Source organism: Streptomyces alboniger (assembly GCF_008704395.1).
In the GTDB taxonomy this organism is placed as follows: domain Bacteria; phylum Actinomycetota; class Actinomycetes; order Streptomycetales; family Streptomycetaceae; genus Streptomyces; species Streptomyces alboniger.
Map to the genome: position 1 here is coordinate 5,983,804 of NZ_CP023695.1, position 115,343 is coordinate 6,099,146.

At 70.3% G+C, this 115,343-nt stretch carries 97 protein-coding genes and 1 riboswitch (2 of these 98 only partly in view); of the genes, 60 read left to right on the forward strand and 37 right to left on the reverse strand.

What is annotated here, in order from left to right; translation table 11 throughout:
- Positions 1 to 424, reverse strand: partial view of a TetR/AcrR family transcriptional regulator gene (locus CP975_RS26740; RefSeq protein ID WP_150477426.1) — the 5' portion only. The gene continues 302 nt to the left of window position 1, outside the view; only the first 424 of its 726 coding nucleotides appear in the window; its start codon is at positions 422 to 424; its stop codon lies off the left edge, out of view.
- A gap of 162 nt (positions 425 to 586) precedes the next feature.
- Between CP975_RS26740 and CP975_RS26745 the strand changes: the two genes are divergently transcribed.
- The 5 genes from CP975_RS26745 to CP975_RS36655 all read left to right on the forward strand — a co-directional run bounded on the left by CP975_RS26745 (position 587) and on the right by CP975_RS36655 (position 5,883).
- Entirely contained in the window at positions 587 to 2,197 is a 1,611-nt protein-coding gene (locus CP975_RS26745) for an ATP-binding cassette domain-containing protein (protein ID WP_055528073.1), read from the forward strand.
- Between the two features lie 34 nt (positions 2,198 to 2,231).
- Positions 2,232 to 2,891 (forward strand): histidine phosphatase family protein, encoded by a 660-nt coding sequence (locus CP975_RS26750; protein ID WP_030778611.1) that lies wholly within the window; start codon positions 2,232 to 2,234, stop codon positions 2,889 to 2,891.
- A gap of 12 nt (positions 2,892 to 2,903) precedes the next feature.
- Positions 2,904 to 3,812, forward strand: a complete 909-nt coding sequence (locus tag CP975_RS26755; protein ID WP_055528070.1) for an ADP-ribosylglycohydrolase family protein — start codon at positions 2,904 to 2,906, stop codon at positions 3,810 to 3,812.
- A gap of 501 nt (positions 3,813 to 4,313) precedes the next feature.
- Positions 4,314 to 5,192: a DUF4153 domain-containing protein gene (locus tag CP975_RS36650; protein ID WP_425474280.1), complete on the forward strand. Its 879-nt coding sequence runs from the start codon at positions 4,314 to 4,316 to the stop codon at positions 5,190 to 5,192.
- The gene (locus CP975_RS36655) at positions 5,128 to 5,883 is read left to right on the forward strand and encodes a DUF4153 domain-containing protein (protein ID WP_425474281.1); all 756 of its coding nucleotides are present in this window, start codon (positions 5,128 to 5,130) and stop codon (positions 5,881 to 5,883) included. Before CP975_RS36650 ends, CP975_RS36655 begins: the two co-directional genes overlap by 65 nt.
- Positions 5,884 to 5,959: 76 nt before the next feature.
- Here the strand turns inward: CP975_RS36655 and CP975_RS26765 are convergent, their stop codons facing one another.
- Complete coding sequence (locus CP975_RS26765) at positions 5,960 to 7,429, reverse strand: MFS transporter (protein ID WP_246201827.1); 1,470 nt, start codon at positions 7,427 to 7,429, stop codon at positions 5,960 to 5,962.
- 473 nt (positions 7,430 to 7,902) lie between these two features.
- Here CP975_RS26765 and CP975_RS26770 point away from each other — a divergent pair, with 473 nt between their 5' ends.
- The 3 genes from CP975_RS26770 (at position 7,903) to CP975_RS26780 (ending at position 10,109) form a co-directional block, all read left to right on the forward strand.
- A complete protein-coding gene (locus tag CP975_RS26770) occupies positions 7,903 to 8,517 on the forward strand; it encodes a TetR/AcrR family transcriptional regulator (protein ID WP_055528069.1) in 615 nt (204 codons plus the stop codon).
- A gap of 102 nt (positions 8,518 to 8,619) precedes the next feature.
- Positions 8,620 to 9,321 carry a ribonuclease HII gene (locus CP975_RS26775; RefSeq protein ID WP_030778621.1) on the forward strand — a complete coding sequence of 234 codons (702 nt, stop codon included), beginning with the start codon at positions 8,620 to 8,622 and terminating at the stop codon, positions 9,319 to 9,321.
- An 80-nt stretch (positions 9,322 to 9,401) separates the two neighbouring features.
- The gene (locus CP975_RS26780) at positions 9,402 to 10,109 is read left to right on the forward strand and encodes a hypothetical protein (protein WP_150477427.1); all 708 of its coding nucleotides are present in this window, start codon (positions 9,402 to 9,404) and stop codon (positions 10,107 to 10,109) included.
- 346 nt (positions 10,110 to 10,455) lie between these two features.
- On the opposite strand, the gene CP975_RS26785 is transcribed toward CP975_RS26780, so the two are convergent.
- The gene (locus CP975_RS26785; protein WP_055528067.1) at positions 10,456 to 11,094 is read right to left on the reverse strand and encodes a hypothetical protein; all 639 of its coding nucleotides are present in this window, start codon (positions 11,092 to 11,094) and stop codon (positions 10,456 to 10,458) included.
- 219 nt (positions 11,095 to 11,313) lie between these two features.
- The gene (locus CP975_RS26790; RefSeq protein WP_055528066.1) at positions 11,314 to 13,503 is read right to left on the reverse strand and encodes a RecQ family ATP-dependent DNA helicase; all 2,190 of its coding nucleotides are present in this window, start codon (positions 13,501 to 13,503) and stop codon (positions 11,314 to 11,316) included.
- A gap of 133 nt (positions 13,504 to 13,636) precedes the next feature.
- Between CP975_RS26790 and CP975_RS26795 the strand changes: the two genes are divergently transcribed.
- The 7 genes from CP975_RS26795 to CP975_RS26825 all read left to right on the forward strand — a co-directional run bounded on the left by CP975_RS26795 (position 13,637) and on the right by CP975_RS26825 (position 24,512).
- Positions 13,637 to 15,247, forward strand: coding sequence for a DUF4192 domain-containing protein (locus tag CP975_RS26795; RefSeq protein ID WP_150477428.1), 1,611 nt, complete (start codon positions 13,637 to 13,639; stop codon positions 15,245 to 15,247).
- A gap of 372 nt (positions 15,248 to 15,619) precedes the next feature.
- The gene (locus tag CP975_RS26800; RefSeq protein ID WP_246201828.1) at positions 15,620 to 17,536 is read left to right on the forward strand and encodes a glycogen debranching N-terminal domain-containing protein; all 1,917 of its coding nucleotides are present in this window, start codon (positions 15,620 to 15,622) and stop codon (positions 17,534 to 17,536) included.
- Between the two features lie 107 nt (positions 17,537 to 17,643).
- A complete protein-coding gene (locus CP975_RS26805; protein ID WP_055534516.1) occupies positions 17,644 to 18,405 on the forward strand; it encodes an NUDIX hydrolase in 762 nt (253 codons plus the stop codon).
- Positions 18,406 to 18,612: 207 nt separating this feature from the next.
- The gene (locus tag CP975_RS26810) at positions 18,613 to 20,496 is read left to right on the forward strand and encodes an ABC transporter ATP-binding protein (protein ID WP_150477430.1); all 1,884 of its coding nucleotides are present in this window, start codon (positions 18,613 to 18,615) and stop codon (positions 20,494 to 20,496) included.
- Between the two features lie 162 nt (positions 20,497 to 20,658).
- Positions 20,659 to 21,549 carry a FadR/GntR family transcriptional regulator gene (locus CP975_RS26815; protein WP_208835592.1) on the forward strand — a complete coding sequence of 297 codons (891 nt, stop codon included), beginning with the start codon at positions 20,659 to 20,661 and terminating at the stop codon, positions 21,547 to 21,549.
- A 451-nt stretch (positions 21,550 to 22,000) separates the two neighbouring features.
- Positions 22,001 to 23,542: an RNA polymerase sigma factor gene (locus CP975_RS26820; RefSeq protein WP_150477431.1), complete on the forward strand. Its 1,542-nt coding sequence runs from the start codon at positions 22,001 to 22,003 to the stop codon at positions 23,540 to 23,542.
- A 139-nt stretch (positions 23,543 to 23,681) separates the two neighbouring features.
- Positions 23,682 to 24,512, forward strand: a complete 831-nt coding sequence (locus tag CP975_RS26825; RefSeq protein WP_150477432.1) for a S1 family peptidase — start codon at positions 23,682 to 23,684, stop codon at positions 24,510 to 24,512.
- A 161-nt stretch (positions 24,513 to 24,673) separates the two neighbouring features.
- Here the strand turns inward: CP975_RS26825 and CP975_RS26830 are convergent, their stop codons facing one another.
- A complete protein-coding gene (locus tag CP975_RS26830) occupies positions 24,674 to 24,904 on the reverse strand; it encodes a DUF7455 domain-containing protein (RefSeq protein ID WP_030778645.1) in 231 nt (76 codons plus the stop codon).
- Between the two features lie 442 nt (positions 24,905 to 25,346).
- On the opposite strand from CP975_RS26830, the gene CP975_RS26835 reads away from it, so the two are divergent.
- The 3 genes from CP975_RS26835 (at position 25,347) to CP975_RS26845 (ending at position 29,750) form a co-directional block, all read left to right on the forward strand.
- On the forward strand, positions 25,347 to 27,470 hold the full coding sequence (locus CP975_RS26835; RefSeq protein ID WP_150477433.1) for a DNA gyrase/topoisomerase IV subunit B: 2,124 nt from the start codon (positions 25,347 to 25,349) through the stop codon (positions 27,468 to 27,470).
- A 130-nt stretch (positions 27,471 to 27,600) separates the two neighbouring features.
- Positions 27,601 to 28,158, forward strand: coding sequence for a DUF485 domain-containing protein (locus CP975_RS26840; protein WP_055531408.1), 558 nt, complete (start codon positions 27,601 to 27,603; stop codon positions 28,156 to 28,158).
- On the forward strand, positions 28,158 to 29,750 hold the full coding sequence (locus CP975_RS26845) for a solute symporter family protein (RefSeq protein ID WP_055531404.1): 1,593 nt from the start codon (positions 28,158 to 28,160) through the stop codon (positions 29,748 to 29,750). Before CP975_RS26840 ends, CP975_RS26845 begins: the two co-directional genes overlap by 1 nt.
- Before the next feature lie 100 nt (positions 29,751 to 29,850).
- On the opposite strand, the gene CP975_RS26850 is transcribed toward CP975_RS26845, so the two are convergent.
- The 4 genes from CP975_RS26850 to CP975_RS26865 are packed head-to-tail and all read right to left on the reverse strand — an operon-like array spanning position 29,851 to position 34,555.
- Entirely contained in the window at positions 29,851 to 30,528 is a 678-nt protein-coding gene (locus CP975_RS26850; RefSeq protein WP_055531401.1) for a response regulator, read from the reverse strand.
- A 22-nt stretch (positions 30,529 to 30,550) separates the two neighbouring features.
- Positions 30,551 to 32,218, reverse strand: a complete 1,668-nt coding sequence (locus tag CP975_RS26855; protein ID WP_055531399.1) for an ATP-binding protein — start codon at positions 32,216 to 32,218, stop codon at positions 30,551 to 30,553.
- Between the two features lie 28 nt (positions 32,219 to 32,246).
- Positions 32,247 to 33,239 (reverse strand): ferredoxin family protein, encoded by a 993-nt coding sequence (locus CP975_RS26860; protein WP_150477434.1) that lies wholly within the window; start codon positions 33,237 to 33,239, stop codon positions 32,247 to 32,249.
- Between the two features lie 35 nt (positions 33,240 to 33,274).
- Positions 33,275 to 34,555 carry a citrate synthase family protein gene (locus tag CP975_RS26865; protein WP_055531398.1) on the reverse strand — a complete coding sequence of 427 codons (1,281 nt, stop codon included), beginning with the start codon at positions 34,553 to 34,555 and terminating at the stop codon, positions 33,275 to 33,277.
- A gap of 120 nt (positions 34,556 to 34,675) precedes the next feature.
- Here CP975_RS26865 and CP975_RS26870 point away from each other — a divergent pair, with 120 nt between their 5' ends.
- The gene (locus CP975_RS26870) at positions 34,676 to 35,863 is read left to right on the forward strand and encodes a citrate synthase/methylcitrate synthase (protein ID WP_055531396.1); all 1,188 of its coding nucleotides are present in this window, start codon (positions 34,676 to 34,678) and stop codon (positions 35,861 to 35,863) included.
- A 140-nt stretch (positions 35,864 to 36,003) separates the two neighbouring features.
- Here CP975_RS26870 and CP975_RS26875 read toward each other — a convergent pair whose 3' ends face one another.
- Together CP975_RS26875 and CP975_RS26880 are read right to left on the reverse strand one after the other, a co-directional pair.
- Positions 36,004 to 36,240 (reverse strand): hypothetical protein, encoded by a 237-nt coding sequence (locus tag CP975_RS26875; RefSeq protein WP_030778658.1) that lies wholly within the window; start codon positions 36,238 to 36,240, stop codon positions 36,004 to 36,006.
- A gap of 186 nt (positions 36,241 to 36,426) precedes the next feature.
- The gene (locus CP975_RS26880; protein ID WP_055531394.1) at positions 36,427 to 36,981 is read right to left on the reverse strand and encodes a DUF6082 family protein; all 555 of its coding nucleotides are present in this window, start codon (positions 36,979 to 36,981) and stop codon (positions 36,427 to 36,429) included.
- 316 nt (positions 36,982 to 37,297) lie between these two features.
- Here CP975_RS26880 and CP975_RS26885 point away from each other — a divergent pair, with 316 nt between their 5' ends.
- Entirely contained in the window at positions 37,298 to 38,446 is a 1,149-nt protein-coding gene (locus CP975_RS26885) for a CobW family GTP-binding protein (protein ID WP_055531392.1), read from the forward strand.
- A gap of 10 nt (positions 38,447 to 38,456) precedes the next feature.
- On the opposite strand, the gene CP975_RS26890 is transcribed toward CP975_RS26885, so the two are convergent.
- Positions 38,457 to 40,910 carry a DNA gyrase/topoisomerase IV subunit A gene (locus CP975_RS26890; protein ID WP_055531390.1) on the reverse strand — a complete coding sequence of 818 codons (2,454 nt, stop codon included), beginning with the start codon at positions 40,908 to 40,910 and terminating at the stop codon, positions 38,457 to 38,459.
- A gap of 233 nt (positions 40,911 to 41,143) precedes the next feature.
- Between CP975_RS26890 and CP975_RS26895 the strand changes: the two genes are divergently transcribed.
- From CP975_RS26895 to CP975_RS26910, 4 genes are all read left to right on the forward strand, one after another.
- The gene (locus tag CP975_RS26895) at positions 41,144 to 42,496 is read left to right on the forward strand and encodes a M16 family metallopeptidase (protein WP_055531388.1); all 1,353 of its coding nucleotides are present in this window, start codon (positions 41,144 to 41,146) and stop codon (positions 42,494 to 42,496) included.
- The gene (locus CP975_RS26900) at positions 42,493 to 43,878 is read left to right on the forward strand and encodes a M16 family metallopeptidase (RefSeq protein WP_055531385.1); all 1,386 of its coding nucleotides are present in this window, start codon (positions 42,493 to 42,495) and stop codon (positions 43,876 to 43,878) included. The genes CP975_RS26895 and CP975_RS26900 overlap by 4 nt, the downstream gene beginning before the upstream one ends.
- A gap of 195 nt (positions 43,879 to 44,073) precedes the next feature.
- A riboswitch (cyclic di-AMP (ydaO/yuaA leader) is annotated at positions 44,074 to 44,235 on the forward strand.
- Positions 44,236 to 44,248: 13 nt separating this feature from the next.
- Complete coding sequence (locus CP975_RS26905; protein ID WP_055531383.1) at positions 44,249 to 45,052, forward strand: M23 family metallopeptidase; 804 nt, start codon at positions 44,249 to 44,251, stop codon at positions 45,050 to 45,052.
- Positions 45,053 to 45,259: 207 nt separating this feature from the next.
- Positions 45,260 to 45,967 (forward strand): GntR family transcriptional regulator, encoded by a 708-nt coding sequence (locus CP975_RS26910; RefSeq protein WP_055531381.1) that lies wholly within the window; start codon positions 45,260 to 45,262, stop codon positions 45,965 to 45,967.
- A 201-nt stretch (positions 45,968 to 46,168) separates the two neighbouring features.
- Here the strand turns inward: CP975_RS26910 and CP975_RS26915 are convergent, their stop codons facing one another.
- The gene (locus CP975_RS26915) at positions 46,169 to 46,450 is read right to left on the reverse strand and encodes an HPr family phosphocarrier protein (protein WP_030021209.1); all 282 of its coding nucleotides are present in this window, start codon (positions 46,448 to 46,450) and stop codon (positions 46,169 to 46,171) included.
- 133 nt (positions 46,451 to 46,583) lie between these two features.
- Here CP975_RS26915 and CP975_RS26920 point away from each other — a divergent pair, with 133 nt between their 5' ends.
- The 4 genes from CP975_RS26920 to CP975_RS26935 all read left to right on the forward strand — a co-directional run bounded on the left by CP975_RS26920 (position 46,584) and on the right by CP975_RS26935 (position 52,038).
- On the forward strand, positions 46,584 to 49,457 hold the full coding sequence (locus CP975_RS26920) for a bifunctional acetate--CoA ligase family protein/GNAT family N-acetyltransferase (protein WP_055531379.1): 2,874 nt from the start codon (positions 46,584 to 46,586) through the stop codon (positions 49,455 to 49,457).
- A 71-nt stretch (positions 49,458 to 49,528) separates the two neighbouring features.
- A complete protein-coding gene (locus CP975_RS26925; protein ID WP_030778679.1) occupies positions 49,529 to 50,116 on the forward strand; it encodes a DUF5998 family protein in 588 nt (195 codons plus the stop codon).
- The gene (locus CP975_RS26930) at positions 50,116 to 51,306 is read left to right on the forward strand and encodes an alkaline phosphatase family protein (RefSeq protein ID WP_055531377.1); all 1,191 of its coding nucleotides are present in this window, start codon (positions 50,116 to 50,118) and stop codon (positions 51,304 to 51,306) included. The genes CP975_RS26925 and CP975_RS26930 overlap by 1 nt, the downstream gene beginning before the upstream one ends.
- Positions 51,307 to 51,375: 69 nt before the next feature.
- On the forward strand, positions 51,376 to 52,038 hold the full coding sequence (locus tag CP975_RS26935; protein ID WP_055531376.1) for a thymidine kinase: 663 nt from the start codon (positions 51,376 to 51,378) through the stop codon (positions 52,036 to 52,038).
- 25 nt (positions 52,039 to 52,063) lie between these two features.
- Here the strand turns inward: CP975_RS26935 and CP975_RS26940 are convergent, their stop codons facing one another.
- Entirely contained in the window at positions 52,064 to 52,876 is an 813-nt protein-coding gene (locus CP975_RS26940; protein ID WP_150477435.1) for a VOC family protein, read from the reverse strand.
- A gap of 325 nt (positions 52,877 to 53,201) precedes the next feature.
- On the opposite strand from CP975_RS26940, the gene CP975_RS26945 reads away from it, so the two are divergent.
- Positions 53,202 to 54,029: a sulfurtransferase gene (locus CP975_RS26945; RefSeq protein ID WP_055531374.1), complete on the forward strand. Its 828-nt coding sequence runs from the start codon at positions 53,202 to 53,204 to the stop codon at positions 54,027 to 54,029.
- 82 nt (positions 54,030 to 54,111) lie between these two features.
- Here CP975_RS26945 and sepH read toward each other — a convergent pair whose 3' ends face one another.
- The gene (gene sepH / locus CP975_RS26950; RefSeq protein WP_055531372.1) at positions 54,112 to 55,200 is read right to left on the reverse strand and encodes a septation protein SepH; all 1,089 of its coding nucleotides are present in this window, start codon (positions 55,198 to 55,200) and stop codon (positions 54,112 to 54,114) included.
- Between the two features lie 470 nt (positions 55,201 to 55,670).
- Here sepH and CP975_RS26955 point away from each other — a divergent pair, with 470 nt between their 5' ends.
- Positions 55,671 to 56,915 carry a hypothetical protein gene (locus CP975_RS26955; protein WP_246201636.1) on the forward strand — a complete coding sequence of 415 codons (1,245 nt, stop codon included), beginning with the start codon at positions 55,671 to 55,673 and terminating at the stop codon, positions 56,913 to 56,915.
- 6 nt (positions 56,916 to 56,921) lie between these two features.
- Here CP975_RS26955 and CP975_RS26960 read toward each other — a convergent pair whose 3' ends face one another.
- Positions 56,922 to 58,259: a D-arabinono-1,4-lactone oxidase gene (locus CP975_RS26960; protein ID WP_055531368.1), complete on the reverse strand. Its 1,338-nt coding sequence runs from the start codon at positions 58,257 to 58,259 to the stop codon at positions 56,922 to 56,924.
- Positions 58,201 to 59,457: an MFS transporter gene (locus tag CP975_RS26965; protein ID WP_055531366.1), complete on the reverse strand. Its 1,257-nt coding sequence runs from the start codon at positions 59,455 to 59,457 to the stop codon at positions 58,201 to 58,203. Before CP975_RS26965 ends, CP975_RS26960 begins: the two co-directional genes overlap by 59 nt.
- Positions 59,458 to 59,564: 107 nt before the next feature.
- On the opposite strand from CP975_RS26965, the gene CP975_RS26970 reads away from it, so the two are divergent.
- On the forward strand, positions 59,565 to 60,692 hold the full coding sequence (locus tag CP975_RS26970; protein WP_055531363.1) for a ferrochelatase: 1,128 nt from the start codon (positions 59,565 to 59,567) through the stop codon (positions 60,690 to 60,692).
- Positions 60,693 to 60,721: 29 nt separating this feature from the next.
- Positions 60,722 to 61,531: an inositol monophosphatase family protein gene (locus CP975_RS26975; RefSeq protein WP_055531362.1), complete on the forward strand. Its 810-nt coding sequence runs from the start codon at positions 60,722 to 60,724 to the stop codon at positions 61,529 to 61,531.
- 70 nt (positions 61,532 to 61,601) lie between these two features.
- On the opposite strand, the gene CP975_RS35135 is transcribed toward CP975_RS26975, so the two are convergent.
- Positions 61,602 to 61,775: a hypothetical protein gene (locus tag CP975_RS35135; protein ID WP_167532735.1), complete on the reverse strand. Its 174-nt coding sequence runs from the start codon at positions 61,773 to 61,775 to the stop codon at positions 61,602 to 61,604.
- A 303-nt stretch (positions 61,776 to 62,078) separates the two neighbouring features.
- On the opposite strand from CP975_RS35135, the gene CP975_RS26980 reads away from it, so the two are divergent.
- The 4 genes from CP975_RS26980 (at position 62,079) to CP975_RS26995 (ending at position 65,617) form a co-directional block, all read left to right on the forward strand.
- Positions 62,079 to 62,732, forward strand: coding sequence for a response regulator transcription factor (locus CP975_RS26980; RefSeq protein ID WP_030778701.1), 654 nt, complete (start codon positions 62,079 to 62,081; stop codon positions 62,730 to 62,732).
- A 6-nt stretch (positions 62,733 to 62,738) separates the two neighbouring features.
- On the forward strand, positions 62,739 to 63,983 hold the full coding sequence (locus CP975_RS26985) for a sensor histidine kinase (RefSeq protein ID WP_055531361.1): 1,245 nt from the start codon (positions 62,739 to 62,741) through the stop codon (positions 63,981 to 63,983).
- A 394-nt stretch (positions 63,984 to 64,377) separates the two neighbouring features.
- Entirely contained in the window at positions 64,378 to 64,674 is a 297-nt protein-coding gene (locus CP975_RS26990) for a DUF4193 domain-containing protein (protein ID WP_030357326.1), read from the forward strand.
- A 13-nt stretch (positions 64,675 to 64,687) separates the two neighbouring features.
- Positions 64,688 to 65,617, forward strand: a complete 930-nt coding sequence (locus tag CP975_RS26995; protein ID WP_199783010.1) for a hypothetical protein — start codon at positions 64,688 to 64,690, stop codon at positions 65,615 to 65,617.
- A 72-nt stretch (positions 65,618 to 65,689) separates the two neighbouring features.
- On the opposite strand, the gene CP975_RS27000 is transcribed toward CP975_RS26995, so the two are convergent.
- Positions 65,690 to 66,142, reverse strand: coding sequence for a DUF3093 domain-containing protein (locus tag CP975_RS27000; protein WP_055531359.1), 453 nt, complete (start codon positions 66,140 to 66,142; stop codon positions 65,690 to 65,692).
- Between the two features lie 58 nt (positions 66,143 to 66,200).
- Here CP975_RS27000 and CP975_RS27005 point away from each other — a divergent pair, with 58 nt between their 5' ends.
- The 11 genes from CP975_RS27005 (at position 66,201) to CP975_RS27060 (ending at position 80,548) form a co-directional block, all read left to right on the forward strand.
- The gene (locus tag CP975_RS27005; RefSeq protein ID WP_055531358.1) at positions 66,201 to 66,785 is read left to right on the forward strand and encodes a PaaI family thioesterase; all 585 of its coding nucleotides are present in this window, start codon (positions 66,201 to 66,203) and stop codon (positions 66,783 to 66,785) included.
- The gene (gene dut, locus CP975_RS27010) at positions 66,782 to 67,324 is read left to right on the forward strand and encodes a dUTP diphosphatase (RefSeq protein WP_030778712.1); all 543 of its coding nucleotides are present in this window, start codon (positions 66,782 to 66,784) and stop codon (positions 67,322 to 67,324) included. Before CP975_RS27005 ends, dut begins: the two co-directional genes overlap by 4 nt.
- Before the next feature lies 1 nt (position 67,325).
- Entirely contained in the window at positions 67,326 to 68,093 is a 768-nt protein-coding gene (locus CP975_RS27015) for a DUF3710 domain-containing protein (RefSeq protein WP_030778714.1), read from the forward strand.
- Positions 68,094 to 68,271: 178 nt separating this feature from the next.
- Positions 68,272 to 71,511: an ABC transporter permease gene (locus tag CP975_RS27020; RefSeq protein ID WP_150477436.1), complete on the forward strand. Its 3,240-nt coding sequence runs from the start codon at positions 68,272 to 68,274 to the stop codon at positions 71,509 to 71,511.
- Positions 71,508 to 74,222 (forward strand): hypothetical protein, encoded by a 2,715-nt coding sequence (locus tag CP975_RS35140; protein ID WP_167532736.1) that lies wholly within the window; start codon positions 71,508 to 71,510, stop codon positions 74,220 to 74,222. Before CP975_RS27020 ends, CP975_RS35140 begins: the two co-directional genes overlap by 4 nt.
- Complete coding sequence (locus CP975_RS27035; RefSeq protein WP_055528423.1) at positions 74,215 to 75,210, forward strand: ABC transporter ATP-binding protein; 996 nt, start codon at positions 74,215 to 74,217, stop codon at positions 75,208 to 75,210. Before CP975_RS35140 ends, CP975_RS27035 begins: the two co-directional genes overlap by 8 nt.
- 24 nt (positions 75,211 to 75,234) lie before the next feature.
- Positions 75,235 to 75,903, forward strand: a complete 669-nt coding sequence (locus CP975_RS27040; RefSeq protein WP_055528424.1) for an ABC transporter ATP-binding protein — start codon at positions 75,235 to 75,237, stop codon at positions 75,901 to 75,903.
- A 123-nt stretch (positions 75,904 to 76,026) separates the two neighbouring features.
- A complete protein-coding gene (locus CP975_RS27045) occupies positions 76,027 to 78,591 on the forward strand; it encodes a sensor histidine kinase (RefSeq protein ID WP_055528425.1) in 2,565 nt (854 codons plus the stop codon).
- A gap of 32 nt (positions 78,592 to 78,623) precedes the next feature.
- A complete protein-coding gene (locus tag CP975_RS27050; protein WP_030778727.1) occupies positions 78,624 to 79,307 on the forward strand; it encodes a response regulator in 684 nt (227 codons plus the stop codon).
- Positions 79,308 to 79,402: 95 nt separating this feature from the next.
- Positions 79,403 to 79,801 carry an OB-fold nucleic acid binding domain-containing protein gene (locus CP975_RS27055; RefSeq protein WP_127910110.1) on the forward strand — a complete coding sequence of 133 codons (399 nt, stop codon included), beginning with the start codon at positions 79,403 to 79,405 and terminating at the stop codon, positions 79,799 to 79,801.
- Positions 79,802 to 79,804: 3 nt separating this feature from the next.
- Positions 79,805 to 80,548: a DUF3159 domain-containing protein gene (locus CP975_RS27060; RefSeq protein WP_055528428.1), complete on the forward strand. Its 744-nt coding sequence runs from the start codon at positions 79,805 to 79,807 to the stop codon at positions 80,546 to 80,548.
- Positions 80,549 to 80,656: 108 nt separating this feature from the next.
- Here CP975_RS27060 and CP975_RS27065 read toward each other — a convergent pair whose 3' ends face one another.
- The 4 genes from CP975_RS27065 to CP975_RS27080 all read right to left on the reverse strand — a co-directional run bounded on the left by CP975_RS27065 (position 80,657) and on the right by CP975_RS27080 (position 82,700).
- Positions 80,657 to 81,325 (reverse strand): potassium channel family protein, encoded by a 669-nt coding sequence (locus CP975_RS27065; protein ID WP_055528429.1) that lies wholly within the window; start codon positions 81,323 to 81,325, stop codon positions 80,657 to 80,659.
- Positions 81,325 to 81,993 carry a potassium channel family protein gene (locus tag CP975_RS27070; RefSeq protein WP_055528430.1) on the reverse strand — a complete coding sequence of 223 codons (669 nt, stop codon included), beginning with the start codon at positions 81,991 to 81,993 and terminating at the stop codon, positions 81,325 to 81,327. Before CP975_RS27070 ends, CP975_RS27065 begins: the two co-directional genes overlap by 1 nt.
- 135 nt (positions 81,994 to 82,128) lie before the next feature.
- A complete protein-coding gene (locus CP975_RS27075; protein ID WP_055528431.1) occupies positions 82,129 to 82,368 on the reverse strand; it encodes a hypothetical protein in 240 nt (79 codons plus the stop codon).
- Positions 82,368 to 82,700, reverse strand: coding sequence for an ArsR/SmtB family transcription factor (locus CP975_RS27080; protein WP_055528434.1), 333 nt, complete (start codon positions 82,698 to 82,700; stop codon positions 82,368 to 82,370). Before CP975_RS27080 ends, CP975_RS27075 begins: the two co-directional genes overlap by 1 nt.
- A gap of 167 nt (positions 82,701 to 82,867) precedes the next feature.
- Here CP975_RS27080 and CP975_RS27085 point away from each other — a divergent pair, with 167 nt between their 5' ends.
- The 6 genes from CP975_RS27085 (at position 82,868) to CP975_RS27110 (ending at position 95,146) form a co-directional block, all read left to right on the forward strand.
- A complete protein-coding gene (locus tag CP975_RS27085; RefSeq protein WP_150477437.1) occupies positions 82,868 to 85,189 on the forward strand; it encodes an MMPL family transporter in 2,322 nt (773 codons plus the stop codon).
- Positions 85,190 to 85,249: 60 nt separating this feature from the next.
- Positions 85,250 to 87,322, forward strand: coding sequence for an APC family permease (locus CP975_RS27090; protein WP_055528435.1), 2,073 nt, complete (start codon positions 85,250 to 85,252; stop codon positions 87,320 to 87,322).
- Positions 87,323 to 87,430: 108 nt separating this feature from the next.
- Entirely contained in the window at positions 87,431 to 88,789 is a 1,359-nt protein-coding gene (locus tag CP975_RS27095; RefSeq protein ID WP_055528436.1) for a class I SAM-dependent RNA methyltransferase, read from the forward strand.
- 502 nt (positions 88,790 to 89,291) lie between these two features.
- Complete coding sequence (locus CP975_RS27100) at positions 89,292 to 90,806, forward strand: type I restriction-modification system subunit M (RefSeq protein WP_055528438.1); 1,515 nt, start codon at positions 89,292 to 89,294, stop codon at positions 90,804 to 90,806.
- Positions 90,799 to 92,070, forward strand: a complete 1,272-nt coding sequence (locus CP975_RS27105; protein WP_150477438.1) for a restriction endonuclease subunit S — start codon at positions 90,799 to 90,801, stop codon at positions 92,068 to 92,070. The genes CP975_RS27100 and CP975_RS27105 overlap by 8 nt, the downstream gene beginning before the upstream one ends.
- Before the next feature lies 1 nt (position 92,071).
- Complete coding sequence (locus CP975_RS27110; RefSeq protein ID WP_055528440.1) at positions 92,072 to 95,146, forward strand: type I restriction endonuclease subunit R; 3,075 nt, start codon at positions 92,072 to 92,074, stop codon at positions 95,144 to 95,146.
- Positions 95,147 to 95,220: 74 nt separating this feature from the next.
- Here the strand turns inward: CP975_RS27110 and CP975_RS27115 are convergent, their stop codons facing one another.
- Together CP975_RS27115 and CP975_RS27120 are read right to left on the reverse strand one after the other, a co-directional pair.
- Positions 95,221 to 97,869, reverse strand: a complete 2,649-nt coding sequence (locus CP975_RS27115) for a S8 family peptidase (protein WP_055528442.1) — start codon at positions 97,867 to 97,869, stop codon at positions 95,221 to 95,223.
- Positions 97,862 to 98,848 carry an AAA family ATPase gene (locus CP975_RS27120; protein WP_055528444.1) on the reverse strand — a complete coding sequence of 329 codons (987 nt, stop codon included), beginning with the start codon at positions 98,846 to 98,848 and terminating at the stop codon, positions 97,862 to 97,864. The genes CP975_RS27115 and CP975_RS27120 overlap by 8 nt, the downstream gene beginning before the upstream one ends.
- A gap of 344 nt (positions 98,849 to 99,192) precedes the next feature.
- Here CP975_RS27120 and CP975_RS27125 point away from each other — a divergent pair, with 344 nt between their 5' ends.
- Positions 99,193 to 99,372, forward strand: a complete 180-nt coding sequence (locus tag CP975_RS27125; protein WP_150477439.1) for a hypothetical protein — start codon at positions 99,193 to 99,195, stop codon at positions 99,370 to 99,372.
- Positions 99,373 to 99,727: 355 nt separating this feature from the next.
- Here CP975_RS27125 and CP975_RS27130 read toward each other — a convergent pair whose 3' ends face one another.
- From CP975_RS27130 to CP975_RS27150, 5 genes are all read right to left on the reverse strand, one after another.
- Complete coding sequence (locus CP975_RS27130) at positions 99,728 to 99,913, reverse strand: 2-hydroxymuconate tautomerase (protein WP_055528446.1); 186 nt, start codon at positions 99,911 to 99,913, stop codon at positions 99,728 to 99,730.
- A 34-nt stretch (positions 99,914 to 99,947) separates the two neighbouring features.
- Positions 99,948 to 100,451 (reverse strand): hypothetical protein, encoded by a 504-nt coding sequence (locus CP975_RS27135; RefSeq protein ID WP_055528448.1) that lies wholly within the window; start codon positions 100,449 to 100,451, stop codon positions 99,948 to 99,950.
- A gap of 13 nt (positions 100,452 to 100,464) precedes the next feature.
- Positions 100,465 to 101,616: an N-methyl-L-tryptophan oxidase gene (gene solA / locus CP975_RS27140; RefSeq protein WP_055528451.1), complete on the reverse strand. Its 1,152-nt coding sequence runs from the start codon at positions 101,614 to 101,616 to the stop codon at positions 100,465 to 100,467.
- An 8-nt stretch (positions 101,617 to 101,624) separates the two neighbouring features.
- Complete coding sequence (locus CP975_RS27145; RefSeq protein WP_055528454.1) at positions 101,625 to 102,281, reverse strand: FMN-binding negative transcriptional regulator; 657 nt, start codon at positions 102,279 to 102,281, stop codon at positions 101,625 to 101,627.
- Between the two features lie 61 nt (positions 102,282 to 102,342).
- Positions 102,343 to 103,641 carry a lysine N(6)-hydroxylase/L-ornithine N(5)-oxygenase family protein gene (locus CP975_RS27150; RefSeq protein WP_055528449.1) on the reverse strand — a complete coding sequence of 433 codons (1,299 nt, stop codon included), beginning with the start codon at positions 103,639 to 103,641 and terminating at the stop codon, positions 102,343 to 102,345.
- Positions 103,642 to 104,160: 519 nt separating this feature from the next.
- Between CP975_RS27150 and CP975_RS27155 the strand changes: the two genes are divergently transcribed.
- The 6 genes from CP975_RS27155 (at position 104,161) to CP975_RS27180 (ending at position 109,387) form a co-directional block, all read left to right on the forward strand.
- Entirely contained in the window at positions 104,161 to 104,541 is a 381-nt protein-coding gene (locus CP975_RS27155; RefSeq protein ID WP_246201638.1) for a response regulator transcription factor, read from the forward strand.
- 554 nt (positions 104,542 to 105,095) lie between these two features.
- A complete protein-coding gene (locus tag CP975_RS27160; protein WP_199783155.1) occupies positions 105,096 to 106,415 on the forward strand; it encodes an aromatic ring-hydroxylating oxygenase subunit alpha in 1,320 nt (439 codons plus the stop codon).
- On the forward strand, positions 106,412 to 106,924 hold the full coding sequence (locus CP975_RS27165) for an aromatic-ring-hydroxylating dioxygenase subunit beta (RefSeq protein WP_150477441.1): 513 nt from the start codon (positions 106,412 to 106,414) through the stop codon (positions 106,922 to 106,924). Before CP975_RS27160 ends, CP975_RS27165 begins: the two co-directional genes overlap by 4 nt.
- Before the next feature lie 60 nt (positions 106,925 to 106,984).
- Positions 106,985 to 107,377, forward strand: a complete 393-nt coding sequence (locus CP975_RS27170) for a carboxymuconolactone decarboxylase family protein (RefSeq protein ID WP_055527430.1) — start codon at positions 106,985 to 106,987, stop codon at positions 107,375 to 107,377.
- Complete coding sequence (locus CP975_RS27175; RefSeq protein WP_055527429.1) at positions 107,367 to 107,867, forward strand: hypothetical protein; 501 nt, start codon at positions 107,367 to 107,369, stop codon at positions 107,865 to 107,867. Before CP975_RS27170 ends, CP975_RS27175 begins: the two co-directional genes overlap by 11 nt.
- 374 nt (positions 107,868 to 108,241) lie before the next feature.
- Positions 108,242 to 109,387: a 3-deoxy-7-phosphoheptulonate synthase gene (locus tag CP975_RS27180; protein ID WP_055527433.1), complete on the forward strand. Its 1,146-nt coding sequence runs from the start codon at positions 108,242 to 108,244 to the stop codon at positions 109,385 to 109,387.
- Between the two features lie 256 nt (positions 109,388 to 109,643).
- Here the strand turns inward: CP975_RS27180 and CP975_RS27185 are convergent, their stop codons facing one another.
- From CP975_RS27185 to CP975_RS35950, 7 genes are all read right to left on the reverse strand, one after another.
- A complete protein-coding gene (locus tag CP975_RS27185; RefSeq protein WP_055527428.1) occupies positions 109,644 to 110,978 on the reverse strand; it encodes a cytochrome P450 in 1,335 nt (444 codons plus the stop codon).
- Positions 110,979 to 111,153: 175 nt separating this feature from the next.
- Positions 111,154 to 112,008 (reverse strand): class I SAM-dependent methyltransferase, encoded by an 855-nt coding sequence (locus tag CP975_RS27190; RefSeq protein WP_055527427.1) that lies wholly within the window; start codon positions 112,006 to 112,008, stop codon positions 111,154 to 111,156.
- Positions 112,009 to 112,013: 5 nt separating this feature from the next.
- Positions 112,014 to 112,793, reverse strand: a complete 780-nt coding sequence (locus tag CP975_RS27195) for an alpha/beta fold hydrolase (protein WP_055527425.1) — start codon at positions 112,791 to 112,793, stop codon at positions 112,014 to 112,016.
- Positions 112,790 to 113,449, reverse strand: coding sequence for a LysR substrate-binding domain-containing protein (locus tag CP975_RS27200; RefSeq protein WP_055527424.1), 660 nt, complete (start codon positions 113,447 to 113,449; stop codon positions 112,790 to 112,792). Before CP975_RS27200 ends, CP975_RS27195 begins: the two co-directional genes overlap by 4 nt.
- Before the next feature lie 2 nt (positions 113,450 to 113,451).
- Positions 113,452 to 114,201, reverse strand: coding sequence for a DUF6182 family protein (locus CP975_RS27205; protein ID WP_055527423.1), 750 nt, complete (start codon positions 114,199 to 114,201; stop codon positions 113,452 to 113,454).
- Positions 114,198 to 115,325 carry a hypothetical protein gene (locus tag CP975_RS27210; RefSeq protein WP_055527422.1) on the reverse strand — a complete coding sequence of 376 codons (1,128 nt, stop codon included), beginning with the start codon at positions 115,323 to 115,325 and terminating at the stop codon, positions 114,198 to 114,200. The genes CP975_RS27205 and CP975_RS27210 overlap by 4 nt, the downstream gene beginning before the upstream one ends.
- A protein-coding gene (locus tag CP975_RS35950; protein WP_055527421.1) for an NAD(P)/FAD-dependent oxidoreductase crosses the window boundary here: on the reverse strand, positions 115,325 to 115,343 show its final stretch. 1,427 nt of this gene lie beyond the right edge of the window; the window shows 19 of its 1,446 coding nt (coding positions 1,428–1,446); the start codon falls outside the window, past its right edge; its stop codon occupies positions 115,325 to 115,327. Before CP975_RS35950 ends, CP975_RS27210 begins: the two co-directional genes overlap by 1 nt.

Here is a 115,343-nt window from a genome sequence, read left to right on the forward strand (position 1 = left end):
CGTCGGTGAAGGAGTCGACCACCTCCCGGGCCAGTTCGCGCAGATCCCCCTCCAGACTGCCGGTGTCCGGCGCGGTCCATGTGTCCTCGCCCGCCATGTCCAGGGCGTCGGCGACCATCCCTTCGAGGCCGCCCCAGCGGCGGTACAGCGTGGTCTTGTGGACGCCCGAGTGATCGGCGACGTACTCGACGGTGAGACCGGGGTAGCCGTGGTCGGCGAGACCGCTCAGCACGGCGTCGCGGACGGCGGCACGGGTGCGGGCCGTGCGGCCGCCGGGGCGACGGGTGCCGGGGGCGGCCGTCGCCCCCGCCGACTCGTCCCCGTCTCCGCCTGACCGGCTCAGCCGTTCCTTCCCCTCGGGTGCGCGCTGCTCGGTGCCGCGTACTCGACCGCTCTGACCAGCGGCAACACGTTTGTCGGTCATGACTCGCCCCTCTCTGACGTCCCGTGCCGGGACGTCTGTCCGCCCCACTCCCGGGGGGATTTATCGCAACCGCTGTTGCGTTAGCCCGCGCAGTCTGTCACGCTCACTTTAACGCGACGATGGTTGCGTTTGATGGATGTGGTTTCGAAACCGGGGGTGCCCTTGCCTACTCAGATCTCTCTGCACGGCGTGACCAAGGCCCGTGGCGAGCGGCTGCTGTTCGACGGCGTGTCCCTCGCGGTCAGGCCGGGCGAGCGCATAGGCGTCGTGGGTGAGAACGGCGCGGGCAAGTCCACGTTGCTGCACCTGATGTCCGGCGACGAACAACCCGACGAGGGTGAGGTAGTGACCGTCGCCGAGCAGGGGGCGGGTTTGCTCGCGCAGACTCCCCAGCTGCCCGCGGACCGCCGGGTCGGGGACGCGATCGACGCTGCACTCGCCGAGCTGCGGTCCATGGAGCGGCGGCTGCGCGATCTCGAAGCCGGGCTCGGCTCCGCCACCGGACAGGCGCTGGGGGAGTACGGCGATCTGCTCACCGCTTTCGAACTGCGCGGCGGCTATGAGGCGGACGCGCGCGTGGACAAGGCGATGCACGGCCTCGGGCTCGGACGCATCGGCAAGGACAGGACCCTTGGCAGCCTGTCCGGCGGCGAACAGGCACGGCTGGGCCTGGCCTGCCTGATCGCGGCCGCGCCGGAAGTCATGCTTCTGGACGAGCCGACCAACCATCTGGACGAGGGGGCGCTGGACTGGCTGGAGGGCGCCTTGACGGCACATCGCGGGACGGTCGTCGCGGTCTCCCATGACCGCACATTCCTGGAGCGGGTCGCCACCGCGATCCTCGAAGTGGACGCCGACCGCAGGACAGTGGCGCGCCATGGCGGCGGCTATCAGGGACTCCTCGCCGAACGGGCAGCCGCCCGCACGCGCTGGGAGCAGGAGTACGCGCGATGGTGCGAGGAGACGAGCCGTCTCCAGGAGTTCATGGCCACCACCGCCCACGCCGTCGCGGGTGGCCGCGCGATGAAGGACAACAACAAGATGGCGTACGACCGGGCAGGAGGCCGGGTCCAGGCCTCGGTCGCGAGCCGCGTACGCAACGCGCAGGAGCGGCTGCGCAAACTTCGTGAGCAGCCGGTCCCCAGGCCCCCCGAGCCGTTGAGGTTCGCGGCGCGGCCCGCGACGGGAGCCGCCGAAGGGGCGCTGGTGACGCTGCGGGACGTGCGCGTGGGCGAGCGGCTCGCCGTGGACGAGCTGACCGTGTCGGCAGGCGAGCGGTTGCTGATCCACGGAGGTAACGGCGCCGGGAAGTCCACCCTGCTGCGCACCATGGCGGGCGCCCTGGAGCCTGATGAAGGAACTGTCGTCCGCAGAGGGAGGATCGGCTATCTCGCCCAGGAGATACCGGTAGGGCGACCCGCTGAACGCGTCCTCGAAGTGTTCGGCAAGGGCCTCGGGCTGACCGAGGAGGAACAGACGGAAGTGCTGCTGTCATACGGCCTCTTCCGGGACCGCGACCTGCATGTCCCGGTGGGGGCGCTCTCCGCCGGGCAGCGCCGCAGGCTGGCCCTCGCACGCCTGCTCGCCAGACCCGCGGACCTGCTCCTGCTCGACGAGCCCGCCAATCACCTGGCGCTCGGCCTGGTCGAGGAACTGGAGGCGGCGCTCGATAAATGGACAGGCGCGCTGGTCGTCGTCTCGCACGACCGGTTGCTGCGCCGGCGTTTCTCGGGCCGAATACGCCGGATGGAGTCCGGACGGCTACCCGGCTGACCCGCTCGACTCCGCGCCGATCTAGGGTTTCCGCATGGCACGCCCGCGGCGCATCATCCTGGTCCGGCACGGCGAGTCGGCGGGCAACGCCGACGACACCGTGTACGAGCGCGAACCCGATCACGCGCTAGCACTCACCGAGACGGGCTGGGCCCAAGCGACGGACGTGGGAGAACGGCTCCGCGAGGTGCTCGGCCAGGAGCGGGTGAGCGTCTACGTCTCGCCGTACCGCCGCACACACGAGACGCTCCAGGCATTCCGGCTCGACCCCGAGCTGGTGAGGGTGCGAGAGGAGCCGCGGCTGCGGGAGCAGGACTGGGGCAACTGGCAGGACAGGGACGACGTGCGCCTACAGAAGGCGTACCGGGACGCGTACGGGCACTTCTTCTACCGTTTCGCGCAGGGCGAGTCGGGAGCCGATGTCTACGACAGGGTGGGGGCCTTCCTGGAGAGCCTCTACCGGAGCTTCGAGGCCCCGGACCATCCGCCCAACGTCCTGCTCGTCACGCACGGGCTCACCATGCGGTTGTTCTGCATGCGCTGGTTCCACTGGTCGGTGGCCGAGTTCGAATCGCTCTCCAACCCGGGGAACGGGGAAATGAGGATGCTGGTGCTGGGCGAGGACGGCAAGTACGCGCTGGACCGGCCGTTTGAACGCTGGCGCGAGCCGGAGCCGTACGGCGTCACCGGATAGAGTGGCAGGGCGATGACCGCTGACTTCTCTCCCGACCGGCGCCTGGAGCGCGCTCTGGCCAGCCTGCGCGGACTGGCGGTGGGGGACGCGCTGGGCTCCCAGTTCTTCGTGCCCGCGCACTACCCGCTGCTCAAGCACCGACAGCTGCCGGACGCCCCGTGGCAGTGGACCGACGACACCGAGATGGCCTGCTCCGTGCTGGCCGTCCTCACCAAGCACCACCGGATCGACCAGGACGCGCTCGCCCAGTCCTTCGCAGAGCACCACGACTTCGACCGCGGGTACGGCCCTGCCGTGAACCGGCTGCTGAGGCAGGTTCGTGAGGGCGGGGACTGGCGTGAGCTGGCCTCGGCGCTCTTCAAGGGGCAGGGGTCCTGGGGCAACGGCGCGGCCATGCGGATCGCCCCGCTCGGCGCCTGGTACGCGGACGACCCGGAGCAGGCGACGCACCAGGCGGAGATCTCGGCCTACCCCACGCACCAGCACCGGGAGGCCGTGGTCGGCGCCATGGCGGTGGCCGCTGCGGCGGCGCTGACGGCCGATCCCGCGGGTCCGCCCACGCCGAAGGCGCTCCTCGACGGCGTCATCGCGCTGGTACCGCGCAGTGCTGTGGGAGCGGGGCTGCGCAGGGCGCGGGACATGCTCGACTACGGGGACGCGGCGACGGTCGCCGCGGTCCTGGGATGCGGGCGCCGCACGACGGCCCATGACACCGTGCCCTTCGCGCTGTGGTCGGCCGCGCGTGGCCTCGGGGCGTACGAGCGGGCCATCTGGGAGACCGCCCAGGTGGGTGGCGACATGGACACCACCTGCGCCATCGTGGGAGGCGTCATCGCGTCCGGGGACGGTGGGGCGCCGCCCGTGGAGTGGCTGGAGCGGACCGAGGCGCTGCCGGGCTGGGTGCCCGTCGGGAAGGCCTGATTCCGGACGTTGCCGACAGGCCGGGCGATCCGAGGTCACGGTCGTGCCACAGCGGAGTTCACGGCGGGAGCTGGGGGCGGCCGCGTGGATAGGCTGATGCCGCCCGCTAGTTGATCTTGACGTGCGTGCGTTGAACGAGATGCCGGTCCCGGCAGCCCTGCGGCCACCTGTCCACGCCGCGTGCCGCGCGGATGAACCGGCCGGGAGGGGGTCCCGTGTCCGACACACCAGCCGACGGCGACACATCAGCCGAAGGCGCCAGACCACCGGGAGGCGATGCGGCGCAGGCGCCAGAGCCGTCTGCGCCCGAAGCCTCTGGGGCTGAGCCGTCTGAGCCCGAGCCGCCGGGTGGCGACCCGCGAGGGCGTCGAGGCCGCTGCGGACAGCGCAACCAGCCGCTCCGAAGACCGGGCCGGTCCTCAGTCTGGGGTGCAACCGCAACCGCAACCGCAACCGCAACCGCAGGCACAGGCCCAGTCACAGGCGCAGCCCCAGGTGCCGGTGCAGGCCCCTGGGCCGACGCGGCACCCGGCGGGTGGAAGAGGAGGAGCGCCGCAGCAGCCCTACGGCGCCTGGGGTTACCCGATACCCGAGCAGGCCCCGCTCCTCGCCGATCTGCGGGCGGAGCCTCCCGGGCCCGTGCGGGCGGCCACGCTCTGGGCGGTGCTCGCCACCGGCGTACTGAGCATGCTGCTCCTCGGCGACGGTCTGGCGATCAATCTGTTGATCGTCGCCGTCCCGGCCACGCTCGCCGCCTATTTCGCCTCCAGGACGGCCGGTCGTCGGCCGCGCCCCTGGTCGCTGACGTGGGCGGTCGGCGGACTCGCGCTGCTGGTCGTGCCCGCCCTGCGTGACGCGGGATGGCCGTCGTTCCTCGCGATCGTCTCCTCGGTAGCGCTCGGGTCGCTCGCGCTGCACGGTTGCCGGACCTGGCTCGGGATACTCTTGAGTCCACTCGGCCTCTTCGACGCGCTCTGGAAGGGGATCGTCTGGGGCTGGCGCGGAGTGCGGGAGCGTGCGGGCAGCGCGCGCGGCGCCGGACCCGCGATGCGCGCGGCGGCGGTGTCCGCCGGGCTGCTCCTGGTCTTCGGCGCGCTGTTCGCCAGTGCGGACGCCGCCTTCGCCGACCTGCTCGGCGATCTGATACCGGACACCTCCCTGGTCGGCGTCCCCTGGCGCGTCCTGCTCCTGATCGTCGGTGCGGTCGGCGCGCTGGCCGCCGCGCACACGGCCGCCTCCCCCCTGCGGTGGGACCGGCTCGTGGTGAACCCCGGCCGAGCCCGCGGCCGTATGGAGTGGGGCACTGCCGTTGATCGTGCTCAACGTACTGTTCGCGGCGTTCAACGGAGTTCAGCTCGCGGTTCTCTTCGGCGGCTATGACGCTGTCCTCGACAAGACCGGCCTCTCCTACTCCGCTTACGCCCGGCAGGGATTCTGGCAGTTGCTCCTGGCCACCCTCCTCACGCTGCTCGTCATCGTGTTCGCACTGCGGTGGGCCCCGCGTGATGGTGCCAAGGACCGCACGTTGGTACGCGCGGTGCTCGGCTCGCTCTGCGCGCTGACACTCGTCGTGGTGGCTTCCGCGGTGCGCCGTATGGACATGTATGTAGAGGCGTACGGGCTGACCAGGCTCAGGATCTCGGTCGTCGCCGTGGAGTTGTGGCTCGGCGTGATCATCCTGTTGATCATGGCTGCCGGAGTCTGGGGCGCACGATGGTTGCCGCGCGCCGTCGCCGCGAGCGCCGCGGCGGGTGTGCTCGCCTTCGGCCTGCTGTCACCCGACGCGATGATCGCCGAGCGCAATGTGCAGCGGTACGAGGACACCGGCAAGCTCGACCTCGACTACGCGCGCCAGCTGTCCGCGGACGCGGTACCGGCACTCGACAAGCTGCCGGAACCACGGCGGTCCTGCGCGATCAAGCCCATCGCCGAGGATCTCGGCTCGGAGCGTGGCCCGTGGTACGCGATGAGCCTCGGGGAGTCCAGGGCCCGGCGGATCATCGAGGCACGGCCTCCCTCGGTGGACTGGGGAGTCTGTGATGAGGGACGTACGGGCGTCTCCTACCGCTGATACCGGCCGTCGGGCGGCAGCAGCTCGTCGAAGGCCCCACGCCGGACGGGACCTTCGAACGCGCGCTCGGCGGTGGTCAGATGGCCGAGGAGCCCGCCTTGCCGCTCAGCGCTTCCAGATCGCTCTTGCGGACCTGGATGACGAAGAGGGAGACGAGCGCCGCCGCGACCGCCAGTGAGGCCGCGGCGATGAAGGCGTTGCCGATGCCGTGGGTGAGGACGGCGTCGCTCCACGGCGCGGGGAGTTCGTGGGTCTTGGCGAACAGGGCCTTCTGCTCAGGTGTGCCTTCGGCAAGGAACTTCTGGACCTGAGTCTTCCCCTCGTCCTTGCCTGCCGTGCTGAACACGGTGGTGAGGATGGACAGGCCGAGCGCGCCGCCGACCTGCTGGGTCGTGTTGAGCATGCCGGACGCGGCACCGGATTCGCTGTCGGAGACGCCGGACACGGCGGTGAGGGTGAGGGTGACGAAGTTGAGGCCCATGCCGATGCCGAAGAGAAGCATGGGGCCCAGCAGGCCGCCCAGATAGGAGCTGTCGGGGTCGATGAAGGTGAGCCAGGCCATCCCGGTGGCCGTGAGGAGGCACCCCGACACCATGAAGGGCTTGGGACCGAGGCGGGGTAGCAGGCTGCTGGAGAGCCCCGCGCCGATGGCGATCGCGACGGCCACGGGCAGGAACGCGAGGCCCGCCTCGATGGGGCTGTAGCGCAGCACGTTCTGCACGAAGAGCACGATGAAGAAGAACATGCCGAACATCGCGGCAGCGAGGCTGAGCATGATCGCGTAGGTGCCGGAGCGGTTGCGGTCCGCGAACAGCTTCAGCGGGGTGATCGGTTGCGAGGTGCGTCGCTCGACGAAGACGAAGGCGGCGAGCAGCACCAACGCGGCAACGAAGGAGATGAGGGTGAGGTCGTCGCGCCACCCCTCCTCTGACGCGCGGATGAATCCGTAGACGAGAGAGGCCATGCCGAGGGTCGAGGTGAGCGCACCGGTCAGATCGAACCGTCCGGGATGGCGTTCGGACTCCCTGATGTAGCGCGGCGCGAGGACGGCGATGAGCACGCCGATCGGTACGTTGACGAACAGCACCCACCGCCAGTCGAGCCACTCGGTGAGGACGCCGCCCGCCAGGAGGCCCACGGCGCCACCGCCCGCGGAGACGCCGGCGAAGACACCGAAGGCGCGGTTGCGTTCGGGACCTTCGGGGAAAGTGGTGGCGATCAGCGCGAGGGAGGTCGGTGAGGCGATGGCGCCGCCGACTCCCTGTAGGGCACGAGCCGCGAGCAGCTGCCAGGGCTCCTGCGCGAAGCCGCCGAGGAGCGAGGCGAGCGTGAAGACGGCGATGCCGGTGATGAACATGCGGCGGCGGCCGAGCAGGTCACCGGCGCGCCCGCCGAGCAGCAGCAGCCCGCCGAAGGTGAGTGCGTAGGCGTTGATCACCCAGGTCAGGTCGCTGGTGGAGAACTCCAGCGCGGTCTGCATCTGGGGCAGGGCGATATTGACGATCGTGGCGTCGAGCACCACCATCAGCTGGCACGCGGCGATCACGGTGAGGGCGATGCCGGGGTGCGAGGGGCGTGCGCCGCGATGGGGCTCGGGCGCGGGTGATTGCGTATTTACCTGATCATGGGTCACGAGCGTTCCCCCGGAAGTGAATTAGTGAACGCATCCGTTCACTATGGGGGACGGTATCGACTCCCTGAGCGTGAACACAAGCGTTTTCGATGCGAGTTGGCCGCTCTGTGGGTGCCGTCACGCGTCGGTTGTGTCAGGAGCGGCGGCGGTTCCCGGCAGTGCGGTGGGTCACCCTCGCGCCCCCGGGTGACCGGACCGGCGGATATCGGACACGGTGCGGAGGGATCAGGCCGACATCGTCGGCCCGATCGCCGCTCGCGCCGGAGGCCGGGCACTTGGCTGTCGAAGGGAACCCGCCTGCCTGGCATGCTGGTCGAGGGTGAGGTGTCGCCGAACCCGCTTTTCGGGGATGGTGCGACGACTGCTCGCTCAACGGAGAGAAAACGATGATTACTTCGCGCTGGACGGCCACGCCCGCCCGGACGGCTGTCCCGCGGCGCCGGGGCGCCGTCCTCGAACAGGCGATCCTCGACGCCGCCCTTGAGCAGCTCAGCACAGTCGGCTGGAGCGGGCTGACGATGGAGGGCGTGGCTGCGGGCGCACAGACGGGGAAGGCGGCCGTGTACCGCCGCTGGCCGTCGAAGGAGGACCTCGTGGTGGATGCGCTGCGGGCAGGACTGCCGGCGTTCGACAGCGCGCCCGATCTCGGAAGCGTCCGGGACGATCTTCTGGAGCTGTGCGGAAAAATGCGCGAGGCGATGTTCTCGCGCCCCGGAGTCGCCCTCCGTGCCGTGCTTCACGAATGCGACACGGTGACGGCCGAGCGCTTCCATGACGTGATCTTCGAGGGGGTCATCGAGCCGGGCGTAAGGCTGATCAAGGAGGTCGTACGCCGTGGAATCGCGCGCGGAGAGGTGCGTTCCGGGGGGACGGACGACTTTGTCTGCGACGTCATTCCGGCCATGCTGATGTATCGCTCCAAGGTGTGCGGGAGCGAATGGCGGGACGAGGAATTCGAGGCCTTGATCGATCAGGTGATGGTGCCGCTGCTGCGTCGCTGACGGGCGGGCACGACGGCCGACCGGGCGGATCGGCGGAGGCTCCGAAATCACCGGGGACCTGGGTGTCGAGGAGGACCTCGGGCGGCGTAGGCTATTGGCGCCATGCCGTACGAAGCACCCACTCACACCGTCGAGCGCTCCTTGCGCGCCACCACCGGAGCGAAGATCGTCGCCGGTGTCGACGAGGTCGGCCGCGGTGCGTGGGCGGGCCCCGTCACCGTCTGTGCGGCGATCACGGGACTGCGCCGACCGCCCGCGGGGCTCACCGACTCCAAGCTGATCAGCCCCAAGCGGCGCACCGCGCTCGCGACGGAGCTGGAGAGCTGGGTCACGGCGCACGCCCTCGGGCACGCCTCGCACGAGGAGATCGACGAACTGGGGATGACGGCCGCGCTGCGGCTCGCCGCGGTGCGCGCCCTGGAAGGGCTGCCGGTCCGCCCGGACGCGGTCATCCTCGACGGCAAGCACAACTACCTCGGCACCCCCTGGCAGGTTCGTACGGTGATCAAGGGGGACCAGTCCTGCGTGGCCGTCGCCGCGGCTTCGGTCATCGCCAAAGTCCGGCGCGACAAAATGATGGCCGAACTGGGTATCGAACATGCAGACTTCGGTTTTGCGGCCAACGCCGGCTATCCGTCGCCGGTGCACAAGGCCGCGCTGGCGGAGCGGGGGCCCACCCCGTACCACCGGCTTTCGTGGGCGTATCTTGATGCGCTGCCCCAGTGGCGGCATCTCAAGAAGGCCCGCAGCTGGGCGGACGGAAACGTTCCGGAAATTGAGGGTCAGCTCGGCTTCGAGTTCTGACGCCTTTTCCGGCGCTTCCGATCGCACTCATGTGCCACCCGCCGACGCGAGTCGCATCGGCGTTTGATAGACAACACTTCATGCCTCTCATTCCCGAGGAGCCTCAGATTCACGAGAGTGCCCAGGGTCCCCGCGCCACGCCGGCCAGCGGCCGCACCGCGCCGACCCCCCGCCCCGTACCCGGTCCGCGTCCCGCGGCTCCGCCGCGCCCCGGCCGTCCGGGTCCCGCCCGGCCGATGCCGCCCGCGCAGCGCACGCCGCGTGATACGGCCGTCAAGCCCGGGCCTTCCGCCCCGGCTACTTCCGGTCCCTCCGTCACCGGCCCCTCCACTACTGGAGTGGCTACTTCCGGAGCGACTACTTCCGTAGCGCCCACCGAGAAAGCCCCCGCTGCCTCGGTTCCGCAGATCCAGCTGGTCCCGGCCTCGGCCGAGGGCGCGCTGGACGCGGCCGAGGAAGCCGTCGACCTGCTGCTGGACTCCGGGCGCGCGCCCGGGGAGGTCCTGGTGATCACCACCGGCGACCCGCACCCGTGGACCACGCACGAGCTGTCCTTCGGCGAGGCCGCCTACTGGGCCCAGCACGACGCGGGCGACGACGTCTTCTACGCCGACGCCTCGGCGCTGACCCGTGCGGCGTCCCGGCCTGTGGTCGTCGTCGCCGTCAACGGCGGCAGCGAGGAGACCGCGGTCGCCGCGCTCCCGACGGCCCTCACCCGGGCAGGCACCCTGCTGATCGTGTGCGGTGACCCGCAGCGGATCAACTCGATGCTGGGCGCGGGCGTCTGACGCCTCCGTCCGGCGTCTACGCCTGACGTCCGCGCCCGGCACCCGGCGTCCCCGACGCCTGTGCCCGGCACCGGACGTCCGGTGTGGGCCGGGCGCCGGCGTGACCGTCGGCAACGCCGGGGACTGCGCCGGGGTTGTGCCCGGCCTGCGGGTGACTGCGACAGCGCCGTGAGTGGGCTGGGCTTGCTTCCGGATGGTGCCGAGGCTGGTTCCGGGCCTGTGTCGGGGTGATGGCGGTGGCGCAACGGGCGACGGCTGTGCTTGCGTCCGTCGGAGCGGCGGAGAGATCCGAGCCGCCGTGCCGCGCGGGCTCCGGACCGCGGTCTGTGCGGCGGCGGGTGCCGTGTCAGCGCGCTGCCGCTCGACGGAGTACGTCCGAGGCCGCGCCTCCGGTACGAGGCGCCGGCGGATCGATCCCGGTGAACGCCTCGGGCTGCGAACCCGTGCTCGGTCTGCGGCCGCCGCGCCCCTCACCGAGCACCTGCCATCCGTCACGCGTCAGCGTGATGTACGCCCCGCAGCGCAGCCCGTGCAAGGTACAGGCATCCCGCAGTCCCCACATCCAGGCCCCGTCCTCCTGCGTCCAACGCGCGTCGCCGTCACGGCAGTAGAGCAGCACGGCGGTGCGCACCGGAGTACGGCGCCGCAGGTCGTGCGGGATGACCCGGCGCAACTGCGCGAGCAGCGCATTACGGAAGATCCAGCCGTCCGTCGCGGTCGCACGGCGGCTGAACGAGGCGCTGGCCCGGAGCCGTTCGTCCGGATCCAGCACCGCCACGACGGCCGTCGCGGGCGTCGGCTGATGCCTGAAGTGCAGGCCGCTGACGATCTCACGCGGATTGCGCAGCAACGGGATTCCCGCGGCTGACCACTCCGAGGGTTCGAGCATCCGGGCCAGACGGTGGGCGGAATCGGCGGACATCTCGGCCGGCGTCGAGGACTCCGGCAGCGACGCCGCATCGGACGGAGCGAATCCGAAGGTCACGGTCCTCCCTTCGGCTACGCGCCCCCTACTGAGGGGCGGGGTCGGACTGGGGGAGCGCACCGCGGCACAGCCCTACCGGGCCACGGGAACCGCGCGGGGAGCAATTCCAATTCTTCCCGTCGTCATGGCTTGCGGCAACGAGCAATTGGAGCCGCAAGCCAGTATCGGATGATGCGTCGTTTATATCCCTGCCCAACTCGTGGCCTCTCGACGCTCACCTCATCCCTGCACCGCCAGGACCAGCGGCAACACCCCCTTGGCCCCGGACCGGCGGAGCACGCGCGCGGCCATCGCGAGAGTCCAGCCGCTGTCGCTCAGGTCGTCCACCAGGAACACGGGGCCGTCGGCCTCCTGAAGCGCGGAGGCAAGCGCGGGAGGCACCGTCAGCGCCCCGTCCAGGGCACGCAGACGCTGTGCGCTGTTACTCCTGGGGGCCCGGCCGGTGTCGGCCCCCGGCGCGTACTCGATGGAACCGAGCAGCGGGAGCCTGCCGACCTCGGCGATCCGGGCTCCGAGCGACTGGATCAACTGGGGTCGGGTGTGCGAGGCCATGCTCACCACGCCGACCGGCCGGGTCTGTGCGTCGCCCCCACCCGAGGCCCAGCCACCGGGCCCCTTCGCCCAGTCCGCCAGCACTTCCACCACGGCCTTGGCCACGTCGTCGGGCACCGGCCCGTCCGGAGCCTGCGGGGCGAGCATGGGGCGCAGACGATTGCCCCAGCCAATGTCGGAGAGCCGCCCCAAGGCGCGCCCGCGGGCGGCCTGTTCGCCTGCCGGAATACGCCCCTTGAGCTCTACTCCGACCGCGGCCAGTCCGGTGGGCCACATCTTCCGCGGCTCTACGTCGACGCCCGGGCGCCCAAGCTCACCCTGCGCCGAGTCCAGCGCCGCGGGGGAAACCTCGTCGCCGAATCGCACCCCCGCGCAGTTGTCGCAGCGCCCGCAGGGGGCCGCGCCCTCGTCGTCCAATTGGCGCCGCAGGAACTCCATGCGGCAACCGGTCGCCGACGCGTACTCACGCATCGCCTGCTGCTCGGCCTGCCGCTGCTTGGCGACCCAGGCATAGCGCTCCGTGTCGTAGGCCCACGGCTGCCCGGTCGAGATCCACCCGCCCTTGACGCGCCGGACAGCTCCGTCCACGTCGAGGACCTTGAGCATCGTCTCGAGCCGTGAGCGGCGGAGCTCGACCAGGGGCTCCAGGGCCGGCAGCGACAGCGGCCTGCCCGCTTGGGCCAGGACGTCGAGTGTGCGGCGCACCTGCTCCTCGGGCGGGAAGGCCAGCGAGGCGAAGTAGTTCCAGATCGCCTCGTCCTCCTTGCCCGGCAGGAGCAGCACCTCGGCGTGGTCGACACCGCGGCCGGCGCGTCCCACCTGCTGGTAGTAGGCGATCGGCGAGGAGGGGGAACCCAGGTGGACCACGAACCCCAGGTCGGGCTTGTCGAAGCCCATGCCGAGGGCGGAGGTGGCGACCAGGGCCTTCACCCGGTTCCCGAGGAGGTCCTCCTCGGCCTGCTGGCGGTCGGCATTCTCGGTCTTGCCCGTGTACGAGGCCACGGTGTGCCCGCACTGCCGCAGATAGGCGGTCACTTCCTCGGCCGCGGCGACCGTGAGGGTGTAGATGATCCCGGAGCCCGGCAGATCATTGAGGTGGTCCGCCAGCCAGGCCAGGCGATGCGCGGCATTCGGCAGCTGGAGGACGCTCAGGCTCAGGCTCTCCCGGTCCAGAGGGCCACGCAGGACGAGGGCGTCCGAGCCGCCCCCGGTGCCGAGCTGCTCGGCGACATCGGCCGTCACGCGCGCGTTGGCGGTCGCCGTGGTGGCCAGGACCGGCACATCGGGCGGGAGGTCGGCCAGCATGGTGCGCAGCCTGCGGTAGTCGGGGCGGAAGTCGTGGCCCCAGTCAGAGATGCAATGCGCCTCGTCTACCACGAGCAGGCCGGTGGCAGCGGCGAGTTTGGGCAGCACCTGGTCGCGGAAGTCCGGGTTGTTGAGCCGCTCCGGACTCACCAGCAGCACGTCGACGTCGCCCGCGGCGACCTCGGCCTGGACGGTCTCCCACTCCTCTGTGTTGGAGGAGTTGATCGTGCGCGCGCGGATGCCGGCTCGCGCGGCCGACTCGACCTGATTGCGCATGAGGGCGAGCAAGGGCGAGACGATCACGGTGGGTCCGCTGCCGCGCTCGCGCAGCAGGGCCGTCGCGACGAAATACACCGCGGACTTGCCCCATCCCGTGCGCTGCACGACCAACGCCCGGCGCTTCTCGGCGACGAGCGCCTCGATCGCGCGCCACTGATCCTCGCGCAGCCGGGCACCGCCCGACGAGGGCGCCCCGCCGGATTCGGGGGAGGGGCCGCCGACGAGGCGGGCGAGGACGGCGTCGGCCGCCGTGCGCAGATCTTCGTTGCTCATGCCCCCATGCAACCCGATGGGTCGGACATTAGGCGAACGAGTCCGCGAGACTGTGGATAAGTCTTGGCGTGCCCCTGATCGAGGTTATCCACAGGGTAAACCGGAATCTTGCGATCCGCGGGACAGTCGGCGCATGACGAATCACAGCGAAGCAATCGGACCGATCGACCCGAGCGACGCGGCCGGCCCCGCGGACCCGAGCGATCCGACTGGCCCTGCGGACCCGAGCGACCCCATCAAGTCCACCGACCCCATTGGCGCGGCTGACGCCGGCGTCCCCGACGACGCCGCCAGCCCTGGTGGCGCCATTGATGCAGGTGGCGATACACCCAGCGGCGACCCGTTCGAGGACCCGTTGGTCACCCTGCGCACCCCGGCTGAACTGGCGGACGCCCTGCCGTACTTGCTCGGGTTCAAGCCCGAGGAAAGCATCGTGCTCATCGCTCTGCACGGCGAGCGCGGGCGTTTCGGCGGCCGTGTGCGCCTGGGGATTCCCGAGCGCTCGGAGGACTGGCCGTCCGTCGCGCAGCAACTGGCCAGGTGCCTGGTGGGCGGTTGTGAGCGCAGGGGAGACCGCCCCGACGGCATCGTCGCCTTCCTCTGCCGGGAGCCCGGCGAATCGGAGTCCGGGCAGCAGGTCGTGCAGCGTCTTCGACCGCTGGCGCAGGTCTTGCGCACTGCGTGCGGAGCCCTCGACGTCCCGGTCTTCGAAGTGGTGTGCATCTCGGGCGGCCGCTTCTGGACCTACTGCTGTCCTGACACCCGGTGCTGCCCACTGGAGGGGACCCCTCTGCTCAGGCCCGGCACCTCGGTCCTCGCGGCCGCCGCGACCTACATGGGAGTCCAGGCGGTCGCTACGCAGGGAGAGATCAGGGCGCGGCTCACTCCTTGGGAGACCGCGGCGGTGACCGATCAGGAGCGAGCGCTGGATGCCGCCGGCCTCACGCTACTCCCCAGGATTCTGAACGAGGAGGACGCGACCGCCGCCGAGACACTCGACCTGGCGCGTCTAATCATGGCGCGACTGGCTGCCGCACCACCCGTTTCCGGCACGCTCGAGGCGGACAACAGGGACGACGAACTGATCGCGCACGATGAAGCGGCCGCACTGATCCTCGGCCTCCAGGTCCGGACGACACGTGATCGAGCGGCGGAGTGGATGGAGGGCGACGAGGCACCTTCTGCCCTGCGTCTCTGGAGGGCTCTGTCCCGACGCTGCGTCGGCGCGTACGAGGAGCATGCGGCGGCGCCACTGTCCCTCGCGGGGTGGGTGGCCTGGTCCCTCGGTGACGTGGCGGAAGGCCAGGAGGCCCTGGACATGGCGTTGCGTGCCGACTGCGAGTACACGTTCGCCCTGCTCCTGCACCACGCGTGCAACGAAGGCATGGATCCGGAGTCGATTCGCCGCTGTCTCCGCGGGAAGCGAGAAGGCCGCGACGATTCGGACGCGGAGGAGGCCTTCGGGGTACTGGACGGCTCGTCCGAACCTCCCGGGGCGGAGCAGGTGCTGGAGACGGGCGCCTCGACGGCGCAAGAAGGCGCCCCGCGGCGGCGACGTCGCCGGCTCCCGCGCGCACCGGGAAGCGGCGGCTCCCGAAGCTCCGACGCCCCCCGCGCCTCAGGCGGCCCGGGCGGCGCCCGTGGCTCGGGCGGACCCGCCGGTACCCACGCCTCAGGAGGCCCCGGCACCGGTCCGCGGAATCGGCGGCGCACCATCAGGCGCGGTGCGAGGAACGGTCGATGAGCGCGCCCGTCCGTGGGTGGGCCAGGTGGGCGGCGCGGCTGCGTCGGGGAGTGGCGTCCATAGGAAGTTGGCTCCATGTGGTCGGCTTCCTGCCGCGGGGGCGTGACTTGGGGGAGGGCGGGTCCGTTCACCTGAGTGGCGGTATCTGTGGCCGGGTCGCGTTGCTGTACCGCCTCCGACCTTTCGTAGCGCAGACAACGCCGAAGAAGCCGCCCCATGTCCGTTTCCGCTCCGTCTTCCGCGTCCGACAGAGAGGGGCCCCGGCGGCCCGTGCGGGCCCCCGCGTCCAGGCCTGGCGCACCGCGCCCGTCCGGCACGCCAGCTCAGGCGCCCCACCGCCCCGTGGAGCTCCCGCCCGCGCATACGGCCTTGATCTGCGTAGCCCTGCCCGCCTTCGCCATCTCCACGGAACAAGGGCAGCTGACCGGTCACGGACTGGAGGGGTTCTACCGCGCGGGGCGCCGGATCCTCGCCCGGTGCCAGCTGCGCGTGGCCGGCCGCGAGCCGGTCGCCGTACAGGCCCGCATGCTCTCGGCGGACAGCGCCCGCTTCATGGCGACCCTGCGTCTTCCGACCGACGGCGGTCCCGACCCGGAGATCGTCATCGAGCGGATCCGCTCCGCGGACGGTACGGAGCGGATCACTCTGCACAGCGCGGCCGTGCGCCCCCTGCGGTTGCCCGTCGAGGTCTCCCTCGGCACGGATCTCGCCGAGGTGGGGGCCGTCGCGTCCGGCAGAGCCGGACCTGAACTGCCCGCCAGCGTGCACGACTCCGGTATGCGGTGGTCCACCGCCACGGCCCACTGCGTGGTCACGGCCGACCCGGCACCTGTCGACGCCCTGGCCTCCGCGGGGTTGTTGCGCTGGGAGGTGGACCTGCCGCCGGGCGCCTCCCGCAGCGTGGAACTGCGGGTGAGGCCCGATGGCGCCGGGCCGATCCGCGCGGCAGGGCAGGGCGCGCTGCGCTCCGTCGTCGCCGCACGAGCCGTCGGGGACGACCCCAGGGTCCGGCCGCTGCTCGACCGGGCCGTCGAGGACCTCCAGGCGTTGCTGCTGCGTGACCCCGAACACCCCACCGACATGTATCCGGCAGCGGGCGCGCCGTGGCGCTGCGGGCTCGCGCCTGCCGAGGCCTTGGCCGCCGCCCGCATGGCGCTGCCGTTGGGTACACGGCTCGCCGCCGGGACGTTGCGGACCCTCGCTCGAAGTCAACTCATGGGCTCGGGACCGCGGTCAGGCATGATTCCGGGACCGCTGAGGGACGCGGGGCCGCACCTGCCGCCCGGCTGCACGGGCACCGAGGCGACCTTGCTGTTCCCGGCTCTCCTCGCCGAGGCGCGGCGCTGGGGGCTCCCGGGGCAGGAGGTGGAGAAGCTGCTGCCCGCGGCGCAGAAGTGCCTGGGGTGGCTGCGCGCGGCGGTCGGTGACGGCGACTTTCTGCCGGACGCGCATCCGAGCGGGCTCGCGCGATGTGAGTCCCAGGCGCACGCTCATCGGGCCGCGCTGCTCGGCGCGGACCTGCTCGACGCGTACGGCCTTGAGGGAGCGGTCGGATTGCGGCAGTGGGCCCAGCGGCTGCGGACCACGTTCAGGGAGGAGTTCTGGGTGCAGGACCGGGCCGGTGGCAGACCTGCCCTGGCCCGGCTGCGTGACGGCCGCCTCGTACCGCACCTCACCGGGGGAGCGGCGCACCTTCTGGACACCGGCCTGCTCGGGGCGGGGGCGCTCGCACCCGGGCTACTCGACAAGGTCCAGACGGAACAACTCGCCCGGCTGTTCGGCGGCCCCGCCATGGACTCCGGCTGGGGACTGCGGAGCCTGGGGGCCAAGGAGGCCGCGTACAACCCGTTCGGGCACCGCGGTGGGGCGGTCCGGGTACAGGAGACGGCGATTGCCATCACGGGGCTCGCGGAGGCGGGGTACGAGAAGGAGGCGAGTTCGCTGTTGCGGGGCGTGCTGTCGGCGGCCGAGAGCTTCGGCCATCGGCTGCCCGAGATGTACGCGGGGGAGCAGCGGATGGAAGGCAGTGCCCCGTTGCCGCACCCGGCGGCCTGCCGTCCGGCGGCGACCGCCGCGGCCGCCGGGGTGCATGTCCTTACGGCGCTGGCAGGGATCCGCCCCGACGCGCCGGCGGGGACGGTGACGCTGAGGCCGCTTCGCGGCGCCCCGCTGGGCGAGCTGGGACTGACGGCACTGAGCGTCGCGGGTGAACCGTTCTCGGTACGGGTGAGCAGGCTCGGCCTCGCCATGGTCGAGGAAGCGGCCGACGGACTGCAGTTGGGGGTGTGAGTCAGGCCGGGAGTCAGCCGAAGGTCATGGGTGCGGGAGAAGAGCCGGACCGGCAGCTATTCGGCGAAGGAGGTGTTTATCGTCAGGCAGACGACTATGATCGCGGCATGTCCCCCTACGACCCGTCGGCTTTCCCGCCCTTCGCCGTCACTGTCGACCTGGTCGTGCTGACCGTGCGCCGTCACGCGCTCTGCGCGCTGGCCGTGCGGCGTGGCGAGCAGCCGTTCCAGGGGCGTTGGGCGCTCCCCGGAGGATTCGTCCGTCCGGATGAGGATCTCTCGTCCGCGGCGGCGCGTGAACTCGTCGAGGAGACGGGCCTGTGCGCACACGACCCCGACGCCCCGGCGCAGGCCAACGGCGCGCATCTCGAACAGCTCGCCACATACGGCGACCCCAAGCGGGATCCGCGGATGCGGGTGGTCAGCGTCGCCCACCTCGCGCTCGCCCCCGACCTGCCGGCGCCTCGCGCGGGCGGCGACGCGCACAGTGCGCGCTGGGCACCGGTCGGCACCTTGCTCAACCAAGCGGGCTTCGGCCGTGAGGGCGAGCCCGCCGCGCCGCTCGCCTTCGATCACGCGCAGATCCTGGCGGACGGCGTGGAGCGCGCCCGTTCCAAGATCGAGTACTCGTCGTTGGCCACGGCCTTCTGCCCGCCGGAGTTCACCGTGGGCGAGCTGCGACGTGTGTACGAGGCGGTGTGGGGTGTCGTCCTGGACCCGCGCAACTTCCACCGGAAGGTGACCGGCACCCCGGGCTTCCTCGTGCCCACGGGTGGCACGACGACCCGGCAGGGCGGTCGGCCCGCGCAGCTCTTCCGGGCGGGAGGCGCGACGCTGCTCAACCCGCCGATGCTGCGCCCCGAGGTCTGAGCACCCACGCACCTCCCCGTCTGCCTCGCCCTCGCCCGCGCCTTTTCCGGACGTCCTCGTCTCTCGGCGGACACCAGTGACCCACCTCCTGCCCGAAAAGCCGGAAATATCGCGTTATCTTGCTGCGGTACCCACGGGGTTCGTCCGTCCCCGATCCGGCGGACGGGCCCCGGCCGCCGAGCGGTCGCACATCCTGCGAGAGAAGCGATGATCCAGGCCATCGGACTGACCAGCAATCCCCGTCAGGAGCTCCCGCCCGCCGTCGACGACGTGTCCTTCGAGGCGCGCGCCGGTCGTGTAACGGCGCTGCTCGGCGCCGAGGCCGCCGGTAAGACCACGGCGCTGCGGCTCATGCTCGAACTCCAACAGGGCCGCGGCATCACGTACTTCAGAGGCCGCCCCATGCACCACATCGCCCACCCGTCGCGCGAGGTGGGCGTCCTCCTGGGCGATGTTCCGGGGCACCCGGCCCGCTCGGTCCGTGGACACCTGCGCATGCTGTGCGCGGCCGCCGGAGTGTCCGTGCTGCGCGCCGACGACGTCCTTGAGGCCGTTGGCCTCGTCAGCCTCCGTGATCAGCGCCTCGGCACCCTCTCGCGCGGCATGGACCGTCGCCTCGGGCTGGCCTGCGCGTTGCTCGCCGACCCGCACACACTCGTCCTGGACGGGCCGGCCGACGGGCTCTCCGCCCGGGAAGGCGCCTGGCTGCACGGAATCCTGCGCGCCCACGCGACCCAGGGCGGAACGGTCCTGTTCACCACGGCCGACCCCAGAGAGGCGGCGCGGACCGCCGATCGTGTCGTCACACTGGAGGCAGGACGGCTCGTCGCCGACCAGGAGGCCGCCGACTTCGCGCGGACCCGCCTCCGCCCCCGCGTCGCCGTCCTGAGCCCTCATGCGGCCCGCCTCGCGGCCATTCTCGCCAAGGAGGCCCGCGCGGGGCGGCGGTCGATCGAGGTGGTCCAGGAGGACGGCAACCGACTCTCCGTGTACGGCAGTAACTGCGCCGACGTGGGGGAGACCGCGTACCGCCACGGCATCCTCGTCCACCAGCTCGCCGACGAGATCGGAGACGCGGGGCCTTCAGGCGCTGACGCGAGACCTTTGAATGTCTCGGGGGCGTTGGGGCAGCCGGTGGCATCCGCCTCGACCGAGGATGACGGGCGTCAGGCCTCCGTCGAAACGTCCGTAGAAACCCCTGCCGAGCCCCCGGACAAGGACTCCGCCGAAGACGAAACGGAACTCCTCCCCGCGGCCCCTCCCCCTCGCACCACCCAGGACTCCCCCTCCCCCTTGCCGCCGCCCATCACCGTCCGTCCCGGCCGCAGTCCCCTGCGCCCGCTGCGGTACGAGCTGCGGCGTCTGACGGGTGTCGGGACCGGCTATCTCACCGCCGCCGCCGTCCTCGCCACCTCCGCCCTGATCTGCGTCCTCCTGGCGCGGTCCGGGCACACACCCCAGCCACGCCTCCTCGCCGCCTGGCCCCATGAACTTCCCTTGCCGCCCGCGGCCCTTGGCGCGGGACTGCTCGGGGCCCTCGCCTTCGGGGACGAATTCCGGCACCCCGCCCTCGCCGCGGACCGGGGGACCGTCCCGCGTCGCCTCGGGCTCCTCGTCGCCAAATTGCTGGTCGCCGCCGCCACGGCGCTGCTGCTGGGCCTGCTCACGGTGGGCGCTGACGCCACGCTGCTTCACCTTGTATACGGAGACGAGCTCATCAGAGTTCCCGGGGACTGGCTTTCACTGAGCGCGAGTTGGGCAGCCCTGGTGACCGGGTGCGCCTGGGCGGGAGTACTGGCCGCCGGCGTCTTCCGGTCCACGACCGCCGGCCTGGCCGCGGTCGTGGCGGTGCCGATCATCGTCGTACCGCTCGTACAAAAGGCCGTTGAGGGACCTGCTGTGCGATCGGCGGCCGGGCTTCCGGGGCGGCTGCGGGATCTCGCGCTGATGCAATGGCCCTTCGGAGCCGAGCGGTACGTGGCGGGGGGAGTGCGCATGATCGCTCAACCCGTGGGCGGTGCACTGATGTTGTCGCTGACCGCCCTGCTCTGCGCATATGTGCTCACGACGGTGCGCGGCAGAGTCCGTTGACGACCGTCCGCCGCCTTCGGTTCCGGGGGTGTGCACAACTCCCCGGACGGCGCTCATTTCTTTCCGATAAGGCGTCAATTGCGGCGGGGTAAGCGATCACCCTTTCGTGTGCTTTTCACCAAAGACCTCAAGGGAGTTGGGGGCCACGCCGACAACTGATCCGTGAGTACCCTTGCGCACACCATGATGACCACCGCCCGCTCCGCCGACTCCGGTCTCGCCGGCCCGGGCGACCTCGACCGATACCCCTTCGCCGAGCCCTCGGGCGCCGGCGACCGGGTCGTCGCCCCCACATGGGACGGCGCCGAACACGACCTGGGGCGTGTGAGCCGGCGCGCCTCCGGAAGCCGCGGCCGTGGACTGCACGGCCAGCTCGTCCAGCAGCTCGGTCAGATGATCGTTTCCGGCGATCTCGGAGCCGACCGCCCGCTCGTCCCCGAGGAGATCGGCCAGCGCTTCGAGGTGTCCCGCACCGTCGTCCGTGAGTCGCTGCGCGTGCTCGAGGCCAAGGGTCTGGTCAGCGCCAGGCCCAACGTCGGCACGCGCGTGCGTCCCGTCAGCGACTGGAACCTGCTCGACCCGGACATCATCGAGTGGCGGGCCTTCGGGCCACAACGCGACCACCAGCGACGCGAGCTCGGTGAGCTGCGCTGGATGATCGAGCCGCTCGCCGCTCGCCTCGCCGCCGGGCACGGCAGGGAAGAAGTGCAGCAGCGCCTCGCCAACATGGTCGAGATCATGGGGCACGCGCTGACCCAGGGCGACTCGATCACCTTCTCGCGCGCCGACGCCGAGTTCCACTCGATGCTCATCCAGGTCGCGGGCAACCGCATGCTGGAGCACCTTTCCGGCATCGTCTCGGCCGCCTTGCAGGTCTCCGGAGGGCCGGTCACCGGTTGTGACCGCCCCAGCGAGACGTCACTCGTGCATCACTCGCGTGTGGTCGACGCCCTTGCGACGGGCGACGGGGCCGGCGCCGAGGCCGCCATGCGGCAGCTGCTCACCGTCCACCCGGAGGTGGAGCGCGTCGTGCCCGCCCCTCGCGAGCACTGACCGCGCGTCCAGCCGTCCGCTGTGCGCGCGCCCCACGCCAGGCGTCGCGTCGTCCCCGCGCCGACGACGGCTCCGCCGCCGCACCACGCGTCGCCGGATCTCCGCGGGCTCCTCAGGAGCCCGGTGGGGTCCGGCGACGCGATCGTGAGGGTTGCATCGCGGGCCATCGGGGGATCATTCGTGCATGCGTATAGGTCGCTTCTGGCCGTATCTGGATGCTTTTGAGCACTTACGGGGTGTGACTCGGGCCACGTAGATTGGGCGTAACGCTCCAAGGAACAGCGCGATGACCTAAGAGGTGATAGCCGAGGAGGGAATACAGCCGTCGTTCGCGACGCTGTGTAGCTCCCCGGCCCCCGCCCGCGCCGTCGGCCCGAATCCCTAGCCGCCGGTCGTCGGCTCCGGTCCACAATGGACGGGGCCGGAAGCCGTTTTCCAACGTTCCGAGAGGTTGTTCGTGTCGGCCAGCACATCCCGTACGCTCCCGCCGGAGATCGCCGAATCCGTCTCTGTCATGGCGCTCATCGAGCGGGGAAAGGCTGATGGGCAGATCGCCGGCGATGACGTGCGTCGTGCCTTCGAAGCTGACCAGATTCCGGCCACTCAGTGGAAGAACGTTCTGCGCAGCCTCAACCAGATCCTCGAGGAAGAGGGTGTGACGCTGATGGTCAGTGCCGCGGAGCCCAAGCGCCCCCGCAAGAGCGTCGCAGCGAAGAGCCCGGCCAAGCGCACCGCGACCAGGACGGTCGCGGCCAAGGCCGCCACGGCGAAGCCCACCGCCACCGCCGCCACTGAGGCGCCGACCGCGGATGGCGCCGAGGACGCGCCCGCGAAGAAGGTCGCTGCCAAGAAGACGACGGCAAAGAAGGCCGTCGCCAAGAAGACCGTCGCCAAGAAGGCGACGGCCAAGAAGTCCGCCTCCAAGAAGGACGCCGACGAGCTCCTGGACGAAGAGGCCACCGAGGAGACGCCCGCCGCCGGCAAGCCCGGAGAGGGCGAGCCCGCCGAGGAGGGCGCCCAGGGCTTCGTGCTGTCCGACGAGGACGAGGACGACGCGCCGGCCCAGCAGGTCGCCGCGGCCGGCGCCACCGCCGACCCCGTCAAGGACTACCTGAAGCAGATCGGCAAGGTCCCGCTCCTCAACGCCGAGCAGGAGGTCGAGCTCGCCAAGCGCATCGAGGCCGGCCTGTTCGCCGAGGACAAGCTCGCCAACGCCGACAAGCTCGCCCCCAAGCTCAAGCGCGAGCTGGAGATCATCGCCGAGGACGGCCGCCGCGCCAAGAACCACCTCCTGGAGGCCAACCTCCGCCTGGTGGTCTCCCTGGCCAAGCGCTACACCGGCCGCGGCATGCTCTTCCTGGACCTCATCCAGGAGGGCAACCTCGGTCTGATCCGCGCGGTCGAGAAGTTCGACTACACCAAGGGCTACAAGTTCTCCACGTACGCCACCTGGTGGATCCGTCAGGCGATCACCCGTGCCATGGCCGACCAGGCACGCACCATCCGTATCCCGGTGCACATGGTCGAGGTCATCAACAAGCTGGCCCGTGTCCAGCGCCAGATGCTCCAGGACCTGGGCCGCGAGCCCACCCCGGAGGAGCTGGCCAAGGAACTCGACATGACCCCGGAGAAGGTCATCGAGGTCCAGAAGTACGGCCGCGAGCCGATCTCCCTCCACACCCCCCTGGGTGAGGACGGCGACAGCGAGTTCGGTGACCTCATCGAGGACTCCGAAGCGGTCGTGCCGGCTGACGCGGTCAGCTTCACGCTCCTCCAGGAGCAGCTGCACTCGGTCCTGGACACCCTGTCCGAGCGTGAGGCGGGCGTGGTCTCCATGCGCTTCGGCCTCACGGACGGCCAGCCCAAGACCCTCGACGAGATCGGCAAGGTCTACGGAGTGACGCGTGAGCGCATCCGTCAGATCGAGTCGAAGACGATGTCGAAGCTGCGTCACCCGTCGCGCTCGCAGGTCCTGCGCGACTACCTCGACTAGGTCTCGACAGTCGTCAGAGCGTTCCCGAAAGGCCCGAAGTCCTCAGCGTGAGGTCTTCGGGCCTTTCGCGCGCGGGTGCGTGGTATGCGGCGCTGACTGACTCTGGGTAAGCCATCGCAGCTCAGAGTGAGGAGATCGCATGCGTCGTCCTTTCGCCCGATCGTGGACGGGAGTACTGGCCACGGCGGCCGCTGCCGCCGCCCTGCCGCTGGCTTCCCCGGTGCCCGCGTCGGCCGACAGTGTGATCGTCGGGGGCAGCCCGGTAAAGGTGTCCGAGAGCCCGTGGGTGGTGGCGCTCTCGAGTCGTGACCGGTTCGGGGGTACCCGGTCGGGTCAGTTCTGCGGGGGCGTGGTGACCGGGTCTACAACGGTCCTGACGGCCGCTCACTGTATGAGCGAGGACGTACTCGGCGCGCCGCTGGACCGGGTCACGGACCTGAAGGTCATCGCAGGACGCGGAGATCTGGGCACCTCGGAAGGCAAGGAGATTCTGGTCAGTCATGTCAAGATCAACCCGGAGTACGACGCCCACTCCAACTCCGGGGATGTCGCGGCCCTCACCCTGGCCGAGCCCCTTCCCGAGGGGTACGTGCTCCCCATGGCGGGAGAGGGCGACCCCGCGTACAAGCCGGGCACGCAGGCGGATGTCTACGGCTGGGGGGACACCACAGGGGCCGGCGACTACGCCCGGACGCTCCATGCGGCACAGGTGCGGGTGCTGTCCGACGCAGTGTGCGAAAAGGCGTACCCGGGCAGTACCGACGGCACGTACAAGGCCAAGACCATGCTGTGCGCCGGCGAGATGCTCGGGGGGCGGGACGCCTGTCAGGGGGACAGCGGGGGGCCGCTGGTCGCGCAGGGCCGGCTCATCGGCCTGGTGTCCTGGGGAAGCGGCTGCGGGCGTCCTGGGAGCCCGGGTGTCTATACGCGGATCTCGGACGTGCCCAGGGTGCTGAGGGCCCGCGCCTGAGGCGGGCTCACCCGGGGGCGACGATGTGGCCCCCGGAAGGCTCAGACGGGGCGTGGAGGCCTCTGTGACGAGATCGGGCGGTGGTCCCTGCCGGTTGGCAGGGACCACCGCCCGATCACCGGCCTGGTGTGCCGGAGCTGGCTCGTCGTGGATGCGAGGTGTCAGCGGTCCTCTTCAGTGGCGCTCTCCGGAACAGCGGTGAGACGCTCCGTCTCGTCCTGTATCTCAGCGGCGATCTTCTTGAGTTCCGGCTCGAACTTGCGGCCATGGTGGGCGCAGAAGAGCAGTTCGCCGCCGCTCAGCAGGACGACGCGCAGGTAAGCCTGGGCGCCGCAGCGGTCGCAGCGATCAGCGGCCGTCAGGGGGCTCGCGGGGGTCAGAACAGTAGTCACGTCGCCTCTTCTCTAGCTCGACGAGCTGTCGTACCAGGGTCAACATCCAACCAGGCCGAAAACGTTCCCGCTCGTGGCTTTTCCTCGAAATTTCTTTTTGAGGAGGTTGTACGTTGCCGGTTGGCGGCGAATGTGCCGTATTGCGTCTCTTACGTGTCTTACGGTTTCGCGCTGTCTGTCAGGGTCGGTGTCCTCCCGGCTGGCTTGCCGGTTGTTCATGAGGACGTGCCCGGAGCCTAAATGGTTCATGCCTCGAAGGGAACGTGACGTGCGCTTCACTCCATCGAGGGATCGAACACGTATGCGAGCCTGGGCTAGTCTGCGTTTGGACGAGGGTGGCGTTACAACGGCTCTACCAGGCCTCGGTACCCTCTGACGGGCAACCGAAGCCGCGTCCTTACCCCAAAGGACTCCCCTTGAAATTCAGCGAGGAGCGAACCGCGTGACCGCCGAGACGTCCGTGCCGTCCACAGCGTTGCTGACCGGAGCAGACCGGGACGGTTCCAACTACACCGCGCGGCACCTGCTCGTCCTGGAGGGGCTCGAGGCCGTCCGTAAGCGCCCGGGCATGTACATCGGGTCGACGGACAGCCGCGGCCTGATGCACTGCCTCTGGGAGATCATCGACAACTCCGTCGACGAGGCCCTGGGCGGGTACTGCGACCACATCGAGGTCATCCTCCACGACGACGCCTCCGTGGAGGTCCGGGACAACGGCCGCGGCATCCCCGTGGACGTCGAGCCCAAAACCGGCCTCTCCGGAGTCGAGGTCGTCATGACCAAGCTCCACGCGGGCGGCAAGTTCGGCGGCGGCTCCTACGCGGCCTCCGGCGGCCTGCACGGCGTGGGCGCCTCCGTGGTGAACGCGCTCTCCGCGCGCCTCGACGTCGAGGTGGACCGCGCCGGGCACACCCACGCGATCAGCTTCCGGCGCGGCGTTCCCGGCGCCTTCTCCAAGCTCGGACCCGAGGCGCCCTTCGACCCGTCGGCGAAGCTCAGCAAGGCCAAGAAGATCCCCAAGAACCGCACCGGCACGCGCGTGCGCTACTGGGCGGACCGGCAGATCTTCCTCAAGGACGCCAAGCTGTCGCTGGAGAACCTCCACCAGCGCGCCCGCCAGACCGCGTTCCTGGTGCCGGGCCTGACCATCGTCGTACGCGATGAGTTCGGCCTCGGCGAGGGCGGCGCGAAGGGTGAGGAATCCTTCCGCTTCGACGGCGGCATCAGCGAGTTCTGCGAGTACCTGGCCCAGGACAAGGCGGTCTGCGACGTCCTGCGCTTCTCCGGGCAGGGTTCCTTCAAGGAGACGGTGCCGGTCCTCGACGACCACGGTCAGATGACGCCCACCGAGGTCACCCGTGAGCTGGGCGTGGATGTGGCGCTGCGCTGGGGCACCGGGTACGACACGACCGTACGGTCCTTCGTCAACATCATCGCCACCCCCAAGGGCGGCACTCACGTGTCCGGCTTCGAGCGCTCGCTGACGAAGACGATGAACGAGGCGCTGCGCAGCCAGAAGGTACTGCGTGTCGCCGAGGACGACATCGTCAAGGACGACGCCCTGGAAGGCCTCACCGCGGTCGTCACGGTCCGTCTCGCGGAGCCGCAGTTCGAGGGTCAGACCAAGGAGGTGCTCGGCACCTCCGCGGCCAACCGCATCGTCGCCAACGTCATCGCCAAGGAGCTGAAGGCGTTCCTGACGTCCACGAAGCGGGACGCCAAGGCGCAGGCGCGTGCCGTCATGGAGAAGGCTGTCGCGGCGGCCCGTACGCGCATCGCGGCCCGCCAGCACAAGGACGCCCAGCGCCGGAAGACGGCCCTGGAGTCCTCCTCGCTGCCCGCGAAGCTCGCGGACTGCCGCAGCGACGACGTGGAGCGCAGCGAGCTGTTCATCGTCGAGGGCGACTCCGCGCTCGGCACCGCCAAGCTCGCCCGGAACTCCGAGTTCCAGGCCCTCCTTCCGATCCGCGGCAAGATTCTCAACGTTCAGAAGGCGTCCGTGACGGACATGCTGAAGAACGCCGAGTGCGGCGCGATCATCCAGGTCATAGGAGCCGGGTCCGGCCGGACCTTCGACATCGACGCGGCGCGCTACGGGAAGATCATCCTGCTCGTCGACGCCGACGTCGACGGCGCGCATATCCGGATCCTGCTGCTGACGCTGTTCCAGCGCTACATGCGGCCGATGGTCGAGGCGGGCCGCGTGTTCGCCGCGGTGCCGCCGCTGCACCGCATCGAGCTCAGCCAGCCGAAGAAGGGCCAGGACAAGTACGTCTACACGTACTCGGACCGTGAGCTGCGGGAGACGCTGCTCGAATTGCAGCGCAAGAACGTGCGCTACAAGGACTCGATCCAGCGCTACAAGGGCTTGGGCGAGATGGACGCCGATCAGCTGGCCGAGACCACCATGGACCCGCGCTACCGGACCCTGCGCCGGATCAACATCTCCGACCTGGACTCGGCCGAGCAGGTTTTCGATCTGCTCATGGGTAACGACGTCGCGCCGCGCAAGGAGTTCATCACCAGCTCCGCGGCGACGCTGGACCGCTCGCGCATCGACGCGTAGGGGTGCGTATCTGACGCGGCTTCACCTGATGGGGTGAAGAGCACCGAGAGAAGTGTCAGGGATCTTCCCGATCTGCCCATCCTTGGGCACGCGGCCGAACAGGGCTGCGGACAAGGAGAGTTCGGTGGAGATGCACGACGCGCCCCATGCCGGGGTGGGCCGGGCCGACCCGGGCCCGGGTCGCCCCGGCGATCTGAGGGATCCCTGGTACGACGCGCTCGCCTCCGGCTGGGGGGAGCCGGACGGCGCGGGCGCGCCGGCCTCCGTGGTGCCGCCTCGGGGCGCCGCACAGCGGCGGAGCGCGAGTGCGGCCGACATCTACCTGGAAGTGCAGAGCAGCGAGGCCTTCCAGGAGGTGCGCCGCCGGTATCGGAGGTTCGCCTTCCCGGTGGTCGCCGTCTTCTTCACTTGGTACGTGGCGTACGTCGTGACCGCGACGGCGGCGCCGGGCCTGATGGCGCGTCCCGTCACGGGCGCGGTGAACGTGGCGATGCTGGCGGGCCTCGGCCAGTTCCTCACGACGTTCCTGCTGACCTGGGCTTACGCCCGGCACGCGCGTCTGCGACGGGACCGTGCGGCCCTTGATCTGCGGTGGACCGTGGTCGAACAGAAGCGGGTGCGGGAGCAGGTCGCGGAGCGGGAGCGGGAGCGGGAGCAGGTCGACGGGCAAGGGCGGGGAGCCGAGTGATGACCGGTGATCACCAGACCCTCGCTCTCCTGTTGTTCGCCGGCTTCGTAGCCATCACACTCGCGATCACGACGTGGGTGAGCCGCAACCGGCATGGTTCGGCCGAGGAGTTCTACGCGGGCGGGCGGCTCTTCTCCCCGATGGAGAACGGTTTCGCCATCGCGGGTGACTATCTGTCGGCCGCCTCCTTCCTCGGCATCTCCGGACTGATCGCGCTCTTCGGGTACGACGGGCTGCTCTACTCGGTCGGCTTCCTCGTCGCCTGGCTCATCGTGCTGTTCCTGGTGGCCGAACTGGTGCGCAATTGCGGGCGTTTCACGCTCGCCGACGTCGTCGCCTCGCGGATGCGGGAGCGGCCGGTGCGGATCGCGGCGGGAACTTCCTCGGTCACCGTGTCCGTTCTCTACCTGGTGGCGCAGATGGTGGGGGCGGGCTCACTGGTCGCGCTGCTGCTCGGTGGGACGAGCGGGGTGGCGCAGTCCTGGACGGTGGTCGGCGTCGGCGCGCTCATGGTGATCTATGTGTCGTTGGGAGGGATGCGGGCCACCACCTGGATCCAGATCGTGAAGGCGGTCCTGCTGATGTGCGGGGCGATCGCGTTGACCGTGCTCGTCCTGGTGCGCTTCCACGGGGACTTCGACCAGCTGCTGCGGACCGCGGCCGACCGCAGCGGACACGGCGAGCGATTCCTGGCACCCGGCCTGAAGTACGGCGGTGACTGGACCGCGCGGCTCGACTTCATCAGCCTCGGCCTCGCACTCGTACTCGGTACCGCCGGGCTGCCGCACATCCTGTCCCGCTTCTACACCGTGCCGACCGCGCGGGCCGCGCGGCGCTCGGTCGTCTGGTCCGTCGGTCTCATCGGCAGCTTCTATCTGATGACGATCGTGCTCGGCTTCGGCGCGGCGGCGATCGTGGGCCCGGAGGCGGTACGCGGGTCGAACGCCGCGGGGAACACGGCGGTGCCGCTGCTCGCGCTCGACCTGGGCGGCGGCGCGGACTCCACAGGCGGAACGGTTCTGTTCGCCGTCGTCGCCGCAGTCGCCTTCGCCACGATCCTCGCCGTGGTCGCCGGAATCACGCTTGCCTCCTCGGCGTCGGTGGCCCACGACCTGTACGCCTCCTTGCGTCGGCGGAATGCGAAACCGCGCAGCGAGGTGGCGGTGGCGCGCGCCGCGGCGGCCGGGATCGGTGTGGTCGCGATCGGTCTCGGGCTGCTGGCCCGCGACCTGAACGTCGCGTTCTTGGTGGGCCTCGCCTTCGCGGTCGCCGCGTCCGCCAATCTGCCGGTGCTGCTCTACTCCCTGTTCTGGCGGAACTTCACCACGCGAGGTGCGGTGTGGTCGGTGTACGGAGGGCTGCTGCCCGCGCTCGCGCTGGTGCTGCTCTCACCGGTGGTCTCCGGAGGGCCCAACTCCCTCTTCCCGGGTGTGGACTTCCAGTACTTCCCGTTGGAGAACCCGGGTCTCGTCTCCATCCCGCTGGGCTTCCTCGCGGGCTGGCTGGGCACGGTGACCTCGCGTGAACGCGCGGACGAGGCCAAGCACGCGGAGACGGAAGTGCGGTCGCTGACCGGCGCCGGAGCGGCGTAACGATTATCCTCCCGGCCCCTCCGCGGCCTTTTCCCGGTCTTCCCCCGGCCCCTCCCCGGCTTCTCTCCCGTTGTGGACGGCGGCCGCGCCCAGGGGCCGCCTAGACGCTCGCGGCCCACTCGTAGCGGTGCTCCGGGCGGCCCGTGTCGCCGTACTTGAGGCTGAGCCTGACGCGGCCCGTGCGCTCCAGGAGCTTCAGATAGCGCTGTGCCGTCTGCCGGCTCAGCCGGGTGCGGTCCGCCAGTTCCTGGGCGGAGAGTGGCCCTTCCGCGGCCATCAGGGCCCTGCGGACCAGCTCCGCGGTGGTGGGGGAGTGCCCTTTGGGCAGTTCGGGCACCGGCGTCGCCGAGAGCGCGCCGAAGATCCGGTCCACCTCGGCCTGTTCGGCCTCGCCCCCGCCATCCAGCGTGCGGCGCAGCCTCGCATACGCGTCGAGCTTGGCGCGAAGGCCCGCGTAGGAGAACGGCTTGACCAAGTACTGGAGCGCGCCGTGCCGCATCGCCGCCTGGACCGTGGCGACATCACGGGCCGCGCTCACCATGATCACATCGGTCTGGTGGCCGCGCTCACGCAACGTACGTACGACCGACAGACCCGTCTCGTCCGGCAGGTAATGATCCAGCAGCACCAAGTCCACGGGGAGAGCTTCGACGAGCCGCAGCGCCTCGGCGGCGTTGTGTGCCTTCGCCGCCACGCGGAAGCCGGGGACCTTCGCCACATAGGCGGCGTTGACGTCTGCGACCCGGGTGTCATCGTCGACGACAAGGACTTCAATCATGACGTCCCCTCCAGCCCCTCCATCATGGCGTCGCCTCCGTGCCCTTGATCAAAGTTGATCCCTCCGTGGGGGAGAACGCAGGCTCCGTAAGGGCTTCGGGCAGGACGACGGTGAACTCGGCGCCCCCTTCGGGCGCCTCCCCCGCGCGTGCGCTGCCGCCTTGGCGCTCGGCGAGCCTGCGGACCAGGGCGAGGCCGATCCCGCGCTTGCCGTGCGCCGGCGGCTCCTTGGTGGTCCAGCCCTCCGTGAAGATCGTCTCCCGCTGCTCGGCGGGGACCCCCGGGCCGGTGTCGCGCACCCGGAGGACCACGGCCCGCCCCTCAGTGCGCACGGCGACCTCCACGCGCGCATGGCGGGTGCCCGCGGCGGCGTCGAGGGCGTTGTCGACGAGGTTGCCGACGATCGTGACGAGACCGCCCGGGTCGACGAGCCGGTCGGGCAGCGCGGTCTCGCGCGGCACGGAGAGCGCGACGCCACGTTCCGCGGCCACTGTGGCCTTGCCGACCAGCAGCGCCGCGAGCAGCGGGTCGCGGATCTTCTCGGTGATCTGCTCGGCGGTCACCCGGTGGGCGCCCGCCACCTCGCCGACGAACTCGGCGGCCTCCTCGTACATCTCCAGTTCGAGCAGGCCAAGGAGTGTGTGCATGCGGTTGGCGTGCTCGTGGTCCTGGGCGCGCAGGGCGTCGATGAGGCCGCGCGTCGAGTCGAGTTCACGGCCGAGCTGCTCCAGCTCCGTGCGGTCGCGCAGGGTCGCGACGGCGCCTCCGTCGTCGGTGGGCATGCGGTTGGCGATCAGGACGCGCTGCCCGCGGACGGTCAGCAGGTCGGTGCCGGAGACCCGGCCGGCGAGGACGTCGGTCGTACGTCCCGCGCCGAGCGCTTCGTCGAGCGGCCGACCGACCACCTCCGTGCCGAGGCCGAGGAGGCGCTGCGCCTCGTCGTTGAGCAGCCGGATCCGGCCGCCGCTGTCCAGCGCGACGACCCCTTCGCGGATGCCGTGCAGCATCGCCTCGCGCTCCGCGAGCAGGGCGGAGATATCGGAGAACGCCAGGTCACGGGTCTGCCTCTGCACCCTGCGGGAGATCAAGTACGCGGCGATCGCGCCGACGGCGAGCGCCCCGCCCGCGTAGGCGAGCAGCCCGGGGATGGAGTGGATCAGACGGGCCCGCACGCTTTCGTACTCGATGCCTACGGAGACGGCGCCCACGATGTGACCACCGGAGTCACGCAGTGGCACCTTTCCGCGGGCCGAGCGGCCCAGCGTGCCGTCGTCGATCTCCATGACCTCGCGGCCCGCGAGCGCGTCGCTGGGGTCGGTCGAGACGGGCCTGCCGATCTGAGTGCGGTCCGTGTGGGACCAGCGGATGCCCTCCTTGTTCATGATCACGACGTACTCGGCGCCGCTGGCCCGGCGGATCCGCTCGGCCTCCGCCTGGACGGGGCCGTCCCCCGTGGGGCGCGAGGACGTCAGGTCCTCGGCGATCTTCGGATGGGCGGCGGTCGTCTGGGCGATGGCCAGCGCGCGGCGCATCGCCTGGTCGTCGAGCTGATCGCTGAGCGGCGCGAGGAAGAGCCCGGTGGCCAGCACCGCGACCCCGGCGGCGATGGCCAGCTGCATCACCAGCACCTGCGAGAACACGCGCCGCGGCAGGCCGAGGCGGAGGCGTCGCACACGGGAGGTCGGGCTCATGTGTACGAACGGTACGGCCGCCGGCGGGCTACTCCGAAGTGAGTGTGGTGGGGATCTCGTACGGAGACGCGGCGAGGTCGGGGCGGCGGCCGGTCGAGTCCTCCTGGGCAGCGCCCTCCGGGGCCTGGCGTACCGCCAGCACGTCCATCCGTGCCGGGGTCCCGAGAGCAGCGCCGCAGCTCTCCGGGCGGGGCGGTCGAGAGGTCCCCTGGGCCACGGTGACCCGCCAACGGCGGCCGTCGGCGTGCGCCACGGTCACCTCCCAGCGCGGAGCCGCGCCTTCCGCAGCCACGACGGCTAGGACCCCCGCGGCGTCCTCGCCCGTCGAGGTGCGCACCGCCAGCTCGGCGGCCTGGCCGGGCCGCTCCCATGCCGAGTTGCCCCGGCAGCCCTCGGCGATCACACGGCCCGCCCGCACGGCTTCGAGGATCTCCTTGACGGCGTGTGCCCCGGTCCTGCCGTACGCGTAGCCGTACGGCAGGACCAGAAGGGTGGGTGAGAAGCGATGGCCACCCAGATGGGTGATCTCCCACGCTCCCTCTTCACCGGCGGCGGCAAGCTCGGCAGCCAGCGGTCTGCCCAGAAGAGCGCAGCAGCGGTCGCGCTTGCCGTTGGTGCAGACGAGTGCGAGCGGGGCGCCCATGTACGGGGTGCCGAAGCCGCCGTGGTCGCCGGCGCCGAGAGCCGCGAAGTCGAGGTCGAGCAACCGCCGCGGGTCCTCCACCACCTCGGAGCGCACCCAGGTGTGCCCGGGGGCGGTGTGCGCCACGTACACCTCGTGCCGCGGCGGCGCGTGGCAGTCGGCATGGCGCCCGGGGCGGCGGATCAGCGCGACACGCACGCCGGTGCCTTCGGCGGCCCTCTCCAGGGCGCGGCCGACCTCGGGAGCGAGGTGGCTGGAGGTCAGCGCCTTGGCGCCCCAGGGGCCCGGCTGTTCCACCAGGAGCCACGTCCTGGCGGTCGCCGCGGTCCCCGCGAGAGGCTCGTCCAGATCCCGCGAGGCGGTCGCGCACGTACTCACATAGGCGAGCCTAACCGCACCCAGGCCCGAGCGGTCTACACCTCTTCGGAGGAGTCCACTGGGGGAGCCGCGGGCATCGGCCGGGGCGGGCGCAGTCCGACGTACTGGCCGCTGGGGCGCATGCGCAGCGGGCGCTCGTCGTACTCCTCCAGGGCGTGCGCGATCCAGCCCGCGGTGCGGGCCACCGCGAAGATCGTCTCGCCTGCCTCCGCCGGCATACCGGACGAGGCGGTCAGGACGGCGAGGGCGAGGTCGACATTGGCGCGCAGATCCGTGTGGCGGGCGGTGGTGGCCACCACGTCGCGTGCCGCGGCGAGGGCGGGACCCGCCTTCGGCATCGTCTCCAGGAGGCCGAACAGCGCCTGCGCGCGCGGGTCCTCACCAGGGTAGAGGCGGTGGCCGAGGCCGGGGACGCGGCGGCCCGCGCGCAGTTCGTCGGCGACCACGGGCGTCGCGCTGCCCCGGTCGAGTACGTCGAGGAGCATGCGGTGGGCGAGACCGCTGGCCGCGCCGTGCAGGGGCCCCTCCAGGACGCCGAGTCCCGCCGATACCGCCGCGTAGGGGTGGGCGCGGGCGGAGGCGGCGACCCGCACGGCGAGCGTGGAGGCGGCGAGGTCGTGGTCGACGAGCAGCGCGAGGGCCGTGTCCAGGGCGTGCAGCGCGGCCTCGTCGGGCTTGACGCCGCTCAGCCGCGCCCACAGGCGCCGGGCGAGAGGGCCTTCGTCCCGGTGGGTCGGCAGGACCGGCGGGAGCGCCGCGACGAGCGTGGGAATCAGTGTGCGCGCGGTGCCGATGACCGCGTCTTCTGAGAGGTCGAAGCGGAGGGGGTCGGCGGCGCCCGCTGAGATGGCCGCGACGCGCAGCCGGTCCGTCGGTCCGCTGTGCTCGGGCAGGGCGTTGACGGCGCGGCGGGCCGCGGAGACGGTCTCCCTGGGGGCGGTGAAGCGGATGCCGGGGCGCAGGACACCGGTCCACAGCCACTCGGCGACCTCTTCGTAGGAGTGCGCCAACGCGAGCGCGGCGGCGTCGACGCCTCGGAAGTAGTAGCGGTCGTTGTCGATGAGCGTGATGCGGGTGCGCACGGAGAGTTCGTTGGCCGTGGTCGGGGCGGTGGAATCGCGTCTGTTCCTGCGGGCCAGCGCCTCGACCTCCTTCGCGTCGAACGTGCTGCCCCGTGTCCCCGGGCCGCGGCGGCTGCTGAGCTGACCGCGGCTCACGTACGCGTACACGGTCTCGGGCTTCACACCGAGCAGCTCGGCGGCCTCCTTGGTGGTCAGCCGCCGCCGTCCTTCGTGCTCGGTTCCTTGATCCGTCATGGGCGACACCGTATCCGCATCACGACGCCCGCCTCCTCGCATTGATTCAATCAATATTGACAGAAGTTCAGTCAAGCATGGACAGTCAAATCAAGTTCTGGGAGGAAGTCGAGGAAGAACATGCCGATCAATGGCTCCACCGCCACCGCCACTGCCAACCCCGCCGAGCCCGTCGAGGTCCCACGAGGACTCGCGGGTGTCGTGGTCACCGAGACCGAACTCGGAGACGTGAGGGGACATGAGGGCTTCTACCACTACCGGCAGTACTCGGCCGTCGAGCTCGCGCAGAGCCGCGGCTTCGAGGACGTATGGCACCTGATGTTCTACGGAGAGCTGCCGGACGCCGCGCAGAGGGCCGCGTTCGCCGAGCGGACCGCGACCCTGCGGCACCTCCCCGCGGAAGTCCGCGACGCGCTGCCCGTCATCGCCCGCGCCAGCGCGCTGTCGGGACCGCTCTCCGGACTGCGCACCGCCTTGTCGCTCTTCGGGGCATCGAAGGGGTTCCGCCCGGTGTACGACATCGACGGCGACCGGCGCCGCGCGGACGCCCTCGCCGCGTCCGCCGTCGTGCCGACACTGCTCACCGCGCTCTACCGGCTCGGGCAGGGCCTCGAACCCGTGGAGCCGCGGGACGACCTGTCGTACGCGTCCAACTACCTCTACATGCTCACCGGTTCGCAGCCGGATGCCGCGCGTGCGCGGGCGATTGAGCAGTACTTGATCTCCACCATTGACCACGGGTTCAACGCGTCAACATTCACCGCCCGGGTCATCACCTCGACCGGGGCGGATGTGGCGGCTTGCCTGGTGGGCGCCGTCGGCGCGCTGTCGGGGCCACTGCACGGCGGGGCGCCCAGCCGCGCCCTCGACACCCTTGACGCGATCGGGACCCGCGACCGTATCGACAGCTGGATCCGCGAGCGCGTCCTGGCGGGGGACCGCATCATGGGGTTCGGGCACCCCGTCTACCGCACTGAGGATCCGCGCTCGCGGATGCTGCGCGGCATCGCTCGGCAATTCGGCGGCGAGATGGTGGAGTTCGCGGTCGAGGTCGAGCGGCACGTCGAGGCGATCCTGGCGGAGCTGAAGCCCGGGCGTGAGTTGCACACGAACGTGGAGTTCTACGCCGGGGTCGTCATGGAGCTGTGCGGGTTGCCCCGCGAGATGTTCACGCCGACGTTCGCGGCCGCTCGGGTGGTCGGCTGGAGCGCCAACATCCTGGAGCAGGCCCGGGATTCGAAGATCATTCGTCCGGCGGCACGGTATGTGGGCCCGGCAGCGCCCCAGGCGGTTCCGGCTGACGACTGACCACGCGACGGGCGAGAGCCGCCAACGACCCGCCCGGGGGGGGATACCCGCCCGGGGGGTACCCGCTCAGGAGATGAGCGAGTACCCCCATGCTTGACGGGCCACCAGAGCGCGGAGCCCGTCGGCTGCGTCAGCCGGTGCTAGACGTCAGGGATGTCACTCTTGGCGCGTACGAGAGTCTCGCGGCTCACGATCACGATGCGTTCGTAGCTGGCGCGCGAGGCGTCCGGGGGGAGTTCCTGTTCAAGTGCCGCAGTTGCTTCTGTCCCGATGACGGCGAAGTTCCCGTCACTCAATTCGAACACGTCGGGGCACGACTGCCCTGAGGTGCTTCCTCGCTGCTGGGGAGGGACACCGACGCGGCGCACGATCTTCAAGGTATTCCAGTCTGGGAGCGGGGGATCGGGGGGAAACCGCCTTGGTTGTGGCAGGCGAGGTTTGGCAGTTGGCGTCATGGGGTAAAACGCGCGCGCCTACCTTAGGGACAGGAGTTACCGGAGACAAACTGAGCAGGTTCCTCTCGCGGGGCTGCCTCCGGCCCCTCGGATGACGGCCAAGTCGCGCTATTCGGGCGGGGGTTCACCGATCACCCACCACTCATCGGTGTCCGCGGCCTCGAGGTCTCGGATGAGTTTGTCGACCATTCGGCCCAGGCGCGCTTCGTCCGAGGACTCCAGGAGGCTGGCGCGGTGCGGTCGTGTGGCCGCCCAGTAGTTGCGGAAGATGGCGTTCTGGCAGATCAGCCGCAGATGGCCATGCAGCTCGTCCCACCCGAGATTGCCGACGCGCCAGGCCAGCAGCGCATTGGTGTACAGCGCGTTGGCGAACAGGTACTGCCGCTGAGTGCGAGCGTCCAGCGGAGTCTCGAAGGTGTCGAGGACCGCTGCCAGGTCAGGGTCGCCCATGGCGGTGCTCAGCATGTCGAACTGGAGCCGTTGCTGAGCGGCCAGGGCCGCGTGGCGGTGGTGCTCGGACCGCTCCTCCCGTTCGGCCTTCCGGCGCAGAGCCTCGTACCGGCGTTGCTGGGCGGCCAGGACTGCCAGCGCCCCCGTGGCGAAGACCAGGCCCGCCACCACGGCCGAGCCCACCCCCCGTACCCGAAAATTCCGTGTGGCCATGTCAACCCCCGAATCGGCGACCGTCCGCCGGTCGTCGGATGCGGGTCGACAGGGAGCGGACCGGCGAGCGGTGGGCGGTGCGCTTGCCGTCTCCCAGGGTGCCGAGCGGCTCTGATCGGCGGGGAGGCGGAGAGGAGGCGCACGGAAGGAAGTGGTGGTCGCACATCCCGGCGCCGTGCCCAATGTGTGCCCCGCGAGCGCCGCTAACAATCGTTCACTTCGCGGCTCGTCGGGGCGTGCCTATCCTGGGGCGGTCTTCATTCTTCGTACGGGTTCCACCACGGTCCGTGCGAACGTCGGTACGAGGGGCCCACGGTTGAACAAGCAGCAGATCCCGGTCATCGTCCTCGCCGGATTCCTGGGTTCCGGCAAGACCACCCTGCTCAACCATCTACTGCACCGCAGCGGCGGCAGCCGGATCGGGGCGATCGTCAACGACTTCGGGTCGATCGAGATCGACGCGATGTCCGTGGCAGGACAGCTCGGCGACTCCACCGTCTCGCTCGGCAACGGCTGCCTGTGCTGCGCCGTGGACGCCGGCGAACTCGACGAGTACCTGGACCGGCTGGCCAGGCCCTCCGCCGGGATCGACGTCATCGTCATCGAGGCGAGCGGGCTCGCCGAGCCGCAGGAGCTCGTGAAGATGCTGCTCGCCAGCGAGAACCCGCACATCGTGTACGGCGGGCTCGTCGAGGTCGTCGACGCCGCCGAGTTCGACGCCACCAGGGGGCGGCACCCGGAGCTGGACCGGCATCTGGGCATCGCCGACCTCGTCGTGGTCAACAAGACCGACCGGGTGCCCGACGAGGAGCGCGAGCGGATCCTCGGGGTCGTCCGCGGGCTCGCGGGGCGCGCGGCCGTCGTCGCCGCCTCGTTCGGCCGGGTCGACGTGGAACTGTTCTTCGACCGTGCGCCCGTGGGGGAGCGGGTCGGGCAGCTCTCCTTCGATGATCTGCGCGACTTCGACGAGCCGCGCGATCTCGATCATCCGAGTGATCTCGACGCTCCGCTCGACCACGAGGCGGACGGCGATCACGAGGCGGACGGCGATCACCACGATCACCTGCACTCCGCCTACGAAAGCCTCTCCTTCACCTCCGAAGCGCCCATGGAGCCGCGCTCCTTGATGGCCCTGCTCGACAGCAGGCCCGAGGGGCTCTACCGCATCAAGGGGTACGTCGATTTCGGCGCCGCCGACCCGCGGAACCGCTACCTGGTGCACGCCGTCGGCCGGTTTCTGCGCTTCTACCCGCAGCCCTGGGCCCCGGCCGAGCCCCGGCTGACCCAGCTCGTCCTCATCGGGTCCGGCATCGACGTACGCACGCTGGAGAAGGAGCTGGAGGCCTGTCGCACGTACGCCCCACAGGCCGATGAGCACGGCATGTGGGGCGTACTGCGCTACGTCCAGGAGCCGGACGACCATCCGGACGACCAGCCGGCCGGCCGGCCGGACGCGCAGCGCTAGCCGGGCGTCACTACACCGGGCCCGCCACCGCGGCCACGGGCTTCGCGAGAGAGACGCCCGAGCCGTCACGACGCGGGTCGATCTCGGGCAGCTCGGCCGGTGTGCCGTTGCGCTGGGCCGCGTGCGGCGGCGTCGGGCCCGCCCAGGCGAAGCTCAGGCAGTCCTCGCCCTTCAGGAACCGCTGGACGCGCACGCCGCCCGTGGCACGGCCCTTGCGGGGGTACTGGTCGAACGGAGTGAGCTTGGCCGTCGTCTGTACCGAGTCGTCGAGCGTGCCGCGCGAGCCCGCCACCGTGAAGACGACGGCTTCCGCCGCCGGGTCCACGGCCGTGAAGGAGATGACCTTCGCGTTGCCGGCGAGCTTGATGCCCGTCATGCCGCCCGCGGGGCGGCCCTGGGGGCGCACCTGGGAGGCTTGGTAGCGCAGCAGCTGGGCGTCGTCCGTGATGAAGACCAGGTCCTCCTCGCCGGTGCGCAGCTCGGCCGCGCCGACGATCCGGTCGCCGTCCTTGAGGGTGATGACCTCCAGCTCCTCCTTGTTGGACGGATAGTCGGGCACCACGCGCTTGACCACGCCCTGCTCGGTGCCGAGCGCCAGGCCCGGCGAGGACTCGTCGAGCGTCATCAGGCAGATCAGCTTCTCGTCCCCCGACAGGGGAAGCAGCTCCGAAACGGGCGCCCCTCCGGAGAGATTCGGCGCGCCCATGGTCTCCGGCAGCTGCGGGAGGTCCACTACGGAGAGGCGCAGCAGCCGCCCCTCGGAGGTGACCGCGCCCACCTCGCCGCGCGCCGTGGCCGGCACCGCGGACACGATCGCGTCGTGCTTGACGCGCTTGGTCTCGCCTTCCGTGAAGGGCTCGCCGTTGGCCGTGCGGGCCAGCAGGCCCGTCGACGACAGGAGCACGCGGCACGGGTCGTCCGCCACCTGGAGCGAGACCGTGGCGGCCGGGGAGCCCGCGGACTCCAGGAGAACCGTGCGCCGGTCCGTGCCGAACTTCTTGGCGACCGAGGCCAGTTCGGAGGAGACCAGCTTGCGCAGTTCGGCGTCCGACTCCAGGATGCCGGTCAGCTCGTCGATCTCGCCGTTGAGCTTGTCGCGCTCGGACTCCAGCTCGATGCGGTCGTACTTGGTCAGGCGGCGCAGCGGGGTGTCCAGGATGTACTGCGTCTGGATGTCACTGAGCGAGAAGTGCTCGATCAGGCGCTCCTTGGCCTGCGCGGAGTTCTCGCTGGAGCGGATGAGGCGGATGACCTCGTCGATGTCCAGGAGGGCGACCAGCAGCCCCTCGACCAGGTGCAGGCGGTCGCGCTTCTTGCCGCGGCGGAACTCGCTGCGGCGGCGCACCACGTTGAACCGGTGGTCGAGGTAGACCTCCAGCAGCTCCTTGAGGCCGAGGGTGAGGGGCTGGCCGTCCACCAGCGCCACGTTGTTGATGCCGAAGGACTCCTCCATCGGCGTCAGCTTGTACAGCTGCTCCAGGACGGCCTCCGGGACGAAGCCGTTCTTGATCTCGATGACCAGCCGCAGACCGTGGGAGCGGTCGGTGAGGTCCTTGACGTCGGCGATGCCCTGGAGCTTCTTCGCGCCGACCAGGTCCTTGATCTTCGAGATGACCTTCTCGGGGCCTACGGAGAAGGGCAGTTCCGTGACGATGAGGCCCTTGCGGCGCGCTGTCACGTTCTCCACGGTCACCGTCGCGCGGATCTTGAAGGAGCCGCGGCCCGATTCGTACGCGTCCTTGATGCCCGTCAGGCCGACGATCTTGCCGCCCGTGGGCAGGTCGGGGCCCGGGACGAACTTCATCAGCGTCTCGAGGTCGGCCCCCGGGTGCTTGATGAGATGGCGGGCCGCGGCGATGACCTCGCCGAGGTTGTGCGGCGGCATGTTCGTCGCCATGCCTACCGCGATGCCCGACGCGCCGTTGACCAGGAGGTTCGGATACGCCGCCGGGAGGGCGGACGGCTCCATCTCCTGGCCGTCGTAGTTCGGCTCGAAGTCGACGGTGTTCTCGTCGATCGACTCCGTCATCAGGGAGGTGGCGTCGGCCATCTTGCACTCGGTGTACCGCATGGCGGCCGGCGGGTCGTCGTTGCCGAGCGATCCGAAGTTGCCGTGGCCGTCCACCAGGGGGAGGCGCATCGAGAAGGGCTGGGCCATGCGCACCAGCGCGTCGTAGATCGACGCGTCGCCGTGGGGGTGCAACTTACCCATGACCTCGCCGACGACGCGGGCGCACTTCACATAGCCGCGGTCGGGGCGCAGGCCCATCTCGTTCATCTGGTAGACGATCCTGCGGTGCACCGGCTTCATGCCGTCGCGGGCATCAGGCAGGGCCCGGGAGTAGATGACCGAATACGCGTACTCGAGGAAGGAGCCCTGCATCTCGTCGACGACGTCGATGTCGAGGATCTTCTCCTCGAACGAGTCGTCGGGCGGCGGGGTCTTCGTGCTGCGGCGGGCCATCGCTGCTGCGGCTCCTTCACCAACAAGTGCGGGATCTGACGCCGACCATTGTGGACTGTCCCACTGACAACGCCGACCACGACCCGTGCGTCGGCGGCATCACTCCTGACTACGCCGAGGGCGGACCGGGAACTTCGTCAGGTGTCCGCACGCTTGCATACAGTGGCAGGACTGGCAGCAATTGTTCTGAACCCAGCGATGATCACGACGATCCAGCGATCGAAGGGACGTACATGCCCATGGGTCACACGGCCACAGCCGAGGCCGGCTCCGGCGGCCTGACAGCGACCGAGCACCGGCTGGCCAATGGCCTGCGCGTGGTGCTCTCCGAGGACCACCTGACCCCGGTCGCCGCGGTCTGCCTCTGGTACGACGTCGGCTCCCGCCACGAGGTCAAGGGGCGAACCGGCCTCGCTCACCTTTTCGAGCACCTGATGTTCCAGGGCTCGAAGCAGGTGCCCGGCAACGGCCACTTCGAGTTGGTCCAGGGCGCGGGCGGCTCGCTCAACGGCACGACGAGCTTCGAGCGCACCAACTACTTCGAGACGATGCCCGCCCACCAGTTGGAGCTGGCCCTGTGGCTCGAGGCCGACCGGATGGGCTCGCTGCTCTCCGCGCTCGACGAGGAGTCCATGGAGAACCAGCGCGACGTCGTCAAGAACGAGCGCCGCCAGCGCTACGACAACGTCCCGTACGGGACCGCCTTCGAGAAGCTGACCGCGCTCTCGTACCCGGAGGGCCACCCCTACCACCACACACCGATCGGCTCCATGGCCGACCTGGACGCGGCCACCCTTGAGGACGCCCGCGCGTTCTTCCGCACGTACTACGCGCCCAACAACGCGGTGCTGTCGGTCGTCGGCGACATCGACCCGGAGCAGACGCTCGCCTGGGTCGAGAAGTACTTCGGGTCGATCCCCTCCCACGACGGCAAACAGCCCCCGCGGGACGGCTCCCTCCCGGAGCGCATCGGCGAGGAGCTGCGCGAGGTCGTCGAGGAGGAGGTCCCGGCGCGCGCCCTGATGGCCGCCTACCGCCTCCCCGAGGACGGCACGCGCGCGTGCGACGCGGCCGACCTGGCGCTGACCGTCCTCGGCAGCGGCGACTCCTCCCGGCTCTACAACCGGCTCGTGCGCCGCGACCGTACCGCCGTCGCGGCCGGGTTCGGGCTGCTGCGCCTGGCCGGCGCGCCCTCGCTCGGCTGGTTGGACGTGAAGACCTCCGGCGATGTCGAGGTCCCGGTCATCGAGGCCGCCGTCGACGAGGAACTCGCCCGGTTCGCCGCGGAGGGTCCCACTCCGGAGGAGATGGAGCGCGCCCAGGCACAGCTGGAGCGCGAGTGGCTCGACCGGCTCGGCACGGTCGCGGGCCGCGCGGACGAACTCTGCCGGTACGCGGTCCTGTTCGGCGACCCGCAGCTCGCCCTCACCGCCGTCCAGCGCGTCCTGGACGTCACCGCGGAGGAGGTCCAGGAGGTCGCCAAGGCCCGCCTGCGCCCCGACAACCGCGCGGTCCTCGTGTACGAGCCCGTGACGGCCACCGACGGCGCCGACGAGACCGACGAGGAAGAGGAGGCGGCGAAGTGAGCGAGGCCGCGACGATGCAGTTCCACCCGCAGCCCCAGGCCGGCCAGGCCAAGCCGTGGGCCTTCCCCGCCCCCGAGCGCTCCACCCTGCCCAACGGCCTCACGGTGCTGCGCTGCGACCGCCCCGGCCAGCAGGTCGTCGCCGTCGAGGTCAACCTCGAGGCGCCTTTGGACGCCGAGCCGGAGGGCCTCGACGGCGTCGCCACCATCATGGCGAGGGCCTTCAACGAAGGCACCGACAAGCACTCCGCGGAGGAGTTCGCCGCCGAGCTCGACCGCTGCGGCGCCACGATGGACGCGCACGCCGACCACCCCGGCGTCCGGGTCTCCCTCGAAGTCCCGGTCTCCCGCCTCCCCAAGGCGCTCGGCCTGCTCTCCGACGCCCTGCGCGCCCCCGCCTTCGCGGACAGCGAGATCGAGCGCCTCGTCCGGAACCGCCTGGACGAGATCCCGCACGAGGCCGCCAATCCCGCGCGCCGCGCCGCCAAGGAGCTGTCCAGGCAGCTGTTCCCGGCGACCTCGCGCATCTCCCGCCCCCGCCAGGGCACCGAGGAGACGGTCACCGCCATCGACTCGGCCGCGGTGCGCGCCTTCTACGAGAAGCACGTCCGCCCCGCCACGGCCGCCCTGGTGGTCGTCGGCGACCTCGCGGGCACCGACCTGGACGCCGTCCTCGCGGACACCGTCGGCACCTGGACGGGCGGCACCGCCGAGGCCCGCCCGATGCCGCCGATCACCGCCGACGACACGGGCCGCGTCGTCATCGTGGACCGCCCCGGAGCCGTCCAGACGCAGCTCCTCATCGGCCGCATCGGCCCGGACCGGCACGACAGGATCTGGCCCGCCCAGGTCCTCGGCACGTACTGCCTGGGCGGCACCCTCACCTCCCGCCTGGACCGCGTCCTGCGCGAGGAGAAGGGATACACCTACGGCGTACGGGCGTTCAGCCAGGTCCTGCGCTCCGCCCCGGACGGCACGGGCGCCGCGATGCTCGCCATCAGCGGATCGGTGGACACCGAGTCCACGGGTCCCGCGCTCGACGACCTCTGGAAGGTCCTGCGCACGCTCGCCGCGGAGGGCCTGACCGACGCCGAGCGCGACGTGGCGGTGCAGAACCTGGTGGGCGTTGCCCCGCTCAAGTTCGAGATGGCCTCCTCCGTGGCCGCCACGCTCGCCGACCAGGTCGAGCAGAACCTCCCGGACGACTTCCAGGCGCAGCTCTACCGGCAGTTGGCGGCGACCGGCACCGTGGAGGCCACCGCGGCCGTCGTGAGCGCCTTCCCGGAGGACCACCTGGTGACGGTCCTCGTCGGGGATGCCGCACAGATCGAGGAGCCCGTCAGGGCGCTCGGCATCGGCGAAGTGAGTGTGGTCACGGGCTGAGTGACAGGTAGGACATATCGGGCCCCGGCGACCTTTTCGGCCGTCGGGGTCCCCATATGTCCGAATTCATATGGAGGTTGCCTGTCTGCCGTGTGGCGTGCGCTACAAAACTCGCGTTCTGTTTGTCGATTGACAGACGGCACGTTTAGCGTCAGTCCGTCTGTTCGTCACGCAGTACGTCGCACCCGCGGCACCGGACAGTCATCGCCGAGTCCCCGTACGGCGCGAGCCAGGGGAGCCGGGGACCCACATGTCCCCTGGGGTGAATCGGGCACCTTGCCGTCAGGCGAGGGGCTCGTAGGAGACCTTCCTGCTCCGAACCCGTCAGCTAACCCGGTAGGCGAGAAGGAAGGAAAGGATCAGCCGCTTCATGGCGTTCACCCGTGCCACCGGGAAGCACCGTCGTCCCAGCCGCCTCACCCGCACCACTGCGAACGTCGCGGGTGTCGCCGCGCTCACCACCACCGGCGTCATCGGCGGCATGGCCGCCCCCGCGCTCGCCGCCGCCGACGACGCGGCCCTCGAGCACACCGGACTCACCCAGGCGATATCCGTCGGCGGTTCACTCGCCGAGACGATCGACGCGCAGGCCGCCGCCCAGCGGCAGGCCGCCGACGACGCGGCCGCCGCCAAGCTGGCCGAAGCGGCCGCCAAGAAGAAGGCCGCGGAGGACAAGCGCAAGGCCGAGGCCGAGGCCAAGGTGAAGGCCAAGAAGGAGCGCGAGGCCAAGGAGCGCGCCGCCCGGGAGGCCGAGCGCAAGCGCCTGAACACCTACGTCTCCCCGATCGCCGGCTCGTACGTCTCCACGGGCTACCAGACCGGTGGCGCCATGTGGTCCTCCGGCAGCCACACGGGCGTCGACTTCCACGCCGCGTCCGGCACCACGGTCCACGCCGTCGGCGGCGGCACCGTCGTCGAGGCGGGCTGGGGCGGCGCCTACGGCAACAACGTCGTGATCAAGATGAACGACGGTACGTACACCCAGTACGGCCACATGTCGTCCCTCAGCGTCACCGTCGGCCAGACGGTCACCCCGGGCCAGCAGATAGGCCTCTCGGGCTCCACCGGCAACTCCAGTGGCCCGCACCTCCACTTCGAGGCCCGCACCGGCGCCGACTACGGCTCGGACATCGACCCCGTGGCGTACCTCCGCTCGCACGGCGTCAACGTCTGACCGCCCCGCACTTCACCGAAGGCCCCGGCTCCCCCGAGCCGGGGCCTTCGTCGTTTCCGGACCGCCCGTTTCCCGGCCCGTCCGCCTTTGGCCAAAAGATATCCATGGATTCCGGCCCGCCATCGGAAAATCCGATGCCCTGCAATAGAGTCGCTGAACGAGCGTCGGTCGACCGCGTTTCGCGGGGATTAAGGCGGAGGTCCGGTCATGCGCATTCCCGCGCACTCGGTATGCACGGCCATCCGGGACGACATTGTCTCCGGTGTCTACGAAAGGGGCGGTCGGCTCGCCGAGGAGCTTCTCGCGCGCCGGTACGGCGTCTCGCGCGTCCCTGTGCGCGAGGCCCTGCGCACCCTGGAGGCCGAGGGCTTCGTCGTCACGCGGCGGCACGCGGGCGCCTGTGTCGCCGAGCCCACGGAGCAGGAGGCCGCCGACCTCCTGGAGCTGCGCACGCTGCTCGAACCCCTCGCCGCGGCCCGCGCCGCCCAGCGCCGCACCGACGCGCACCTCAAGGTCCTGCGCGGCCTCGTCCGGCTGGGCCAGCAGCGGTCACGAAAGGGCCAGGGGGAGGATCTGCGCTCGCTGGACGGCTGGTTCCACGAGACGCTCGCCCAGGCATCCGGCAGCCCCGGCCTCATCACGCTGCTCACCCAGCTCCGGCACAAGATCGCCTGGATGTACGTCGTAGAGCCCCCGGCCGCGCCGGTCGAGTCCTGGGCCGAGCACGCGGCGATCGTCGACGCGGTGGCCCGCGGGGACGCAGACCGGGCCAGGGCGCTCACCACGAGCCACGCGGAGCGGGCGAACTCCGCGCACCGATTGCGCCATTCACCACGGGGCGGGCGTGACGCACCGCGGGGTGGCCGCGTGAGGGATATGCAACATGACGTAAACACGGCGGGCTTCCCGAGTTAACGCACATGTCGTATACAAAGAAGGTGCCGAGGAGAGCATCGCCGCGGGAATTTAGGAGCGGCTATTCGTGCTGCCCGAGGCGGCTATTTGTGCTTTCCGAATAAGTCTGCTGCCTTTCTCGGGAAAACGAAGGGCACCCATAAATCGACGAAGGGCCCACCCCGTATTCCAGGGTGGGCCCTTCGAAGGGAACTGCGTGGTTCAGACCGTCTCGGGGAGCTCCTCAAGGCCCTCCGCGACCAGCTTCGCCAGACGGTCGAGGGCGGCGTCCGCACCCTCGGCGTCGGAGGCGAGCACGATCTCCTCGCCGCCCTGGGCGCCCAGGCCGAGCACCGCGAGCATCGAGGCGGCGTTGACCGGGTTGCCGTCGGCCTTGGCGATCGTCACGGGGACGCCGGCGGCCGTGGCCGCGCGGACGAAGATGGAGGCGGGTCGGGCGTGGAGGCCCTCGGCCCAGCCGACGTTGACGCGGCGCTCAGCCATGTGTTGCTGCCCTTCCAGGTGTTTCACACTTGTCTAGACCAGTGTCTCATGCCGTCGCGAGTGCTCCGCCGGCCCGACGGCCCCTCCCAGCCTGCCCCGGTCCAGACGGCCCCGCGACCCGTACCCTGGCCCCATGCAGACCCCGTCGGATCAGCAGGATCGGCACGACTACCCCTCCCACTGGGAAGCCGATGTGGTGCTGCGTGACGGAGGCACCGCCCGGATCAGGCCCATCACCACCGAGGACGCGGACCGCCTGGTCAGCTTCTACGAGCAGGTCTCGGACGAGTCGAAGTACTACCGCTTCTTCGCCCCCTACCCCCGCCTGTCCGCCAAGGACGTGCGCCGCTTCACCCACCACGACCAGGTGGACCGGGTGGGGCTCGCGGCCACGGTGGGCGGTGAGTTCATCGCCACCGTCCGCTACGACCGCATCGACGAGCGCGGCATGGCCGCCAGCGCGCCCGCCGACGAGGCCGAGGTCGCCTTCCTCGTGCAGGACGCCCACCAGGGCCGTGGCGTGGCCTCCACGCTCCTCGAACACATCGCGGCGGTCGCCAGGGAGCGCGGCATCCGGCGCTTCGTGGCCGAGGTCCTGCCCGCCAACACCAAGATGATCAAGGTGTTCACGGACGCCGGCTACCAGCAGAAGCGCAGCTTCGAGGACGGCGTCGTACGCCTGGAGTTCGACCTGGAGCCCACCGACCGCTCGCTCGCCGTGCAGCGCGCCCGCGAGCAGCGTGCCGAGGGGCGCTCCGTGCAGCGGCTGCTGACGCCGCGCTCGGTCGCGGTGATCGGCGTGGGCCGTACCCCCGGAGGCGTGGGCCGCAGCGTACTGCGCAACCTCAAGGAGGCCGGGTTCACCGGGAGCCTGTACGCGGTGAACAGCGCGTTCGCCGAGGGTGCCGAGGGCGCCGAGCTCGACGGGGTGCCCGCGTGCCGCTCCGTGGCGGCCATCGAGGAGCCGGTCGACCTCGCCGTGATCGCCGTGCCCGCCCACCGCGTGCCCCAGGTCGTCACCGAGTGCGGTGAGCGCGGGGTGCAGGGCCTGGTGGTGCTCTCCGCCGGGTACGGCGAGAGCGGTGCCGAGGGACGCGGACGCCAGCGCGAACTGGTGCGCCAGGCACGTTCGTACGGCATGCGCATCATCGGCCCCAACGCCTTCGGTGTCATCAACACCTCGCCCCAGGCGCGGCTCAACGCCTCGCTCGCTCCCGAGCCCCCCGCGCGCGGGCGCATCGGTCTGTTCACCCAGTCCGGCGCCATCGGCATCGCGCTGCTGTCCGGGTTGCACCGCCGGGGCGCCGGCCTGTCCACGTTCGTCGGCTCCGGGAACCGCGCCGACGTGTCCGGCAACGACGTCCTTCAGTACTGGTACGAGGACCCGGACACCGACATCGCCCTGATGTACCTGGAGACCATCGGCAACCCCCGCAAGTTCACCCGCCTCGCGCGCCGCGCCGCGACCGCGAAGCCGCTCGTCGTGGTGCAGGGCGCCCGGCACAGCGGGATCACGCCCACGGGGCACGCGGTACAGGCCACGCGGCTGCCGCACGCCACGGTGTCGGCGCTGCTGCGCCAGGCCGGAGTCATCCGCGTGGAGACCGTCACGGAGATGGTCGACGCGGGCCTGCTGCTCGCGGGGCAGCCGCTGCCGTCCGGCCCCCGGGTGGGCATCCTCGGCAACTCCGAGTCGCTGGGGCTGCTCACGTACGACGCGTGTGTCGCCGACGGGCTGCGCCCGCTGCCGCCCCGCGACCTCACGACCGGCGCCACACCGGCCGACTTCCGGGCCGCGCTCGCCGAGGCGCTGTCGGACGACGGGTGCGACGCGGTGATCGTCAACGCCATTCCCTGGGTGCGGGAGGACGGGGTCTCCGCCGACCCCGAGACGCTGGCCACGGAGCTGCGGGCCGCCGCGGCGGGGTGCCCCGCCAAGCCCGTCGCCGTGGTCCACGTCGAACTCGGCGGCCTCGCCGAGGCGCTGTCCGCGGCCACCAGCACCCGGCCCGACGCCCGGCCGAAGGCGCCCACGGGAGCCACGGACCCCCAGCCCCGCGTGCCCGCCGCGGCGTCGGCCGGACCGGACCCGGCCCCCACCGCCGCCGCGGAGCCCGCCGAAGCTCCCGCGGAGCAGTACCGCATCCCCGCCTACCCCGCCGCCGAGCGAGCCGTCCGTGCCCTCGCCGAAGCCGTCAAGTACGCGCAGTGGCGCCGCGACGCCGCCGAGCCGGGGAAGGTCCACGAGTACGACGACATCGACGAGAGCGGCACCGCCGAGCGCATCGCGGAGCTGCTGGCCAAGGACGACGACCCCCGTGGCGCCACCCTCGCCGCCGCCGACGCCCACGAACTGCTCGGGCGGTACGGCATCCGCGTACGACAGGCCCTGCCCGCCCCCGGCCCGGACGCCGCCGCGGAAGCCGCGCGCACGCTCGGCTACCCCGTGGCCCTGAAGACCACGGCCCCGCACCTGCGCCACCGCGCCGACCTCGGAGGCGTGCGGCTCGACCTCGCCGACGAGGAGCAACTGCGCAGGGCCTATCAAGAGTTGATCGACACCTTCGGCAAGCCCGCCGAGCTGCGGCCCGTCGTCCAGGGCATGGCGCCGCGCGGCGTCGACACCGTCGTGCGCGCCGTCATCGACCCGGCGGCCGGCGCGGTGCTCTCCTTCGGGCTCGCGGGCGCCGCGTCCGAACTGCTCGGCGACACCGCTCACCGCCTCATCCCGGTCACCGACCGCGAGGCCGGTTCCCTGATCAGATCCATCAGGACCGCGCCCCTCCTGTTCGGCTGGCGCGGCTCGGCCCCTGTGGACACCCCGGCCCTCGAAGAGCTGCTCCAGCGGGTCTCCCGGCTCGTCGACGATCACCCCGAGGTCGTCGGCGTCTCCCTGGAGCCGGTGGTCGTCGCCCGGCGCGGCCTCTCCGTGCTCGGTGCCTCCGTCCGCCTCGCGCCCCCGCCCGCCCGCGACGACCTCGGCCCGCGCACGCTCCCCGGCTACTGAACCGCGCTCCCCGGGCACCGGGGCGGCCACAGGGGCCCGTGCGCCCCGCACCGGGCCGTAGGATGGGCGGCATGGCAAAGACCGGTACGACGACCCAGGGGCTGCGCGCGGCGATCGAGCGCAGCGGCTACTACCCGGCCCTCGTGGCCGAGGCGGTGGAGGCCGCGATCGGCGGCGAGGCCATCGGGTCCTACCTGGTCCACCAGGAGACGACGTTCGACGCCAACGAAGTGCGCCGGCACGTCACCGTCCTCGTCCTGACCGGCACGCGCTTCATCGTCAGCCACACCGACGAGCAGGCGGCGGACAGCACGTCCCCGACGCCGTACGCGACGACCTCCACGGAGTCGGTCAAGATCGGCCGGATCTCCTCGGTCGTACTCAGCCGCGTCGTCGGCAACCCGGAGAAGTACGTGCCGGGCACTCCGCCCCGCGAGGTCGTCCTGACCATCGGCTGGGGCGCCGTCTCCCGCATCGACCTGGAGCCCGCGGCCTGCGGCGACCCCAACTGCGACGCGGACCACGGCTACACGGGCAGCTCGACCGCCGACGACCTGAGCCTGCGTGTCAGTGAGGCGGGCGACGGCCCCGACGCCGTGCGGCAGACCCTCGCCTTCGCCCAGGCCCTGTCCGAGGCGACCGCGGACACCGCCCGCTGATGTCCCTGCCCGCCTGGGACGACGTGGACCCGATCGCCCTCGACACGGCCCCCGTGCCCGCGTACGGCTCCGGGTCGCTCGCCGACCTGCTGCCCACGCTCGTCTCCCACCAGGGCGTGCCCGGTTACGAGACGCCGCCCATCACCGAACTCGCCCCCGCCGACCGGAACTGCGTCTTCCTGATCGACGGCCTCGGCTGGGAGCAGCTCAAGGCCCACCCCGGCGAGGCCCCCTTCCTGACGTCGCTGCTCGCCGGTTCGCGGGGCGGCACCGGACAGCCGATCACCGCCGGCTTCCCCGCGACCACCGCGACCTCGCTCGCCTCGGTCGGCACGGGCCTGCCGCCCGGCGCGCACGGCCTGCCCGGCTACACCGTGCGCAACCCCGCCACCGGTGAGCTGATGAACCAGCTGCGCTGGACCCCGTGGACCGACCCGCGCGCGTGGCAGCCCTACCCCACGGTCTTCCAGCGGGCCCACGACGCGGGCGTGCACACCGCCCAGGTGTCCTCCCCGACCTTCGAGAGCACCCCGCTCACCAAGGTCGCCCTGAGCGGCGGCACCTTCCGCGGCAAGCTCTCCGGAGAGGACCGCATGGACCTCGCCGCCGAGCAACTGGCGGCGGGGGACCGGTCCTTGGTCTACACGTACTACGCGGAAGTGGACGGCAAGGGGCACCGCTTCGGCGTCGACTCGGACGCCTGGCGCGGCCAGCTCGCGTACGTCGACCGGCTCGCCCAGCGCCTCGCCGAGCAGCTGCCCCCGCGCAGCGCGCTCTACGTCACCGCGGACCACGGCATGATCGACATCCCCTTCGACGATGCCTCCCGCATCGACTTCGACGAGGACTGGGAACTGCGCGCCGGCGTCGCCCACCTCGGCGGCGAGGGCCGCGCCCGTCACGTCTACGCGGTACAGGGCGCCGTCAATGACGTATTGACGGTGTGGCGCGAGGTGCTCGGCGAGCAGTTCTGGGTGGCCTCCCGCGACGAGGCGATCGCCGCGGGGTGGTTCGGTCCACACATTGATCAACGTGTGTACGAGCGTCTTGGTGACGTCATCGCGGCCGCGCACGACGATGTCGCGATCATCGCCTCGGAGCGCGAGCCCAATGAGTCCTCGCTCGTCGGCATGCACGGCTCGATGACCCCTGTCGAGCAGCTCGTCCCCCTTCTCGAAGTACGCTCCTAGCCGTACGCCCCTGATGCGCCGTTGACGGCGCCCCGACTCCGCACGCCCCCGAAAGGTCCTCAACTCCCCATGCCCGAGCTGGTGTTCTTCTCCGGAACGATGGACTGCGGAAAGAGCACGCTGGCTCTGCAGATCGAGCACAACCGCTCGGCCCGCGGACTCCAGGGGATGATCTTCACGAGGGACGACCGCGCGGGTGAGGGCAAGCTCTCCTCGCGGCTCGGCCTCGTCACCGACGCGATCGAGGCCGCGGACGACTTCGACTTCTACGCCCATCTCGTCGACCACCTCTCCCAGGGCGGCCGCGCGGACTACGTGATCGCGGACGAGGCGCAGTTCCTGGCCCCCGGCCAGATCGACCAGCTCGCACGGATCGTCGACGACCTCGGCCTGGACGTCTTCGCGTTCGGCATCACGACGGACTTCCGCTCCAAGCTCTTCCCGGGCTCGCAGCGCCTGGTCGAGCTGGCCGACCGCGTCGAGGTGCTCCAGGTCGAGGCCCTGTGCTGGTGCGGCGCCCGCGCCACGCACAACGCCCGCACCATAGGCGGCGAGATGGTCGTCGAGGGCGCCCAGGTAGTCGTCGGCGACGTCAACCAGTCCTCGGACGAGGTCGGTTACGAGGTCCTGTGCCGCCGCCACCACCGGCGCAGGGCGACGGCGGCGACCGCCCGCGCGGGCGCTCTCTCGCCCGACGTCCTGCCGGTGGACCCCGCCGTCACCCGCGCCTGACGCGGATAACGCCGCCCGCGCCTGCTCAGGCGCGGGCGTGTGAGCGTACGACGGTGAAGACCGCGCCCTCCGGGTCGGCGACCGTCGCCATCCGGCCGTGGGACCCCTCCCACGGCGCTCTGACGACCTGCCCGCCCAGCTCGGTCACCCGGTCCACCGCCTCCTTCACGTCGGCGACCTCGAAGTACGTCATCCAGTGCGGGCCCCGGTCGCGCGGCAGCGCCTCCCCGACCCCGTGCATGGCGGCCACCGGGCGGCCGTCGACCTGAAGGGTCAGATAGTCGAAGTCGGCCGAGACGACGGCCTCTTCGGTGTAGCCGAACACGGCTCGGTAGAACGGGACCACGCTCGCGGTCTCCCGCGTCACCAGCTCGTTCCAGGCCGGTGCGCCCGGCTCCCCGACCACGGCGCTGCCCAGGTGCCGCGCGGCCTGCCAGAGCCCGAACACGGCGCCCGTAGGGTCCGACGCGATGGCCATCCGGCCCGCCTTGCCCGCCGTGATCGGGCCCACGCCGATGGTGCCGCCGCAGTGCCGCACCGCCTCGGCCGTCGCGTCCGCGTCGTCCGTCGCCAGATAGGGCGTCCACGCGATCGGCAGATGCCGGTCCGACGGCAGCTGTCCGATGCCGGCCACTTCCCGGCCGTCGAGCAGCGCCCGCACATAGGGGCCGAGCTGCTCGGGGCCCGGCCGGAACTCCCAGCCGAAGAGCGCTCCGTAGAACTCCTGGGTCGCTGTCAGGCCATGCGCCATCAGACTCACCCAGCAGGGTGTGCCGGGTGCGCTGCGACCGGTTCCCGCGCCGTCGCGCCGCCCTGCGGACGCCTGTGCCTCGGTCATCGTCACCCTCTCCTCGGCCTTCGTGATGGCCGCTTCGCTTCCGCTCTCCGTCGAACGCGCGCGCCCGCGCCGCGCGCATGCGCGCCCTCGCAGATGCTCGCACCACCTGTCGCGTGGCGCGTCCCGGCCGCGCCGCGCCGCCCGGCTTCCCGCGGAGGATGCCCGCTTTACGGTGTCTCACCCCTTGCCGCGAGAAGGCCGAGCGAAGTCCATCTGCCGTACAGGGCGTGCAGGGTCCCGTACGCCCTGTGGTCGGGCGAGGGACGACCGAGCAGGGTAGCCGGACCTCGCCCATACGGCCACCCCATGCGCAAGGATGGGCCCCATGAACGCCATCATCTCCGCATCCGAACTCGCGAGCGACCTGGCGGGCGAGAATCCGCCGGTCCTGCTCGACGTCCGCTGGCAGCATCAGGGCTCGATGCGCGACGCCTACGAAGAGGGCCACATTCCCTCGGCCGTCTTCGTGGACCTGGACGCCGACCTGGCAGGCCCCGCCGGTCCCGGCGGCCGCCACCCGCTCCCCGACCTGGAGCACTTCGGCGCCGTGATGCGAGCGGCGGGCGTCTCGCCCGACCGTGATGTCGTGGTGTACGACGGTGGCCAGAACTGGGCGGCCGCGCGCCTGTGGTGGATGCTCCGCTGGACGGGGCACCCGTCCGTACGCGTCCTCGACGGTGGCCTCGCCCTGTGGACCGGCTCCCTGGAGACGGGCGCGGGGACGGCCCCGGCCGAGGGGTCCTTCGAGCCTGCCCCGACCAGCACGGACTTCCTCGACGCGGACTCGGCCGCGGCCCTGGCCCGCTCGGGCCTGCTCCTGGACGCCCGCGCGGCCGAGCGCTACCGCGGTGAGGTCGAGCCGATCGACCGGGTGGCCGGCCACATTCCGGGCGCGGTGTCGGTGCCGACCACCGAGAACGTAGAGGAGGACGGCCGCTTCAAGCCGGCCGCCGAGCTTGCGGACCGCTTCAAGGCACTGGGCGCGTCCGGCACTTCGGAGGTCGGCGTCTACTGCGGCTCGGGCGTCTCGGGCGCCCACGAGGTGCTGGCGCTCGCGGTGGCGGGGATTCCGGCGGCGCTGTACGTCGGCTCGTGGTCGGAGTGGTCGGCGGACGGCTCCCGTCCGGTCGCGACGGGCCCGGACCCGCAGTAGGCCACGGGTGAACGCACACAGGCCCCGCACCTGCCGGTGCGGGGCCTGTGGCGTCGTACGTCAGGGGCGTCCGGGGCCGGGGCTACTCCTGCTTCTTGCGCCGCGTGCCGAAGACGATCTCGTCCCAGCTGGGCACCGCGGCGCGGCGCCCGGGGCGCACTCCGTCGGCCTCGGCCTGCCGGTCCGTGGAGCCGACGAGCCGGTCGCGGTGGCTGGCCACCGAGCGCGGCATGAGCACGTCCGCGTAGGCCGCACCGGCGCCGGCCGATGCCGCGGGGGCTTCCTCGGCCTCGGCCTCCTGCTCGGACTCCTCCTGAGCGGGCGGCGGCAGTTCGGTGGTGGTCGTGACCGCGGGGCGCTCGGGCACGACCATGTCGCCGCGGAAGCTCGGCACCGCCTCCAGGAGGCTCGTCAGCGAGTCGCGCTCCTGCTCGGCGACCGCGGAGCCCGCGCCCTCGCCCTCCTCCGAGGGGTCGACGGGGGAGGCGGGGATGCTCGGGCGGTCCAGCTGCCGGTCCAGGGCGCGGTCGAGCGGCCGGTCCCGGGGGAGCCGGGCGATGCGCGGCACGAACGGGAAGCTGGGCTCCGGTGCCGCGATGTCGTCCGTCTCGCCGATCAGCGAGCGCGCCTCGTCGTCCACGGCCTGGACGAGCCGCCGGGGCGGGTCGTACGTCCAGCTCGCGGAGTGCGGCTCGGTCGCGACGCGGTAGACGAGCAGGACCTCCCAGGTGCCGTCGTCACGGCGCCAGGAGTCCCACTGGACGGATTCCTTGTCGGCGCCGCGCAGCAGCAGCCGTTCCTGGACGGCCTCGCCGAGCTGGGGTCCGGTGTTCTCGCCGGGACGGCGTACGGGGGTCTTCCTGGCGCGCTCCGCCATGAAGGCGCGCTCGGCGAGCACGGGTCCTTCGAAGCGGCGGACGCGATCAACGGGGATGCCGGCGAGCTGGGCCACTTCTTCCGCGCTGGCACCGGCACGTATCCGTGCCTGGATGTCACGCGGGCGGAGGTGGCTCTCCACCTCGATCTCGATCTGGCCGAGTCGGGGCCGGTCGCCGCGGACGGCCGCGCGCAGCCGTTCGTCGATCGGAAGCGTGTACTCCGTGCTGTCCGCAGCCTTCAGCACCAGCCGTGTGCCGTCGTTGCTGACGGCCACGACACGCAGTTCGGGCATGGGGACCTCCCGGGTGGTGCCTGCCGACGTCACGTGCGTCGCTGCTTCCGCTAGTCGAGTGTGGCCTGCCCGGGTGCAGCCTGCCACAACCTTGCCGAGTTGCCCGGCGTGTCGGGCAGGGGCCCTGGATCGCCGTTATGGCACGGTTACCGTTTCGCAACGCTAAGTGACGACGTTCGTCACCCTGTGCAGCGAGCCTCCCACCCGGTGGTTCTGGAAGGCCCCGGGCACCCTGGCGGGAGACCGGACCCAGGGCTCGCAACAGTACTCCATTCGGGCCACGCGGGTGGACCGCCGCGCCGCCGAACTTCTCATGGGGGAAGGGAGTTGGTGGCGTTTTCGGGCTCACAACCCCGCGCGCGGGTGGCGCACTTCACGGAAACCCCCGAAACGGAACTAATGGCTTCGCCCGTACGTCCCCTTCTCGTGTGGTCAGTCGAAAAGGTGAGAAAGGCAGGCAAGGGTCGGAGATGCGAATAAAGCCGGATTCCGGCAAGGGGTCGAAGGGTACGGACTCGATGGGCACGGCCGCGAAGGACCAGGAGGAGCCGGAGGAGAAGCGGCGCCTCGATCTCAGCGTGCCGCAGGTGGCGGGGAGCGCCATCGCCGCGGTCGTGGCGGCGAAGCTCGCCTCGAACCTCGGCGTCTACGGAACGATCCTCGGCGCCGGCGTCGTGAGCGGCATCGCGACCTGCGGCGGCACGATCTTCCAGCACTTCTTCAAGCGCACGGGCGAGCAGATACGCGTCGTCGCGGTGCAGGCCAAGCCGAAGGCGCACCAAGTGCCGGTGACCACCGCCACATCGGTGCCCGACACGTTCAGAACCACCGCCTACCCGGGCGCCGCGTCCGCCACCGGGCCCGTGACCACCACGTGGGGCCGCAGTCAGGAAGCCGGAGCCGAGCCGGACGCGACCAGGGCGTTGCCGACCGCGGCCGACGCCGACCCGACGACCGTACTGCCGTCGGTGGCCGCCGACCTCGATGCCGAGCAGACGCAACTGCTCGGCTCGGTCGACGCCACGCAGTTGGTGCCGCGCGAGGACGCCACCCAGCTCATGCCCCGCGACGACGCCACGCGCGTGCTCCGCGCGGGGACTCAGGTGCCGGCTCCGGGGACGCCGGTCGAACCGCCGCTCCCGTCGGACGAGTTCTCGGACGAGTTCACCGACGGGACCACACACCGCGCGCAGATCCGCAGCTGGAAGCGGCCGTTGATCGCGGGGGCCGTGGTCTTCGGTGTCGCGATGGCCGGCATCACCACGTACGAGGTGGTGTCCGGGGAGGACCTCAGCGGAGGCAAGGGCACGACGATCGGCAACGGCATCTCGGGGAACAACACCTCTCCGAAGAGGCCGTCCACTCCTTCCGAGCCGTCAGTGCAGCCCTCGGACAACGGCACTTCGGGGACCGATGACGGCTCCCAGGAGGGCGGCGGCACCGCGACCCCGGACCCGAACGGGACCGGCGGTCGGACGCCGGGCCAGGGCGACGGCAACGGCACAGGCCGCGACTCCGGTTCGGACAACGAGCCCGACAAGGACACCGGCACCGATCCCGGCAAGGACACGGGCGACGACTCCGGAGACGACGGTTCCAAGACGGACCCGACGCCGACGCCGCCTCCGGCCCCCACGCCGTCCAGCGGCACGGGGCCCGGCAGCGGCACGGGCACGGGCGGCGACGCGCAGCAGGGCGAGACCACCAGCCCGTAGCCGGCGTCAGTCGCCGAGAACCCGCCGCAGATACTCGTTGCCGAACACGCGGTCGGGGTCGAGGCGGTCGCGCAGGGCCGTGAACTCGCCGAAGCGGGGGTATACCTCGGCGAAGTACTCCGCGTCGCGCGTGTGCAGCTTGCCCCAGTGCGGCCGCCCCTCGTGCGCGGTGAAGATCCGCTCGGCCGCCGCGAAGTACGCCTGGTACGGCGTGCCCTTGTACATGTGGACGGCGATGTACGCGCTCTCCCGGCCCGAGGCCGTGGAGAGCGCGATGTCGTCCGCGGGCGCCGTGCGGACCTCCACCGGGAAGCTGATCCGCAGCCGCGAGCGGTCCACCATGGCCCTCAGCTCGCACAGGGTCTCCACGAGGGCCTCGCGCGGAACGGCGTACTCCATCTCCATGAAGCGCACCCTGCGTGGGCTGGTGAAGACCTTGTAGGGGATGTCCGTGTACGTGCGGGCGGAGAGCGCCTTGCTGGAGATCTTGGCGATGCCCGGGATGGTCGCGGGGACGGCCCGGCCGAGGGAGTTGACCACCTGGAAGAGGCCGTTGGAGAGCAGTTCGTCCTCTACGAAGGCGCTGATCCTGCCGGGTGGGGCCACCGGGCCCAGGCTGCGGTTGTTGCGCTTGGTGTTGCAGTTGCCGGTGTGCGGGAACCAGTAGAACTCGAAGTGCTCGTTCTCGGTGAAGAGGGCGTCGAAGTCGCTGGTGACCCTCTCGAAGGTCATCGGTTCCTCGCGGGCCGTGAGGAAGAAGACCGGCTCCACGGCGAAGGTGATCGCGGTGATGACGCCGAGCGCGCCGAGCCCGACGCGAGCGGCGGCGAAGACATCGGCGTTCTGGTCGGCGGAGCAGGTCAGGACCGTGCCGTCCGCGGTGACCAGCTCAAGGCCCGTGATCTGCGCGGCGATCGAGGCCGAGTCGCGGCCCGTGCCGTGGGTGCCGGTGCTGACGGCTCCGGAGACGGTCTGCTCCATGATGTCGCCCATGTTCGTGAGCGACAGGCCCTCACGGGCGAGCGCCGTGTTCAGGCGCTTCAGCGGGGTGCCCGCCTCGACGGTGACCGTGCCCGCCGCGCGGTCGATGCCGCGGATGCCGGTGAGCAGGCCGGGGCGTATGAGGAGGCCGTCGGTCGCGGCGGCCGCCGTGAAGGAGTGGCCCGAGCCGACGGGCTTCGCCCTGAGGCCGTCGGCCCTGGCCTCGCGCAGCGCCCCGGCGAGTTCGTCCACCGTCGCGGGGGTGACCTCCCTGGCGGGCCGCGTGGTGACGTTGCCCGCCCAGTTACGCCACGTCGCTGTGCTCCTCCCGCTGCCCGTGCCCGTTCCAGTTCCCGTGCTCATGGGTCCCTCCCCGTCGCGGAACCGGCCCGTTCAGCCGGCGATACCCCAGGAACCCGACCACGACCGCGGCCGCTCCCGAGATTCCCGGAACCGCGTACCCGGCGTCCGGTCCCGCGGCGTCGATCACCCAGCCGGCCGCGGAGGAGCCGAGCGCGACGCCGACCGCGAGCCCGGTGCTCACCCAGGTCATGCCCTCGGTCAGTTTCGCGCGTGGTACGTGCTGCTCGACGAGGGCCATCGTCGTGATCATTGTCGGTGCGATGAAGAGGCCCGCGACGAACAGCGCCACGGCCAGAAACAGCAGGTTCCCGACCAGTTGAAGCGGGATCATACTCACGGCCATCGCACAGACACCCAGCAGCCACCTGGGCGCCGGCGCCCCCTTGAAGCGCAGCAGCCCGAAGACGGCCCCGGCGAGGCAGGAGCCGAGGGCGTAGACCGCGAGCACCAGGCTCGCCGCGGACTTGTGGCCCTGGTCCTCCGCGTACGCCACGGTGACCACGTCGATCGCCCCGAAGATCGCGCCGGTCGCGACGAAGGTGGCGACGAGCACCTGGAGGCCGCCCGAGCGCAACGCCGAACCCCCGGTGTGGTGTTCGCGAGGGTGCGGCACCGGCTCAGTGTCCCGCTGTGCCGTCAGCCAGAAGACGCCCACGGCGAGAAAGGCCCCGGCGAGCAGCGGTCCGGCCTCGGGGAACCACACCGTGGAGAGCCCGATCGAGATGATCGGCCCGAAGATGAAGCAGACCTCGTCCACCACCGACTCGAAGGAGTACGCGGTGTGCAGCTGCGGGGTGTCGCGGTAGAGGACGGCCCAGCGCGCCCTGATCATCGAGCCTACGCTCGGCACACAGCCGACCAGCGCGGCGAAGACGAACAGCGTCCAGTCGGGCGCCTCGAACTTCGCGCAGAGCAGCAGACCCGTCACCGCGGCCAGGGAGGCAAGCGTCGCGGGCCTGAGCACCCGGCGCTGGCCGTGCCGGTCCACGAGCCGCGATATCTGCGGGCCGATCGCGGCGGCGGACAGCGCGACGGTCGCCGACAGCGCGCCCGCGAGGCCGTAGCGCCCGGTCAGCTGGGACACCATCGTCACGATGCCGATGCCCATCATCGATATCGGCATGCGGCCGAGGAACCCGGCGGTGGAGAACGCCTTGGTGCCGGGGGCGGCGAAGAGAGCGCGGTAGGGGCTGGGCACGTGGACTCCGGTAAGGCGTAAAGGTGGCTGATACAGCTTACGGCTCCCGGGGTGCCGGACGCACCGTGATTTTCCGGCTGTCAGTGCCTGGTGGCAGGATCGGGAGCATGTCCGATGTGCTCGATCCCACGCCCTACGACGCCCTGCTGCTGCTCTCGTTCGGCGGCCCGGAGGGCCCCGACGACGTCGTCCCGTTCCTGGAGAACGTGACGCGCGGGCGCGGCATCCCCAAGGAGCGGCTCAAGGAGGTGGGGCAGCACTACTTCCTGTTCGGCGGGGTCAGCCCGATCAACGACCAGAACCGCGCCCTGCTGGGCGCCCTGCGCAAGGACTTCGCGGAGCACGGCCTCGACCTGCCGGTCTACTGGGGCAATCGCAACTGGGCGCCCTACCTCACCGACACCCTGCGCGAGATGGTCACCGACGGCCGTCGCCGCATCCTGGTCCTGGCCACCAGCGCCTACGCCTCGTACTCGGGCTGCCGCCAGTACCGCGAGAACCTCGCGGACTCCCTCGCCGCCCTGGAGGCCGAGGGCCTCCAGGTGCCGCGGGTCGACAAGCTCCGGCACTACTTCAACCACCCCGGCTTCGTACGCCCGATGGTCGACGGCGTCCTGAAGTCCCTCGCCGAGCTGCCCGAGGACGTACGCCGGGGCGCGCACCTCGCCTTCACGACGCACTCGATCCCGAACGCCGCGGCCGACACCTCCGGGCCGGCCGAGGACCACGGCGACGGCGGTGCCTACGTCAAGGAGCACCTGGACGTGGCCCGCCTCATCGTCGACGCGGTGCGCGAGGAGACCGGTGTCGAGCACCCCTGGCAGCTCGTCTACCAGTCGCGCAGCGGCGCCCCGCACATCCCGTGGCTGGAGCCCGACATCTGCGACCACCTGGAGGAGCGGCACGGCGCGGGGGCGCCCGCGGTGGTCATGGTCCCCATCGGCTTCGTCTCGGACCACATGGAGGTGCTGTACGACCTCGACACCGAGGCCGAGGCCAAGGCCGCGGAGCTGGGCCTCCCGGTCCGCCGCTCGGCGACGGTCGGCGCCGATCCCCGGTTCGCCGCGGCGATCAGGGAGCTGGTCCTGGAGCGCGCGGCGAAGGAGAGCGGCACGGCCGTCACTCCGTGCGCGCTGGGGGCCCTGGGTCCGAGCCACGACCTGTGCCCGGTGGGCTGCTGCCCGGCCCGCGCCCCGAAGCCCGCGGCCGCCGGCGCCGACAGCCCGTACGCGTGACCCCCGATCCCCGAGCTGGAGCCAGCACCATGACGGACCCACTGAAGGCGCTCAAGGCCGAACTGCTCGACGTCGCCCTGGAGGCCGCGCACCGCGCAGGGGTCTTCCTGCGCGAAGGCCGACCCGACGACCTGGCGGTGGCGGCCACCAAGTCCAGCGCCGTGGACGTCGTCACCGAGATGGACATCGCCTCCGAGAAGCTCATCACCGGCTTCCTCGGCGAGCGCAGGCCGGACGACGGCGTGCTCGGCGAGGAGGGCGCGAGCTTCGAGGGCAGCAGCGGTGTGGAGTGGGTCGTCGACCCGATCGACGGCACCGTCAACTACCTGTACGGCCGCCCGGACTGGTGCGTGTCCATCGCCGCCCGCAAGGACGGCGAGACCCTGGTCGGGGTGGTGCACGCCCCGATGCGCGGTGAGACCTACCGCGCGGCCCTGGGGGAGGGCGCCTTCCTCGGCGAGACGCCCGCGCGCGTCCGCCCCGCGCCGCCGTTCGGTCAGGCCCTGGTGGGCACCGGCTTCGGCTACCTCACCGAGCGCCGGGCCCGGCAGGCGGAGGTCGCCCGGCACCTCGTCCCGAAGGTGCGGGACATCCGCCGCGGCGGGTCGGCCGCGATCGACCTGTGCGACGTCGCGGTGGGCCGTCTGGACGCGTACTACGAGCGGGGGCTCAACCCCTGGGACTTCGCGGCCGGTGACCTCGTCGCCCGTGAGGCGGGCGCGCTGACCGGTGGCCGCCCCGGAGAGCCCCTCTCGGGCGAGCTGGCCGTCGCGGCCCCGCCCGGCCTCTTCGAGCCCCTCCAGGGCCTCCTGGAGGACCTCGGCGCCTGGCACGACTGACGGCACACGGAAGGGCCCCGGCGGCTGGTCCAGCTGCCGGGGCCCTTCCGTGCGCATGTGCTCGGACTGCTCAGACCTGGAGAGCGGCTACCTCGACTCCGTGCTCGGCGGCCAGGCGGTGGAGGTCCTCCAGCTCCGCCTGTTCGACCTCGGCGAGGAAGTCGTCTCCCGTCTCACGGGCCATCGTGAGGTCGGACTCCGTGGCCTTTATGCGCTGCAGGAGACCTGCGGTGAATGCGTCCATGGTTGCGCCCCCTCGGCTGGGTCGTGGGTCGATGGCACGGGGGTGTGCCCTCAAGAAGGGTTCGATCACGTCGTGAGCCGCCCTGGAGAAAGCGGTTTGTGGCGCACCACATACAAAGCGTGATCGCGGGTGTAAGGCCGTCCTCCCCTTGCTCCGTTCCGCAGAAACCTCAACAGCCGGAGAAAAACCCGCATTCCCGGGCCCCGAGACCGCCTTACAGCCGGTTTATGGCCGAAAGGGGCAGGATGGAGGCCTACCCCCGAGACAAACCTGCCCGCAGGGGCACAGAGGAAGGACAACGACGTGCGCGTACTCGTCGTCGAGGACGAGCAGCTGCTCGCCGATGCGGTGGCCACCGGACTGCGCCGGGAGGCCATGGCCGTCGACGTCGTGTACGACGGGGCGGCCGCCCTGGAGCGCATCGGCGTCAACGACTACGACGTGGTGGTGCTCGACCGGGACCTCCCGCTCGTGCACGGCGACGACGTCTGCCGCAAGATCGTCGAGCTCGGCATGCCGACCCGCGTCCTGATGCTCACCGCCTCGGGCGACGTCAGCGACCGGGTCGAGGGCCTGGAGATCGGCGCCGACGACTACCTCCCCAAGCCCTTCGCGTTCAGCGAGCTGACGGCACGCGTGCGCGCCCTCGGACGGCGTACGAGCGTGCCGCTCCCGCCCGTCCTGGAGCGGGCCGGGATCAAGCTCGACCCCAACCGCCGCGAGGTCTTCCGCGACGGCAGGGAGATCCAGCTCGCGCCCAAGGAGTTCGCCGTCCTCGAAGTACTGCTGCGCAGCGAGGGCGCGGTCGTCTCCGCGGAGCAGCTGCTGGAGAAGGCCTGGGACGAGAACACCGACCCGTTCACGAACGTCGTCCGGGTCACCGTCATGACCCTGCGCCGCAAGCTCGGTGAGCCCGCCGTCATCGTGACGGTCCCGGGCTCCGGCTACCGGATCTGACCCCCGGTGGCCGCGACCCCGGCGCCGCCAGCCGCGCCTCCCAAGCCCACGTGGGACCCGAGGAAGGTCGAAGCACCCTTCCCGTGGCTGCGCCCCACCATCCGCATACGCCTCACGCTGCTCTACGGCGGCATGTTCCTCATCGCGGGCATCCTGCTGCTCTCGATCATCTATCTGCTCGCCGCGCAGGCGTTGAACGTGGGAACTGACCTGCCCTTCACCATCGAGGGCGGCTCCAAGGTGAGCAGCGACACCTGTCACAACCTCCCGACGGGGACGCAGATCCCCGCCGAGCAGGTCAACGCGGCACTGAACGAGTGCGTCAACCAGGTCCGCCGGAATGCCCTGGACAACCTCCTCAGCCGTTCACTTCTCGCCCTCCTCGGTCTCGCCGTGATCGCGTTCGCCTTCGGGTACGCGATGGCGGGCCGCGTGCTCTCGCCGCTGGGCCGCATCACCCGCACCGCCCGCAGGGTGGCGGGCACGGACCTGACCCGGCGCATCGAGCTGGACGGCCCGGACGACGAGCTGAAGGAGCTGTCCGACACCTTCGACGAGATGCTGGACCGCCTGGAGCGGGCCTTCACCGCCCAGCAGCGCTTCGTCGGCAACGCGTCGCACGAGCTGCGCACTCCGCTGGCGATCAACCGCACGCTCCTGGAGGTGCACCTCTCCGACCCCGGCGCGCCCCCCGAGCTCCAGCAGCTCGGCAAGACGCTCCTGGCCACCAACGAACGCAGCGAGCAGCTCGTGGAAGGCCTGCTGCTGCTCGCCCGCAGCGACAACCAGATCGTCGAGCGCAAGCCCGTCGACCTGGCCGAGGTCGCCGACCGCGCCGTCGACCAGGTGCGGGCCGAGGCCGACGCGAAGGCCGTGGAGATCCGCGGGGAGCGCGGCCCGGCAGTCGTGCAGGGCAACGGCGTTCTCCTGGAGCGGATCGCTTTGAACCTCGTCCAGAACGCCGTCAGGTACAACGTGCCGGACGAGGGATGGGTCGAGGTCACCACGGAGGCTCAGCACGGCCAGGCGGTCCTCGTGGTGTCGAACACGGGCCCGGTGGTGCCCGCGTACGAGATCGACAACCTTTTCGAGCCGTTCCGGAGGCTGCGGACCGAGCGGACGGGCAGCGACAAGGGCGTCGGTCTCGGCCTGTCGATCGCCCGGTCGGTGGCGCGGGCCCACGGGGGCCGTATCATCGCGGAGCCGCGTGAGGGGGGAGGGCTCGTGATGCGAGTCACGCTCCCCATCTGAGATGCTGCCGCGAGTGCGTCGGCGTGTTCGCTTTGCGCGGAATTTTCGGGACTCGATCCCGGGAAAATCGTGTGTGATCGATCACAGTGGCTATTTCATGGGTATCTACTCTCCGTGATCGCGAAAGTCGTCGGAAAGCCGGGAAAATCCGGGTTTTCAGGGGTCTTGATCACGGGAAGTACACGGGGTGACGCCCGTGAAGTGCGACATTCGGACCGTGTACGGTCCCGATCGCCATCCAAGCCGATCACCTCTTCAGGGGTGCGGTTGGGTGTCGATTGAGTAACAGACCTTGATGTGAGGCAAAATCTCCGCCTCGGGTCGGGCACAAGTCCGGCCTCTCACGCGTTACGTGCGCTGGAGACACCGCAGACACCCAGAGGGGGAGAGCGACATGGCAACGGACTACGACACCCCACGCAAGACCGACGATGACGTCAATGAGGACAGCATCGAGGAACTGAAGGCGCGGCGGAACGACAAGTCGACCTCATCGGTCGACGTCGACGAGTTCGAGGCCGCCGAGGGCCTCGAACTCCCCGGCGCGGACCTTTCCAACGAGGAGCTCGCCGTCCGGGTGCTCCCGAAGCAGCAGGACGAGTTCACCTGCATGAGCTGCTTCCTGGTGCACCACCGCAGCCAGCTGGCCAGGGAGAAGAACGGCCAGCCGATCTGTCGCGACTGCGACTGAGGCGGGGTCGGCCGTGACTGGCTCGACCCCGTCCAGGAAGCGCCGTTTCCGCAAGCGCGGAGCGGACGAAGCCGGCGCCCCGGGCGACGGCGTGCGTGACGACGAGCGGGGCTCTTCCACAGGCGGAACAGCCTCGCTCGAACCGGCGAGCGCCCTTGAGGTGGCGCCGGGCGAGACGGCGGACGACAAGGCCTCCAGGACCACTCGGACAGCCGGGTCCCGGAGCCGCGTTGCCGCCGTCGCGGTCGGAATGAGAGAAGGCGTGCGCAAGGGCGGGCGCGGCGCCAAGGCCGGCATCGGCTATCTCGCCGACCGCCTCATCGAGAACGCCCCGCGGATCCCGGTCCGCGATCTGGCGACCCTCCGCAAGCAGTTCCCGGGCCTCGGCCCGGAGCAGCTGGCGGACAAGCTCGTCTCCGGCGCGGCCAACGCCTCGTCCACGGTGGGCGCGGGAGTGGGCGCCGCGGCGATGATGCCCGTGCCGCCCGCGATGCCCGCCGAGCTCGCGGCCGAGATCACCGGCGTCGCCGCCGTCGAACTGAAACTCATCGCCGAGCTGCACGAGGTCTACGGTCAGCGGCCCGGCGGCAATCTCAAGCAGCGCAGCACGGCGTATCTGACCTCGTGGACGCAGGAGCGCGGCGTCGACGTGTCCAAGCCCACGACGCTCAACGCCGCCCTGGGGGGCCAGGTGAAGCGGGAGCTGCGCCAGCAGATCATGAAGCGGATGGTCCGCAACCTCCCGAACCTCATGCCCTTCATGGTGGGCGCCGCGGTCGGGGCGGTGATGAACCGCCGGGACACCAAGAAGCTCGCCGCGAAGATCAGGGAGGACCTGCGGACGCGGCAGGTGCCGTGGGACGCGCTTCCGGAGCTTCCGCCTCTGGAGGCGCCGGACGATCCTCTGCGGTTGGGCGGGCGTCCCAAGGAGTTGGGCGGCTGAGTCCGGTGAGGGTCTGCGGGCCCTGCTGTGGCTGGTCGCGCAGTTCTCCGCGCCCCTGACGGGCGCTCCGGCTCAGGGAGTGTTCTGGCGCACCGCGTTCAAGGCTTCCGCGAGGGCCTCCGGGTGCCTCGTCGAGATGTATGCGTACGGCGTCGGGTCGGCCGGATCCGTGATCTTCACGCGCAGGGCCGTGGGGATGTAGGCGCGCAGCAGCATGAACGCGCGCGGGTCGGCCTTGTAGGAGCGCCAGGCGCGGGTCTCCTCGCCCGTCAGGACCTCTGCCTCGCCCAGGGCGGACACCGGGATCCTCGCGTCGCCCGCGACCAGCGAGCCGGCCATCACGCGGATCCGCACCGAGCCGTACGCGCTGGTGACGACCGCGGCCACAGCCGTGCCGCCGACCAGGCCGCCGAGGAGCGGGAGGGTGCCGAACGGCAGCATGATCAGGGCCATCGCGACACCGACCAGTACCGAGGCGAACCACCACGAACGGGGCGCGGTCAGGCGTTCTTCGTAAGGCTGCATGGAACCAAGCTTGGCACGGGGAGCTGGGAGCGCTGACGCGGAGGTAAGGTCTGCGCCTGTGAGTGGTACATCTGCAGCTCTGACGCCCCCGGCCGACGCCATAGCGCCCGTCCGCCACCCCGACGCGCCCGCTCCCGGTGAGTTGATCGGTGCCCACTACGAACACTGTTTCGGCTGTGGCGAAGGGCAGGCGCACGGACTGCACCTGGCGGCACGCGCCGGGGAGGGTGTGACCGTCACCGCGGAGTTCACCGTCCGCGAGGCGCACCAGGGCGCCCCGGGCCTCGCCCACGGCGGCGTCCTCGCCACCGCGCTCGACGAGACGCTGGGCTCGCTGAACTGGCTGCTGCGGGTGATCGCGGTGACCGGCCGCCTGGAGACCGACTTCGTACGGCCCGTGCCGCTGGGCACCGTGCTGTTCCTGGAAGCCGAGGTCACCGCCGTCGCAGGACGGAAGATCTACTCGACCGCCACCGGCCGGATCGGCGGCCCCGAAGGGCCCGTCGCGGTCCGTGCCGAAGCCCTCTTCATCGAGGTGAAGGTCGAGCACTTCATCGACAACGGCCGCCCGGAGGAGATCCAGGCCGCCATGAACAACCCGGACCAGATCCGGCGCGCCCGCGCCTTCGAGGTGAACCCGTGACATCCCGCCCCCCTCTGGACGTGCTGATCAGGCGCGTCGACCCCGACGTACCGCTGCCGTCGTACGCGCGGCCCGGCGACGCAGGCGCCGATCTGCGGACGACGGAATCCTGTGAACTCGCGCCCGGCGAGCGGGTCGTGCTGCCCACCGGGGTGTCCATCGCGCTCCCCGAGGGGTACGCGGCCTTCGTGCACCCCCGTTCGGGGCTCGCCGCCCGCTGCGGTGTCGCTCTGGTGAATGCCCCGGGGACGGTGGATGCCGGGTACCGTGGAGAGATCAAGGTGATCGTCGTGAATCTCGACCCGCGCGAGGCCGTGCGGTTCGAGCGCTTCGACCGGATCGCCCAACTGGTCGTCCAGCAGGTCGAGAAGGTGCGCTTCCAGGAGGTGGCGGAGCTTCCCGCGTCGGCACGGGCCGAGGGGGGCTTCGGGTCCACCGGCGGCCATGCCGCCGTGGACGTCGGCTCGGGCGGAAGCGCGGGCGAACAAACGGGTGGGAATCGATACGCATCGGTCGTATCCGACCGGGAAGGACAGTGACGTGTTCGGACGTCGCAAGAAGGACAGTGCCGCCGAGGACGCGGCGGGCGCGGACGAGCAGGTCGTCGACGGCGTGGACAGCAATGACCAGGCCGACGTCGCGCGCTCGCGCGTGAGGCTGGAGCCGGAGCCCCGTCCCGACGGTCCCTGGGACATCTCCGAGGTCCGTGAGCCCGGCGAGGGCCGGGTGGACCTCGGCGGGCTCTTCGTGCCGGGGGTCGAGGGCATGGAGCTGCGGGTAGAGGTCGCGGGCGACGCGATCGTCGCGGCCACCGTCGTGCTCCAGGACAGCGCCATCCAGCTCCAGGGCTTCGCCGCCCCGAAGAAGGAGGGCATCTGGGGCGAGGTCCGCGAGGAGATCGCGACCGGCATCACCCAGCAGGGCGGTGTCATCGACGAGGTCGAGGGCCCCCTCGGCTGGGAGCTGCGCGCGCAGGTCCCCGTGCAGCTGCCGGACGGCACGGGCGGCGTGCAGGTCGTGCGCTTCGTCGGCGTCGACGGGCCGCGCTGGTTCCTGCGCGGGGTGATCTCCGGGCAGGGCGCGGTGCAGCCGCAGGCCGCCGGACTGCTGGAGCAGATCTTCCGGGACACCGTGGTCGTGCGCGGCGAGGGCCCGATGGCGCCCCGCGACCCGATCGTCCTGAAGCTGCCGGACGACGCGCAGATGGTCGCCGAAGGCAGCGTCCAGCAGGAGCAGCAGGAAGGCTCGCGCTTCTCGGGTGGCATGGGGCAGCTTCAGCGCGGCCCCGAGATCACCGAGGTGCGCTGACACCGCCGCGCATCGGCGCGACAGGCGCCCCCGCCGCCTGACGGCGGGGCGAGTGTCCAGCGCCTGACGGCGAGTCAAGTGCCTTGTGGCCCGCAGTGGTTCCGGTTCGTCCGGACCATTGCGGGCCTTCTTCGCGTACGCCCATACTGTGCCGGTCACCCGGGGGGAGACCGGTGCGGTGAGTGGACGGCGCGTGCCCGCCGCGGTGCGGGGGAGTCGGCATCACGGGGTGGTCCTGGGGGCCGCGGGGCTCGCGGTGCTGCTCGCGGCCACCGTCCTCGCCGCCCTCGCCGCCCTCTCCGAGAAGGCCGTGGAGGGCGGGATACAGCGGCGGCTCGCCGCGGACCGCGAGGCCGTCGTCGAGGTCGCGGGACCGCACCGGACGGACGGCGCGCGGAAGCTGGACCGTGACGTCCGCGCGGCCGTCGGCCGCGCCTATGGCGACGTACCCCATCACACCTGGTCGGCGCTGCGCGCGCCCGCGGCCCGCAACGGCGAGCTCACCGTCACCGAGGCCGCCGGCCACCCGCGGCGGGACGCGACCGTCACCGTGGCCGCCGTGCAGGGCGCCGGGCGGCACGCCGTCCTGCGGGCCGGGCGATGGCCGCGCTCCGGTGCCGGGCCGGTCGAGGCCGCGCTGACGGAGACCGCCGCCGCCGAACTGGCCGTGCGGCCCGGGGACGGCATCAGCGTGCGGAGCGCGGACGAACGGCCCGTGGCGTTGAAGGTCGTGGGGCTGTACGCCGCCGAGGAGCGGGCGCCGGCCCTGTGGGCGTCGTTGAGCAGTACGTTCGGGACCCCCGACTCGATCGCGGTCGTTCCGCACGAGGCGTTCGCGCGCAGCCCGGGGCTCGCCCGGGACGCGGCGCGGCTGTGGCTCGGGGTGCCGGACACGGGCGGGCTGCGGCTCGGGGACATCGGGGCGCTCCAAGAGCGCGCGAAGCGGTTCGCGGGCAGCGACGCCTCGCTCTCCGTCCTGCGCGGTGGCGGCCCGGGGGACGACATCACCGTGTCGGCGGGGCTGCGACGCGCGCTGGACCGGCTCACCACGCCGATCGCCGTGGCCCGCGCCGGGCTCTACGTCCCCGCGACGCTCCTCGCCGCGCTCGCCGTGGCCGCCCTCGTCCTCACCGCACGCCAGTTCGCCGAACACCGGCGCCCGGAGCTGGCGTTGCTGGCCGCGCGCGGGGCGGGCACCCGGCGGCTCGCTCTGTCGACGGCCGGGCAGTGGGCCTGCGTCGCCGTGCCCGCGGGGCTGGCCGCGCCCTGCCTCGCGGGCCCGCTGCTGCGCGGGCTCGCCGCGGCCGGGCTCATCGAGGGCGAGGTGCCCGGCTCGGCGGCGACCGGCGTGGGGTGGGCGACAGCGCTCACCGCCGTCGCCATGCACGGCGCCGCGGTGCTGCTGCCGACGGTGCGGGCGGTGCGGGACCGGCGGGCGGCGGCCCGGCCCGGGTTGCGGGTCGCGCGGCTCGCGGGCGCCCAGCGGCTCGGGGCGGACCTGGCGCTGGCGGCGGTCGCCGTCCTCGGCTGGCTGCAACTGCGCCAGTACCGCTCGCCCGTGACCGGCGGCAACGGCGTCGACCCTGTGCTGGTGCTCGCGCCTGTCGCGATGACCGTGGCGGCCGCGCTGCTCGCCCTGCGGTTCCTGCCGCTGCTCGCCCGCCTGATCGACCCCCTCGCGCGGCGCGGCAGAGGGCTCGTCCTGCCGCTCGGCGGCTGGCAGATCGGGCGGCGCGCGGCGCGGCAGGCGGGGCCCGCGCTGGTGGTGACGCTCGCCCTCGCGGTCGCCGCGCTCAGCAGTACGGCGCTGGCCGTCCTCGACCGGGGCGACCGCGACCAGGCCGCGTTCCAGGTCGGCGCGGACCTGCGCGTCGAGCCGGGGGACGGGGTGGCGCCACAGCAGCGGCGTGCCGCCTACGAGGCGCTGCCGGGCGCCGAGGCCGCCACGCCCGTGATCACCTCGGAGGGATACGTCGGGCAGGACGCGGTGGCTGTGACCGCCGTCAACACGGCGCGGGGGCCGGTTCCCGCACTGCGCGGCGATCTCGCGGACGCACCCGTGCGTGAGCTGGTGGCGCCGCTCGGCAGGGAGGTTCCTGCGCACGGGCTGCCGGTGCGCGGTGCCGGGCGGGAGCTGCCGCTCCGGGTGCGGATGTCCGCCGACGGGGACGGTGAGGTCGTACCCGTGCGGCTCACCGCCCACTTCGAGGACGGGGACGGGCTCACGCGGTCGAGTTCCGTGGTGATCAAGGAGGGCCGCGCCCGGACCGTGCCGCTGGAGGTGCCGGTGCGCGGAGGGGACGTACGCGTCCTCCAGATCGATCTGAGCATGGTCGGCGAGCGGGTGCGGCGGACGTACCGGCTGACCGTCGATGACGTGCCGGGGCTTGCGCGGCAGGCGCGGTGGCGTGACCTGCGGGCCGACGCGCCGGACCGGCATGCGGCCGGCTGCCCGGGGGCGGAGCGGGAGCGGGGGAGGGACGCCTCGGGTCAGGCGCCGGGGCCCGTGCTGTGCCGGGACAGGCCCGGTCGGGGCACGCTCGTCGACGCGGTGCTGCGCGGGCCCGACGGGCGGCTGAAGTACCCCACCTGGGGCGTGCGGCTCGGCACGGACCGCGCGAAAGGGCGGCCGGCCGCGCCCGCGCTCGCCGACGACGCGCTGCTCGCGTCGGGTGCGGTGCGGGTCGGGGACACCGTGACGGTACGGCGGAGCACGGGCGGGAGCGCGCGGGTCGCGATCGTCGGGCGGATCGCGGCGGTGCCGGGAGTGCCGCGCGACCGGGCGCGGCTGCTCGCCGACTCCCGTGCCATGGCCGCCCAGTGGGCCCTGAGCGGGGTGCTGCCCGACGCGGAGAGCGCGTGGTGGGTGGGTGTGCGCGGAGCGGACACGGGCGGGGCTCTGGGGGCGGTGCGCGAGGCGCCGCGGCTGGGGAAGGCCGTCGATGTGGCGCAGGTCCGGGCGGAGTTGGCGGCCGATCCGCTGCGCAGGGGGGCGCGGGGCGCGCTCACGCTGTGCCTGGTGCTCGCGCCCGCCTTCGCCGTCATCGCGTTCGCGCTGCATACGGTGGTCTCGGCGCGGTCCAGGGAGCGGGAGTTCGCGCTGCTGCGGGCGCTCGGGATGCGGCGGGGGCAGGTGGCGGCGTACCTGTGGACGGAGCAGGTGGCGCTCGCGGGGGTGGCGGCGGTACTCGGTACGGCCCTGGGGGCCGCGCTCGCCTCGGTGATCATGCCGGTGGTGACGGTGGACGCTTCCGGGGGGCCGGTCTTTCCCCCGCTGGTCACGCAGGTGCCGTGGGTGCGGGTGGCGGTCACGGCCGGGGTGGCCGCGGGGGTGATCTGCGGGGTGGTGACGGGGGCCGCGCGAATCTTGGGGCGGGTGGATCTGGCGCGGGTGCTCCGGGTGGGGGAGGGGCCGTGACGCGCGCGTGGCTGCGGGTGGGGTTCGCCCTGTTGGCCGGGCTGCTGGTGGCTGTCGCCAGCGGTGGGCCAGGAGTGCTGGAGCGGCTGGGCGGGGCGGCGCTCGGCGCCCGGCTCCAGCAGGCGCAGCGGGACGCGCCGGGGGTGGTGCACAGCGCGCGGTTCGATCCGGAGGAGGAGCGGATCGGGGCCGAGAGCGACCTCGGCGGTGACCTCGCACGTTACGCGGAGGTCATCGAGAACTCCTCGCCCCGAGCGCTGCGGCGCGGACTCGTGCACGACTCGACTCGGGTCCGGCTTCCCACGGTGAGGGGCGCGGGGAGCACGCTCTCCCTGATCTACGCCTCCGATGCGCCGGGGCGCGCGGCGTACGTGGCCGGGCGCGGGCCCCGTGAGCGGGGCGAGGCCGTCGAGCTGGCCGTGTCCACGCGTACGCGCGACGCGCTGGGGCTGCGGATCGGGCAGCGGGTACGGCTGAAGGCCGGCGCCCTGGAGAACGTCAGTGCCGTGGGACGCGTCGTCGGGGTCTTCCGGGCCGAGGGCGGGCGCCGCCTCTGGAGTGAACAGCCCTTGCTGGCACGGCCGTTGCCCGCGGCGGCGGGAGGCGTGCCTGAGGCCGGTGCGCTGATCGCGGCTCGCGGCGTCGAGATGCTACAGAACCAGGCGGGCGCCGAGCTGACCGTCCACTGGAACATGCGGCTGGTGCTCGGCGGCGGGGAGGCCGCCCGCTTCGTGGGGCGCGGGGAGCGGGACTTCCAGCGGGCCATGGCCCGGTATCCCCTCGCCGCACGGGAGTCGTACTGCCAATTCGGGGTGTACGGCGGGAAGTTGTGCCTCATCGGCGCCCACCCCGCTACCGAACTGGAGACCGACACCGAACTGCCGGATGTCGTCGAGGAGTTCCAGCGGCGCTGGCGGCAGGCCACCGTCGTGATCGCCTTCGCCTCGGCCTCCCTGCTCGGGGTGGGGCTCTCCGCCGTCGTCGTGACGTCGTTGCTGATGGTGCGGCGACGGCTCGACACGGATCGGCTGCTGCGGGCGCGGGGCGCCTCCGCCTCGGACATCGCCCTGGGGCGCGCCGTGTGGAGTGCGCCCGCGGTGCTGCTCGGGTTCGGCGGCGGCTGTGCGCTCGCCACGCTGGGGCCCGGGAGTTCACCCGCGTACGGCACGGGGGCGGGGGTCGCGGTGCTCTGCTGGGTGCTGCTGCCCTGCCTCACGTGGTGGGCGGTGCGGGACCGGGCCGTGCTGCGGGACCGGGCGCCGCGCCGGGGCGGGCGCCGGCTGGTCGCCGAGGCGGTCGTGCTGCTGCTCGCCGCGGGAGGCGTGTTCGCGCTGCGGGCGCGGGGCACCGAGGGCGCCGCGGGGCCCGATCCGCTGCTCGCCGCCGTACCCGTACTGCTCGGCCTCGCGGCGGTCGCCGTGCTGGTGCGGTGCTACCCCTGGCCGGTGCGGCTGATGGCGCGGACGGCGGCCAGGGGGCGCGGGGTCGTGGCGCTCGTCGCGCTGTCCCGCGCCGCGAAGGAGGCCCCAGCGCGCGGGCTCGCGCTGCTCGTCCTCGTGGTGACGCTCGCCGGCGCCGTCTTCGGCGGCCTCGTCTCCGGGACGCTGACGGAGGGGCGGCGCTCCGCGGTGGCCTGGCAGGTGGGCGCCGACGCCTCCTTTCTGGGGGCCGGACGCGATCCCGGCATGGCCGCGCGGCTGGCACGCGCGCGTGGCGTGCGGGAAACGGTGGCGGTGCGGCAGCTGCGGGTGGATCCCGTCAGCGGTACGGACGGCGGGCGGTATGGGATCTCCAGCCTGATCGGCGTGGACGGGGCGAAGCTGGGGGAGGTGGCGGAGGATTCGGCGGCGGCCCGGGCACTGGAGGGGGCCGGGCTCGCCGGTGGGGGCGAGGACGGCCGGCGTGGCGGCGCGGGCGAGGAGATTCGGGTGCTTGCCTCCGAGGGGCACGCGGGAGAACTGCTCACTTTCACCCGGCACGGCAGGGAGATACGGCTGAGGGTCGTGGGGCCGTTGCCCGGGGCCGTGGAGCGTGACCCCGCGCTGGGGCCCGTACGCGGTGCCACGGAGGCGCGGCAGCACCTGCTCCTCGCTGACAACAGGGACCTCAAGGCCTTCGCCGCCCCGGAGTTCGAGGAGACCGCGCTGCTGCTGTACGGCGAACGCCTGGACCCCGAGGCCCTGCGCTCGCTCGTGCCGCGCGCCGCCCCCGGGGCCACCACCGGCGAACTCCGCATCCGTGCCGAGGAGCAGGCCGAGGCCGACGACGACGGGCTGATCGCCGCCGTGACCACCGCGCACACCGCCTGCACCGCCCTCGCCGTGCTCCTCGCGCTGCTCGCCCTCGTCCTCGAACTGCTGCTGTCCGCTCCCGCGCGCGGGCGCACCGCCGCCTACCTGCGCACCCTCGGCCTCGGCGGGCGCGCCACGTCCGCGCTCCACCTGCTGCAACTGCTGCCCATGGTGCTCGCGGCCGTCGCGGGCGGCGTCACGCTCGGCCTCGCCCTGCCCTCACTGCTCGGCCCGGCCCTGGACCTGCGGGAGTTCACCGGCGGGCCCTCCGCGCCCGACCGGCACGTCGACGTCCTGTTCACCGCGGCCCTGGGGGCGGGGCTCTGCGTCCTGGTCGCTCTGGCGGTGGGCGTGGAGACCTGGCTCGGGCGGCGCCGGGGGCTAGGCGCCGTCCTGCGACTCGGGAGAGCCGATGACTGAACCGTCGTCCTACGAAGGAGCCGGGGGCGAACTGGCCGCCCTGGAGGCACGGGCCCGCGCCGCGCGCCGCCCCACGGGTGACGAAGGCCTGATCGTCTGCGACAACCTCGTCCGCGTCTACCGCACCGAAGAGGTCGAGGTGCAGGCGCTCCAGGGCCTCGACCTGGTCGTGTCCGAGGGCGAGTGCGTGGCCCTGGTCGGCGCCTCGGGGTCGGGCAAGTCCACCCTCCTGTCGATCCTCTCGGGACTCGACCTGCCCACCGCGGGCCGCGCGAAGGTCGCGGGCCACGACCTGCTCGCCATGGGGCGCCGCGAACGCCTCGGCTACCGCAGGCACACCGTCGGCTTCGTCTGGCAGCAGGCCGGGCGCAACCTCCTGCCCTATCTGACCGCGCTGGAGAACGTGGCGCTGCCGATGAAGTACGCGCGCGTGCCGCGTCGTTCACGCCGGGAGAAGGCCGCCGAACTGCTCGGCGTCCTCGGCGTCGCGCACTGCCGCGACCGGCGGCCCACCGAACTCTCCGGCGGCGAACAGCAGCGCGTCGCCGTCGCGGTCGCCACCGCCAACTCCCCGCGCGTACTGCTCGCCGACGAGCCCACCGGGGAGCTGGACACCGCCGGCGGGGAGAGCGTCTTCGCGGCCCTGCGCCGCGCCAACGAACACCTGGGCGCGACCGTGCTGGTCGTCACCCACGACCCGCTCGTCTCCGAGCAGGTCCGTCGCACCGTACGCATCCGCGACGGCCGTACCTCTACCGAGACGCTCCGTGAGCGGGACGGCAGGGGAGAGGAGTTCACGGTCCTCGACCGGGCGGGGCGCTTGCAACTGCCGGAGGAGTACGTCGAGCGGTACGGGCTACGGGGACGGGTGCGGCTGACGGCGGAGCCGGACCACGTGGGGGTGTGGCCGGACGGGACGGAGCCACCGGACGACGGGACACCGAATGAGACACGGACGAGCGGGGCCGATCGGCGAAAGCGGCATTGAGGGGAGCATTCCGTGCCAGATGCCATGGTCCTCGTCGAGGACCTCCACCGTACGTACGGCGCCGGGGCCGCCGCCGTGCACGCCCTGCGCGGCGTCTCCTTCGCCGTCCCGCGCGGCGAACTCGTCGCCCTGAAGGGCCGCTCCGGGTCCGGCAAGACGACCCTGCTCAACCTCGTGGGCGGGCTCGACACCCCCGGCCGGGGGGAGATCACCGTGGACGGCGTGCGGCTCGCGGGCCTCGGCGAGAGCGGCCTCCTTGAGCTGCGCCGCGACCGCCTCGGCTTCGTCTTCCAGTCCTTCGGGCTCATCCCCATCCTGACCGCCGCCGAGAACGTCGGCGTGCCGCTGCGGCTGAAAAAGACGGACCCACGCGCGCGGGAGGAACGCGTCGCCCTGCTGCTGGCCCTCGTCGGCCTCGCGGACCACGCCCGGCAACGGCCCGGCGAACTCTCCGGAGGGCAGCAGCAGCGCGTGGCGATCGCCCGCGCCCTCGCCAACAAGCCCTCCTTGCTGATCGCCGACGAGCCCACCGGGCAGCTCGACGCGGAGACCGGGCTCGCCGTGATGGAGCTGCTGCGCGCTGTCGTCCGCGGTGAGGGCGTCACCGCCCTGGTGGCCACGCACGACGCGGCGCTGCTCGATCTGGCCGACCGGGTCCTCGAACTGCGCGACGGGGAGATCGTCGAGCACTGACCCCGGCGGGCATCAGGGTTCTGTCAAGGACGCCGGCCCCGCACACCCTTGTCCGCGATGCCGGAATTGTTGGCCGTAAGGTCGACGCTGCGTACACAGTTGTTTCGGGAAGACAATGGGGCCATGGCACGCGGCAAGCTTCGGATATACCTCGGTGCGGCACCGGGCGTCGGCAAGACGTACGCCATGCTCTCCGAGGCACACCGGCGTGTGGAGCGCGGCACCGACTGCGTCGTCGGCTTCGTGGAGCACCACGACCGGCCGCGCACCGAGGTCATGCTGCACGGCCTCGAACATGTGCCCCGCAAGGACCTGGAGTACCGCGGCACGGCCTTCACCGAGATGGACGTCGACGCGGTCCTCGACCGCGCCCCCGCCGTCGCCCTGGTCGACGAACTCGCCCACACCAACGTCCCCGGCTCCCGCAACGCCAAGCGCTGGCAGGACGTCGAGGAGCTGCTCGCGGCGGGCATCGACGTCGTCTCGACCGTGAACATCCAGCACCTGGAGTCCCTCGGCGACGTCGTCGAGTCGATCACCGGCGTGCGCCAGCGCGAGACCGTGCCCGACGAAGTGGTGCGCCGCGCCGACCAGATCGAGCTGGTCGACATGTCGCCCCAGGCGCTGCGCCGCCGCATGGCCCACGGCAACATCTACAAGCCCGACCGCATCGACGCCTCCCTCTCCAACTACTTCCGGCCCGGCAACCTCACCGCCCTGCGCGAGCTGGCGCTGCTGTGGGTCGCCGACCGCGTCGACGAGTACCTCCAGCAGTACCGGGGCGAGCACAACATCCGCTCCACCTGGCAGGCCCGCGAGCGCATCGTCGTCGGACTGACGGGCGGCCCCGAGGGGCGCACGCTGATCCGGCGCGCCTCCCGGATGGCCGCCAAGGGCTCGGGCAGCGAGATCCTCGCCGTCTACATAGCCCGCAGCGACGGCCTGACCGCCGCCTCCCCCAAGGAACTGGCCGTCCAGCGCACCCTGGTCGAGGACCTCGGCGGCACCTTCCACCACGTCATCGGCGACGACATACCGGCCGCGCTGCTCGACTTCGCCCGGGGGGTCAACGCCACCCAGATCGTCCTCGGCTCGTCCCGCCGCAAGACCTGGCAGTACGTCTTCGGGCCGGGCGTCGGCGCGACCGTCGCCCGCGACTCGGGGCCCGACCTGGACGTGCACATCGTCACGCACGGCGAGGTCGCCAAGGGGCGCGGCCTGCCCGTCGCCCGCGGCGCGCGCCTCGGGCGGTCCCGGATCATCTGGGGCTGGTTGGTCGGCGTGGGCGGCCCCGCGCTCCTGACACTGCTGCTCACCCATGTCGACGCCGACCTCGGCCTCGCCAACGACATGCTGCTGTTCCTGACGCTGACGGTGGCCGCCGCCCTGCTCGGCGGACTCCTGCCCGCCCTCGCCTCCGCGGCCGTGGGTTCCCTGCTCCTCAACTACTACTTCACGCCGCCCCTGCATCTGTGGACGGTCTCCAACAACAAGAACATCGTCGCCATCGCCGTCTTCGTCGGTGTCGCGGTGTCCGTGGCGTCGGTGGTGGACCTCGCCGCCCGCCGCACCCACCAGGCCGCCAGACTGCGCGCCGAGTCGGAGATACTCTCCTTCCTCGCGGGCAGCGTCCTGCGCGGCGAGACCAGCCTGGAAGCCCTCCTGGAGCGGGTCCGCGAGACGTTCGCCATGGAGTCCGTGGCGCTCCTGGAACGCGCGGGCGACACCGCGCCCTGGACCTGCGCGGGCAGTGTCGGCGACGGCCGCCCGCTGCTCCGCCCCGAGGACGCCGACGTGGACATGCCGGTCGGCGACCATCTGGCCCTCGCCCTGTCCGGCCGTGTCCTGCCCGCCGAGGACCGCCGGGTGCTCGCCGCGTTCGCCGCGCAGGCCGCCGTCGTCCTGGACCGCCAGCGCCTGCAGTCCGAGGCCGACCAGGCCCGCACCCTCGCCGAGGGCAACCGCATCCGCACCGCGCTGCTCGCCGCCGTCAGTCATGACCTCCGTACGCCCTTGGCCGGCATCAAGGCGGCCGTGACCTCGCTGCGCTCCGACGACGTCGAGTGGTCCGAGGAGGACGAGGCCGAGCTCCTCGCCGGCATCGAGGACGGCGCCGACCGCCTGGAGCACCTCGTGGGCAACCTCCTCGACATGTCCCGGCTCCAGACCGGCACGGTCACCCCGCTGATCCGCGAGATCGACCTCGACGAGGTGGTCCCCATGGCGCTCGGCGGCGTCCCCGACGGCAGCGCGGAGCTGGACGTTCCCGAGACGCTGCCGATGGTCGCCGTGGACAAGGGCCTGCTGGAGCGGGCGGTCGCGAACATCGTCGAGAACGCCGTCAAGTACGCCCCCGAGGGCGAGCCCGTCAAGGTCTCCGCCAGCACCCTGGGCGAGCGCGTGGAGGTCCGCGTGGTCGACCGCGGCCCCGGCGTCCCCGATGCCGCCAAGGACCGCATCTTCGCGCCCTTCCAGCGTTACGGTGACGCTCCGCGCGGCGCGGGCGTAGGCCTCGGTCTCGCCGTGGCCCGCGGCTTCGTCGAGGCCATGGGCGGCACCCTCGCCGCCGAGGACACCCCCGGCGGCGGCCTCACCATGGTCCTCACCCTGCGAGCGGTGGCCGGGCGGCCGCCGGACCGCGCGGACCTTCCCGATCTCCCCGATCTCTCCGCCCAGGTCACCCAGTGACCGCGAACCAGAAGCCAGAAAGGCAGGCCGGCATGACCCGGGTGCTCGTGGTCGACGACGAGCCGCAGATCGTACGCGCCCTCGTGATCAACCTGAAGGCGCGCAAGTACGAGGTGGACGCGGCCCCCGACGGCGCGACGGCGCTCCAGCTGGCCGCCGCCCGCCACCCCGACGTGATCGTGCTCGACCTCGGTCTGCCCGACATGGACGGCGTGGAGGTCATCAGGGGCCTGCGCGGCTGGACGCGCGTCCCGATCCTCGTCCTGTCCGCGCGGCACAGCTCGGACGAGAAGGTCGAGGCCCTGGACGCGGGCGCCGACGACTACGTGACCAAGCCGTTCGGCATGGACGAGCTGCTGGCCCGCCTGCGCGCCGCCGTCCGCAGGGCCGAGCCCACCGGCGCGGGCGAGGACGACATCATGGTCGACACCGAGGACTTCTCCGTCGACCTGGCGGCCAAGAAGGTCAACCGCGGTGGCCGTGACGTGCGCCTGACCCCGACCGAGTGGCACCTCCTGGAGGTGCTCGTGCGCAACACCGGCCGCCTGGTCAGCCAGAAGCAGCTGCTCCAGGAGGTGTGGGGGCCCTCCTACGGCACGGAGACCAACTATCTGCGGGTCTACATGGCGCAGTTGCGCCGCAAGCTGGAGGCGGATCCGGCACATCCGCGGCACTTCATCACGGAGCCGGGGATGGGATACCGCTTCGAGCGTTGAGGTCCGCCGTGAGCGGGCATAAGCCGTGAGCGGGCACAAGCACAGATGAGCGCACCCCTTTCCCGCGTGTCGGTGCCCCCCGGTACGCTTCCTGTATGAGTGCTGTTCCTGGTTCCGAAAAGCCGGCAGGCCGTTTCCGGCGCATGCTCGACCGGCTGTCCTCCTCCCAGGAGGATCTGGAGTCGGAGGAGCTGCGTGAGGACTCCGAGACAGCGGGCTGCGTCCGCATCGGCGACTGCCAAGACCGCCAGATAGTCACCGTTACTGGTACCTTGCGCACGGTCACCCTGCGTCCACGAGCCGGGGTCCCCGCGCTGGAGGCCGAGCTGTTCGACGGCTCCGCGGCGCTGGACGTGGTGTGGCTCGGCAGGCGCTCCATCGTCGGGATAGAGCCGGGGCGCAAGCTGATCGCATCGGGCCGGATCTCGATGAGCCGGGGCCGCCGGGTGCTCTTCAACCCCAAGTACGAACTCAGACCGCTCGGACGGGAGTAGCCGGTGACGTCCCTCGACAAGCCGACGGACCAAGGGAAAGCGGATCAGGAAGACGCCGACTCCAGGGCCGTGACCGAGGCAGCGCTCTTCGAGGCCTTCGGCGGCGTGCGGGGCATGGTGGAGACGGTCGTTCCCGGCCTGCTCTTCGTGACCATCTTCACGATCAACAAGGACCTGCACATGGCGGCCATCGCGGCCCTCGCCATGTCCGTGGTGCTCGTGGTGGTCCGCCTGGTCATGAAGGACACCGTCAAGCACGCCTTCAGCGGCGTCTTCGGGGTCGCCTTCGGCGTGGTCTTCGCGATGATGACCGGCAACGCCAAGGACTTCTACCTGCCGGGCATGCTCTACACCCTGGGCCTCGCCCTGGCCTACATCATCACGACCCTCGCGGGCGTCCCGCTGATCGGTCTGATCCTCGGCCCGGTCTTCAAGGAGAACCTCTCCTGGCGCACCCGCAACCCCGGCCGCAAGAAGGCGTACGCGAAGGCCAGCTGGGCCTGGGGCCTGATCCTGCTCGCCAAGTGCGCGATCCTCTTCCCGCTGTACTGGTGGGCCGACACCACGCAGTTCGGCTGGGTCCTGGTCGCCCTGAAGATCCCGCCGTTCCTGCTCGCCGTCTACCTCACCTGGCTCTTCCTCGCGAAGGCCCCGCCGCCGATCGACGTCTTCGCCGAGATGGAGGCCGCCGAGAAGGCGGAGGAGGAGCGCAAGGCCGCGGCGCGGGGCCAGGAAAGCGCCCCATAGGGGCGCGGGGAACTGCGCGACCGGCCACGACGGACCCGCAGAGGACATACGAGATGGGGGCGCCCGGTAAATCACCGGGCGCCCCCATCCGCGTACAGCGCCCCGGGGCTAGTCCCCGCGACGCACCGAAAGCAGATCCTCAAGCTGCTCCTCACGCGCCTGCGCGGCCACGAAGAGAAGCTCGTCCCCCGCCTCCAGGGAGTCGTCCGGCGTCGGCGCGAGGACGCGCGTACCGCGGATGATCGTCACCAGCGAGGTGTCCTCGGGCCATTCGACGTCACCGACGCGCGTGCCCGCGAGGGCCGACTCGGGCGGCAGCGTCAGCTCGACGAGGTTCGCGTCGCCGTGGCTGAAGCGCAGCAGCCGGACGAGATCGCCGACGCTGACCGCCTCCTCGACGAGCGCGGACATCAGACGCGGCGTGGAGACCGCGACGTCGACGCCCCAGGACTCGTTGAAGAGCCACTCGTTCTTGGGGTTGTTCACGCGGGCGACGACCCGCGGGACGCCGTACTCCGTCTTGGCGAGGAGGGAGACGACGAGGTTGACCTTGTCGTCGCCGGTCGCGGCGATCACGACGTTGCAGCGCTGGAGCGCCGCCTCGTCCAGGGAGGTGATCTCGCAGGCGTCGGCGAGCAGCCACTCGGCCTGCGGGACGCGCTCGACGGAGATGGCCGTCGGCGCCTTGTCGACGAGAAGGACCTCGTGGCCGTTCTCCAAAAGCTCACCGGCGATGGAGCGGCCCACGGCGCCGGCTCCGGCAATGGCGACCCTCATCAGTGACCGCCCTCCTCGGGGCCTTCGGCGAACGCCGCTTCGACCTTGTCGACCTGATCGGTGCGCATCATCACGTGCACCAGGTCGCCCTCCTGGAGGACCGTCTGCGAGGTCGGCAGGACCGCCTCGCCCAGCCGGGTGAGGAAGGCCACGCGGACGCCGGTCTCCTCCTGGAGCCGGCTGATCTTGTGCCCGATCCAGGCCGGCGAGGCGTGGACCTCGGCGAGCTGGACGCCGCCGGTGGGGTCGCGCCACAGCGGCTCGGCCCCCGAGGGGAGCAGACGGCGCAGCATCTGGTCGGCGGTCCAGCGGACCGTGGCGACCGTGGGGATGCCGAGGCGCTGGTAGACCTCGGCGCGGCGCGGGTCGTAGATGCGGGCCGCGACGTTCTCGATGCCGAACATCTCGCGGGCCACGCGCGCGGCGATGATGTTCGAGTTGTCGCCGCTGCTGACGGCGGCGAAGGCGCCCGCCTCCTCGATGCCGGCTTCGCGCAGGGTGTCCTGGTCGAAGCCGACGCCGGTGACGCGGCGGCCGCCGAATCCGGAGCCCAGGCGGCGGAAGGCCGTGGGGTCCTGGTCGACCACGGCGACCGTGTGCCCCTGTTGTTCCAGGGTCTGCGCGAGAGCGGAACCGACTCTCCCGCAGCCCATGATGACGATGTGCACGACCGTCCTTCCGGCTGTGTCAATACTTTGTGCTCAGGCTGAACGGTAAAAGCGTCTCAGACCGGAGCCCAAGCTACACACGCGCGGTCCGCCGAGGGCACCCCCGTGCACGTCCCGGACGGGTGGGCCCGGCGCTCAGTCCACGCTGCGCAGCAGCCCCTCGACGTTCTGCAGCCGGTGGCCCAGCTCGACGAGCTGCAAGCGGGTCGCCTCCTGCTCCGACCTGGCGCGTTCGACCGCCTCGCGGTACTCGTGCATGGCCTCGGCGTACTGCCGGTCACGCTCGCGGTTGCGCTGCGTCTGGAAGTAGGCGACGGCGACGATCGCGCCGGCGAGTATCAGGAAAAATGCGACCGGGATGATCACGTCGTCCACTAGGGCGTCCCTCTGTCCGATTGCTGTCCGTCGTCGCCCGTCCGGCCTCGCTGGACGGCCGCGACGATCGTATCCACGTTCAACTGCACGTCGAACGGCGCCAGTTCGAAGTACTTGAGCGCCTTGCCGTCGTCGGAGAGCTCCAGGCGGCCGACGACGAGGCCCGCCTTCTCCATGCGCTCGAGGTGCATGTAGAGCAGGGGGCGGGACACCCCGAGCCGCCGGGCCAGTTCGCTGACGTACAGCTGGCCGGAGGCTAGCTCGCTGATGATCCGGATGCGCTGCGCGTGGCCGACCGCCGCGAGAAAAGCCAGTAGCTCCTCGCTGTCCATGGTCCGCCTTCGCGCTGGTCCCGATACCTGTCAGTCAAGGCTTACGTATGACGGGTTCTGCTGTCAATCCGCGTCCCCGAACTCTCGAATGACAGTTGACGGCTCATTCCTTCACCTGTCAGTCTCAACTTACACATGACAGACGGAGAGGGCGGGCGGGGATGGACATGAGGAAGCGATCGGTCACGGTGCGCGTGGCCCGATGGAGCGCGCTGCACCCGTGGCGGGCGGTCATCGGCTGGTTGGTCTTCGTGGTGCTGTGCCTGGGCGGCGGGATCGCCGCGGGTATGAACAGCGCCACGACGGAGGACTTCCGTGTCGGCGAGGCCGGCCGGGCCGAGGCCCTGGCGGCCGAGGGCGGCGTCCAGCTGAAGCCCACGGAGCAGGTGCTGATCCGGGCCGCCTCGGGACGGCAGGGACGGCAAGGACGGCAAGGACGGCCGGGGCGGCTGGACGAGGCGCGGGCCGAAGCCGCCGTGCGGGACGTCACCGCCCGCATGAAGGCCCTGCCCGAGGTCGCCTCCGTGGCTGCCCCGGTGCGCTCGGCCGACGGTCGCGTACTGCGGATCCAGGTGGAGCTGAACGGCTCCGAGCAGGAGGACCAGAAGCACGTACCCCCGCTCCGGGAACAGACCGCGCAGGTGGCGAAGGCGTACCCGGACCTGGTGATCGAGGAGACCGGCGACGCCTCCGTCAGCAAGGGCGTCGACGACCAGCGCAACGAGGACCTGAAGTTCTCGGAGGCGATCACACTGCCCATCACGCTGATCACGCTCGCCGTGGTCTTCGGCTCGGTCATCATGGTCGGCGTACCGCTGCTGCTCGCGATCACCTCGATCGTGGCGACCATGGGCCTGGCGATGCTGGCCTCGCACCTCCTGCCCGACACCGGCGTCGGAATGAGCATGATCCTGCTCATCGGCATGGCCGTCGGCGTCGACTACACGCTCTTCTACCTCAAGCGCGAACGTGAGGAGCGGGCCCGCGCGGGCGGCCGCCTCACCTCGGAGGCGCTGGTCGAGGCCGCCGCCGCGACGGCGGGGCGCGCGATCGTCGTCTCCGGACTCGCCGTGATCGTCTCCACCACCGCGCTCTACCTGGCCCGTGACGTCATCTTCGACTCGCTCGCCACCGGCACCATTCTGGTCGTCGCCGTCGCCGTGGTCAGCTCGGTGACCGTGCTGCCGGCGCTGCTCGTCATGCTCGGGCGGCGTACGGAACGCCGGGAGGCCAAGCGCCTGGCGCAGGGCAAGCCGGTGCGCGCGTACGGGGAGAAGGGGCCCGGCCGCGTCTGGAACGCCCTGCTCGCGCCCGCCCGCAGGCGCCCCGCGCTCACCCTGTGCCTCTCGGTTCTCGTGATGCTGGGGCTCGCGCTGCCCGCGCTGACCATGAACCTCAAGAATCCGGCGCGCGACAGCTTCTCGCGGGAGATACCGGCGATGAAGGGGTACGACCGGCTGCTCGACGACTTCCCCGAGCAGCGGGTCCGGCACCTCGTCGTGGTGCGGGCCGAGGCCTCGCAGGCCGCCGATGTGCGCCGGGCCCTGACGGCGCTGGACCGCGCGGCGCAGGCCGACCCGCTCTTCTCGCGCCCATCAGGTGCTCCGCTCCTGCGCTCCTCCGAGGACGGCAGGACCACGACCCTGGAGCTCAACGCACCGCACCCCACGTACTCCGAGAAGGCCGAGGACTCGCTCGCCCACGTGCGCGAGGCCTACCTGCCCGCGACCGTCGGCAAGCTGGCCGGCGTCGAGACGGCCGTCACCGGCGAAGTGGCGCGCGGCGTCGACTACGTGCAGCACCAGAACGAGAAGCTGCCGCTCGTCCTCGGCTTCCTGCTCCTGATGACCTTCGGCATGACGGTCTACGCGTTCCGCTCGGTCGTCCTCGGACTGCTCGGCGTAGGGCTCAACCTGCTCTCCGCGGCCTCCGCGCTCGGACTGCTCGTCCTCGTCTTCCAGGGCACCTGGGCCGAGGACCTGCTCTCCTTCGTGTCACTCGGCGGGATCTCCTCGCGCGTACCGCTCTTCCTCTTCGTGATCCTCTTCGGGCTCTCGATGGACTACCAGGTCTTCGTGGTCAGCCGGATCCGCGAGGCCGCCCTGAACGGCGTACCCACCCGGCAGGCGGTCCTCGACGGCATCGCGTCCTCCGCCAAGGTCGTCACCAGCGCGGCGATCGTCATGGTCACCGTCTTCGCGAGCTTCGTGATGCTGCACATCCTGGAGATGAAGCAGATGGGCTTCGTCCTCGCGGCGGCCGTGCTGCTCGACGCGTTCGTGATCCGCGTCATGATCCTTCCGGCCGCGCTGCTGCTGCTCGGCCGCGCCACCTGGTGGCCGTCCGGGGCGATCCGGCGTGCGGAGGCGCGGGCCGCGGAGCGCTTCGGGAACCCCGCCGAAGGGACCTTCGGACATCCTTCCGAAGAGGCCGCGGCCATGGCTCCCGGGCAGCGTGCGGCGGGGCGCAGGATCGCACAGGACAGATAACCGGGGCAGATGGGGGTGGTGGGTGGGCGGGCACCCATTCGAACGCTTACGATCCTCTGCGTGTCCAAACTGACCGACGTGCCCAAACGGATCCTCATCGGGCGCGCACTGCGCAGTGACCGGCTCGGAGAAACGCTCCTGCCGAAGCGCATCGCACTCCCCGTATTCGCGTCCGACCCGCTCTCCTCCGTCGCGTACGCGCCGGGAGAGGTCCTTCTCGTCCTCTCCATCGCGGGTGTGTCGGCGTACCACTTCAGCCCGTGGATCGCCGTCGCGGTCGTGGTGCTGATGTTCACCGTCGTCGCGTCGTACAGACAGAACGTGCACGCCTATCCGAGCGGTGGCGGTGACTACGAGGTCGCCACCACCAACCTCGGACCCAAGGCGGGACTCACCGTCGCGAGCGCCCTGCTCGTCGACTACGTCCTGACCGTGGCCGTGTCGATCTCCTCGGGCATCGAGAACCTCGGCTCGGCCGTCCCGTTCGTCGTCGAGCACAAGGTGCTCTGCGCGGTCGCCGTCATCGTCCTGCTCACGCTGATGAACCTGCGCGGCGTGAAGGAGTCCGGGAAGCTCTTCGCCATCCCGACCTACGTCTTCGTGGCGGGCGTCTTCATCATGATCGCGTGGGGCGCCTTCCGCGGCATCGTCCTGGACGAGACCATGAAGGCCCCCACCGCCGACTACGAGATCAAGCCCGAACACCAGGGCCTCGCCGGTTTCGCGTTGGTCTTCCTGCTTCTGAGGGCCTTCTCCTCGGGCTGTGCCGCGCTCACCGGCGTCGAGGCGATCAGCAACGGCGTCCCGGCCTTCCGCAAGCCGAAGTCCAAGAACGCCGCGACGACCCTCGCCCTCATGGGCGGCCTCGCCGTCACCATGTTCTGCGGCATCATCGGCCTCGCCATGGTGACCAAGGTCCGCATGGCGGAGTACCCGGGCAAGGACCTCATCCACAACGGCGTCCCCGTCGGCGCGGACTACGTCCAGAACCCGGTGATCTCCCAGGTCGCCGAGGCCGTCTTCGGCCACGGCAGCATCCTGTTCATGATCCTGGCCGCCGCCACCGCGCTGGTCCTCTTCCTCGCGGCCAACACCGCGTACAACGGCTTCCCGCTGCTCGGTTCGATCCTCGCGCAGGACCGCTACCTGCCGCGCCAGCTGCACACCCGCGGCGACCGCCTCGCGTTCTCCAACGGCATCGTGCTCCTCGCGGGCGCGGCGGCCCTGCTCGTCGTCATCTACGGCGCCGACTCCACCCGCCTCATCCAGCTCTACATCGTCGGTGTCTTCGTCTCCTTCACGCTCAGCCAGATCGGCATGGTCCGGCACTGGAACCGCCACTTGGCGACCCAGAAGGACCAGAACAAGCGCCGCCACATGATCCGCTCCCGCGCGATCAACACCTTCGGCGCCTTCTTCACGGGCCTCGTGCTGGTGGTCGTACTCGTCACCAAGTTCACGCACGGCGCCTGGGTCGCACTGCTCGGCATGTGCATCTTCTACGTGACGATGACGGCGATCCGCCGCCACTACGACCGCGTGGCCGAGGAGATCGCCGCCCCGGAGACCCCCTCCGACGACAGCGTGCGTCCCTCCCGCGTGCACTCGATCGTCCTGGTCTCCAAGATCCACCGCCCGACGCTGCGCGCCCTGTCGTACGCGAAGCTGATGCGCTCGCACACCCTCGAAGCGCTCAGCGTCAACGTCGACCCGGCCGAGACCAAGGCGCTCAAGGACGAGTGGGAGCACCGCGGCATCACCGTGCCGCTGAAGGTCCTCGACTCGCCCTACCGCGAGATCACCCGGCCGATCATCGAGTACGTGAAGAACCTGCGCAGGGAGAGCCCGCGCGACGTGGTCAGCGTGATCATCCCCGAGTACGTGGTCGGCCACTGGTACGAGCACCTGCTGCACAACCAGAGCGCGCTGCGCCTCAAGGGCCGCCTGCTCTTCACGCCGGGCGTGATGGTCACGTCCGTCCCCTACCAGCTCGACTCCTCCGAGGCCGCGAAGAAGCGGGCCCGCAAGCGCCAGGAGTGGAACGCGCCGGGTGCGGTGCGGCGTGGGCCGGTGGAGAAGCCGAGGCGTACGAAGGAGAGGGAGAGGGAGAAGGAGCCGAGCAAGAAGCTCTGAGCCCCCCGGAACCTCTCTGTGGCAAGCGGCCGGACGACACCCACGTAGACTGGTGGGCTGTAGTCCGGCCGTTCCCCTTTCACTTTTACGTTGTGGAGTCACCCCGCCATGCAGGCAGAACCGAACAATCCGCAGGCGGGGAACGCTCAGGCGGCCGCGTCGCTGGTCGGCCAGGAGTACGAGGTCGAGATCGGGCCCGTCGCGCACGGCGGCCACTGCATCGCCCGTACCGCCGAGGGCCAGGTGCTCTTCGTGCGGCACACGCTGCCCGGCGAAAAGGTCATCGCACGGGTGACCGAGGGCGAGGAGGGCGCGCGCTTCCTCCGGGCCGACGCGGTCACGATCCTGGAGCCCTCCAAGGACCGCGTCGAAGCGCCCTGCCCCTACGCCGGCCCCGGCCGCTGCGGCGGCTGCGACTGGCAGCACGCGAAGCCGGGCGCGCAGCGCCGCCTCAAGGGCGAGGTCATCGCCGAACAGCTCAAGCGCCTCGCGGGCCTGACCCCCGAGGAGGCCGGCTGGGACGGCACGGTCATGCCGGCCGAGGGCGACAAGCTGCCGCCCGGCGAGGTCCCGTCCTGGCGTACGCGCGTGCAGTACGCGGTGGACGAGGACGGCAACGCGGGCCTGCGCCGCCACCGCTCGCACGAGGTCGAGCCGATCGAACACTGCATGATCGCGGCGGAGGGAGTCTCCGAACTCGGCATCGAGAAGCGCGACTGGTCAGGCATGGCGTCCATCGAGGCGATCGCGGCGACGGGCTCCCAGGACCGCCAGGTGATCCTCGCCCCGAAGCCGGGCGCGCGCCTGCCCATCGTGGAGCTGGACAAGCCGGTCTCCGTGATGCGGGTGGGGGAGAAGGACGGCGGCATCCACCGCGTCCACGGCCGCGCCTTCGTCAGGGAGCGGGCCGACGGCCGCACCTACCGCGTCGGCAGCGGCGGCTTCTGGCAGGTCCACCCGAAGGCCGCCGAGACGCTGATGCTCGCAGTCATGCAGGGACTGCTGCCCCGCAAGGGCGACACGGCCCTCGACCTCTACTGCGGGGTCGGCCTGTTCGCGGGCGCCCTCGCGGACCGGGTCGGCGAGGCGGGCGCGGTCCTCGGCATCGAGTCCGGCAAGCGCGCGGTGGAGGACGCCCGCCACAACCTCGCGGCGTTCGACCGCGTCCGCATCGAACAGGGCAAGGTCGAATCGGTCCTCCCGCGCACGGGCATCACCGAAGCGGACCTCATCGTCCTGGACCCGCCCCGCGCGGGCGCGGGCAAGCAGACGGTGCGCCACCTGGCGGGACTGGGCGCGCGCCGCATCGCGTACGTGGCCTGCGATCCGGCGGCGCTGGCGCGGGATCTCGGGTACTTCCGGGAGGGGGGGTACAGGGTGCGGTCCTTGCGGGCGTTTGATCTCTTTCCTATGACCCAGCACGTAGAGTGTGTCGCGATCCTTGAGCCTGCTGAAAAGGGCCGCTGACCTGGGGTTTTGCTGACCGTGCATTATGGGCGCTACGTGCGTTACGGGCGATATCTTGACGCATATCTGACGCACGTGACGCACGTTTGACGCACGAACGGCCCGTTGCCTGACGGGTCGTCACGGGTGGTGTGAGCCTGCCGGGAGGCGCTTGCCCATATGGGGGTGGTCTCCGCGGTGGGGTGGTGAGGCCGGCTGCTGAGCGGTTGGCCGGCCCCGCCCCTTCGCTGCTCGGCCGTGACGTTCCGTGATGCTGGGGAGGGTGTCGGACGGATGTCTTGTCAGGGGTCGTGCCCGAGGAAGGGCGTCAAGTTGTCTGCTCCTGGTTCGGGGATGTCGGATGGCCGGGACGGCGTGCTTAGCGGCCGCAATCACGCTCAGTTCGGCGCTTAGGTGACGGTCATCGTCTGAAGGTCGCTGTTGCCTGCCGTATCGGACTCCCGAAGTGTCAGTGCCCTCCTTCATAATCGGGGCACCGTCTTCAACGAAGGACCTCACCTCTGTGACGATCACCCAGCACGAGCTCGAGTCCCGGCTGTGGGACGCCGCGAACGCGCTCCGCGGCCCCGTCGACCCCGCTGACTTCAAGACCTACGTCTTCCCAATGCTGTTCTGGAAGTGGATCAGCGACACCTGGGTCCACGAGCACGACGCGGCGTTCGATAAGTACGGCGACGACCTCGACGACGAGATTGAGGCCGAATTTCACCGGTTCGAGCTGCCCGAGGGCACGCTGTGGAGCGAGGTCACCGGGAAGGTCACCAACCTCGGTGCGGAGATCGCGAAGACCTTCCAGCGAATCGAAATGGCCAACCCCCGCTCGCTCGCTGGCGTCTTCGGCGACGCCTCGTGGGGCAACCAGGAGCGCATCCCGGAGTCGGCCCTGCTGGGGCTCATCCGAGCGTTTAACAAGATCACTCTCGACCCGACGACAGTCTCGCACGATCTGCTCGGCGCGGGCTATGAGTACTTGCTGAAGAATTTCGCCGACGAGTCGGGCAAGAAGGCTGGCGAGTTCTTCACGCCCCGTGAGGTCGTGAATTTGCTCGTCGGGATCCTCCAACCTCAGCCGGGCGAGTCCGTCTACGACCCGTCCTGCGGCTCCGGGGGGATGCTTGTCGCGACGATCAATCAGCTGCGCGAGTCCGGCAAAGACCACCGCACGCTCAGGGCATACGGTCAGGAGATCAACCTGACGACGGCCTCGATCGCCCGGATGAACCTGTTCCTGCACGAGATCGAGGACTTTGACATCAAGCGCGGTGACACCCTCCGTGCTCCGGCGTTCAAGGCCCCCAGCGGTGCGGTCCGTCAATTCGACGTCGTGATCGCCAACCCTCCGTTCTCACTAGTGAATTGGGGTGCAGACCGCTGGTCCTCGGATCCGCGAGCCATCTGCGGCGTGCCGCCGGCGCAGAACGGCGACTACGCCTTCGTCCAGCACATGGTCTCGTCAATGAAGCCCGGATCCGGTCGTGTCGGCGTGGTGATGCCCCGAGGCGTGCTGTTCCGCGGAGGCGCGGAGGCGAAGATTCGCCGGGGCCTCATCGGGAAGGACGTTCTGGAAGCCGTCGTCGGCCTGCCGCCCAAGCTGTTTTACTCGACCGAAATCCCGGCATGTCTGTTGATCTTCCGCGACCAGAAGCCAGCTGAGCGCAAGGATCACGTGCTTTTCATTGACGGCTCGGCGCGGTTTATCAAGGGCAAGAAGCAGAACCTGATGTCCGAGGATGACGTCAGAGCTGTCATCAAGGCGTACCAGACAGGTAGCGACTCAGCGGGTGAGGGCGGTGCGAACGTCCGGCTGGTGCCGCTCGAGGAGATCGAGCAGAACGACTTCGACCTGAACATCGGCCGCTACATCAGGGTCGCTGCAGGAGAGACCGCCGATCTTGGCACCGCGCTCGTGGAGTATGCCGACGCCCGGCAGCATCGCATCGACACCGAGGCTGCCATGTTTGAGCGGCTCGCAGCAGCAGGCGTCGACCTGAGCGTGTTCGGGGTGTCCAGTGAGTGAGTGGGAGAACGTCCGACTCGACGAGGTCATCGCATTGGACGTCGAAGCAGTCCCGGTCACGGCTACAGCCTCCTACGACATCGTTGGTGTCTTGAACCGCGGTCGAGGTCTGTTGTTCCGGGAACCGATTGCTGGCGATGAGACCTCATATAAGACGCTGAATCGCATCCGACCGAACCAGATCGTCTACAGCCGTTTGAAGGCGTTCGAAGGAGCGATCACCGTTGCTCCGAGCGATCTGGGTGAGGTCTACGCGTCGCAAGAGTTTCCAACATTCACGTGTGGCGAGCGAATGCTTCCCGCGTACTTCCGACTCCTTACGACCACAACACGAATGTGGGAGCAGCTGCAGGCGTTGTCGACCGGCATGGGCGGCAGGCGTGAGCGGGTCAAGCCTGCTGACTTCTTGACGATCGGAGTCGCTCTCCCGTCCTTGTCGGAACAGTGCCGCATCGTTGACGTCGTGGCCGCGGTCGACGTGCAGATTGAGTCCGTTCGATGCGAGCATGAGTGCGCTACCGAGGCCGTTCGGCGAGCGAGGCTTTCATTGCTTTCCGTGGGTGCTCGCGGAGAGTGGCAGAGCGAGATGACCGACTCACACACCTCGCTCACGTGGACGGAGCGGCTACCTGCTGGCTGGCGGCGCGAGACCATCGGAGCAGTATCGGTCGTGCGCTCCGGTGCAACTCCTCGTCGCTCCGAGCAGGCTCGGTACTTTGACGGCGGCTCCATCCCGTGGGTGAAGACAGGCGACCTCAACGAGCGCGTGATCGGCGAAACGGACGAGTGCATCACGGAGGTCGGGTTTGCGGAGTCGTCAGTGCGGCTTCTTCCTGCCGACACCGTCTTGGTTGCCATGTACGGAGGATTCGGTCAGATCGGCAGAACCGCCCGCCTTGCTATCCCATCCACGACGAACCAAGCAGTCAGCGCCCTGACAGCTTTGCGAGCGGATGTGATTCCCGCTTACTTGCATCAGGCTTTGAAGGCTGGCCGCCCCAAGTGGAGACTCGTGGCGGCAAGTTCGCGCAAGGACCCCAACATCAGTAAGAGAGATGTCGAGAACTTCGACTTCCCCCTGCCTGACCCTACTGAACAGCGGGAGATCGTCGACATCCTGGAGGGCATGGAATCTGCGGCGGACATGCTTGCCGGGGAACTGCAAAGGCTCAATGCCTTTCGGTCGGCCCTTCTGGCTTCTCTCCTCAACCAGGAGATCGAAATTCCCGAGTCCTACGACGCTCTCCTGGAAGGGGTGTCCTGATATGGCATGGACAGAGTCGTCTACCATCCAGCGCTCCCTGCTGGAGTGGGCCGAGGAGGCCGGGTGGGAGTACATCCCAGGCGACGAGCTGCCGCGCGACCATCACGATGTCGTCATCGAGACCTGGGTGCGTGAGGCGTTACTCGCCCTGGACCCTGAGCTCGCCGACGATCCCGAGTCTGCGGAGCTGGTGCTCCATGAGCTCAATCAGGCTGTCCTCGATGCGCACAACGGTCTCGTCGCGGCCAACGAGCGGCTGACCGTGATGCTTCGTGGCGACCACGCGTTCACGACGATCGACGGTAGGCATGTGCCTCGTCAGCTGATCGACTTCAAAGACCTCAAGAACAACCGCTTCACCGTGGCCGACGAGGTCACCATCAACGGCGCGACTAAACCGCGCCGGTTCGATGTCGTTTACTACGTCAACGGGTTCCCGCTGGTCGTAGCCGAGACCAAGACGCCTGTGAAGCACCAGGTCTCGTGGGTCAACGCCGCGAAGGACCTTCACGACGTGTACGAGGAGGAATACCCGAACTTTTTCGCGACGAATGTGTTCAACGTCGCGACCGAGGGGTTGGAGTTCCGCATGGCTCCGATCCGTGCAGTTGCGGACTCCGATTCCGAGATCTGGGCCCCATGGGGATCCACTGAGGACGACCCGAAGACCGTCACGGGGCCGGCTCGTGTCGAGCGGGCTGCACGCTTGTTGCTGCGGCCGGAGACTATCCTGCCGATCCTGAAGGACCTGGTGATGTTCCGTCACGCTCGGGACGCCTCCGAGGTCGACATCAAGTTCTTGCCTCGCTACCCGCAGTTCGAGGCGGCTCTGGCGATCCACGCCAAGGTGCTTGCCGACCGTCCTGGGGGATTGATCTGGCATCACCAGGGATCGGGCAAGACCGAACTCATGGCGTTCGCCGCCGCCCGTTTGCTGCGCGATGACGCGGTAACGGAGAGATTTGGGAGCGCGCCGACGGTCATCGTGATCGCCGACCGTAAGGATCTGGTCCGGCAGACGGCGGAGATGTTCGAGACTGCCGGCATGCCGCGGATGACGGTGCCCCGCAACCGGCGCGAGCTGCACGGTCTGCTACGCAGCGGTGAGTCGGGCGTGGTCATCACGACCGTACACAAGTTCGCTGAGGCCGGCCATCTGAACAACCGGTCGAACATCGTGGTCCTCGTTGACGAGGCGCACCGCTCGCAGGAGGGGAAGTTCGGCGACGCGTGGCGCGCGGCGGTGCCGCACGCGAAGTTCTTCGGCGCGACAGGCACTGCGATCGAGGACAAGGACCGTTCGACGTTCAAGCTGTTCGGCGACCCTGACGACCCGGACTTTGTGATGTCGCGGTACACGCCGGAGCAATCGATCGCCGACGGGTTCACCAAGCCGGTGATCGTGGAGGGCCGGTCTGTCGGGTTCAACCTCGACAAGGAAGCCTTGGACGAGGCTTTCGACGAGCTGGCCACAGAGGAGGGCCTGGATGAGGAGGAGAAAGTCTTCCTGTCGGGAAAGGCTTCTCACATCGAGACGATCCTATCCAACCCCGAGCGCGTGGCGGCTGTGTGCGCCGACATTGTCGACCACTTCCTAACCTATGTCGCACCTTTGGGGCAGAAGGCTCAGGTCGTGGCCTACAACCAGCGCCTTGTGATCGCGTACACCAGGGCCATCGAGGCCGAGCTGGAGCGCCGCGCTGCAGTCATGCCGGACGGACAACTCCGTGAGGTCGGTGTGGTGATGCACGTCGCCGACAGCAAGGAGACCCCCAAGGAATACAAGAAGCACCTGCTTACTCCCGAGCAGGAGGAGGCGCTTAAGCGCCGCTTCAAGAAGGTCGATGACCCGTTGTCGTTCATCGTCGTCACCGCGAAGTGGATGACCGGCTTCAATGCACCCATCGAAGGCGTGCTGTATCTCGACAAGCCTGCGAAGGACACGAACCTCTTCCAGACGATCACGCGGCCCAACCGTCCGTGGAAGAACCCGGTCACCGGCCAGCGCAAGGACTTCGGGCGGGTCGTCGACTACATCGGTCTCGCGAGGGCCATCGGTAAGGCAGTCGCCGGTCCGAAGGTGAAGGACGACGAAGAGGACGAGCTCAACGTCACGGACGCCTCCAAACTGGCGGGGAAATTCGTCACCGACCTTACGCGTCTGCTCCATCTGTTTGACGGCATTGACACCAGTGACTCATCATTCGAGTCCCTCGCCGAGGCTCACGAGCGAATCCCTGAGGGCGGTGCGCAGCGCACAGAGTTCATCGAGACCTACGTCGCGTTGCAGACGGTGTGGGAGTTCCTCGACCCCCACCCGATGCTGCGGCCGTTCAAGGGGCAGTACTTCTGGCTCGCGAAGGTATACGAGTCGATCCGACCCAAGGACGTCTCCAAGACTTTCCTTTGGGCACGTCTCGGCGCGAAGACCACCGACCTGATTCACGGCCACATGACCGATGTGGGAGTGAGGTCAATGCCGTCGAAGACAGTCACGCTGGACGCTGCCGGCCTAGCGTTGGTGAAAAAGATCGCCGAGCAGCTCAAGCTTTCGGAGCGGCAGACTTCGGAGTCGAAAGCCGAGGACGTGTACCAGGAGGTCCTCGACTCCATCGAGGCGCGCCTCAGACGTCGGCTGGCCGATACCGAGAGCCCGGCGTATCGGTCGCTGGCCGAGCGAATCGAGAAGCTCCGTGCCAAGGCGATCGAGAACGTCGAAGACTCGCTGGCCTTCCTTGAGGAAGCCCTGAAGATCGCTCAGGATGTGGTCGCCGCGGATCGGGCAGCTGAACAGGGCGACCAGGGAGCGCTCGACCGGCTGGCCGATCCCAAGCGCGGGGCGCTCACTCAGATCGTCGCGGAGAACACACCGCCTGGGCTGCATAAGATCGTCCCCGACATAGTCTTGCGGATCGACTCGATCGTCGTCGAGGTCGCCTATGCCGGTTGGAGCGCGAGTGACGCGGGCGACAAACGGGTGCGTCGCGAGCTGCGTTCCGCCTTGAAGGAGTACAGCTTGCCGATCAAGGGCGAGCTGTTCGACCGCACTTACGAGTATGTGCGGGAGAACTATTGAACGACGTCACGACCGGAACCCTTGTAAGAAGTGCCAAGTGCCCAAGTGCTCTAGGCGGAAATGCCACGGCAAGGTCACCAGCCAAGCTCCATCTGGACGGGGATACCGCTGGTGATCTTGTTCTGACCAGCCGGTGCGATCTCCACCGGTACGCCGAGCTGGATGGCGACAGGCGTGTATAGGTCGGTGGAGACCTCCGGGGTCTGCAGGGATACAAGGAGGGCGTAGCTGACGGGCAGGCCGATTCGGTCCTTGCGCTTGTTCGCCTTCCACCAGCCGCCGACGGGGTAAACCGCGAGCATGCCGCAGTCAGCGAGTTCGGCGGCGGAACCGCGCCAGATGTCCGCGTGCAGGGAGCCGAGGTTGCGGGATCGGGGGCCGACCAGCCAGCGGCTGTCGGACTCGAATGCTTTGGGGTTGCCGGTTCCGTCGGTTTCTTGTTCGGCCTGTTCGGCCAGGCGACTTTGGAAGGCGTCGGCGGATTCGGTGGGGCCTTTAATGGCGAAGCGCAGACCGTGCGAGGCGTAGCTGTAGCGACCGACCATGCCGCGCCGACCGGGGTTAGGTTCGACCATGTAGGCGAGCGTCACGCGCAGGTCGACTGTGGTCTCGGCCAGGTCGCGCAGCTGCTCCAGCGGCCAGGGCAGTTCGTGCAGTTTCAGTTCGGCCAGCCGGACCTGTCCGTTCTTGCCCTGCTTCAGCGGGACCAGAGTGTTCTGGATGATCATTGTGACGGCGTTGGAAGCGCTGCTTCGGATGCGTTCGGCGGTGGGGACTCCCCAACCGTACCGGCGGATCACCTGTCGCATGAGCTCGCCCTTGTTGAGTTTGGGGGCGCCGGTCTTCTTGAACAGGCCAGGCTCGACCATGGCCGGAGTCCACTGGGCCTCGTGGACGAGCAGGGCTCGGACCGTCTCCGCCCGCAGTCCGGGGTATGTGGTCATCGCGGTGGCGGCTAGGGCTGCTGCCTGGGCGGTCGCAGCGCTGGTGGCGTTGGCCCAGGCCAGCTGGTGCGCGGCGTCGTGGTGCGTGGTCGGCACGCTCAACAGCTCGTGCGGGTCCAGGAAGCTGTCGTCCGGGGCAACGAGCAGGTTGCCGCCCTCCAGAACGATGTCGGGCTTGGTGATGGCCGCGTTGGTCAGGGCCACCGACGTCCGGCTGAACGGGGACAGGCCGCCCGAAGCGGCCAAGGGCCGGTAACCCTGGAACAGGGGGGTGGCGGGGACGGTGTCCAGATGGGTGCAAGCGCCGACGGTCAGCACGTTGTGTGCCTGGGCGGGTTCCTCGATCCGGGATAGGTCGCATAGCAGCAAGGGGTCGAGTCGGCCGTTGTCGTCACGCATCTGGTGGGGGAGGTGCCCGCGGATATTGCCGGCGCTGACGATGATCAGCCGCGACGCCTGCGGGTCCGGTGCGCCGATGAGGTCGATACGGTCCTCGCGTACGGCCACGCTTGTTCCGGCTGCCAAAGCGTCCAGGGTGGCCGACCACAGGGTCGCTGTGCCGTCGACACCGTTCTCGCCGTCCCGGGACCACCGGGTCACGGCCATGGAGAAGACTCGGGCGGATGGTGTGGGACCGCCGTTGCCGATCTCAGCGGTCGCCACCGCGTTCGCTGTGGTCTCGGCCAAGGTCCGCGGGGACTCGACTGGCGCAAGACCGTCGTCGAGGATCTTCACCGACTCAAGCCCGTGGCCGAGAACCACGGGGCCCTGTGCTTCCAGGGCGGAGGTGAGATCGCCGAACAGAGCGAGTCCGGCCATCTGTGTGCCGTGTCCGTTCCGATCGGCCGGGGCCCTGCCGGGCAGCACACTGTAGGCGCGCTCGTGCAGTGCCGGCTTCAGCAGCGGATGCTCCTGGGCTATCCCTGTGTCCAGGACGCACACCGTGGGTGCGTGCGGGGCAGCCGGCTTGACGCGCTGGGCGAGGTCCTCGACGAGGTTCACCCGGAAGGAGCGGTCAACGGCGTAGAGGCCCTCGGCGAACGTCGGTGTGCGGATCTCGACAGGGCAGGCGTTCGTGCCCAGCAGGACCGCGAGGTCGTTGCCGGTCGCTGAGACGTGTGCTACGAGGCGTTCACCCACATGGATCGCCCGGTCGCTCATCCGCCACTGCCGCGCCTCGGCCAGGGCACGCAGAGTGGCGACCGGGTCCGTCGGTGAGATCCGCGGGTCGAACCACAGTTCCCACCACCGCTCGTCGTCCAGCGGCGGCAGCTCATGCCGCTCCTGCCAGAGGTGTTCCAGTAGCGCTCGCTGGATCTGCTCCATATTGGCCACGAGCGCGGCCTGCTGAGGATTGCCGTCGTCGGTGTCCTGGGAGAAGGCGGCGATCCGCTGCGTGAATGAGGCGACCTTGTCGAACGGGATCCACACCAGTGCGTCCTGCTGACGGTCTTCGGTCTGCGGATGGCTGCTCATCAGGGTCAGACCGGAGCCGTCCAGCCGCTCCAGCTGAAGCGGATGGTCACGCGCTGCCTCGATCCGCACCGCGAACCCGTCGGGACGGAACTCGTCGGGTGCCTCCTGGGCGAGCCGAGCCGATTCCTCCTCGGCCGTTTCCAGACCATCGACCAGCGCGGCTGCGTGCCTGTTGCGGTCCTCACGGCGGACAAGCTTCGGACCGCCTCCGCCGGAGGGCTCGGAACGCGGTGTCAGGGTGGCGGCCTGCCAGGGCACCATGAGGTGTGGCGTGGAGCGTGCGGCGATGGAGGGCTCAGGCATGGTGTGAGGCGTGCCGTTCGCTCAGCGCTTCCAGCAGCAGCTGCTCGTCCACCACGTCCTGGTCGGCGAGGATGGCCCGCTTGGCCGCGGCTTCCGCCGCCTTGACCAGCTCGGCATGGCTCAAGCCGGATGCACTGTCTGTCACAGCGCTCCACCGTAGTGTGCTCGTATCCATTCCGGCTAGGCGTCGGCGCATCACCTGAACCGCCTGCTCGGGAGTGGGAGGGCCGTAGGTGACGACCATGTCGAAACGGCGGAACAGCGCCCGGTCCAGAAGTTGGTGGTGATTGGTGCCAGCCACCACGAGGCTCTCGGAGGGCGCCTCGTCGAGGAACAGCAGGAACGAGTTCAGGATCCTTCGGGCCTCGCCGACATCATTACCCGCCGCCCGCTCAGCCCCGAGCGCATCGAACTCGTCGAATAGATAGACCGCCCGTGTCTGGGCCACCGCGTCGAAGACCAGCCGCAGCTTTGCCGCCGTCTCGCCCATGAACCGGCTGATCAGACCGTCCAGACGGATGGTGAACAACGGCAGCTTCAGCTCGCCGGCCAGTGCCGAAGCCGTCATGCTCTTGCCCGTGCCCGGGGGCCCCGACAGCAGGATCCGGTGTACTGGAGTGAAGCCGAAACGCTCCAGCCTGGCACGCTGGCGTTGCTCGTGCAGCACCCGGTCCAGAGACGCGAGCAGCCCGGCATCCAGAGTCATGTCGTCGAGCTGTGTGTCTGGGTATCCGGCCGTCAGCAGGCTGGAGAGCTCGCCGCGGGGCTGCACCACCGGCGTCGCGGCACGCCGCTTATCTGCCTGCCCTTGTTTCTGCCGTGCGGCCTCGACCAGCTCCCGCAGGTCAACAGCGAACTTTCCCTGCCCTTGGCGGGCCGACTTGGCCGCCACCTGCAGGGCCACGCTGTAGAAGAGATCGTCATCGGCTTCGGCATGCGCGCGCACCAGGGCTTTCAGGTGCTCGGCGTTCGCTGCCATCGCCTGTCACCCTTCTGATGCTGGCTTCCTCGTACGAGAGCGTTAGGTGGTTCGATACCCGGGAGCCACGAATGCACCCGCGCCTGCATCGTACGGCCCTATCGGACTGGTTGCCGCCAGAGTGGGCATGGCCAGCGTGAGCCGCAGCGACGCCACACCGAGGGCGACTGTATCCCGCTGCCGTGGCGCCCGGCGGCGGTGCGGACTACTGCTTGTCAAAGCCGACCCCATCCCCAGCCCTCGTAGCTGAGGCCGTCGATGCGCGTGGCGTCGGTCTTGGGGCCTGTGGGGTGGATAAGGCATAGATGAGGGCGGCGAGGGCGTGCAGGGAGGGGCCTCCAAACATGCCGGAGCGGATCTCGCCCTATGAGCCGCTCGACGGTGATGACGATGTTCGCCAAGCCCTGCAAGGAGGCGGGCGCGGCTCCTATGTCGACCGCGGCGTTGCCGATGTCCCAGATCAGGAGGGCGTCGGCCTGAAAGTGCTCGAGGTGCCGGGAGCCTCTGTCCGAGTCTCTGTCTGAGGAGATCCATCGGCGCTCTCTGGTGTGCGCCAGAGGTCGCCCGTAGCGCCCACAGCGCACGTAATGCACATTGATCTTGAGTCCGTTTTGTGATTTGCATGCTTCTGACCTGCGGTTTCCCTCAACCTGTTTTGACTCTACATGTTTCCGATGACCCACCACGTGGAGTGTGTGGCCATCCTCGAACCGGCCGCCAAGGGTTCCTGATCTGCGGCCGAACCGGACCCTCCAGGATGCGTAATGAACTCTCCGTTAACCGCAGGGAGTTCACAGGCGACTGGGTACCGATCAGGTCCGCCGGCCGGGGCGACTCTCCGTGCCCCGGCGGCGGCTGACGGTGTGACAGGTGTCGCGCCTAGCGGCGGGAGTACATGGTCCCGCCGAGCGCCCAGTGATCGCGGTCGACCTCGTCGATGATCACCCAGACGTCCTCCGGCTTGGCGTCGCAGGTGCGTACGATCGCCTCGGTCACCTCCTTGACGAGGGCCTCCTTCTGGTCGGCGGTACGGCCGGGGAACATCTGTACGCGGATCATGGGCATGTGGTTCTCCTCAAGGGGTTGGGGATCGGGTGGGTCAGGTGAGCGGGGCGACGAGGTAGGGCCTGCCGAGTCCGGCCGCGTACGCGAGCGTCTCCCAGGTGCCCGACCCGTCATCGGTGCCGGTCAGCGGGAAGCCGATGACGAGGTCGCTGTGGTCGACGAGCCAGCGGTTGCGCGTGGTGAACGCGGCCGGGCCGATGCCCTCGGGGTGGCCGAGCTCGACGATCCGCTCGACGCGGCCCGCGGCCTGCGCCTGCTCGATCGCCTCCCGTGCGTCCGCCGACTGGTCGGCGCACCGCACGGGGACGGCCACGACCAGCTGGCCGGCGTCGCGACCGGCCAGGAAGCGCAGCGCCGAGGTGTCGACGCCCGCGGCGCCGCCGAGCAGCCAGCCGCGGTCCGCGGCCGGCCCGTCGGCGAACGGCGCGAGCACCCGCTCGAACAGCTCTGCCAGGACACCTCGTCGCGACTCGACCTGACGTGTGCCGGTGACGGCGATGGTCAGGCCCCGGTGCGCGGTGCGGCCCGCGCCGGTCATGCGTTCGTGCCGGTCACGTGTTCGCGTCGGTCAGGCGGCGCGGGTCGAACAGCGAGATGTCGTGGGTGCTGGCGCCCTCGGTGGCCAGCTGCGCGATCACCTCGCCGAGCGCGGGGGCGAACTTGAAGGCGTGGCCCGAGGTGCCGGCGGCGACGGTGATCCGGTCGCTCTGGGCCGACGGGCCGATGATGAAGCCCATGTCGGGCGAGTTGTCGTACATGCAGACGCGGCTGCGCAGATAGCGGCCGGGCAGTGCCGGGATCCGCTTGGCCAGGAACTCCCGCACGGCCTCGACGTCCTGCGTGCTGACGTGGCGGTCGAGGGAGTCCGGGTCCGCGGGCTCGCCGCCGCTGTGGATGCCGGCCTTGACGCCGCCGGAGGGGCCGTCGACGGCCGGGTGGCCGTAGCCGACCGTGCCGTTCTCGCCCTCCCAGACCCAGTACGGCTGACGGCCGGTGTAGAAGTCCTCGGTCCGCGAGATCGGGTCGAACCAGAGCATCACCTTCCGCAGGACCTTGATGTGCGGCCGGAGTTCGGGGAGCAGCTGCGGGGCCCAGGCGCCGGCGGCGACCACCAGGCGGTCGGCCTCGTACACGCCGGTCTCCGTGCGCACCCGCACACCGCTGCCGGTGTCCGAGAAGTCCAGCACCTTCTCGTCGAACCGCAGGTCGGCGCCGTGCTTGCGGGCAAGGTCGAGGTGCGCGGTGATGACCTGCTCGGGACGCACGTATCCCGAGGACGGGTCCCACACGGCGACGTCGCCCGGCCCGGGGTTGAACTGCGGGAAGCGCGAGCGGATCTCGTCGCTCCCCAGGTGCTCGAACTCCAGGCCCGCCTCCCGGGCCGAGGCGAGCGCGGCGGGCACGAGCGCGCCGTCGGCCGGGCCGACGCAGATCCCGCCGGTGCGGTGGAACAGCGTCTCGCCGCGGATCTCGCCGAGCTCGTCCCAGAGGTCGTAGGCGCGGTCGAGCAGCGGGACGTACCCGGCGCCCATGAAGTACGCCTTCCAGACCCCGCGGCTCTCGCCGTGGCTCGCACCGCGCGCGTGCGCGGGCCCGAACCGGTCGATGCCGATCACCCGGCTGCCGCGCGCGGCGAGGTGGTAGGCCGCGGCGCTGCCGAGCCCACCCAGGCCGACTATGAGGACATCAGCGGTTTCGGTCACGTTCTCACTCACTCTCCGGTGGTGGCGGTCGGGGCGGCGGTCCTCATCAGGCGGCTGACCTCCTGATGCAGCCCGACCGGGCTTTCGGCGAAGTGCGCGGCCACCTTGTCCCTGGTGGGGGCGGCCTGTTCCTGGCTGAGCTTGAGCATCGTGTCGACTGACTCGACGGTGAAGCGGAAGGCGCCGACGCCGTCTACGATCTTGTCGAAGTAGCCGAGCGAGGGACCCGGGTCCCAGTCGAGACCGTGCTTGGCCTCGAAGGCCGCCACTGTCCAGCGCACCACGTCGAGCGCGTCCTCACGGGCGGGCATCGGGTGGATGCGGCCCTGGACGTGTGTGGTGGCGAAGTTCCAGGTGGGGGCGGCCGGGGTCCGCTCGTAGACGGCGGCGGAGACGTAGGCGTTCGCGCCCTGGAAGACCAGGGTCGCGTGCTGCCCCTCGTGCAGCGTCTCCCAGTGCGGGTTGGCCCGGTTGAGGTGGCCGTAGAGGGTGACGCCGCTCAGTGACTCGATCCCCTCGGGCTCGGAGGCGGGCGGGAAGATCACGGGCAGGTGCGTGGCGAACGGTGCCGCGGGTCCGTTGGTCAGCAGCAGGGCCAGCGGGTACTCGCGGATCAGCCGCACGGCTTCGGCGTCCGGGGACTGGTAGATCTTCGGAACGTACATCTCGTGCGTCTCCATTCTCCTGGGCACCCGGCCGGCCTCCCGGAAGCCTCCGGGACCCCGCTCATCGGGCGGACGCGGTGAGGACCTGGGCGGGAACCGCGGCCGTCACGGCCGCGAGGATCTCGCCGGCGCGCACCGCGGTGACCGAGAGCAGCGTCGAGGCCAGGCCGTGGGTGTGCTCCGTCGGGCCCTGTAAATAGATCCCGGCGCGGATCCGGTCGGTGGTGACGAGGCGGTAGTCGCGGTCGAGGTGCGGGCGGGACTGGTCGTCCAGCTTGAGCTGGTCGGCCAACGGGCCGAGCAGAGCGAGCGGATCGGCCGGGCGGTACCCGGTGCCGAACACGACCGCGTCCGTCTCGAACTCGGTCGGCTCCCCGGTGGGCAGGTGCTCCACGACCACCCGTACCGCGTCGGCCTCCTGCGACAGGGAGGCGAGCCGGCTGACGTTCATCATGACCAGCCGCGGCCGGGTGCCCCGCACCTGCTCCCGGTAGGAGCGCGCGTACAGGTCCTGGATCAGTTCCAGGTCCACGACCGCGTAGTTGGTGTTGCGGTGGTAGTCGTCCAGCCGGCGGCGGACGTGCTCGGGCGCTACGTAGTACGCGTCGACGGCGTCGGGGTCGAAGATCTGGTTCGCGAACGGGGAGTCGTCCGCCGGGCTGTACCCGTAGCGCCCGAAGACGGCCCGCACCTCGGCCTCCGGGAACCTCCCATGCAGGTGCGCCACCGCCTCGGCGGCGCTCTGCCCGGCACCGACGACGGTGAGGCTGCGCGGCGCGACGGACTCGAACTCCGGTAGCCGGTGCAGCAGTTCCGAGGTGTGCCAGACCCGGTCCGACCGCTCGATTCCGTCCGGCAGCCAGGGTTGCAGACCGGGGGCGATCACCACGTTCCGGGTGCGGTGCACCTCCTCGGCCCCGTCGCGGTGCACCACGACGTCGAGCAGGTCGACGGACCCGTCCGGGCCGGGCACCGGACGGATGTCCACCACCTGCGTGCCGTAGCGCACCAGGTGCCCGACCCGCTCGGCGCACCACGCGAGGTAGTCGTGGAACTCGGTGCGCAGTGGGAACAGCGACTTCTGGTTGATGAACGCGGCCAGTCGGCCCCGGTCCCGCAGGTAGCACAGGTAGCTGTGCGGGCTGGCCGGATTCCGCATGGTGACCAGGTCCTTGAGGAACGAGACCTGCATCGTCGCCTCGTCCAGCAGCATTCCGGTGTGCCAGCCGAAGGCCGGCTGCCGCTCCAGGAACAACGCGTCGCACCCGGCCTTCGGGCCCGCTTCGTCCAGCGCGAGCGCGACGGCCAGGTTCGACGGTCCGAATCCGACGCCGACCAGGTCGAGCACCGCTTCCGGCATGGTGGGGCTCCTCTGACGAAGTGGAGATCGGGTTGCGTCTCGGTGTGGGCGATGCCCCTGTGGACCGTGGTGCAGCCGGGGCGGAACCGGATTCATCCTTGATCGGGGCCCCCGCTCAAACAAGCCGAGCTGTCGGCGATGGCCCGATCGCGATCCGCTTTGGCCGGTTCGAACCCGTCCCCGACTGGCCCTCCGACCGTCAGATTCCTTGTCAACAAGGGATACTGACGACCCGTCATATGCGCCGGAGCGCAAAGCCCCTGATGGCCGCCTGTCAACGCGACCCCGAACCCGCCGCCATGCCTACCGTCGCCTGGGTCAACCCACCCAGCCGCAACCAGCGGGAACACTGGCTCAAAGATTCTCGGACCAACAGGCCCTTAAATTCTTGACAGTTACCCCCCGCTCCGATGTTCGATCTTCGCTACAGTCGGCGTGGGCACTACCGGGCCTGAAGCCTCCCATCGGAGCCGACCGGGCGCGGGACTGGCCATGCGACCACGGGGCAAGGAGACACGGATGGCTGCGCAAAAAAGCGACCGCACACACCTTCTGACCAACCAACAGACAGATATCCCCGGCACTCAGGACTCGACGGCGATGCGCCCGCGTCCGCGACGAGCGGAGGCTCGGACCACCCGCGCTCATCAGGGGGGAGTGACGACCGATCGTAGTGGTGAATCAGCCGACGTGAAGTCTCCCTCCAGCGCCCTGACACCGCGCCAACTCGAGGTTCTCGCCTTACTGACCGACGGCATGACGAACCGTCACATAGCTCGGGCACTCGGCATCACGGAGAAGACCGTCAAGAACCACATGCAAGCGATCTTCGCCCGACTCAATGTGTCCGATCGGACCCAGGCCGCGGTCTACGCGGTTCGGCACAACCGAGCGGCATGACGGCTGCTGCCCGGCCGTCACCAGGCCGGGCAGCAGTTCGCCGCTGGCCGAGGCCCGGTCGGGCACCGGACGTCCCGTCCGGCCGGGCCCTTACCTGCCTTGTTGAGTGACTCGTACTCCCGCGGAATCCGGCTTTTACGGGCGGCCGCATACGTTCGTGACCTGGCCTGCGCCGTCACCTCGGGAGCGGGTGCACCATTTACATAGTAGATCTTGACTACATAGTGGATCTTGATTCACGCGATCTTGGCGGCCGATGGGCCTTAAGTCCTATATACGGCCCACTTGACGATCTGACAACCTGCTTGTGGTTGCAAGCGGCCACTGTGGTTGCCATCCACCACAGTGGTCGCAATCCACCACTCGGGAGGGCTGGAGAGTTGTGAACGGCCCCCGGTGGTTGGGTTTTCTACGTCCCCGCATTGGTGCGTTTGGTCCGACACGCGTCGGGGGCCGGGTGTGTGCCGCGCGGCTGGGTGCGGTGGTGCTGCCGCACGCGCGCGGTCGGGGTAGTCGTCAGAACCGTTCAGGAATGTGCAGTGAAAGAGGGAGCAGTGACGACCGAATTGCAGCGGCCGGTGGATGACCCGATTGTCGTTGATGATCTCGAGCGCCTCTCGTTCCGGGTGGATCGTCGTGCGTACACCGACGATGATGTTGCGGCGCAGGAGATGGCGAGGATCTTTGATCGCTGCTGGTTGTACGTGGGGCACGAGTCGGAGGTGCCGGAGCCGGGTTCCTTTGTGTCGCGTGAGGTCGGCGGGCGTCCGGTGATTTTGGCGCACGGGTCCGACGGGGCGATCCGGGTGTTTGCCAACAGTTGTACGCACCGTGGGGCTCTGCTCTGTTCGCAGCCGGCTGGGCAGGTCAAATCGTTCCGGTGTCCTTATCACGACTGGACGTTCTCCAACAAGGGTGAGCTGACCGGGGTGCCGATTCCGGACGGGTACGGGCCCGGTTTCCGGAAGGCGGACTTCGGTCTGGCGCAGCACCGGAGTGACAGTTACCGGGGTTTTGTCTTCGTCACCTTTGATCCGCAGCAGCCGCGTACTTTGACGGAGTATCTGGCGGGGGCTACGGAGTACATCGATCTGGTCGCTGATCAGTCGGAGACGGGGATGGAGGTGATTCAGGGCGCGCAGCTGCACGGGGCTCAGGCCAACTGGAAGCTCATGATGGAGAACAGCGTCGATATCTATCATTTCCGGGCGCTGCACAAGCGGTATGTCAGTTATATGCAGTCGTTGGGGTCGGTGCCGCCGCGTCGGCGGGGTGGTTTCGGGCGTGCTCTGGGTCTGGGTCATGGGGCCAATGAGCTGCCGCCGGCCGCTGCCCGTCCGCTGGCTCACTGGACGCCGATGTTCGATCCTGAGCTGCGGCCGCGGATGGAGGCGACCGCGGCGCGGTTCGCCGAGAAGTTCGGTGCCGAGCGTGCGCAGCGGATCACCGGTATGAATCGCGCGTTGATGATCTTCCCCAATTTGATGATCATTGATGCGATCGCGCTCACGATCCGCAAGATCGACCCGGTCGGTGCCGACCGGATGGCTATCACTTCGGTGGCGCTGGCCCCCAAGGACGAGGACCCCGAGATCCGGGAGCTGCGCAAGAGCCACTACCTCACCTTTCTTGGCCCGGCCGGTTTCGCGACGCCGGACGACATCGAGATCATCGAGTCGTGCCAGCGCGGTTACCGCAACCGCACGGTGCGCTACTCGGATCTGTCGCGCGGTATGAACAAAGAGATTCCCGAGACGACCGACGAGCTTCCTGCCCGCGAGTTCTGGCGGCAGTGGGACCGGCTGATGCACGGCGACGACGGTCACTTCGAGGTCGCTCACCAGGCCGAGCTGCAAGGGGCGGAAAAGGAATGACCACCGAACTGAGAGTCGATGACGCGGCCCAGGTGAGGCTGTGGCACCGGGTGAGCCAGTTCCTCTTCCGTGAGGCCCGGCTCCTCGACGAGTGGCGTCTGACCGAGTGGTACGACGAGATGCTCACCGACGACATCCGCTATGTGGTGCCGGCCACCGACGTGCGCGGCGAGGTGGCCGGTGCGCTCGGGCTCATCGACGACGATGCCGCCCGGCTGCGCCAGCGGATCGAGCAGATCCTCAACGGCGAGGTGTGGTGCGAGGACCCCCGGTCACGAACCAACCGCATGATCAGCAACGTGGAGATCCTGGCTGATCACGGCAGTTACCTCCAGGTGGCGGCGAATGTCGTCGCCTACCGCTTCGGACACGGACGCTCCGACGCCTACGTCGGCAAGTACCGCCTCGAACTCGTCCCCGAAGGCGAGTCGTTCCGCATCCGCAGGCGCGTCGTGATCCTCGACCACGAGACGCTGTACGAGCACGGCAAGCTCAGCATCGTCCTGTAAGAGGCCGATGACAGCGGCCGGCCCCGGCGGGTCGTTCGTCCCCTACGGAGGAATTGATAGATGAGTCAGCCGTCTGCCCGGCACGAGCGGGGTGAAGCCATCTTCAAGGAGGTCTTCGGCCGTGAACCGCGCCCGGGTAATTACCCGGAGTTTCTGCAGATCACTGTTGAGCACCTCTTCGGTGAGATCTGGGCCCGCCCGCAACTGAGCCTTGAGGAGCGCGAGCTGGTCGCCCTGACCGCGGTCGCGCTGGCGCGGACCGACTGGGAGTTGCGGGGCCACATCGGTGCCTCCCTGAACCTCGGGATGTCGCGGGAGAAGATCATCGAGGTCATCATTCAGCTCGCCTACTACGGCGGCTGGCCGGTCGCCAACAACGGACTGCGCGTCGCCCAGGAAGTCTTCGCCGAGTTGGACAACGCCGCCGGGAAGGACGCGGACCATGACCAGTGAAACCAAGGCTCTCGACCCGGCGGAGAAGGTCGACCTGTGGCGCCAGCGGTACTTCGAGGCCCAAGCGGCCGCGGAGGAGTTCGTCCTGGGAGAGCACGGCGAAGAGGGCCTGACCGGATGGGTCAAGGAGAATTCCCGCATAGCAGCGGATCTGCTGCGAGCGCAACAGCCCGAGGGGTTATCGGCTACCGAGCACTTCATGACCCGGATGCAACGTCAGCTGTTGCTGTACGACTCGGACGTGTCCATTGAGCCTGACCCCTCGGGCCCCGTCCTGCGTAACGCCGAGTGCGGGATTCTCCGGTACCGCAAGAAGGCCGCCCGTGGCGGCGTTGTCCTGACGTTCAAGTCACCGTGCGGGTACTGCCAGAAACTCAACACCGCCATCGCCACCCGCTACGTGGAACCGGACGTCACGGTGTCATGCGAACTGGTGGGTGACGGGTGCACCTGGCGCGCGGAGCATTCCCACGCTCCAGGGGAGGACTAGGCCGGACGCTTAGTGAGGCCATCGACTCCGACACGTTTTCGCGACTTTGCCGAGCCCCGACCGGAACGTCTACCAGTGCTTCTCGCGCCCGTGATGTGGCGCAATCTCCCTGGAGCGTGAGCAGATTCCGCGCACCACGACGTCCGGCTCATTCCAGCTAGTGCGCTACCTCCTGCTCACCTGAGTAGTTGTCCGCCTTTGCCTTCCGGAGCCGGCTGGGTGCCGGTGGGTCATCGGCGTCATGTCTGCAACTTCGGAGCGACGAGCTTCCCAAACGGGGGATCCACTTCGTGACTACGCCTCTCACTCTCACATCGTTAGCCGAAACCGATGTCACTTCGGATGCGGAGCGCGAGGGTCAATGGCTTCGCACTCTGCCGGCCCAGCAGCAACCGCGGTGGAAGGACCACCGCCTGGCTGAACAGCTCAGCAGCGAACTCCGTGATGTGCCCGGCCTGGTGGCCTGGGACGAGGTGCGCCAGCTGCGGCTGCTCCTCGCGGAGGTCGCCACCGGAGCGTTGCAGGTCCTCCAGGCGGGCGACTGCGCCGAGGACCCCGCGGACTGTGTTCCCAAGGTCCTCAGACGCAAGGCCGGCATGCTGGATGCGCTGGCCGGGGCGATGCAGGCCCAGACCGGCCTGTCGGTGGTGCGGGTGGGCCGGATCGCGGGCCAGTTCGCCAAGCCCCGCTCCTCCGACCTGGAGCGGCACGGAGAGATCGAACTCCCCGCCTTCCGTGGTCATTTGGTCAACGACCCGCGGCCCGATCCGCAGCTGCGCCAACCGGACCCGGCGCGTCTGCTTACCGGTTACCGGGCCGCTTACACCGCGACGGAGTTCTTGCGCCGGCTCGGCGGTGCATGGGGTCTGCCGGCCGGGGCGCCGGTGTGGACGAGCCACGAGGCCCTCGTGCTGGACTACGAGCTGCCGCTGCTGCGTCAGGACCGGCAGGGCCTGCTGCTGTCCTCGACGCACTGGCCGTGGATCGGGGACCGTACCCGCCAGCTGGACGGTGCGCACGTGCAGATGCTGGCCCGCGTCCACAATCCGGTGGCGTGCAAGGTCGGTCCGACGATGACACCCGCCGAGCTGACTCAACTCTGTGCGGTCCTTGACCCGGCGCGTACGCCCGGCCGGCTGACGCTGATCTCCCGGATGGGCGCGGAGCGCATCGAGGAGTGGCTGCCACCGCTGATGGCCGCTGTCCGTGAGGCGGGGCATCCGGTCATCTGGCTGTGCGATCCGATGCACGGCAACACCCAGCGCGGCCCCCTGGGCCGCAAGACCCGCCTGCTGACCAGCGTCACCCGCGAAGTGGAACTCTTCCAGGAAGTGGCCGGCGCGCAGAACGTGGTCGCCGGGGGACTGCACCTGGAAGCCACACCGGACAACGTCGGTGAATGCGTGGCGGACGAGTCACGCCTCGATGACCTCCTCGACCCAGTGGGCTACACCACCCACTGCGACCCACGCCTCAACATCGACCAGGCCGTAGCAGTCGTATCGGCCTGGCACCGCTGAGCGAAGCGAGACGATCGGTCGCGGGGTGAAGCGGCCGGCCGGCGGCGTGAGCGCACCAGCCACGGCCCCCTGGCCGCTCTCGCGGTCGGTGGGGGATGGCGCGTGGTCCGGCCAAGCGGTGAACCGGCGGAAAGCCATCACTCACTCCGGACGGGCTGAAGCCGTACGAGTTGAGGCCGGGTGGGCCGAAGCCGGGCGGGAGTTGGTTTGAGTACTCCCGACAGTTCCCGGCCTCAGCTTCCTCCGAACCCCGTGGTCAGACGCGGGAGGTGGGGAGCAGCGGCAGGCTGCTGAGGTGGGGCAGGGAGCTGTTGACCTCGCTGATCCGCCCGGTGCCTGGCGCTATCCGGAGGTCCCAGCGGGCAGCCAGGGAGGCGAGGACCACCGTCATGGTGGTCAAGGCAAGATGTTCCCCGATGCACCGGTGCGGTCCGGTACCGAAGGGGAAGTAGGCGCCACGCGGGCGGTCGGTCCCGTCGTCGGGACCCGCCCGGTCCGGGTCGAAGACGCTCGGGGCCTCGTAGAGGTCTGCGGCCCTGTGCACGGCGCGCGGGCTGTAGCCGACCTCGGCGCCCTTGGGGATGACGACCCCGGCCAAGGTCACGGCGCGTTTGGCGCGGCGGGTGGACAGCATCGGGGCATGCAGCCGAAGCGTCTCGTCAATGACCTTCCGAGTGAACACCAGGTCGGTGAGCCTGTCGTACGTCACCGGGCCGCCCCCCAGCACGCGGTCGGCCTCGTCCTGGAGACGCCGCTGCACCCGAGGTCGCACGACGGACTCGAACACCGCCCAGCTCAGCGATGTGCTGGTGGTTTCAAGGGCGGCGAAGAGCAGGATGAGGAATTCGCTGCGGATCTGGACGTCGGTGAGGTGAGCGCCTGTCTCGGGGTGCGTGGAGTCGAGGAGCGCGCTCAGGACGTCATGGTGTTGCCCCGGGGCGGCACGACGCTCACGGATCAGCTGGTCGACGGTGGCATGGAACCGGTTTACGGCAGCGATGAAGCGCCGGTTACCGGGGGTGGGGATGGTACCGAGGGCGGCCGGCAGGATGGTCTGGGGGAGAAGCCGCCGGGAGATCGCGTTCATGGTTTCACGCACGTCGCGCACAGTGGCATGGCTCAGTTCGGTGCTGAACAGACAGCGCAGAACCGCCGCCGCGACCAGGTCGGAAATCTCCTCGTCGGCGGCCACTGCCCGGCCGGCCTGCCAGCCGCCGACGCGCGCTTCGGTCTCGTCGGCGATGACTTCGGTGTAGGTACGGACGCTACGACGGCTGAAGGGGGGCTTCAGGGTACGCCGCTGGTGCTGGTGCAGCGGGCCGCTGGCCGCGATGAGCGGATTGCCGAAGTTGCCGGCCAGCGCTTCGAAGAAGCGGCCGCGTTCGAAGGTGTCGGTGTCCACCTGGATGCGGTGGACCAGGGCCGGTTCGTTGGCCAGGAACAGGTTGACCGGCCCGAACCCGACTCGGACCAGCGGGTCGGCGGTCCGAGTCGCTTCGAAGAACGACAGGGGTCTGTGCAGCAGGGCGGGGCCGTGGCCGAGGAGGGGGACCCGACCGGGGGCAGGTGGGCAGTACGCGGGGATGGGCATCGGCGAGCTCCTGAATCGATCGAGTGGCCAGGGCGGTTGAGCGGGAGGGAGGAGAGAGCGATCCGAGGTTGGCGGTTCAGCGGTCGCGGGGCCCGGGGCTCTCGCCCCGGGCCAGGAGCCGTCCGTCACCCGTCACCAGCCGGAGCCGGCTGACGGATCACGGGCAAAGCGGAACTCAGTCCTCGGCCGGCGGGACCAAGCCCACGGCCACAGTGTTGCCCTCGCTGATGTAACCGTGCGGGTGGCTCAGGGGGTGGTGCGCACTGTCCGGGTCCAGGAAGGGCTGCCAGTCTCCCTGGAGCCCCATGTCGATGGCCTGCTGGGCGATGCGGGCGCAGGCAAGCGCGTAGAACCGCTGGGCAGCGGGCCGCAGCGGCGCATGGTGTTCGATCAGCATCGTCTTCTGCCGTACCGAAACCAGGCCGGCCTTGTCGAGCCAGCGGTGCAGATCACGAGTGCGCAGCAGCTGGCGGGCGTAGCCAGGCTTGCTGGACGCGTGCCGGAAGAAGTCCGTGAACAAGAAGGGGTCCGCGGGGCGCGCGGTGATCAGGGAGGCATCGAGATCCTTGATCGCCACAACCCCTCCCGGCCGGACCACGCGGCTGAACTCCGCTAGGACCGAGTCGAGTTCATCGTCATCGAGGTACTGCGTGGTGTTCGCGCACCAGACCGCGTCAAAGGTGTCGTCCTCGTACGGCAGGTTGCGCAGATCCCCCTGCTGGACATCGAAGGAGCAGCTGGACCGGCTGCGGCGCATGCGCTCGGCGGCGAGCGAGGCGTTCTCCTCGGCGAGGTCGATGGCCGTCACGTGGCCACGGGAGCCGACCAGCTCGGCCAGCCAGGGCAGGAAGGCGCCGCTGCCGCAGCCGGCGTCCAGCACTCGCCATCCGGCTCGGATACCGGCTTGCTCCAGTGCCGCCCGGTACTGGACCTCGCAGGCCTTGAAGTGGGCTTCAACGATCTCCTCGTGAGTGAAACCCAGACCAGTCGATGCGGCGTACCCCCACGAGGCATGGTCTTTCGTCGGCATGCGCGTTACCTCTTCCCGTCCGCTGTCGCGGCGTCGTCGAGCAGGGTGGTGAGCAGGTCCGTGACGTAGTCCGGTGCCTCCAGCGGCTGGAGGTGCCCGGCACCCGGCACGGTGACGAGCCGCCCTCTCGGCAGAGCGTCGGCCGCGCTCATCGCCTCCTCCAACGCGACGAGTTCGTCCTCCTCACCGGTGACGACTACGGCAGGCACGTCGGTGCTCCGCAGCACGGGGAGCGAGTCGGGGCGTGCCGCGATGGCACGCTGCGCCCAGGCCACCGCCTCGGGCGCGGCAGCCTTCGTCATCGTCAGGATCCGGTCGACCAGGTCGGGGCGCCGAGCCCTGGTAGTGGCACCGACGAGGAGCGGTGTAGTGCGAGCCACCACGTGATCGCGGGTGGCGTCGTCGAGCATCAGATCGGCGAACTTCAGACGTTCAGCGGCTGCTTGGGGGCTGTCGGCACCGGCTCGGGCGGCGAACAGCGCGAGGGCGCGGACACGGTGGGGATAGCGCCGCAGGAAGGCCATCGCTGCGTAGCCGCCCATGGAACAGCCGACGAGCGTTACCTGGTCGATGCCGCGCTCATCGAGGAGTACGGCGAGGTCGTCGGCCACGATGTCGAGGGAGGGCTGCGCGGTTCCCAGCGGCACGGTGCCGAATCCGCGCTGGTCGGGCGTGATGACCGTGTGCCCGCGCGCGCGCAGCGCCGCTGCCTGTTCCTGCCACATGGCAGAGCTCAGCGGCAGGGCGTGCAGCAGGACGACGGGTATGTCTTGGCTCCGCTTCATCGCCCGGCCCCCTCGTCGAGCGCACTGCGTTCCGCATCGGCGACAAGGGTGGCTGCCCGCGGGGACAGCGCCACGTCACGCAGCCAGGCGAGCGTCACGGGTGCGGGCGGCAGGTCGTGGACCGGAACGGCCTTGATGTGGGGTGGCAGGATCGATTCCAGTGACTGGAACGACACATGGACGGCGGTCGTGCGGGCGAGTACCTCGGTCATCGCCTCCACCGTCGTCATGGGGTGGACGCGGCGGATCACAGTTCCGCCGGGGGTGCGTGGCGGCACCACCTTGTCCCAGACATACGGAGGAAAGTCCCCCGGGCAGCGGAAGGCGTCGTATTGCGCGGCCTCTTCGACCGACACGGTCTTTCGCTCGGCGAGCGGGTGGTCGGCGGAGACGATCAGGGCCCGGCCGTCGAAGCTCACGGGCCGGCTGACGGCGATGTCCGGTTCCTGTAGTCCGTATTTGACGATCATGATCTCCAGGGAACGGTCCCGCAGCGGGCCGAACGGGTCGGCGACGTCGTACGGGACGAACTCGACCTCCTTCAGCCCATGGCCCGCGGCGGTGATGATGCGGGTAGCCAGGTGCGGCGAGCCGTGGATGCCGAAACGCAGGGGCCGCGTGGCGTCGGGTGTCGCAGCGGTAAGGGGGGCGGGCATCTTCAGATCTCCTCGGTCAGTCCGGCGTAGGCACGGAGCTCGTGGGGCCGGTGGGTGTCGGTGTCGACGCGCAGCGCGGCGAACCGCATGGGCAGGCCGGCCAGGCGCGGCACGGAACGCAGGGTCAGCCGGTCGCCCGGCAGGATCAGCCCGTCCAGCACGGCTTCGGCGAGCAGGTGGTTGACCTGGATGAGTACGTCGGAGACAGTCACCCCCGCGGTGGCGATGTACAGGTCGCGGTAGACCGGGTGGCGACCGGAGGGCCTGTTGCCGACGGGCACGGGTATCACCACGGTGGTCGGGGCCCAAGCGGGTAACTCCCGCGTGCCGTCGAACGACTTGAGCAACCGGCGCAGTGCGGCAGTGGCCTCGTCCGGAGCGGGCCCGATCCAGGCCGTCGACCCGTCGTCGGCGATGTGGTCGAAGGTGAATCTCTCCTTGAGGTTGTTCGGCCGGCCCGCCAGGAAGAGGGTGCGGGTGAACGAGCGTTGCCACGGACCGGCCCGGCCCGCAGGCACCGAGAGGGCGAAGCGGCAGGTCTCCCGCACCCAGTTCGGAAGGGAGAAGCGGCCGACGACCATGACAACGGCAGCGCCGTCGTGCGGGCCGTCCGCGTCCCCGCCTGCGAGGGTGGCCTTGGCCCTTTGAACCGCCTCGGAGGTGGACAGGTCGAGGCGCGCGGCCAGCTCGGGCCGCGCTACCCGCAGCCGCTCGGCGGCCACGGTGAGCAAGAGATCAGGGCTGAACGTCATAGGAACACCGTGCTGAGCAGGGCTCGGCCGGGAGCGCGGTGTCCCCGGCCGAGCAGGGACGAGGTGAGTCGGTACGGGTCGATGTGGGTGTGACCGCGCCGATGCCTGTCCAACAGCCCGAACAGGGCACCTCGGTCGTCCCTTTCCGGCGCTTCGTCCGCCGCGCTCAGCAGCTTCTCGGCGCGGGTCAGGTTCTTGCGGAGCAGATCGAATCGGAAGGACTCCTGCTGGCCCGGCCCGAGTCCTGCGATGAAGTACAGACGCATACCCAGCCGGAGTGCCGCAGGATCGTGGTCGTCGCCGACGGAGCGCAGCAGTGCGCTCACCGTGTGGTCGTGCCAGCCGCCCTGTCGGGCAGAGGTGATCTTCCCGTCGATCGGCACCCTGCCTAGGGGGATCCGATGCACGATGGTTCCCTTGTGGGTCAGAACCCGTTCCAGGAGCTGATAGTCGGGGTCGAGCTCACGGTCGTAGAGCAGCACGACTTCGTCGTACTCGGCGGCGAGCGGCAGCAGCTCGCGCAACGCGCACGCGAGGTAGTTGGGGCGCCCGTCAGCAGCGACTATCTGCCGCAGGGGCAGGCCGAATCGGGTGGCATCGAGATAGACCGGGCCGCCCAAGTCCCTCTGGTCCAGACCCAGTTCCTCCGCGACCAATTCGTCGATCATCTCTTGGAGACCGAGTCCGGGCGGCTGGTGTGCCATCAGTCCGGGATCGTGCAGGCCGAGTCGTTCGTAGTGGCCGGCCCACAGGCGCAGGACGCGGGCCCCCGCCGGGTGGACGTAGTCGGTGTGCTCGACGGCATCGGCGTAAGGGGCCATCTCGGCCGAGGGCATCGCTCCCTCGGCGCGGTAGCGCACGTACAGCTCACCGATGTCCTCCTCCGAGAGGCAGGAGTAGTCGGTGTCGCCCCGGGTGCGGTCGAGGAACTCCCAGAAGCCCAGGGTCTGTTCGGTCGGATGGTAGGTCGTGTGGCTGTAGCGGTAGGTCACATCGGCCACCTGAGCCGTGGCACGGTACATCACGTCTGCCCAGAGCAGGCCTTTGAGATGGCTCGGAGTCAACGGCTTGGACGGCGTGACGGTGATCGGCGCCAGCAGTACTTTCCGGCGGGTGGCGTCCATCAGCCCTCCGTCCCGGTC

Excerpts from the sequence above, each read along its gene's own strand:
- CP975_RS26755 (WP_055528070.1), top strand. The coding sequence starts at position 2,904 with ATGACCGCTGACTTCTCTCCCGACCGGCGCCTGGAGCGCGCTCTGGCC.
- CP975_RS27040 (WP_055528424.1), top strand. The coding sequence starts at position 75,235 with ATGGTCCTCGTCGAGGACCTCCACCGTACGTACGGCGCCGGGGCCGCC.
- CP975_RS27120 (WP_055528444.1), bottom strand. The coding sequence starts at position 98,848 with ATGGCAGCGAACGCCGAGCACCTGAAAGCCCTGGTGCGCGCGCATGCC.
- CP975_RS26790 (WP_055528066.1), bottom strand. The coding sequence starts at position 13,503 with ATGAGCAACGAAGATCTGCGCACGGCGGCCGACGCCGTCCTCGCCCGC.
- CP975_RS27035 (WP_055528423.1), top strand. The coding sequence starts at position 74,215 with ATGACTGAACCGTCGTCCTACGAAGGAGCCGGGGGCGAACTGGCCGCC.
- CP975_RS27055 (WP_127910110.1), top strand. The coding sequence starts at position 79,403 with ATGAGTGCTGTTCCTGGTTCCGAAAAGCCGGCAGGCCGTTTCCGGCGC.
- CP975_RS26850 (WP_055531401.1), bottom strand. The coding sequence starts at position 30,528 with ATGATTGAAGTCCTTGTCGTCGACGATGACACCCGGGTCGCAGACGTC.
- CP975_RS27145 (WP_055528454.1), bottom strand. The coding sequence starts at position 102,281 with ATGTACGTTCCGAAGATCTACCAGTCCCCGGACGCCGAAGCCGTGCGG.
- CP975_RS26825 (WP_150477432.1), top strand. The coding sequence starts at position 23,682 with ATGCGTCGTCCTTTCGCCCGATCGTGGACGGGAGTACTGGCCACGGCG.
- CP975_RS26970 (WP_055531363.1), top strand. The coding sequence starts at position 59,565 with ATGTCCGATGTGCTCGATCCCACGCCCTACGACGCCCTGCTGCTGCTC.
- CP975_RS27095 (WP_055528436.1), top strand. The coding sequence starts at position 87,431 with ATGCAGGCAGAACCGAACAATCCGCAGGCGGGGAACGCTCAGGCGGCC.
- CP975_RS27165 (WP_150477441.1), top strand. The coding sequence starts at position 106,412 with ATGACCACCGAACTGAGAGTCGATGACGCGGCCCAGGTGAGGCTGTGG.
- CP975_RS26955 (WP_246201636.1), top strand. The coding sequence starts at position 55,671 with ATGCGAATAAAGCCGGATTCCGGCAAGGGGTCGAAGGGTACGGACTCG.
- CP975_RS27210 (WP_055527422.1), bottom strand. The coding sequence starts at position 115,325 with ATGGACGCCACCCGCCGGAAAGTACTGCTGGCGCCGATCACCGTCACG.
- CP975_RS27190 (WP_055527427.1), bottom strand. The coding sequence starts at position 112,008 with ATGCCGACGAAAGACCATGCCTCGTGGGGGTACGCCGCATCGACTGGT.
- sepH (WP_055531372.1), bottom strand. The coding sequence starts at position 55,200 with ATGCCCGAACTGCGTGTCGTGGCCGTCAGCAACGACGGCACACGGCTG.
- CP975_RS35135 (WP_167532735.1), bottom strand. The coding sequence starts at position 61,775 with ATGGACGCATTCACCGCAGGTCTCCTGCAGCGCATAAAGGCCACGGAG.
- CP975_RS27130 (WP_055528446.1), bottom strand. The coding sequence starts at position 99,913 with ATGCCCATGATCCGCGTACAGATGTTCCCCGGCCGTACCGCCGACCAG.
- CP975_RS27125 (WP_150477439.1), top strand. The coding sequence starts at position 99,193 with ATGCCGGAGCGGATCTCGCCCTATGAGCCGCTCGACGGTGATGACGAT.
- CP975_RS26960 (WP_055531368.1), bottom strand. The coding sequence starts at position 58,259 with ATGAGCACGGGAACTGGAACGGGCACGGGCAGCGGGAGGAGCACAGCG.
- CP975_RS26750 (WP_030778611.1), top strand. The coding sequence starts at position 2,232 with ATGGCACGCCCGCGGCGCATCATCCTGGTCCGGCACGGCGAGTCGGCG.
- CP975_RS26880 (WP_055531394.1), bottom strand. The coding sequence starts at position 36,981 with ATGGCCACACGGAATTTTCGGGTACGGGGGGTGGGCTCGGCCGTGGTG.
- CP975_RS26855 (WP_055531399.1), bottom strand. The coding sequence starts at position 32,218 with ATGAGCCCGACCTCCCGTGTGCGACGCCTCCGCCTCGGCCTGCCGCGG.
- CP975_RS27050 (WP_030778727.1), top strand. The coding sequence starts at position 78,624 with ATGACCCGGGTGCTCGTGGTCGACGACGAGCCGCAGATCGTACGCGCC.
- CP975_RS26920 (WP_055531379.1), top strand. The coding sequence starts at position 46,584 with ATGCAGACCCCGTCGGATCAGCAGGATCGGCACGACTACCCCTCCCAC.
- CP975_RS27135 (WP_055528448.1), bottom strand. The coding sequence starts at position 100,451 with ATGACCGGCGCGGGCCGCACCGCGCACCGGGGCCTGACCATCGCCGTC.
- CP975_RS27195 (WP_055527425.1), bottom strand. The coding sequence starts at position 112,793 with ATGAAGCGGAGCCAAGACATACCCGTCGTCCTGCTGCACGCCCTGCCG.
- CP975_RS26805 (WP_055534516.1), top strand. The coding sequence starts at position 17,644 with ATGTCCCCCTACGACCCGTCGGCTTTCCCGCCCTTCGCCGTCACTGTC.
- CP975_RS26770 (WP_055528069.1), top strand. The coding sequence starts at position 7,903 with ATGATTACTTCGCGCTGGACGGCCACGCCCGCCCGGACGGCTGTCCCG.
- CP975_RS26915 (WP_030021209.1), bottom strand. The coding sequence starts at position 46,450 with ATGGCTGAGCGCCGCGTCAACGTCGGCTGGGCCGAGGGCCTCCACGCC.
- CP975_RS27205 (WP_055527423.1), bottom strand. The coding sequence starts at position 114,201 with ATGACGTTCAGCCCTGATCTCTTGCTCACCGTGGCCGCCGAGCGGCTG.
- CP975_RS26940 (WP_150477435.1), bottom strand. The coding sequence starts at position 52,876 with ATGACCGAGGCACAGGCGTCCGCAGGGCGGCGCGACGGCGCGGGAACC.
- CP975_RS27085 (WP_150477437.1), top strand. The coding sequence starts at position 82,868 with ATGAGGAAGCGATCGGTCACGGTGCGCGTGGCCCGATGGAGCGCGCTG.
- CP975_RS26910 (WP_055531381.1), top strand. The coding sequence starts at position 45,260 with ATGCGCATTCCCGCGCACTCGGTATGCACGGCCATCCGGGACGACATT.
- CP975_RS27170 (WP_055527430.1), top strand. The coding sequence starts at position 106,985 with ATGAGTCAGCCGTCTGCCCGGCACGAGCGGGGTGAAGCCATCTTCAAG.
- CP975_RS26810 (WP_150477430.1), top strand. The coding sequence starts at position 18,613 with ATGATCCAGGCCATCGGACTGACCAGCAATCCCCGTCAGGAGCTCCCG.
- CP975_RS26905 (WP_055531383.1), top strand. The coding sequence starts at position 44,249 with ATGGCGTTCACCCGTGCCACCGGGAAGCACCGTCGTCCCAGCCGCCTC.
- CP975_RS27110 (WP_055528440.1), top strand. The coding sequence starts at position 92,072 with ATGGCATGGACAGAGTCGTCTACCATCCAGCGCTCCCTGCTGGAGTGG.
- CP975_RS26895 (WP_055531388.1), top strand. The coding sequence starts at position 41,144 with ATGCCCATGGGTCACACGGCCACAGCCGAGGCCGGCTCCGGCGGCCTG.
- CP975_RS27200 (WP_055527424.1), bottom strand. The coding sequence starts at position 113,449 with ATGCCCGCCCCCCTTACCGCTGCGACACCCGACGCCACGCGGCCCCTG.
- CP975_RS26925 (WP_030778679.1), top strand. The coding sequence starts at position 49,529 with ATGGCAAAGACCGGTACGACGACCCAGGGGCTGCGCGCGGCGATCGAG.
- CP975_RS27115 (WP_055528442.1), bottom strand. The coding sequence starts at position 97,869 with ATGCCTGAGCCCTCCATCGCCGCACGCTCCACGCCACACCTCATGGTG.
- CP975_RS26945 (WP_055531374.1), top strand. The coding sequence starts at position 53,202 with ATGAACGCCATCATCTCCGCATCCGAACTCGCGAGCGACCTGGCGGGC.
- CP975_RS26840 (WP_055531408.1), top strand. The coding sequence starts at position 27,601 with ATGCACGACGCGCCCCATGCCGGGGTGGGCCGGGCCGACCCGGGCCCG.
- CP975_RS26990 (WP_030357326.1), top strand. The coding sequence starts at position 64,378 with ATGGCAACGGACTACGACACCCCACGCAAGACCGACGATGACGTCAAT.
- CP975_RS26890 (WP_055531390.1), bottom strand. The coding sequence starts at position 40,910 with ATGGCCCGCCGCAGCACGAAGACCCCGCCGCCCGACGACTCGTTCGAG.
- CP975_RS27045 (WP_055528425.1), top strand. The coding sequence starts at position 76,027 with ATGGCACGCGGCAAGCTTCGGATATACCTCGGTGCGGCACCGGGCGTC.
- CP975_RS27175 (WP_055527429.1), top strand. The coding sequence starts at position 107,367 with ATGACCAGTGAAACCAAGGCTCTCGACCCGGCGGAGAAGGTCGACCTG.
- CP975_RS26795 (WP_150477428.1), top strand. The coding sequence starts at position 13,637 with ATGACGAATCACAGCGAAGCAATCGGACCGATCGACCCGAGCGACGCG.
- CP975_RS27150 (WP_055528449.1), bottom strand. The coding sequence starts at position 103,641 with ATGCCGGAAGCGGTGCTCGACCTGGTCGGCGTCGGATTCGGACCGTCG.
- CP975_RS27155 (WP_246201638.1), top strand. The coding sequence starts at position 104,161 with ATGGCTGCGCAAAAAAGCGACCGCACACACCTTCTGACCAACCAACAG.
- CP975_RS26935 (WP_055531376.1), top strand. The coding sequence starts at position 51,376 with ATGCCCGAGCTGGTGTTCTTCTCCGGAACGATGGACTGCGGAAAGAGC.
- CP975_RS26780 (WP_150477427.1), top strand. The coding sequence starts at position 9,402 with ATGCCTCTCATTCCCGAGGAGCCTCAGATTCACGAGAGTGCCCAGGGT.
- CP975_RS26975 (WP_055531362.1), top strand. The coding sequence starts at position 60,722 with ATGACGGACCCACTGAAGGCGCTCAAGGCCGAACTGCTCGACGTCGCC.
- CP975_RS26845 (WP_055531404.1), top strand. The coding sequence starts at position 28,158 with ATGACCGGTGATCACCAGACCCTCGCTCTCCTGTTGTTCGCCGGCTTC.
- CP975_RS27065 (WP_055528429.1), bottom strand. The coding sequence starts at position 81,325 with ATGAGGGTCGCCATTGCCGGAGCCGGCGCCGTGGGCCGCTCCATCGCC.
- CP975_RS26865 (WP_055531398.1), bottom strand. The coding sequence starts at position 34,555 with ATGACGGATCAAGGAACCGAGCACGAAGGACGGCGGCGGCTGACCACC.
- CP975_RS27185 (WP_055527428.1), bottom strand. The coding sequence starts at position 110,978 with ATGCCCATCCCCGCGTACTGCCCACCTGCCCCCGGTCGGGTCCCCCTC.
- CP975_RS27000 (WP_055531359.1), bottom strand. The coding sequence starts at position 66,142 with ATGCAGCCTTACGAAGAACGCCTGACCGCGCCCCGTTCGTGGTGGTTC.
- CP975_RS26870 (WP_055531396.1), top strand. The coding sequence starts at position 34,676 with ATGCCGATCAATGGCTCCACCGCCACCGCCACTGCCAACCCCGCCGAG.
- CP975_RS27080 (WP_055528434.1), bottom strand. The coding sequence starts at position 82,700 with ATGGACAGCGAGGAGCTACTGGCTTTTCTCGCGGCGGTCGGCCACGCG.
- CP975_RS26775 (WP_030778621.1), top strand. The coding sequence starts at position 8,620 with ATGCCGTACGAAGCACCCACTCACACCGTCGAGCGCTCCTTGCGCGCC.
- CP975_RS26930 (WP_055531377.1), top strand. The coding sequence starts at position 50,116 with ATGTCCCTGCCCGCCTGGGACGACGTGGACCCGATCGCCCTCGACACG.